Consider the following 113,704-nt stretch of genomic DNA (forward strand, 5'->3'; position numbering starts at 1 on the left):
AGGTCGAACTTGTGCTCGTGCGTCGGCAGCGCGGGCACCAGCCACATCGCCAGTGCGAAGGCGATCACGCCGATCGGGATGTTGACGAAGAAGATCCACTCCCAGCCTAGCCCGTCCACGAGCACGCCGCCGAGGATCGGCCCGACCAGCGTCGCGAGTCCGGCCACCCCGCCCCACAGGCCCATGGCGGCGCCGCGCTTGTCCGGCGGGAAGGTCCGGGTGATCACCGCCATGGTCTGCGGCGTCATCAGCGCGGCGCCGAGGCCCTGCACCGCCCGCGCGGCGATCAGCATCTCGATGCTGCCGGACAGTCCGCACCAGGCCGAGGCGACGGTGAAGATCGCGAGACCGAGCAGGTAGATGTTCTTGGGGCCGAAGCGATCACCGAGCCGGCCGGTGACCAGCAGCGGCACCGCGTAGGCGAGCAGGTAGGCGCTGGTCACCCAGATCACCTTGGAGATGTCGGCGTGCAGATCGGTCATGATCGCCGGATTGGCGACCGCGACGATCGTCATGTCCAGCAGGATCATGAAGAAGCCGACGACCAGCGCGGTCAGCGCCAGCCACGGATTACGTTGAGTGGTCATGGGATTCGAAGTTCCTGTCGTGCGAGGTTCCCGATCGGGCGGGAACCGGAGTTCGGTGCGGCCCGCGGCCGGCCTCAAGGCGGTGGCGAACCGACCGCGCCGCGCCGGGTCGGAGGCAACTGGGCCTCGTCGCCGGACGACCAGAGGTGATGGTGCTGGTGGTCGGCCTCGCGCGCGCCGGTATGCGCGTCGAAGGTCTCCCATTCCAGTGCGCCACTTGCCAATTCGTCGAGAAAGCGGTTCACCCACTCGATCTCGGCGCCGAGCATGGCGTGCAGATACGGCAGGGTGACGGTGTAGCGCCGGGGCACGCGACGTTCGTCGGCCCAGGTGATCATCGTCGCGACATCGGCGCGATCGGCCTCCAGATGGCCGACCCGCTCACGCAGCAGCGCGAGCACGTCGTCCTTGGGCAGATTGTGCGCCTCGGCCAGCGCGACCGGGAACATCGGATATTCCGGCGCCGGGTACCGCACGATCTCGGCGATCCTGGCGCGCAACGCCGTTCGGCCGCCCTCGGTGATCCGGTAGGTGGTGCGTTCGGGCCGGTTACCTTCCCGATCGACGCCTTCGGACTGCACCATGTGCTGCTCGGCCAGCCGCGCCACCGTGTGATACAGCGAGCCGGGCCGCACCTTGACCAGCACGTCTTCCCGGCGCGCGATCAGCAGCTGATACATCTCGTACGGATGCATGGGCCGCTCCTCGAGCAGCGCCAGCACGGCGATCCCCAGCGGCGTCACCGCCGGACGCGCCTGCTGCCCCATGTCCTTCGCCTTCCCGTCGAACGCTCACGGCGTCTCCGCCGGAACCAGGAGCGCTATGCCCCGTTTCGTATATTCCACGTGGAATATACGGCGCGGAACAAACCGGCCGCAAGGTGCCCGGCACGGCGAAATTCGTGATCGCAGGCACAACCGATCCGCGCCGAGGCTCGAATCAGCAGCTCAGCGCGGTGCGCGACAGGTCAGTTCGCGGCGCGCACACTCAGATCGGGAGCGGCGGGCACCGCGTCGGTCCGGCGCAACCGGCCGGTCCCCGGCGTACTCGCCCAGACGACGAAAGCGAGCAAGCCGTCCAGCACCATGGCCAGCACCGCCACCAGCAGCGCGCCGACCAGGACGCGGTCGTACCGGTACAGGCTGATGCCGTCGAAGATGTAGCGGCCGAGCCCGCCCAGGTTGACATAGGCCGCGATGGTCGCGGTGGCGACCACCTGCAGCGTCGCGCCGCGCAGGCCGGTGAGCAGGATGGGCAGCGCGTTGGGCACCTCGACCCGGAACAGGATCTGCCGCTCGGTCATGCCCATCGCCCGGGACGCGTCCACCACGTCGGCGGGCACATTGGCGATGCCCGCGTAGGCGCCGGCCAGCAGCGGCGGAATGCCCACGGTGATCAGGGCGAGCAGCGGCGGGATCAGGCCGAGGCCGAGCAGCAGCACCAGAAAGGTGAGCAGGCCCAGGGTCGGCAGCGCGCGCATGGCGTTGGCGAAGCCGACGAGCAGCGCGGAGCCGCGCCCGGTGTGCCCGATCACCAGGCCGAGCGGGAGCGCGATCGCCGCGGACAACGCGATGGTGAGGAAGCTGTACCAGAGATGTTGCGCGATACGGGTTTCGATGCCCGCGGGCCCGCTCCAGTTCGCACCGTCGGTGAAGTAGTGCCACGCGTCGAGAAAAAGGTTCACGAGCCTGCGCCTTTCGCCGTCACGAGCGCCGGCCTTTCGCCTGCGCGGTCCGGACGTCGGCCCGCACCCACGGCGTCGACCAGCGGCCGAGCACGTAGATCAGGCGGTCGAAGATCAAGGCCAGCGCCAGGATCACGATGATGCCCGCGACGATCTCGTCGGGGTAGTCACGCTGGTAGCCCTGCGTGAACAGTTTGCCGACGCCGCCGACGCCGATCAGCGCGCCCACCGACACCATCGCGATATTGGTCACCACGACGACCCGCAAGCTGGACACGAAAACCGGGATGGCCAACGGCATGTCGACGGTCAGCGTGCGCCGCAGCGAACTGAACCCGACCGCGTCGGCGGCGTCGACCACGTCGGCGGGCACCGAATCCAGTGCCGCAGGCACGGCGATCACGAGCAGCGCGGTCGAGTACATGGTCAGTGCGATGATCACGTTCAACGGGTCGATCGTGGAGATCCCGACCAGCGGCGGGATGATCACGAACAGCGCCAGCGACGGAATCGTGTACGCCAGGCTGGCCACGGTCACCGTCACCCGGCGCAGCCAGGTCACCCGCCGCACCAACGCGCCCACCGGAATCGCGATCACCAGGCCGAGCAGCAGGGGCACCAGCGCCAAGTAGAGATGGGTCTTGGTGAACCCCCAGATCTCGGCGAAGTTGTCGATCAGATATCGCACGCAGGCCTCCCGCGGGTCACCGCGCTTCTTCCTGTTCGAAGAAGTGCCGGTTGCGTTCGGCGTCCTCGGTGGCGCGCTGGCCGGCCAGCTGTTGCAGCACCTCGGTGGCGAGCACGCCGCCGCGCACCGCACCCGCCTCGTCCACGGCCACCCCGACACCGGAGGGCGAGGAGATGGCGGCGTCCAGCGCCTGGCGCAGGTCGCCGGTCGGCGTGAACAGCGAACCGCCCGCGGAGGTGCTGTCCGCCAAGGCATGTCCGGCGCGTACCGACTCCACGCCGGTGACATCGATCCAGCCCGCGGGCTTGCGCTGCGCGTCGACGATCAGCACCCAGTCCCCGCGATCCAACCGCAGGGCGGGCACCTCCGCGGCGGTCGCGGTCCGAACCTCGTGCAGCGGAACCTCTTTCGCCGTGCGGAAGGACAGGCCGCGATAGCCGCGGTCCCGGCCGACGAAATCGGCGACGAAATCGGTCGCGGGCTGGGCGAGTACGTGATCCGGCGGATCGTACTGTTGCAGCACCCCGCCGCGGCCGAAGACCGCGACCCGGTCACCGAGGGTGATCGCCTCATCGATGTCGTGGGTGACGAACACGATGGTCTTCCGCAATTCGGCTTGCAGCCTTTGCATTTCGATCTGCAACTCGGCCCGTACCACCGGATCGACGGCGCTGAACGGCTCGTCCATCAGCAGCACCGGCGGGTCGGCGGCCAGCGCCCGGGCCACCCCGATCCGCTGCTGCTGCCCGCCGGACAGCTGGGCCGGATACCGGCCCGCCAGCGAGCGATCCAGGCCGACCCGGTCCAGCACCTCCAACGCCGCGGCCCGGGCCGCCTTACGCGAATCACCGCGCAGCACCGGCACGGTCGCGACGTTGTCCACGACCGTGCGGTGCGGCAGCAGCCCGCCGCTCTGGATCACATAGCCGATACCGAGCCGCAGCTTTACCGGGTCGACCTGCGAAATATCTTGTCCGGCAATGGTGATCGTGCCCGAACTGGGCGTGATCATCCGGTTGATCATCCGCATCGACGTGGTCTTGCCACAGCCGGACGGGCCGACGAACACGGTGAACGAACCGGACTCGATGCGCAGATCGAGGTCGGTGACGGCGTGCGTGCCGTCTGGATAGGTCTTGCTGATACCGCGGAACTCGATATCGGACAACGTGTTACCTCTTATCCGGCCGGCGTGTTCAGCCCCTGGGCCGCCACCCAGGCCACGGCCGCGGCCTTCGGTTCGGTCTTGGCGGTACCGGAGACCGCCTCGTTCAGCTTGATCAGTTCCGCGGTGGTCAGTTTCGCCGAGGCGGCGTTCAACGCGGCGAGCGCCTTGTCCGTCTTCTTCGCCGCGTTGAACAGCGGAACCACGTTCTGCGCCGGGAAGTTGTGCTTCGGATCCTCCAGCACCACCAGGTTGTTCTGCGTGATGGCGGGTGAGGTGGTGAAGATGTCGGCGGCGGTCACCTGGCCCTCGACCAGCGCGCGCACGGTCGCGGGGCCACCGCCGTCGGCGATCGGCACGAAGTTGTTCGCGGCGATGTCGAGGTTGTAGTTCTTCTTCAAGCCGGGCAGCCCGCCCGCCCGCTCCTGGAATTCCGCGGGCGCACCGAATTTCACCTCGGCCGAGTGCGCGGCCAGATCCGCGATGGAGCGCAGATTCCAGCGCTCGGCGGTCGCCTTGGTCACCACCACGGCGTCGGAATCCTCGCCGGGCGCGGGGGTGCCGACCGCGAGTTCGCTGCCGAGCGCCGCGGTGAGCGCGCTGTTCACGTCCGCGGCGCTGGTCGCGGTGGCGTTCTTGTCCAGGTACTGCAGCAGGTTGCCGTTGTACTCCGGGATCACCGAGATCGCGCACTGGCGCACGGCCGGCACGTAGGCCTCCCGGCTGCCGATGTTCAGTTTGGTGTCGACCTTGAAGCCGTTGACGCGCAACACCTCCGCGTAGATTTCCGCGACCGTCTCCGACTCCGGGAAGTTCGCGGAACCGACGACGAGCCCGTCGCCGGCGCAGTCGCCCTTGCTCGCCAGTGGATCGGAGTTGCCGCAGGCGGACAGGATCATGGCGACGGCCAACGCGGCGGCGGCGAAGATGAACCGGGTGGCGCGCAGCGCCAGCCGCAGCGCCGACCGACCGTGCCGCGCGGCATCGGGGGTGATCGAGGTGTTCACTGGAGTCCTTCCGGCATGACGAGCAATGCGAGGTCCCGGCGCAACCGAGCCACCGGTACATTCTGGGTGTCCATACTGCCCGCTTCAGGGTGTTCCTGTTGGCTCTGTCGATCTCTCGGAGAGTTGGTGTCGCCGGATGATGCTGGCCGCGTCGCTGCGGATGCTGGCTCGAATAGTGCTCGTCGCGACCGCCGTAACGGCTGTGTCCTGCGGTAACGATGACCAGGGCGCGCGGATCACGGTCGGCGCGGGCGACGCTGTCGAGTCGGTGGTGCTGGCCGAAATCTACGCGGGCGCGCTGGCGCGCACCGGCGCGCGAACCACGGTCGAGGCCGGGTTGGGCGAGCGCCCGGACTATCTGGCCGCGCTCGACGCCGGCCGGATCACCGTGCTGGGCGAGCACAGCGGCGCGCTGCTGACCCATCTCGACGCGCACGCCCCCGAACGCACGCCGAAGAACGTCGCCGACGCACTGAGCAAGTCGTTGCCCGAGGGGCTGGTGGTCTCCGATATCGCCGACGGCACCGACCTGCGCGCGCGGGTGCTGCTCACCACCGAGGCGGCCGCGCACGACGCCGTGCGGTCCGTCCGCGATCTCGGCCCGAGCTGCGGCGCCCGCACCGCGGGGGTGGCACCCGCCGCGGGCCTGCTGAGCGCGCCGCCCGCCGCGAACACGGTGACCGGCTGCGCCTTCGCCGCGACCATCCCGTTCCCTGACCTGGCCGCGCTGCGAAAAGCCCTGCTGGACGGGCAGATCCAAGCCGGGCTGCTGCTCGGGCCGCCCGCCGCGGGCGCAGGCTCGACCGACGGGCTGACCATCCTGTCCGACGACGACTACGCCGTACGCGCCGAGAACGTGCTGCCCCTGTTCCGCAAGGGCACGCTCGACCAAGCTCAGATCAAGAAGCTGAATTACGTTGCGGGCGAACTCACCACCGAAGACCTCACCGAGCTGATCCGCCGCGTCCGCGACGAGCATCGCGACCCCGCCGACGTGGCGCGGGCCTGGCTGGACGACCACGCGCTGTGAATTCGTCCGCGGCAGCGCGGTTGCGGATAACGTCTGATCGGTGAGTATCAGGTTCATCGGCGGCTATGTGGCGATCGTGGCGTTGCTGCTCTACGTCTGGTCCACCCTGCCCGACAAGAATCCGCTGTTCGCGGTGGCGCTGCTGGTCGCGCTCGGCGCGATGATCGCGCTGAACCTCTGGATCCGGATCTCCGCGCGCCGCCAGGAGCAGGCGCGCAAGGCGGCGCGCGCCGGCCGGAATCCGGTACCGTCCGGCGAATAGCCCGAGCAACTTTTCGGCCACACACAGCAGAACGCCCCGTTCGCCGTTGAACGAGGCGTTCTTTTATCTGTGACAGCTACTGCTACGCAACACCTTCGGCGCGCGCGGCGGCCGCGACGGCCTCGGCGACGGCCGGGGCGACCCGCGGGTCGAGCGGGCTCGGCACGATCTTGTCCGGGCCCAGCTCGTCGGCGACGACGCTGAGGATCGCGTCGGCGGCGGCGATCTTCATGCCCTCGGTGATCCGGCGGGCGCCTGCGTCCAGTGCGCCCTTGAAGACACCCGGGAACGCCAGCACGTTGTTGATCTGGTTCGGGAAATCGCTGCGGCCGGTGGCCACGATCGCGGCGTACTTGCGCGCGACCTCGGGGTGGATCTCCGGGTCCGGGTTGGACATGGCGAACACGATCGACTCCGGCGCCATCGAGGCGATGAGCTCCTCGGCGATCAGGCCGGCGGACAGACCCAGGAACACGTCGGCGCCGTTGAGCGCTTCGGCGGCACCGCCGTTGAGGCCGCGCGGGTTGGTGCGGGTGGCCAGCTCGGCCTTCACCTCGTTGAGGTCGGTGCGCTCGCGGCTGACGATGCCCTTCGAGTCGAGCACGGTCACGTCCCGCACCCCCGCGGCGAGCAGGATGTTCGTGCAGGCGACACCGGCCGCGCCCGCGCCGGACACCACGACCTTCAGGTCCTCGATGCCGCGACCCTGCACCTTGGCCGCACCGTTGAGGGCGGCGAGCACCACGATGGCGGTGCCGTGCTGGTCGTCGTGCATGACCGGGCAGTCCAGCGCCTCGATGACGCGCTTCTCGATCTCGAAGCAGCGCGGCGCCGAGATGTCTTCCAGGTTCACCGCGCCGAAGCTCGGGCGCAGCTTCACCAGCAGGTCGACGATCTCGTCGACGTCCTTGGTGTCCACCACGATCGGGATCGAGTTCAGGCCCGCGAACTTCTTGAACAGCGCCGCCTTGCCCTCCATCACCGGCAGCGAGGCGCGCGGGCCGATATCGCCGAGGCCGAGCACCGCGGTGCCGTCGCTGACCACGACGACCAGCCGCTCGGTCCAGGTGTAGCGCTTGGACAGTTCCTCGTCCTGCGCGATGGCCCGGCTCACCTGGGCGACACCCGGGGTGTACGCGATCGAAAGGTCGCGCTGGGTTTCCAACGGCGAGCTGAGTTCCACCGAGAGCTTGCCGCCAAGGTGTCCCGCGAAAATCTCGTCGTGCGTAATAGCGGAAAGGCTCGCTGCGTCGTCTGCGCGGGGGGCCGTGGTGGCATTCGGTGCGTCAGTCACAGGTGACACGATTTCACTCCTGCTCGGATCGGACAAACCGGTGGACGGTTACCGCCGGGTATATAGGTATTAGGGATTCATTTCGCTCATCGAGTGCGCTGACCGGTACGTTTCGCGGCGATCGGCGAGTCACGAAAACTCGTTGCCGATTTCGCTGACGTGGCGCGGCACTGATCCGCGGAGCGAGAGCCGGACGGGTGGGTCCGGACAGAACATGCGGCGTGATCCTCGGGTCACGACGGTGCGTCGCGAGGCGGAGATCTCCGTAATCCCAGTACCCGGCGGTGGCTTGGGTAAGGAATCCGACACATTCTGCCAGCATGATCCGCGACTTGCCAAACCGGTCGGGTCTGCGTCGTGTCGCGCGCCTGTCTCCAGGCTAGCGGCCCGGAATTACCGAGCCGTAAGCGAAAACTCGCACCTCCCCGCGCCCGACCGGTGAGTTGTCCCAACCCGGCCGAGCCGAGTGGTGTGAGCGCGCCAGTGCAGACACCTACGCGCCGCGCCCGTGCGGTGCTGACCACAGCGTGTGCGGTGCTGGCCTCAGCGGGAGGCGCCGGCCACAGGGGGCGAGGCCGGCTGCAGCTGTGGTGCTGATTCCATCGCGCCGGGGCCGGCCGCAGGTCTGGCACTGGCTGCAGCGGGAGGTGTTGCTGCGGCGAAGGCCTCAGCGAGACGGTGTCGTCAGCTTTGCTGCGACCGGTGGGGACTCGGGCTCGGGGACGATCTCCGGGGCATCCGGAATGGCCGCCGAGCGGGCGGTGAGCATGCCGGGCTCGCGGGGGTGGGCCAGGACCATGCCGTCGTCCTGGGTGCTGATGACGGCGACGTTCCGTTTGCCCCAGGCGAGGGACTCGCGCGCGGCGGGTACGGGGACGGGCTCAGGGGCGGTGGACGGCACAGACCCGTGTGCCGTGGACAACACGGGCTGGTGGGCGTGGGGGCGGACCCACACTGCGTCCAGTCCGCCCGAGGTCAGCCGCACGCGCCAGTCCGCCTCGGCCTCGGGATGGTCTGTGCGACGGTGCATACCGCGGGTTTCGGTGCGGGCGAGGGCGCTGTATTTGGTCCAGCGCGCGACGGCGAGCAGGGCTGCTGCCTGCCGGGCGCGCAGCCGGTCGAGGCCGGTGCCGCCGAGGTCGAATTCGGCGCCGGGCCACATCGAATCGAGTTCGCCGATGCTGTCGCGCAGGCTGCCCGCGCTACGCCAGTAGCTGCGTCGCAGCGGCAGCGTGTGCTCCTGGACGAGGCCGACGACCGCGCGCGGATCGATCCGTGCCACGGCGTTCAGCCCGGCGCCCGGCACTTCGCGGACCGGTGCGTCGCGTTCGGCCGTGCGCGCGTACGCGGCCGCGCCCGCACCAGCCCACACGCCGGAGGCGATGGCCCACGCGCCGCCCTGCCCGCCGAAGCCGCTCACCGCACCGGTGATCGGTTCCCGCGTGGTCACGTCCCCTGCGGCGAACAGTCCGTCGACCGTGGTCGCGCAGTCGCGACCGGCGATCCGCAGCCCGCCGGTGCCGCGCACGGTGCCCTCCAGCACGGCCCGCAGCGGCACCCGTCCGGCGTGATCGACCAGGCCCAGTTTCGCGAGCCCGCCGCGCAGCAGCGCGGGCACCTCGTCGAGCGCCGCGAACACCCGCCTGCCGTCGGCGATCGCGGCGAAGGCCGCGGCGCGATGGCCCTCCAGGACCGCCCCCGACTCGTCGTAGTAGGTGGCGAAATGCAGTGCGAGGCCACCGGAATGCACCGCCCCGGCGGGCGACGGCACCTGCCGCGCGGGCGCCAGACCGTACGCGCTGGAGAACTCCATGCCGGAGAGTTCGGCCCCCGCCTCCGCCGCGAACAGCAGGCCGTCGCCGGTGTCGACGTCGGTACCCGCGCCGCCGGACAGGAACGCGCAGCCGCCGGTGGCCACCACCACGGCGCCGGCGCGGACGGTCCACGTCCGGTATCGATCGAGCTGTTGCACGCCGACCGCGCCCGCGACCCGGCCGTCCCGGTCGACGAGCAGTTGCAGCGCCGGATGGTGATCGAGCACGCGCACGCCCGCGGCGAGCACGCTGCGCCGCATCCGGCGCAGATAACTCGCACCGTCCAGGTAGACCCGCAGCGCGGAGCCGGGGTCCGGGCCGGGAAAGCGATATCCCCAACCGGCCAATTGCTCGACGCGGTGATGCGTCTCGTCCAGCACCCGGTGCATCCACGCCGGGTCGCCGAGCCCGCCGCCGTGGGCGTAGCCGCGCTCGACGGCTTCGTCGCGGGCCGGTCCGGGCGGAATGTTCCACAGTGAGGTGGTGCCGTGCGCGGTCGGTCCGCTGGTGCCGCATCGCGCTTTGTCGGCGAGTACTACGCGCGCGCCGTTCGCCGCGGCGGAGACGGCGGCCCAGGTTCCGGCGGGACCTCCACCCAGAACCAGTACGTCCGTCTCGAGTTGCGTCACAATGAGAAATATTCGGCCACAATTCACGAAGCCGCAACCATTACCGCAATTTCAACTCCACCATTGTGTCCAAAGCAGCAATCCGGCCGCAACGAAAACAACCGCTGATCCAGAAAATGCGGCAAAACCCCGACGCTTATCCGAATAAATTTGCGCCGCAAGGGCAATCACCGTCGCCGCCACATGCCACGTGACCGATTCGGCGCCGGGGCCGGGAAAGTCGCGCCGCGCCGCGATGACCGCGGTGCCGACGACGACGAGCATCAGTGCGAAGGTGCCCGCGGCCACGAGGCCGCTGAGCCCGCGCCACACCTTCACGAGGCGATCACCGGCACGCCGGTGGCCTTGCCGACGATCAGCTCGAGCTGCTCGGGATCGGTGGTGAACGCACCGAGCCGGATGGTCTTGTTCGCGCCGTGATAGTCCGACGAGCCCGTGGTCAACAGGCCGAGTTCGGCGGCGAGGTCGCCGAGGATCGCCCGGTCGGCGGCCGAATGATCGATGTGGTCCACCTCGAGCCCGCCGAGCCCGAGCGGGGCGAGTTCCCGGATGGCGTCCAGCGCCAGCATCCGGCCGCGCTTGCGGGCTCGCGCGTGCGCGAGCACGCTGACCCCGCCCGCGGCGGCGATCATCTCGACCGCCCGGGCCAACGGCGTGTCGGCCTTCTCGGCGTAGTAGGGACCGTGCGGCGCGAGCAGTTCCTCGAACGCCGCGTCCACGCTGGGCACCACGCCCGCCGCGACCAGTGCCCGGGCCAGATGCGGGCGACCCGCCGACGGACCCGCCGAGGCGAGCACCGCGTCGGGATCAATCGGCAAACCATCGGCAACCATGCGCTCGGCCATCGCGCGCACCCGCTCGACCCGTTCGCCGCGTAACCGTTCGCGTTCCTCGGCGAAACAGCGGTCCGCCGGATCGAACAGGTAGGCCAGCAGGTGCACCGGCACCGGCCAGCCGTCCTCGCCGAGCCCGATGCACGACATCTCCATGCCCCGCACCAGCGTGAGCCCCTTCGGTAGTGCGTCGACCGCTTCGGCCCAGCCCGCCGTGGTGTCGTGGTCGGTGATCGCGAGAACGTCCAAGCCGGCGGCGGCCGCGTTCCGGACCAGTTCGGCCGGAGAGTCGGTGCCGTCGGACGCGGTCGAATGGGTATGCAGGTCGATGCGCACGCCCTCCAGTCTTACAGTGCCGCCGACCGGCCCCGCACGCCGCAGGCGACGTAGCATCGCCGATGTGCCGTCCATTCCGCCGCTTCCGTCCTTCCGCGGTACCGGTCGCGCGGAACGCAAGCTGCCGCGCATCCCGATTCCGACCGCGCGGGCCATCGTCGACTGCGGCGTCTATGTCGAAGGCCGCCGGTTGCCCGGCCGATTCACCCATCGAGACGCGCTGGCCGAGGTGCGCAACCGCGGCGCGGGTTTCGTCTGGGTGGGCCTGCGCGATCCGGACGAGGCCCAGATGGCCGATATCGCACATGCTTTCGGGCTGCACGCGCTGGCCGCCGAGGACGCGGTCTCGGCGCATCAACGCCCGAAACTGGAACGCTACGACGACACCCTGATCCTGGTGATGCGCACGGTCGCCTACGTCGAGCACGAATTGCACAGCGTCAGCGAGATCGTGGAGACCGGCGAGATCATGGTCTTCGTCGCGCCCGACTTCGTGGTGACGGTCCGGCACGGCGAACATTCCGAACTCGCCACGCTGCGAAGGGAACTGGAGGCCGATCCGGCCAAGCTGATGCTGGGCACCGGCGCGGTGCTGCACGCGATCGCCGACCACGTGGTGGATTCGTATATCGAGGTGACGCAATCGATCGAGCTCGATATCGACGCGATGGAAGAAGAGGTCTTCACACCGGGTAATCGGGTCGCGATCGAATCGATCTACCAGCTCAAGCGGGAGGTGGTCGAGCTACGCCGGGCGGTGAACCCGCTCGCGATCCCGCTGCAGTTGCTCGGGCACAAGCCGGAGATCCCGCTGCCCAAGGAGATTCGGCGCTACATGCGCGATGTGGCCGACCACCACGCCGGGGTGGCCGAGCGGATCACCGATTTCGACGAGGCGCTCAGCGCGCTGATCAGTGCGGCGCTGGCGAAGGTCGGCGTGCAGCAGAACACCGACATGCGCAAGATTTCGGCCTGGGTCGCGATCGCGGCGGTGCCGACGATGATCGCGGGCATCTACGGCATGAACTTCACGCATATGCCCGGACTGGAAGCGAGCTGGGGCTTCTGGCTCGTCATCGTGGTCACGCTGGGCATCTGCGGCGGGCTCTACCTCACCTTCCACCGCAACAACTGGCTCTGAGGACGGACCGCGCGGCGGCTAGAGGCTCGCCGCGCCGCGGCCGGGGTCGCGCACATCGATACTCGCCTCGGCCCACGCCTCGCGCAGCGCCTGTGCGCCACGCACGCGCACCCAGGCCGCCTCGGTGGCGGTCACCGGCGTCACCGCGAAATAGCGAACCGGCTCCGCGGGCTCGGGCAGCACCACCTCGGGAATCCCGCTGTCGCCCAGCAGAACCGCAGTGAACGGCGCGTTGTGCCACATCGGTTCGCCCAGGTCCATCAGCGCGTCCGCTTGCAGCACAACGCCTTCCACCGCGGGCGCGGCGGCGAGCACGCCGAGCGTCTTGGCCAGGCCCGAGGCGGCCCCGGTACCCGCCCGCAAGGTGAGCACCAGTTCGGCCCGGGGCCCGCGCACCGGATCGGCAAGCAGCGCAGCGGGATCGGTCATCGGATGCCGCGACCCGCCGACCGTCGCGTAATGCACCACATCGTCGCCGACGATCCGCAGGATCTCGATCGGCTCCAACCCCAGGAAGGTCACCGACGCCGAATCGACGCCGGTCGCCGCCACACCGAAATGGTCCAGCACACCGGTGCGGACCGTCTCCACCACACCCATGCGTCAGATGGCCAGCCGCGCCAGCATGTCGCGCGCCTGCTCGGCCGACTTCGGGTCGCACAGCACGTCGTAGCGCCCGGCCACCAATTGCATGGTGGAGGCGAAGTCGCGCTGCCCCTTGGTCGCCGCGTACGGGATCGAGGTGGAGATGACACCGAAGATGATGCCGCCGACCAGACCGACCAGCAGCGGGCCGAACGCACCGTTGGTGGTGAACAGGCTCAGCAGCAGACCGAGGAACAGGCCGAGCCAGGCTCCGCTCACCACACCCCCGCCGATGACCTTGCCCCAGGTCAGCCGGTAGAGCACCCGCTCGACCTGCATCAGATCGACGCCGACGATGGTTACGTCCTGCACCGGGAACTGCCCGTCGGCGAGGAAATCGACCGCCTTCTGGGCCTCGGCATAGGTGGGATAGGAGCCGACCGGCCAGCCGGACGGCGGCGTCGGCAGGCCCTGCCGTCCGCGATTCGAGTTCCCCAAGGGATTCGTCATGTCTCTATTCTGCTATTCCGCCCGGTTTCCGGGTGGACTGAAACGCGTGGTCCGTGTCATTGCCGCGGCCCGGCCCTTGTCGGCGATCACCCGGGCCATCTTCGCGCTCGCCTCATCGATCATCTCGTCGCCGAGCATGACCGCGCCGCGGGCGCCGCCCTCGGCGGAGGTGTGATAGGCGTACGCGTCCAGGATCAGTTCGGCCCGGTCGTAATCGGATTGGCGCGGGCTGAAGATCTCGTTGGCCGCCGCGATCTGCCCGGGGTGCAGCACCCACTTGCCGTCGAACCCGAGCGCCGCGGTCCGTCCGGCGGCCCGCCGGAATCCGTCCACGTCGCGGATCTGCAGGTAGGGGCCGTCGATCGCCTGCAACCCGTGCGCGCGGGCGGTGAGCAGGATGGTCATCAGGATGTGGTGGTAGGCGTCGCCGGTGTCGTAGCCCTCCGGCTGCTCGCCGACCACCAGGGTGCGCATGTTGAGGCTGGCCATGAAGTCGGCGGGACCGAACACCAGCGCCTGCACCCGCGGGCTCGCGGTGGCGATCGCGTCGATATTGCGCAGGCCGAGCGCGTTCTCCAGCTGCGGCTCGATGCCGATCCGGCCCTCTTCCAGGCCGCACACCTTTTCCAGCTGGGTGAGCAGCAGATCGAGGGCGCGGACCTGACCGGCGTCGGTCACCTTGGGCAGCAGGATGGCGTCCAGGTGCGCGCCCGCCCCCTCGACCACCGTGATCACGTCCGCGTAGGTCCACGAAGTCGTCCAGTCGTTGACCCGGACCACGCGCAGTTGCGCGCCCCAGTCGGAATCGTTGAGCGCCGCCACGATATTCGCGCGCGCCTCGGCCTTGGCGGCGGGCGCGACGGCATCCTCCAGATCGAGGAACACCTCGTCGACGGGCAGCCCCTTGGCCTTGTCGATCATCTTCTTGCTGCTGCCGGGACAGGCGAGCACCGAGCGGCGCGGCTTCAAGATCACTCCCATCGATCGTGGCGCGGGTACGTCACCCGGCCGCGAACCTCTAGCCTGGCAGGCATGGCAGCTACCAGGGTGTACGTCGCCAGGCTGGCCGGCCTGGTGGTGTTGGGGCCGGACGGCGAGTCTATCGGCCGGGTCCGCGACGTCGTCGTGGCCATCCGCTACGACCGCCAGCAGCCCCGGGTGCACGGCCTCGTCGTCGAATTACCCACCCGGCGCCGCATTTTCGTGCCCATGCTGCGGGTCACCGCGATCGAGCCGGGAGTGGTCACGCTCAATACCGGCACGGTGAGCCTGCGCCGGTTCAATCAACGGCCGGGCGAGTTGCTCGCCCTCGCGCAGATCGTGGATTCGTCGGTGCGCGTGGAAGATCCCGACCTGCCCGACCTGGCGGGGGTGGACGTCTTCGTGGTCGATCTCGGCATCGAACTGACCCGCACCAGGGACTGGCGGGTGAACCGGGTCGCGGTGCGCGGGCATCGCAGGCTCGGCCGCCGCCGGACCGTGCACGTGGTGGACTGGATCCATGTCGCCGGGCTGACGCCCTACGAGATCGGCAGGCCGGGCCAGGACGTCACGCAGCTGCTGGAGCAGTTCGAGGGCATGCGGCCCGCCGACGTCGCGCACCTGCTGCGCGAACTGCCGGAGAAGCGACGGCTGGAGGTGGCCGTCGCGCTGGACGACGAACGCCTCGCCGATGTCGTGCAGGAGCTCCCCGACGACGAACAGGTCGCGCTGCTCGGCCGGCTGGAGGTGCGCCGGGCGGCCGACGTGCTGGAGGCGATGGACCCCGACGACGCGGCCGACCTGCTGGGCGAGCTGCCCGTCGGCGAGGCCGAATCGCTGCTGGCACTGATGGACCCGGAGGAGTCCGAACCGGTCCGCCGGCTGCTCGAGCATTCCCCGTACAGCGCGGGCGGTCTGATGACGCCCAAGCCGGTGATCCTGACCCCGTCCACCACGGTCGCCGAGGCGCTGGCCCGGGTGCGCAACCCGGACCTGACGCCCGCACTGGCCTCGATGGTGTTCGTGGTCCGCCCGCCGACCGCCACGCCGACGGGAAGATATCTGGGTTCGGTGCATATCCAGCAGCTGCTGCGGGAACCCCCGGCGCATCTGATCGGCGGCATCCTCGACGCCGACCTGGCTCCGCTGCGGCCCGACGTCCCGCTGACCGCGGTGACCCGCTACTTCGCGACCTACAACCTGGTCTGCGGGCCGGTGGTGGACGACGAGAACCATCTGCTCGGCGCGGTCAGCGTCGACGACGTGCTGGACCATCTGCTACCCGACGACTGGCGCGACCAGGAAGAGCTGCACGAGGGGATACCGGGACATGAGTGAAAAACCCGGCGGCGCCCGGCAACGGCTGGAGACACCGGTCGAAGGCCGGTTCCGGATCGACTGGGATGCCGAGGCGCTCGCGCGCAGCAGCGAACGCGTCGCCCGCTTCCTCGGCACCGGCCGCTACCTGGCCATTCAGACGATCGTCGTGGTTGTTTGGATCGCGTTAAATGTTTCGGTCGTCGCGTTGCGCTGGGATCCGTATCCCTTCATTCTGTTGAATCTGGCGTTCTCGACCCAGGCGGCCTACGCCGCGCCGTTGATCCTGCTGGCCCAGAACCGGCAGGACAATCGAGACCGGGTCTCGCTGGAGGAAGACCGGATGCGGGCCGCGCAGACCAAGGCGGACACCGAATTTCTCGCCCGCGAACTCGCCTCGCTGCGGATCGCGGTCGGCGAAGTGGCGACTCGCGACTATCTGCGCAGGGAATTGGAGGAGCTGAAGGAGATACTCGATCGGATCGAAGGCGCAGGCGCCGAGAAGCCTAGACGCAAGAAAAACTCCCCGCAAAAGCAGGCTCCGATCCCGGTTTCGCCGCCTGTAGCTGATGATTGACCGGGATTACGTAACAACTACCTGCTGGAAATGCGAACAACTACCTGACTGGTGGGTAACCTGGACAGCGTTGTCCTGAGCGGCGGCAGGCCAGGGACTGGGCGAGGACGGGAATCCGACCCTCGCGGGCACCCCACCGCAGCCGCTTCCACGACGTAGAGGATTGGTGTGGCCGAATGCGAATTTCTACCCCGATAACCGTCTCGGCCCTGGTCGTAGCTGGTCTTGTGGCCAGCGGCTCGGCCTCCAACCTCTCCTCCTCGAGCACCACGCCCAAAGCCCCGGAGGCTTTGTTGGCCGCGTCCACAAACCCAGCAAATTCCGGTAGCTCGGACAGCGCGAGCCAGACCGGTCTGTCTCGGACAGTCGGCCTGCTCCCGGTCACTCAGGACGTCCCCCGCAAACTTCGAGCTATGACACCATCCGCCAACGGCAGCGCGCCGTTCGCCGGGACGATCCCGCTGCAGGAGATCTCGCTCCCCCTGGTCGGCGGGGCGCTCGGCATTCCGGAGATCGTGCTCGCCGCGTACCGCAACGCCGAACTCGCGATGGAATCCTCCACCCCTGGTTGCGGGGTTTCCTGGAGCCTGCTGGCGGGCATCGGCCGGATCGAATCGGGTCACGCGGGCGGCGGTCGCACCGACGCCGCGGGCACCACGGTCACCCCGATCTACGGGCCCGCGCTGGACGGCACCCTGCCCGGCAACGAGATCATCAAGGCCGCCAGTGGCGGTTACGTGCGCGCGGTCGGACCCATGCAGTTCCTTCCCGGCACCTGGGCCCAGTACGCGGCCGACGGCAACGGTGACGGCGTCTCCGATCCCAACAATGTCTTCGACGCCGCGCTCGGCGCCGCCAAGTACCTCTGCTCCGGCGGGCTCGACCTGCGCGACCAGGCGCAGGAACTGCGCGCCGTGCTGCGCTACAACAACTCCACCGCCTACGCGGCGAACGTGCTCAGCTGGGCGGCGGCGTACCGGACCGGCGGCTCGCCGACCCAGGTGACCATCGCCCCCGACATCATCCCGCCGGGCAGCGCCCCGATCCAGGTGGCGGACATGCAGGCCGTCGACACCACGAAGGTGACCTACACGTCGCCGCGTTCGGCGCCGGAGACCACCGCCACCACCCCGGCCGCGCCGACGCCGACCGAGGTGATGATCAACATCCCCGGCCTGCCGCCGATCCCCTGCGGCATCTTCTGCCCGCCGCCGCCGAAGCCGCTCAATCCCTGTGACCCGGTGACTGTTCCGGCGCCGATGCCGCGCCCGGGCGACCCGGCCCCGACCGTCGCGGTGCCCGGCGCGCCCGAGCAGACCTTCGGCGCGGGCGTGGCAGCGCCCAAGGATCCGGCACACCCGGATCCGGCCGTGGACCCGGCGCACCCGGAACAGGCCGTCGCGCCGGTCGCACCGGTCTGCACGACGCCGCCCGTCGGCCCGGAGGCCCAGCAGCAGACCCAGGCGCCACAGCAGCAGGTGCAGGCGCCCGAGCAGGCCCAGCCGGGGCCGGACTCGGCGCCCACGGTCGCGGTCGAGTCCGCGCCCACAGTCGCGGGCGACCCGCCGCCCGCGCCGGCCCCCGCGGCCGCGCCGACCCAGCCGCCCGGCATCACGCTGCCGTTCGGTGTCGTGATCCCGTTGCCTGCCCCCCAAGGCTGAAAATACACATCGTGACAGGTCACGAAGGAGTAACAAACAGGTCTCGAATGCGGTAGCCTTCTCTTCGTCAGATCACGAAGGGCTCACACGAGCCATTGGAGGGTCACCGCACAGTGGGGCGTCACCGAAAACCACCGACTGTCACCATCCGGCGCAGTTCGGTTCTTGCTCTAACCGGTTTGGTTCCCGCTGGCCTCACGGCCGTCGGCGCCGCGTCCGATGTGGGAGACGGGACTCATGCCGCCGCGGCGGTCCAGCAGCTCCCGGGGGATGAGAACGCGCTGGGCGCCAAGCCCGGCGAGGAGCCGATCGAATTCGTCATGCACGCCATGGCACAGCAGCGGGTGGCACCGCCGCCGATCGTGAAAACCGTTGCGCTGCCGGAAGGTAGGCAGAAGGCGGACCTGCCCGCCGGGCCGATGGGCGTGCCGGGCATCGCGGTCGCCGCGTACCAGAACGCCGAGCGGGTACTCGGCGCCGAGAACCCCACGTGCAATATGCCGTGGACCATGCTGGCCGGCATCGGGCGGGTCGAGTCCACCCACGACTACGGCGGCAAGGCCGACGGGGACGGTAATTCGCTCGCCCCGGTCTACGGGCCCGTGCTCGACGGATCGCTCTACGGCAACAACGTGATTCGCGATTCCGACGACGGTGAGCTGGACGGCCTGGCCGGCTACGACCGCGCGATCGGGCCGATGCAGTTCCTGCCGCAGACGTGGAAGCACTACGCGGCCGACGGCAACGGTGACGGCATCGCCGATCCGCAGAACCTCTTCGACGCGGCACTGACCGCCGGAAAGTACCTGTGCGACGGCGGTTTGAACATGCGCGACCTGTCCCAGCAGTCCAAGGCGATCCTGCGCTACAACAACTCGATGGCCTACGTCGCGAACGTCATGGCCTGGGAGACCTCCTACGCCAACGGCGTCGCACCCCGGCCCGGGGACCTGCCCAAAATTTGACACGCCTAAAATTTCTGCCATGCCAGTAGTTACGGAATCGGATGTGCGGGGCGCCCTCGCGAAGGTCGACGATCCGGAGATCCGCAAGCCGATCACCGAACTGGGCATGGTGAAGAGCATCGCGATCGGCAGCGACAGCAATGTCCACGTCGAGATCTACCTGACCACGGCGGGCTGCCCGCTGCGCACCGAGATCACGCAGCGGGTCACCAAGGCGGTCGCCGATGTCGCCGGGGTCGGCGCGGTCACCGTCGAGCTGGACGTGATGAACGACGAGCAGCGCACCAACCTGCGCAAGCAGTTGCGCGGCGACTCGGCCGATCCGGTCATCCCCTTCGCCCAGCCCGGCTCGCTGACCAGGGTGTACGCCGTCGCGTCCGGTAAGGGCGGGGTCGGAAAGTCGAGCGTCACAGTCAATCTCGCCGCCGCCATGGCCGCCCGCGGCCTCTCGGTCGGCGTGCTCGACGCCGACATCTACGGGCACTCGATTCCGCGCATGCTCGGCACCGACGCCCGCCCGACCCAGGTCGAGAAGATGATCATGCCGCCGCAGGCGCACGGCGTGAAGATGATCTCGATCGCGCAATTCACCAAGGGCAACACGCCCGTGGTGTGGCGCGGTCCGATGCTGCACCGGGCGCTGCAGCAGTTCCTCGCCGATGTGTTCTGGGGCGATCTGGACGTGCTGCTGCTCGACCTGCCGCCCGGCACCGGCGATATCGCCATCTCGATCGCCCAGCTGATCCCCGGCGCGGAGATCCTGGTGGTCACCACCCCGCAGATCGCCGCCGCCGAGGTGGCCGAGCGGGCGGGCGCGATCGCGTTGCAGACCAGGCAGCGGATCGCCGGCGTGGTGGAGAACATGTCCTGGCTCGATCTGCCCGACGGCAGCCGGATGGAGCTCTACGGCGCCGGCGGCGGACAGGTGGTCGCCGAGCGGCTGACCCGCGCGGTCGGCGCCGAGGTGCCGCTGCTCGGTCAGATCCCGATCGAGCAGGCCGTGCGGGAAGCCGGCGATGAGGGCAACCCGATCGTGCTGCGCGATCCGGAGACCCCCGCCGCCAAGGCGCTGCTCGCGGTCGCCGACAAACTCGCGGTCCGGCGCCGCGGTCTCGCGGGCATGTCCCTCGGCATCGACACCACCCGGCATTTGTAAGCGCCGGTCTTTGTCGGTATCAGCACGAAGTCCGATTCCCGCGCGAGGACCCGTGCCGGGTGTCGGCGGGTGCCAATAAGCTTGCGGCATGCTCACGTTACTGCTGTACGTGTTGATCGTCGGTCTGGTGGCCGCGGTGCTGTTCCTGCTCGCCAGTGCGGTGTTCGGCCGGTCCGAGGAGCTGGGCCCGCTGCCGGAGGGGACCACCGCGACCGTGCTGCCCGCCGAGGGCATCAGCGGCGCCGACGTCCGCGCCCTGCGCTTCCAGCAGGTGGTGCGCGGCTACAAGACGGGCGAGGTGGACTGGGCGCTGGCCCGGCTGGCCGCCCGGATCGATGAATTGCAGCACCAGCTGGCCGAGGCGCAGGCCAACACCGGACGGTGGCAGACACCGGTCGCGCCCGAGCCGAAATGACCCGCCCCGCCGAGCCGGCCCGGGCCGAGGACGACGGCCGTGTCCGCTGCGCCTGGCCGCTGGAAACCCAGCTCTATCGCGACTACCACGATTACGAGTGGGGCAAGACGCTGCACGGCGACGACGCGCTGTTCGAGCGGCTGTGCCTGGAGGCGTTTCAATCGGGGCTGTCCTGGCTCACCATCCTGCGCAAGCGGCCCGCGTTCCGGGCGGCGTTCGCCGATTTCTCGATCGAGCGCGTCGCCGAGTTCGGCGACGCGGACGTGGCCCGGCTGCTCGCCGATCCGGGCATCGTCCGCAACCGGTTGAAGATCGACGCGGCGATCAGCAACGCCCGGGTTGCCAGGGAACTCGATAACGGACTGGACAAGCTGCTGTGGTCGTTCGCTCCGCCGCCCCGGCCGCGCCCCGCGACGGGTGCCGATGTGCCCGCCACCACACCCGAATCCGTAGCTCTGGCAAAAGAATTGAAGCGGAAAGGGTTCCGTTTCGTCGGCCCGACCACCGCCTACGCACTGATGCAGGCGACCGGGATGGTAGACGATCACCTGGCCGATTGCTGGGTCGGTAGCGAGGTGCCCGACACAGGCCGACCGGTCACTTTTTGAACTCAGGTATCCGTCCACATCCGCGATAGGGAAGAATGGGACGGGTGTAGCTCGCCAAATGCCGGCGAGCTCGCTGGTTGGTGACAACTGGAGTTCCAAGAAAGTGCGCAGCATATCGCGCAGATCTGGAGGGAGCAGAGGATGGCGGCCATGAAGCCCCGTACCGGGGACGGTCCCCTCGAGGCAACCAAGGAAGGGCGTGGAATCGTCATGCGGGTTCCACTCGAGGGTGGCGGGCGTCTGGTCGTCGAACTCACGCCGGACGAGGCCGCGGCACTCGGCGACGAACTGAAGAGTGTCACCAGCTAACCAGCAGGCACTCGATGAGGTGGCCGATCTGCTGGCCTGCCCGGAATGCGCGCTCGGCCTCGAGCCGCACGGCCGGGCGCTGCGCTGCGGACACGGGCACAGTTTCGACATTGCCAAGCAGGGCTATGTCAGCCTGCTGACGGGCGCCTCGACCAAGATGACCGGCGACACCGCGACCATGCTGGACGCGCGTGCCGCCTTTCAAGGTGGGGGACATTTCGCGCCGATTGCTGCCGCGACCGCAGCGGCGATCAGCCCGGACGAGGATGCGCCCGCGACGGTGCTGGAGGTAGGCGCGGGCACCGGCTACTACCTGGCCGGGGCACTCGACGCGGTGCCCGCGGCCCGGGGTATCGCGCTGGACGTGGCCAAGCCTGCCGCCCGGCGCTGTGCGCGCGCCCATCCGCGGGCCGCCGCGGTGCTGGCCGACGCCTGGCGTGGGTTACCCGTCCGCGACGGCACCTTGCGCGCGGTGCTGTCGGTATTCGCGCCGCGCAACCCGGCGGAGGTCGCGCGGGTGCTGGCCCGCGACGGCGTCTTCGTCGTCGTCACCCCGACCGAGCGCCACCTCGGCGAATTGATCGGCCCGCTCGCCATGGTGACCGTCGCTCCGGACAAGGACCGCAAACTCGACGCCGCGATGTCCGGCCATTTCACCGCCATCGACCGCCTGCTGGTCGAGTACCCGATGAAACTCGGCCACACCGACATAGCGAACGTCGTCGGCATGGGCCCGTCCGCACACCACGCCACCGCGGCACACTCCCCCGTCGCCACCCTCCCCGACCCCACCGAAGTCACCGCCTCGGTCCTGGTCTCCACCTACCGCCCGATGTAGTCATTACCCGCACGTCCCGCCCCGCAACGCTGTGCCTCGCGGCCGTCCGGGGCACTGCACGTCGCGACGCTGGGATTCGCGGTCACGCCGGGAGATCGTTTCGCACCGCTCGATGCGGGGCCGTAGCAGCGTGCAGGTTTCGTGGGTGGCCGCGCGGCAGGTCAGAGTTTGCGGACCTGGTCGTAGACCTGGACGGTGCGGGTCGCGATATGGGACCAGTCGAATTCGGCGATCGCGCGGGACCGGCCCGCCGCGCCGAATTCGGCGGCCAGCACCGGGTCGCCGGCGACCTCGTTGATCGCGGCGGCGAGGGCCTGTTCGTAAGCCTCGGGCGCGGCCGGGTCGTAGTGCACCAGGCGTCCGGTCGTGCCGTCGGCGACCACCTCGGGGATGCCGCCGACATCGGAGGCGACGACGGCGGTCGCGCACGCCATCGCCTCCAGGTTGACGATGCCCAGCGGCTCGTACACCGACGGGCAGACGAATACCGTGGCCGCCGCGAGAATCTGGCGGATCTGTTCGGTGGGCAGCATTTCGCGCACCCAGAAGACGTTGCCGCGCCGCCGCTGCAATTCCTCGACCGCGGCGGCCGTCTCGGCCTCCAGCTCCTTGGTGTCCGGCGCGCCCGCGCACAACACCAGCTGGATATCCGGATCGAAATCGCGGGCCGCGGCGAGCAGGTGCCCGACGCCCTTCTGCCGGGTGATCCGGCCGACGAACGCGACGATCGGCCGATCGGGTCGCACGCCGAGCACGGCCAGCACCGGCCGCGCGCCCGCCGCCACCGGTCCCGGGTACCAGACGCTCGCGTCGATCCCGTTGTGCACCACGTGCACCCGATCGGGGTCGACGGACGGGTAGGCGTCCAGCACGTCGTGGCGCATCCCCTCGCTCACCGCGATGATCGCATCCGCGTGCTCCACCGCATTGCGTTCCGACCAGGACGAGAGCCGGTAGCCGCCGCCGAGTTGCTCGGCCTTCCACGGCCGCCGTGGTTCGAGCGAATGCGCGGTCAGCACGTGCGGGATGCCGTAGAGGGTGGCCGCCAGATGTCCGGCCAAGCCGCTGTACCAAGTGTGCGAGTGCACGACGTCGACCTGGCCCGCGGCGTCGGCCATCCGCAACTGCGCCGACATCATCTGCAACGCGGCGTTGGCGGCGTAGAGCTGCGGATCCGGTTGGTGCACCACGGCATCGGTGCGCGCGACACCCATGCAGTGCACGGTCACATCGCATAGCCGGCGTAACTGCGCAGTCAACTGCGTCACATGCACCCCGGCGCCGCCGTACACCTCCGGCGGGTACTCCCGAGTCAGCATGGCGACCCGAAGCCGGTCCGGTGCGCCGGGTTCCACGGTCGACCTCCCGGTGTCCGTGCCGAAACTCACCCGCTTCAAAGTAGACGTTCAACTCCGCAGGGGCCACTCGCCCGCCGGTTACCCGGTAGTTTGGCAGGTGTGAGGAGCCAGCCGCACGTACTCGGGATCGTGCTCGCCGGTGGCGAGGGCAAGCGACTCTTTCCACTCACCGCGGACCGCGCGAAACCTGCGGTGCCCTTCGGTGGCGCGTATCGACTGATCGACTTCGTGCTCAGTAACCTGGTCAATGCCGGTTTTCTGCGATTATGCGTGCTGACCCAGTACAAGTCGCATTCGCTGGACCGCCATATCTCGCAGACCTGGCGGTTGTCCGGGTTCGGCGGCGAATACATCACCCCGGTGCCCGCGCAGCAGCGCCTCGGCCCCCGCTGGTACACCGGCAGCGCGGACGCGATCATGCAGTCGCTCAACCTGATTTTCGACGAGGACCCCGACTACATCGTGGTTTTCGGCGCCGACCACGTGTATCGGATGGATCCGGAACAGATGGTCGCCCACCACATCGACTCCGGCGCGGGTGTCACCGTCGCCGGTATCCGGGTGCCGCGCAGTGAGGCGAGTGCGTTCGGGTGCATCGACTCCGACGAGTCCGGCCGGATCACCCAGTTCCTGGAGAAGCCCGCGCACCCGCCGGGCACGCCCGACGACCCCAATGTCACTTTTGCGTCAATGGGCAACTATGTCTTCACCACCAAGGTGCTGGTGGATTCGATCAAAGCCGACGCCGACAACTCCGATTCCGATCACGACATGGGCGGCGACATCATTCCGTCGCTGGTCGCCTCGGGCCAGGCCAGTGTCTACGACTTCGCCGACAACGAGGTGCCCGGCGCGACCGAGCGCGACCGCGGCTACTGGCGCGACGTCGGCACCATCGACGCCTTCTACGACGCGCACATGGACCTGGTGTCGGTGCACCCCGTGTTCAACCTCTACAACCGGCACTGGCCGATTCGCGGTGCCGCCGAGAACCTGCCGCCCGCCAAATTCGCGCAGGGCGGGCTGGCGCAGGAGTGCATCGTCGGCGCGGGCAGCATCCTGTCGGCCGCCACCGTGCGCAATTCGGTGCTCAGTTCCAATGTCGTGGTCGACGACGGAGCGACCGTCGAGGGCAGCGTGCTGATGCCGGGTGTGCGGATCGGGCGGGGCGCGGTGGTCCGGCGGGCCATTCTGGACAAGAACGTGGTCGTCGGCGAGGGCGAGATCATCGGCGTCGATCTGGAGCGTGATCGCGAACGATTTGCTGTCAGCAACGGCGGCGTGGTCACGGTGGGCAAGGGCGTCTGGGTGTAGTGGACAGGCGGCCCGGTCCGACCCGAAAATATACCGATGATGAGGCGCGCTGACCGAGATCCCGCGCTCGACCATGTCCGAACGCTGGCAGCCTCGCTCGAAGTGCCGCGGCCGTGGCATCTGCCGACCTTCATCCGGCACATCGAGGAGTTGCTCGGCAAACCGATCACGCTCTCGCCCCAACCCGGGCTGACGGCGAGCGGGTTTCCGTGCGGCGTGGTCATCGAACGGCCCGACAAGGTGGTGGTCGCCTACGACGCGACGAGCTCGGGCTATCACACCGACCACATCGTGCTGCACGAGATCGCGCATCTGCTGCTCGACCACACCGGCTACGTATCGCAGCCCGCGCAGCGCCGCATGGTCGAGCAACTGTTCACCGAACTGGATGCCGACACCGTGCTGCGCGTGCTGGCTCGCACCGACTACGACGACGTGCTGGAAAGCCAAGCCGAACTCTTCGCCTCCCTGCTGATGTCCGAAACCGACACTCCGCGTTCCAGTTCCGTCCTCGGCCGAGCGATCTTCCGCCGCTGAGCTGAAGCCGGGGGGACCGTGGACTTCTTCTTGCCGACGGCGGTGACCCTGCCGATCGCCGTCTTCGCCTGGGTCTTGCTGGCGCTGCGGCTCGCTCGGTTTCGCGACACACTGGTCGACCGGCGCTACAACATCCTGCTCGCGATGCTCGCGGAGATCACTACCACGCACGAGCCGACCCTGCGGCAACTGCTCTCGGATCTGACCGGTGGCTTGCTGAGCAACGGCCTGATCTACCAGTTCGGTGCGATCGGCTTCATGTTCACCGTCGCCGCCAGCCTGCTGCTGGCGGCCGCGATGTTCGGGCACACGCAGCCGGCCGCGGTGGTCTACGGGCTGGCGGCGATTTCCAGTCTGGTGGCGCTGCGGCTCGACGGACTGGCGCACGGGCCGGACCCGGACGCGATGTACCTGCGTCCGGGGTGGGGCCAGCTCGGCTTCTGGCTCGCACTCGCGCCGATGACCTACTGGATGGTCGGCTACCTGGGCGGGGTGTGCGCGATCGAGATGCGCAAACGGCAGCACGACCGCCGCGAGCGCGCCATCCACGCCATGGTGCTCGGCACGGCCTGCTCGGTTTTCGCCGTCACCAGCCTGAATCTGGTCGCCGCGGTTCAGCGCGGCCTGGGCCGCCGGAACTGGCTGACGGACCTGCATCTGGTGATCGACCACAACGCCGTCTTCGTGCAGATGGTGCCGTTCTTCGGCATCGCCGCCGTGCCGGTACTGGCCTGGCTGATCGACGCGGCCGGGCTGGACCTGTGGTCGCGCCGTCGAAAGCGCTTGCTGCCCTTGTGGTTCGATCTCACCGCCGCCTGCCCCGAGATCGTGCATCGCGCCTCGACTCCGAACGGCCCACAGCGCAGCCGCTACTTCCTGCATCGCACCGTGATCGAGATCCGGGACAGCCTGCTCCTGCTCTCCCGCTACGCCTCCCCCACCCCGGCATCATTGCGCGCCGAGATCGCCGGGGCGGCGCGCAGCGATCCGGAACGCGCGGCCCTCGATCTGGCGGTCCGCATGGTGCGTGCTTGCGCAGCGAAGACCCGCGGCGACGCGCCGACCGGCACCCACTCGCTACAGCACAACGCAGGCAACAACCTGGCCGAGGAATCCGCCGAACTGGCCGCCGTCGCCGCCCAATGGTCCCGAGCCCGCGCGTTGGTCGGCGATGCCACGGCGACGAAGGCGACGTGACAGAAATTCGGGGTTCCGATTTATGGGGTCGATCAGGCGGTGCTCACTGTGGGACCGGGGTGGCGGTGCAGAAGGGGGCGCAGGGGCCGGGGGTGCGAGGGACGGTGCTCCTGGACGGGTCACCGAAATCGGCGGTGCTGACCAGATAGACCATCACGATCGCGGCGAGCAGGACCAAGGCGAAGGCGATCGTCGCGCCGCCCCAGTGGATCGGGCGGCGATCGTTGTCGTCGTTGTTGTTGTTCAAGAAGTAGTAGATCACTCGGGTCGCACCTCTTCCGCAGGCCCGGAACAGGCGGTACCGGCGCGGTACCGGTTCGTGCTGTGAGCAGCATGCGCCTCGGATCGCCACGGCGCTGCCGTTTCGCGCACCCGCGCCGGCGACGCGGTCGGTGACCGGCCCACCCCTCCCGGGTCGGTCACCGACGGGTGCCGAACGCCGACGGGGCGCGTTCGTGTCCGGCCTCCCTGCTCGAACACGAACACCCGAAGGCGAACCGGACATCGTACATCGAGGACCGGACTTCAGGACTGGTGATCCACGCCACAGCAGGTCAGGCAATACCCAGTGCGACAACCGAATTCAGCATCGGATCCCGCGCGGACCGGAGCGCGGAACTACCGGACGGGTGGTGCGGCAGGCGCCGTACAGAACGGTTCGCAAGGCCCGGGTGGTGGCGTCACTTTCGTCGGGCCGGTATCGAAATCGGTATTACTCACGACCACCATCACCAGGATCGCGGCCACTATGACGAAGCCGAAAATCAGCAGTGTCGGCCGCAGCCAACTGGACCGGCGTTCGGTCACCACATGGCCGACATGGCCGATTTCGAAATATTCGTACCCACGCATTGCTTTACCTCCGCCGCCAGGCTGATCGGGGTATACCCAGCGCCGGGCGGTGGAATCAGGAAATGCGAATCACGCAGTCACACAGCAACTGTCACGAACTGCGCGACACCTGGCAAGCAAGGCAAGCAGGCTAACCCCGTGAGGCGCAGAGCAATCCGTCACCGACCGGGATCAGCACGCTGGTGAGTTCCGGATCCTCGGCGATCGCCCGGGTCGCGGCGCGCACCGCCTGGGTGGCCGGATCACGCTGTGCCGCATCGGGTACCCGGCCGCCGAGCAACGCGTTGTGCAGCAGGATGGCGCCGCCTTCGCGCAGCAGCCGCACCGCTTGGCCGACGTACTGGGGATGCTCGAGCGGCGCGGCGTCGATGAACACCAGATCGTAGGCGCCGTCGGCGAGGCGGGGCAGCACGTCGAGCGCGCGGCCGTTGATCAACCGGGTGCGCGCGGGCGGGATCTCCGCGGCGCGGAAGGCCTCCTTGGCGGCGCGCTGATGCTCCGGCTCGGAGTCGATGGTGGTCAGCGTGCCGTCCTCGCGCATGCCGTCGAGCAGCCACAGGCCGCTGATGCCCGCCCCGGTGCCGACCTCGACCACCGCCTTGGCCCCGAGCAGCTGGGCGTACATGCTGAGCAGCGCGCCGACCGAGGGCGGCACCGGTACCGCTCCGAGCTCGGTGGCCCGTTCACGCGCGCTGACGAGGATCTCGTCTTCCACGACGGATTCCTCCACGTAGGCGAGATTTCGCTCCAAATTCGATGCCACGCCTATGAGGTTAGTGCTGGCCGCCGGTTATCGGCGTTCCGAACAACACGCCCCGCCGAGCAATCTGCGGGCCGATTTTTCTCAGGCAGCGCTCAGCATCTCCATACACAGGCCATATCAGGACAGGAAAGAGTAGGGGCAACGCAAGACCACTGACCGGATCGACGCGGGACGCGGGAACAACGACAGACAAGTTGTCGGTTGTATCCGTACGTAACGGTTCCTGGTCCGAAAGAGATTTCGGATCGGAGCGTGGTTCCGAGTTTACGGTCCCTAGTAGGAGGTAGCCCCATCCACATGGTCGATGCGGCGCGTGAGTACGCCACCCTGCCCGAGCAGATCCTGCCGATCGAGTCCGACGCCGCCGAGGCCGCCGACCTGACCGGTACCGCTGCTTTCGATGCCACCGGCGACCGGTCGGCGATGCCGTCCTGGGACGATCTGGTCCGCGAACACGCCGACCGGGTCTATCGCCTGGCCTACCGTCTTTCCGGCGACGCGCAGGACGCCGAGGACCTCACCCAGGAAACGTTCATCCGGGTGTTCCGCTCGCTGTCCAATTACCAGCCGGGCACCTTCGAGGGCTGGCTGCACCGCATCACCACGAACCTGTTCCTGGACATGGTCCGGCGCCGCAATCGCATCCGGATGGAAGCACTGCCCGAGGATTACGATCGGGTGCCCTCCGAGGGCCCCGACCCGGAACAGGCCTACCACGACGCCCGACTCGATCCGGACCTGCAATCCGCCCTGGATTCGCTGGCGCCGGAATTCCGCGCCGCGGTGGTGCTGTGTGACATCGAAGGGCTGTCCTACGAGGAGATCGGCGCTACGCTCGGGGTGAAACTCGGCACCGTGCGCAGCCGGATTCACCGTGGGCGGCAGGCATTGCGTGACCACCTTGCGCATAATGGAAGTGAGCAGCGGTTCGCCGCTGAAGCGAATATCGGGTGAGCCGGACAACGCCGGCATCGCCCTACGGATCGGATGATGTCGGTTGGAAGGGTGAACACCGAATGAGTGGCGACTCCAGTACGCCCGGTCGTCGTCCGCCTCGATTCCGTCCCACCGAGCATCTGGCCAGCGAGGCGATCGCGGCCTATGTGGACGGCGAGTTGCGGATGAACGCCTATCTGCGTGCCGCCCAACATCTTTCCCAGTGCCCGGAGTGCGCGGCCGAGGTCGATGCGCAGCAGCAGGCCCGGATCGCGCTGCGCCAGTCCGGCCCGATCCAGTTGCCGACCGGCTTGCACGACAGCCTGAACCGTATTCCGCTGGCCGAATTGCCGGGCGGCGCGACGAATCAATCCACCAACGGTTCCCACGCGACTCCGCGCAACGAGGCAGTTTTCGGATTCCTGACCGATTCGTTCACCGCGACCAAGTGGACTACGTGGTGGCGCAAGTAGAGTTTGGGCCGTGACGACGGAATCGACGAATACCGGATCGCCCGAGACCCCGGATCGCGTCCAGGGCAGGCAATCGGATTCGGCGCCCAGGGGTAACCTGCGGCCGCCGGACGCGCCCGTACTCGGTCCGCGCCCGGTTTATCGTCCGCATGTCGACACGCATACCGCCCGCGCCTTCCGCAGGCCGTCCGGGCAGTCGGGTTCGTTCGCCGAACCGCTGCCCCGGGGCGCCGCTCCGGTCGCGGGCGCGGATCTGCAGAACCGTCCGCCGGACGCGGTGCTGGCCGAGGCTTTCGGCCGCCCGGAGGGCTCCACCGAACTGTTGCAGCGCGACCCCGACGCGGCCGAGGGCACCGCGACCGTCGCGGGCCCGGTCGATCCGTGGCGTGATCCCACCGCTGCCGCACGGCTGGGCGCTCCCGCAGTGCCGACCCCCACCGCCGAACCACTGCCGCAGGCGCGGCGGCTGAGCGCCCGCGAGGTACTTTTCGGCTCCCGGGTCGCACCCAAGGCGCTGGCTCTGCTCGCCGTCCTCGCGCTCGCGGTCGGTGTGCTCGGCGGCCTCGTCGGCAGGCTGACCGCCGAGCAGGCTTCGACGCTCACCTCGCGCAAGGTCACGCTGGAGCAGAGCGCCGACACCGAGCAACCGCACAGCCAGATCGCCAAGGTGGCCAACGCGGTGCTGCCGTCGGTGGTATCCATCCGGGTCACCGTCGGCGACAACGGCGCGACCGGTTCCGGCGTGGTGATCGACGGCCAGGGTTTCATCACCACCAACAACCACGTGGTGTCGATGGCCGCCCAGGACAAGACCAACCGGGCCACCATCCAGGTCACCTTCTCCGACGGCACGAAGGTGCCCGCGCAGATCGTGGGCCGGGATCCGAAGACCGATCTCGCGGTGCTCAAGGTCGACGTCAAGAACCTCACCGTGGCCAAGCTCGGCAAGTCCGACAACATCCAGGTCGGCGACGAGGTGCTGGCCATCGGCTCGCCGCTCGGGCTGAGCAAGACGGTCACCTCCGGCATCGTCAGTGCGCTGCACCGCCCCGTCGCCCTCGAGGGCGAGGGCAGCGATACCAAAGCCGTGATCGACGCGGTGCAGACCGACGCCTCGATCAACCCCGGCAACTCCGGCGGCGCACTGGTCGACATGGAGGGCCGGCTCGTCGGCATCAACACCGCGATCCGCAGCGAATCCGGCGGCTCGGTCGGCCTCGGCTTCGCGATCCCGATCGATCAGGTGACGAACGTGGCGCAGACCCTGATCCGCGACGGCGTCATGCATCACGCGCAGCTCGGCGTCAGCGCGCAGACCAAGAACGTGGCCAACGAGGTGATGTCCGGCGCCCGGGTCGCCGATGTCACGCCCGGCAGCCCGGCGGCGAAGGCCGGCATCGTCGAGGGCGATGTCATCGTCAAGGTCGGCGATCGCGAGGTGACCTCGCGCGACGAGCTGGTTCTCGCCGTGCAGCTGAACAAGATCGGCGACACCGTGACCGTCCAGCTGATCCGCGACGGCAGGCGGGTCGACGTGCCGGTCACCTTGCAGTCGGACTGATCCCACAGGCGGCGACCCAGACCATGGAACTGTGAATCTTCCAGTACCGCACGGCGTCCGCCGCATGAGTCTCCCCAGTTCACCCAGGGTCCTGTGAGATAGGTCTCACCGCTTCGGCGGGTGACGATCAACGCGTTGTCGTTGCGGGCATCGTGCGGGCAGTCGTCGTCGCGGCGGCTGCCCGCAGTTCGATCGGGGTCGCGCGGGCCGGATCCGCGGGTTCCCCAGCGGTGAATCCGACTGAGCCGCTGGTCGGGTGGCCGGGTAGCCTGGAAACGTGTTCAGCAACATCGGCTGGAGCGAGATGATGATCTTGCTCGTCGCCGCCCTCGTGATCCTCGGACCGGAGCGACTGCCCGGCGCGGTTCGCTGGACCACGCGCAGCCTGCGCCAGGTGCGCGACTACGCCAGCGGCGCCACCGCGCAGCTGAAGGACGAACTCGGCCCGGAATTCGAGGACCTGCGCAAGCCGCTGGCCGATCTGAACGAACTGCGCGGTATGACTCCGCGCTCGATGGTCACCAAACACCTTCTCAACGGCGACGATTCGATCCTGAAGAATCTGGAGAGCGCGCTGCCCGACAAGAAGGACATCTACGGCACCGGCGGCGCGATGCCGGACTATCCGATGCCGAAGCTGGAAAAACCGTTGGAGCGCAACGAGCGTCCGCCGATCGATACCGACGCCACCTGACGCCCAGAAGATCATCGAACTGGCCCATACGAGTCACGAGTAGGGCTCAGTGTCAAGAAAGCTAAACACCTTGGCGTGTCCAGCTGTCTAGACTTCGCACATGTCGGCCGATGACGTGGCGCGAGTTTTCGCGATCGAAGACAAGGTCGAGCGTTTGAAGGCGGCCACCGATGGGGTGGCGGCGGCCCAGCAGACGATCAACGAACTCACCAGGATTCGCCGTGCCGTGATCCGGGAACTCCACGCCGAAGGCTGGACGTTCGCGAGAATCGGTGCGGCAGCCGGGCTTTCCCGCGCCCGAATCCATCAGGTCAGCACCCAGGGGCCCGCACCGGAAGGTTTGTTCTTCGGGCACGGGACGCTGACCGTGCTGGTGCCGGAGGTGCGGGCGGGCCGGGTGATCGGCGCGCCCGATCCGGCGGCGCCGCACCGGCTGGTCGAACTGCTCCGCGAACTCGGTTTCACCGCTTCGATCGAACACTTCCTGCCGGGCAGGCCGGTCGACCTGAGTCGCGATGGCCTGATCGTGCTCGGCGGGCCCGAGCTGTCCCCCAGCCTGCGCCAGCTCATCGCGGCGGACCCGCGGTTGCGCCGGGCCGTGGCCCGCGCGGGCGACGCGCGGCGCGGGATCGAGGACCGCGCGGCCCGGCGGGTCTATCGGCCCGGCGGGCCCGACCCCCACGACATCGCGTATCTGGCTCGATTGCCGCGGCCGGACGGGCGCGGCACGGTGCTGATGATCGACGGCATGCACCCGCCGGGTTCGCTCGGTGCCATCCGTTTGCTCGCGACCCGATTGGCGACGCTGCACGAACGCGCCGCGACCCATTTGTTCTCGGTGCTCGTCGCCTGCCGGTTCGACCGTGCGACCGGTGAGCCGCTGGAGGCCGAACTGCTCACCCCGGTGTACCGCCACGACCCCGAAACCCGTTTGCCCGCACCGGGTCTGCGCCGCTGACCGCGACCCGTCCGGCCGCCGAAGCGACCGTGGCCTGATACCTGCGCGCCCGCAGATGTGGCACAGGTCACGCCGCTCTTCCATTCGGGAATTCTCGATGCGATGGTTGAATAGCTAGAAGATAACTATGCGTTGATAGGTGAAGTTCCGATGAGTGTTCCAGGTTCGTTTGCAGCCAGTTCCGCACCGACGGTTCGCACGGTGCGGCGCGATCCGCAGGCTCCGATGAGTCCGGCCGCCGTCGATGCGACCGAACCGACCATCACCACCCATCGGGTCACCTACAGCGATCGGCTGAAACTGTTCGTCGGCGCGGGCGAAACGATCGAGAGCTACCTGCGCCCGCTCCGCAGGCTCGACGGTCACCACCGCTACTCGGTGCAGCTGACCCGACTGCCCGACGCTATGCGCTCCACCGAGATCAGCCCGGCGATCAGCGCCGCGCCGGGCGCGAACTACCTGTTGTGCACCGGCTCCGCCGATGCGGTGGTCGTCGAACTCTGCCACACCGTCGACGCCGTCACCCGGCGGTTCACCGTCGGCCGGACGGGCAGCCGAGACGGCGAGCCCGGCATCTGCGTCCAGGTGCCCGACAGTGTGCCCGCACCATGGATCTACCCGGACGAAGTGTGGACGGCCGAGGAAACCGCCGCGATCTTCGCGAACTATTTCCGCACCGGCACGGTCCCGACCGGTCTGGTGCTCCGCGAAACGACCGACTGACGCGTCAACCGAGGAGGCAGTGATGAACCCGCTCATCATCGTCGGCGGCACCGTACTGGTGTTCGGCCTGCTCGTCCTTGTCGTGACCGTCCTGCGCAGACCCACCGCACCGTACGGCCAACTCACCGTCGCCGCCCTACAGGCGCGACTCGCCGAGGAGAACTCGCCGAGCGCGCAGGAGGCCGAGGAACGACTCGTCGAGTTGCCGGTCCCCGAGGCGTTGCAAGAATCCTCCTGATCGCGGGCCCATAGCGCAGCGTCGATATCCCAGCGCAGCGTCAATGGCCCAGCGCAGCGTCAACGGCCCAGCGCAGCGTCATTTCCCAGCGCAGCGTCGATGTCCAGGCGCAGCGTCGATGGCCCGGCGCGGCGCAAACCGCAGGGCGAACCGCGTACGCGGCTACATAGCTTTCGGATAGCTACCCTGAGTAGTACGGCGGCAACACTGCCGTCGCTCAGCTCGAGGGAGGTACGTGCCGATGCGCGCAATGCTCGAGCAACTCATCGCTTCACTGGCGCAAGGCCCGGTGGCACTGGCCCGGGTCGTCGATACCACCGGTCCCGGTCCGCGTGAGCTGGGCGCCGCGATGATCGTCACCGACGCCGGTGCGGTTCTCGGGTCCGTCTCGGGTGGCTGCGTCGAGGCGGCCGTCGTCGAATCCGCCCGGCAGGTGCTCGACACCGGTCAACCGGTGACCGACCGGTTCGGCTATGCCGACGGTGACGGCCTCGCGGTCGGCTTGACCTGTGGTGGCGAGATCGAGGTGTTCGTCGAGCCGGTCGGTCGCGACCTGATCCCGATCCTTACCCGGCTGCGACAGGACCTCGAGTCGGGCACGCCGGTCGCGTTGGCCACCCGGATGGACGCGGCCGGTGCGTGGCAGCTGGTGTACTCGGACAGCGCCGAACCGTGGCACGGGGTGGACCGGGACGCCCGCGCACTGCTCGACGCCGGCCGCAGCGGATTGGTCGGCGCGGACGAGTGCGAGGTGCACAGCTCGCCGCGACCGCGGGTGTTCGTCCAGGTCTTCGCCGCGCCCGCCCGCATGATCCTGGCCGGTGCCAACGATTTCGTCCGGGCGCTCAGCCGCACCGGCAGGCAACTCGGCTATCGGGTCACCGTGGTGGACGCACGCGAAACCTTCGCCACCGCAGCCCGATTCCCGGCCGCGCACGAGGTCGTCGTCGACTGGCCGCACCGCTATCTGCGCGCCGAGCACGAGGCCGGGCGGGTCGACGGCCGCACCGTGGTCTGTGTGCTCACCCACGACACCAAGTTCGACGTGCCGACCATCGCGGCCGCACTGGACCTCGACGACCTCGGTTTCGTCGGCGCCCTCGGTTCCCGGCGCACCCACGCCGAACGCACCGAGCGACTACGCGCGGCCGGAGTCACCGAGCGCCGCCTGGCCCGCCTGAAGAGCCCACTCGGCCTCGACCTCAACGCGCGCACCCCCGACGAGACCGCGATCTCCATCGCCGCCCAGATCCTCGCCGAACGCAGCGCCGCCTCAGCCCGCCCGCTCGACCGCCTCGACGGCCCCATCCACCACTGACCGGGACATCCACCGCCCGGATGAATCCCGAAGTGCCGGTGTCCGGTTCGCGGTGGCCGCGCTCAGAGTAGGTGTTCGATGCGTAAGGGGATGTCGCGCAGGCGTTTTCCGGTGGCGTGGTGTACGGCGTTGACGATGGCCGCGGCCGCGCCGATCATGCCGAGTTCGCCGATGCCCTTGACGCCCAAGGGGTTCACCACCGCGTCGTCGACCTCGACGAACGAGATGTCGACGGCGGGGGCGTCGGCGTTCACCGGCAGCAGGTATTCCAGCAGTGAGGCGTTGGCCCACCGGCCGTCCCGGATATCGGGCACGCTGCCTTCCATGAGCGCTTGGGACAGGCCCCAATTCATGCCGCCGAGCACCTGACTGCGGGCCAGCTTCACGTTGAGCACCCGCCCCGGCGCGAACGCGCCGACCATGCGCCGGACCCGGACCAACCCGAGTTCCGGATCGACGGCGACCTCGGCGAACTGCGCGCCGAAGCTCATCTTTCCGTAGGGCGCGGGCGTCGTCGCGGGCCGCCAGCTGCCGGTCGTCTCGATATCCGAAAGCTGGTTGCGGTCAAGGACATCGGCGTACGAATCGCTGACCGACGGATCGTCGCGCAGCCGCAACCTGCCGTCGACGCCCTCGATCTCGTCGGGCGTGCGCCCGCGCAGCGGGGAATCGATATCGGCGACCGCGATGTCGATGAGCTGCCGGAGCAGATCGGAGCAGGTGTTGTGCACCGCGGAACTCACCGCGCTCGCGCCGATCGACCCGACGGTCGCCGCGACGTTCGGATAGTCGGTGTTGCCGATCTCGAATCGGATGCGGTCGAACGGCATTCCCATCGCGTCCCCGGCGACCTGGGTCATCGCCGTGGCGACACCGGTGCCGAATTCCTGGGTCCCCGCCTGCACCACGAGCGACCCGTCCGAGCGCAGCCGGGCGTGCGCGCGTTGCGGCTGGCCGGGTTCGTACACCGGATAGCCCGCGGTGCCGACGCCCCAGCCGATGAGCCAGTTGCCGTCGACGTGCGAACCCGGCGTCTGCTGCCGCCCGTCCCAGCCGAATCGCTGCGCGGCCTGCCGCAGGCAATCGAGATAACCGTCGGAACTCCACGGGTTTCCGCTTTCCGGATCGACCGCGGCGTGATTGCGCAGGCGCAGTTCCACCGGGTCGGCGCCGAGTTGGGTGGCGAGTTCGTCGATCGCGCATTCGAGCGCGACCATGCCCGAGGCCTCGCCGGGGCCGCGCATGAAGGTCGGCGTCATGATGTTGGCCTTGATCAGCCGATACTGCCCCTCCCAGTGCGGGATACCGTACGCCTTGCTCGCCACCTCGAGCGAGGGCTCGGCCCAGTCGTCGAAATGCGAAGTGAGGGAGAGCTTGTGGTGGCGCAGGCCGGTGAACCGGCCCTCGGCGTCGCTCACCAGCGTGACGCGCTGCTCCTGCTCTTCCCGTAACCCGGTGCCGTAGAACATCTGCTCCCGGTTCAGGATCACCCGGATCGGCCGGCCCAGCTCCCGCGCGATCAGCGGCGCGAGCGTAACGTGCGGCCACATCATCGCTTTGGCGCCGAAGCCGCCGCCGACGTAGTCCGTCACCACCCGCACCTTGCTCGGCGAGATCCCGAGGTGTGCCGCGATGGTCAGCTGGCTGGCCACGATGCCCTGGGTGGCGTCGTAGACGGTGACCGAATCCCCGTTCCACATCGCGGCGGTGACCGAGCATTCGATCGGATTGTGATGGTTGGCGGCGAACCGGAAGGTCGCGTCGACGGTGTGCGCGGCGGCCGCGGCCGCACCGGCGAAGTCGCCGCGCGACTGCGTGGCCGGGACGAACCCGGCGAAGATCTTGTCCGGCACATACTGTTCGTCGCGTCCGTCGTCCACACGCACCAGGGCGGGCTGCTCGTCGTAGGTCGCCTCGATCAGCCGGGCGGCCTGCTGGGCGACCTCGAAGGTATCCGCCACCACCACGGCGATCGGCTGGCCGAAGTAGTGGATCGTGGTGTCCTGCAGGGGAAAGAAGGTCTGTCCGGGCGCGGGATGGCCGAACAGCGAGGGCACCAGTGGCACCGTGGTGACCCGCGGCAGGTTCTCGTGGGTGAACACGGCCACCGCGCCGGCTCGCAATGCGCGGCTGATGTCGAGGGAAGTCAGTGTGCCGTTGCCGATCTCGGCGCCCACGAGCACGCCGTACGCGGCGTTCGGCATCGGGATCTCGGCCGTATAGCGCGCCGCGCCGGTGACCTTGGCGTGCCCGTCGATGCGGTCGCGCGGCTGGCCGATCAGCTTCGCGGCGGCGGGCGCGCTCATTTCCGATCCCCTTGCGCCGCGACGGTTTCCAGGGTGCGTACCAGGGTGCGTTGCGCCAGTTCGATTTTGAACCGGTTCATCGGGTGGCTGTCGTCGGCGGCCGCGAGTTCGGTGGCCGCCGCCGCGGCGAAGTTCTCCTTCGTCGCCGGCTTGCCGGTCAACAGATCCTCGGCCATCCTGGCCCGCCACGGTTTGGTCGCCACGCCGCCGAGGCCGATCCGGACATCCCGCACGACACCGTCCGCGAGGTCGAGTGCCACGGCCGCGGAAGCGGCGGCGAACTCATAGGATTCGCGGTCGCGCACCTTCAGGTAGTGCGAGTTCTTCGCGAACGGCAAGGGCGGCACGTCGATCCGGATGATGAGCTCGTCGCTGGTGATCGGATGCTCCAGATGCGGTGTGGCCCCGGGCAACAGGAAGAAGTCGTCGAAGGGGATGCTGCGGATGCCGCGCGGCCCCTGCACCTGCACCACGGCATCGAGCGCGGTGAGCGGGTTCGCCATATCGGAGGGGTGCATCGCGAAACAGTGCTCGCTGGTGCCCAATACGGCATTGCCGCGATGCAGGCCGTCGAGGGCGCCGCAGCCGCTGCCGGGCTCGCGCTTGTTGCAGGCGTAGGCGATATCGCGGAACTGCGGGCAGCGCACCTTCTGCATCAGGTTGCCGCCCATCGACGCCATATTGCGGATCTGCGCGGACGCGCCCTTCCACAGCGCGATCGACAGGAACGGGAAGCGTTCCCGCACACCGGGATCGGCCGCGACCTCGCTCATCCGGACCATCGCACCGATGCGCAGCCCGCCGTCCGGGGTGTGCTCCAGCGCGGTCAGCGGCAGCCGGTTGATGTCGACGACGTTGTCCGGCTCCATCGCGCCGATGCGCAGCATATCCACCAGAGTCGTACCGCCGGCGAGGAATACGGTGTTCGGACGGGCGGCGACGGCGATGAGCGCCTCGTCCACCGTTTCGGCGCGGGCGAAGGCGATGGGCTTCATCGGGTCTGCCCCATTTCACCCTCCGCGGTCTTTATCGCGTCCCGGATGTTCTGGTAGGCGGCGCAGCGGCAGATATTGCCGCTCATCCATTCGGCGATCTCTTCGTCGCTGCCGGTATGGCCCTCTTCGATGCATTTGATCGCCGACATGATCTGACCGGGCGTGCAGTAACCGCATTGGAAGCCGTCGCAGCTGATGAACGCGCGCTGCACCGGATGCAGCTCGTCGCCCTCCGCGACCCCCTCGATCGTGGTGACCTCCCGGCCTTGCACACTCAATGCCAGAGTGAGACAGGACAATTCACGCTTCCCGTCGACCCACACCGTGCAGGCGCCGCAGGCGCCCTGGTCACACCCCTTCTTGGTGCCGGTGAGGCGCAGATATTCGCGCAGGGCGTCGAGCAGGCTGACCCGGGGTTCGAGGGCCACCGGAAAATCGTGACCGTTCACCCGCAGCGTGGCCAACGTGTAATCGGGACCGGCAAACTCCGGCTGACGCGTGTCCTGCTTGGGTAGCTCACCAATAGTCATAAACGTATCTCCTGCTCATGAGCGCGCGGCGGACGCGTATCTCGAAATACAGCATGCGAACGTAAGACCTGGCAAACATCGTAGCGTCTGTTCAGCAAACTTGCTCGCGAACCACATCGCCGCCTCAGATCGGCTCGGCAGCCGGTGAATTCGGCACTGCGCGGTCCCGACAGCAGCGAACCCGGGCGGCCGACGGCGCCCGGGTTCGCGGATCAGGCTCGGTTCAGGCTGCGGCCCAGGCGGGGCGCAGCGTGTTCATCGGCGGGCGGTCGGCCAGCGACACCTCGGTGCTGTGCGCGGTGAAGGCATCACCGACCAGCGGGAACTGGGTGAGCGCGGCGCCGGAGTCCTGGACGCCGCTGCGGCCGAGCACGGTACCCAGGATCTGCCTGCTCATCACGCCCAGGTCGGCCAGCGGCCGGTTGCGGTGCGTGCGCACTCCCAGGTTGACCTGACCGATCGCGGACAGGCCGACCTGGTCGTAGGTGTCGAGCAGCAGGCCGATCTCGACGCCGTAGCCGGGCGCGAACGGGACCGCGGTGAGTAGTTCGCGGGTGCCCGCGTACTCGCCGCCCAGCGGCTGCAACACCTGCGAGAGTTCGGGCCGCAGCGCGGCGAGCAACGGCCGGGCGACGAGCTCGGTGACCCGGCCGCCGCCGTGCGCGTCCACCGCGCCGCCCTGCCGCAGCGGCCTGCGGTAGTAGGCCTTGACCAGGTGCATGTCGTCGACGGTGAGCAGCGGGCCGAGCAGCTTGGGCACGAACGCCGGATCGGGGTCGATGAGGTCGGAGTCGACGAAGGCGATGAGGTCACCGCTGGTCACGGCCAGCGAACGCCACAGCACCTCGCCCTTGCCGGGTACCGGGTCGAGTTCGGGTACCGCCTGCTCCCGCGTGATCACCTCGGCGCCCGCGGCGCGGGCCCGTTCGGCGGTGGCGTCGGTGGAGCCGGAATCGAGCACGATCAGCTCGTCGACCAGGGTGCCGAGCAGCGGCCGGATGCTGGCCACCACATCGGCGACGGTGTTCTCCTCGTTCAGCGCGGGCAGCACCACCGACACGGTGCGGCCCGCCTTGGCGGCGACGAGCTCGTCGACCGACCAGCTCGGGGTGTCCCAGGTGTTCGTCGTGGCCCATGGCGGGCTGTACTCGCGGCTGTGGGGGTGGTGAAAGTTCATACCAAACCTCGCAGGGTGCGTGCTGGGGGCCGGATGCCCTGGATGGCGGCGATCATGTCCACTACCCGCCGGGTCGCGGCGACTTCGTGAACGCGGAAGACGCGGGCACCCGCGGCAGCCGACCATGCCGTTGCCGCCAATGTGCCCTCCAACCGCTCGGAAAGATCGACACCTAGAGTCTCCCCGATGAAGTCCTTGTTGCTGAGGGCCATCAGGACCGGCCACCCGGTATTTACAAGAACGTCCACTCCGCGCAACAACTCCAGGCCGTGATAGGTGTTCTTGCCGAAATCGTGGGTCGGATCGATCAGGATCGAATCCGCGCGCACCCCGGCCGCGACGGCGTGCTCGGCCGCCCGCACCAGGGTGGCGGTCACTTCGGCCAGGATATCGGCGTAGCGGACCCGGTGCGGCCGGGTGCGCGGCACCGCCCCGCCGGTGTGGCTGCACACGATGCCGACGCCCTGTTCGGCCGCCACCGGCACCAGCTCCGGATCGGCGCCCGCCCAGGTGTCGTTGATCAGATCCGCGCCCTCGCGCACGGCGGCCAGCGCCACCTCGGCGCGCCAGGTGTCGATGCTGATCAGTAGCTCCGGAAATTTCGCGCGGATCGCGGCGACGAACGGGAGCACCCGCCGGGCCTCCTCCTCGGCATCGACCAGCGACCCCGGCCCGGCCTTCACCCCGCCGATGTCGACCAGGTCGGCACCCTCGTCCACCGCGCGCACGACCGCGTCCATCGCGGCGGCGTCGGTGAACGTGGCACCCCGGTCATAAAAGGAATCCGGCGTGCGATTCACGATCGCCATGACCAGCGCCCGATCCGTCGCCACCGGCTTGCCGCACAAGGTCGGAAGCGGTGCAACGGTGGCGCTGAACATGCCCCGACTGTACCGACCCCTGTGCCGAGCGGTCTCGGTCAGCTCTTGGGGGCGCGGCCTGCGGCTACCTCGTCCGGGTAGTCGGGATAGAAGGGGATGTAGCCCTTGTCGCGGCCGGCGAGGACGTAGAGCGGGTGGTCGTCGTCGGGGGTGTAGCCCTGTTTGCGCAGCTCCACCTTGCGGCTCTTGAAGGTGGAGGTCTGTTCGAGCTCCTGGACCACGCGCAGGAACAGCGGGACCGCGTACGCGGGCAGCTGCCGGAACACCAGTTCTGCGAGTGCCGCGCCGTCGAGGTCCCCGTCGGGACTCAAGGTCACCGCCGCCATGCCCGCCTTGCCGTCGGCGCCCGGGATGTCTACGCCGTAGACGACGGCCTGCGAGATCGCCTCGGACCGGGTCAGCGCGCCCTCGACCTCGGTGGTCGCGACGTTCTCCCCCTTCCAGCGGAAGGTGTCGCCGAGCCGATCCACGAAAGCGATGTGATGCCAACCCTGATCGCGCACCAGATCGCCGGTGTCGAACCAGAGATCCCCCTGCTTGAAGCCGTCGCGGACCAGCTTCGCAGCAGAAGCCGCCTTGTCGGTGTAGCCGTCGAACGGCGACCGGTCGGTGATCTTGGACAGCAGCAGTCCGACCCCGCCGGTACCGACCCTGCGCAGGCGACCGTTCTTGTCGCGCTTGGCCTTTCCGGTCTCGTCGTCGTAGTCGACGACGGCGTAGGGCAGCGGCCCGAACCCCGCAGTGCGGTCCACGCCGAACGCGTTGATGAAGGCGATGTTGACTTCGCTGGCCCCGTAGAACTCGACGATCCGGTTGATGCCGAACCGCCGCTTGAACTCGTCCCACAGTTCCGGGCGCAGCCCGTTGCCGACCGCGAGCCGGACCTTGTGTCTGCGGTCGGTCGCCTTCGGCGCCTGGTTGAGCAGGTAACGGCACAGCTCGCCGATGTAGATGAACGCCGTCGCCTCTTCGCGGATCACCTCGTCCCAGAACCGCGACACCGAGAACTGCCTGCCGAGCGCGAAGGTGCCACCCGCGCTCAGCACCGCGGACAGCGCGACGGTCAGCGCGTTGTTGTGATAGAGCGGCAAGCAGCAGTACAGGGTGTCGTTGCCGCGCAGCCGAATTCCGAGTCCGCCGAGGCCGACCATGCTCTTGGTCCAGCGCAGGTGCGTCATCACGCTGGCCTTGGGCAGGCCGGTCGTACCGGAGGTGAAGATCAGGAAGGCCCGCTCCTTCGCGGTGATCTCCTTGCACACCGGCGGATCGGCATCCGGCGCGTCCTGCGCTGCCACCTGTAAATCATTGCTGTACAGCACATTCGACGGCGGCTCCGGCAGCGAGTCGAGCGCCTGCGCGCATTCCTCGCCGACCACATCGAGCACGCTGTTCAGCAGACCGAAGCTGTGCGCGAGCACCTGGTCGCGCTGGTGGTGATTGAGCAGGCCGACGGTGGCGCCCAGCTTCGCCGCGGCGAGCACCACGAACAGCGTCTGCGGCCGGTTGGTCATCAGCACGCCGACCACGTCGCCGCGCCGCACCCCGCGCGCGGTGAGCACCGCGGCGTACCGGTTCACCTCGTCGTTGGCCTGGCGGTAGGTGCAGCCCGCCCCTTCGAAGCGCAGGAAGATGCGGTTCGGATGCCGGTGCGCGGCGCGCTGGAAGCACAGGCCCACCGAGGATTTGGCGTCCGGCCCCACCAGCATGCCCGGCGCGCTGCGCAGCATCCCCGGCGCGTCGAGCGCCATCGCGGGAAGGTTTCTGGCCAGATCTAACAAGCTCACCGTGGAGCGACCGTCGGAACTCACTATCCCGCTCTCCTCAATCAAAAGCTGGTGCTCACGCCTCCAAAGCCGCGAAGGCGGAAGGTATATCGGCGACCACGGTGACGCGGTCCATCGCGGGCTGGGGCACGAACTTACGGTCGTAGAGTTCGTCGAGCCACTGGAACAGGCCTCGGTAGAAGCCATCCGGGTCCAGCACCACCACCGGCTTATTGTGCTGTCCCAGATAGCCTCCGGTCCAGGTTTCGAAGAACTCTTCCAGCGTGCCGATGCCGCCGGGCAGGGTCAGGAAGGCGTCGGCACGGTCCTCCATGATCTGCTTGCGCTGCCGCATGGTGTCGGTGACGACCAGTTCGTCGGCGTCGACATCGGCGACCTCCCGGTGCACCAGGTGCTTCGGGATCACCCCGATGGTGTTCGCGCCGCCGGCCCGCGCCGCCGTCGCGATCGCGCCCATCATCGACACGTTGCCGCCGCCGGACACCAGTTGCCAACCGCGCCGGGCGATCTCGGCGCCGACCGCGGCGGCCAGGTCCAGATAGACAGGATTGACGGTGCTCGCGGAGCAGTAGACACAGACGGCGTAGGGCTGTTCGCTCACCACTGGTCCTCCGTGCCGATCGCATCCTCCGCGCCGCCGGATTCCGCGTTGGCGAGGATGATCTGCACGACCTCTTCCACGCTGTCGGTGACGTGGATCAGACCGAGGTCGCCGGGGGAGATCTTGCCGGAACCGCCCAGCGAGTCCCGCATCCAGTCGACCAGCCCGGCCCAATACCTGCTGCCGAACAGGATGATCGGGAACCGAGTGATCTTGCGGGTCTGCACCAGGGTGAGCGCCTCGAACAGTTCGTCCAGGGTGCCGAAACCACCGGGCAGGCAGATGAAGGCCTCCGAGTACTTCACGAACATCGTCTTGCGGACGAAGAAGTAGCGGAAGTTGATGCCGAGATCGACCCACTCGTTGAGGCTCTGCTCGAACGGCAGCTCGATGCCGAGACCGATCGAATAGCCGCCTGCCTCGCAGGCGCCGCGGTTGACCGCCTCCATCGCGCCGGGACCGCCGCCGGTGATCACCGCGAAACCGGCCCGGGCCAGCGCGGCACCGATGGCCAGGCCCGCCTGGTATTCGGGATGGTCGGGTTGGGTGCGCGCCGAACCGAACACGGTGACCGCGCGCGGCACCTCGGCGAGCGCGCCGAAACCCTCGACGAACTCGGCTTGGATGCGCAGCACGCGCCACGGGTCGGTATGCACCCAGTCGGTGTCGCCGCGCCGGTCGAGCAGATTGCGGTCGGCGGTGCCGACCTCGTTCGCCCGGTCGCGCCGGAACATGACCGGTCCGCGGAACTTGGCTGTCGACTTCGGCTTGTTGGCAACCTCGCGGTCAGCGGCGTCGGTGGACATGCGCTCCAAACTACCGGGAGGTTGTCGCGGCAACAGACCTGAGCCGAGAAGTCAGCCGCCGTTCACCTCGCGCGCCGCCGCCCGTCAGGCGCGCACGCCGGTGAGGTAGCTGCGCAGCATCGCGGTGACGGCGGTGATCTGGTCGACCGGGACGTGCTCGTCCCGCTTGTGCGCGAGGTTCGGATCGCCGGGGCCGAAGTTCACCGCGGGGATACCGCGCGCCGCGAAGCGGGCGACATCGGTCCAGCCGTACTTGGCGCGCACACCGCCGCCGCCGTGCTTGTGCACCGAGGCGATCAAGTCCGCGGCGGCCGGTGCGGTCAGGCCGGGCAGTGCGCCCGGGGCCGAATCGGTCACCTCGAAGGTCACGTCGAGACCGGCGAAGACCTCGCGCACGTGCGCGATCGCCTGCTCGACCGTGCGGTCCGGCGCGAAACGGAAGTTCACGTCCACCTCGGCGGCGTCGGGCACCACGTTGCCCGCCACACCGCCCGCGACGCGCACCGCCGACAGACCCTCGCGGTAGCCACAGCCGTCGATGTCGACCTCGCGCGCCCGGTACTCGGCCAGCCGCTGCAGGATCGGTGCGAGGCGGTGAATCGCGTTGTCGCCCAACCAGGCTCGCGCCGAATGCGCGCGCACCCCGGCGGTGGACAGCCGGACCCGCAGCGTCCCTTGGCACCCCGCCTCGATCCAGCCGCCCGAGGGTTCGCCGAGCACGGCCAGATCGCCGGCCAGCCAGTCCGGCAGGTCGCGCTCGATATGCCCGAGTCCGTTGAATTCCGAGGCGATCTCCTCGCAGTCGTAGAAGATCAGCGTCAGTTCGTGCACCGGTTCGGCGACCGTCGCGGCCAGATGCAGGAACACCGCGTCTCCGGACTTCATGTCCACCGAACCGCAGCCGAACAGCACCCGCTCGCCCGCGTCGTTCACCGCGAAATGACTCGGCACGTTGTCGGCGATCGGCACGGTGTCCAGATGGCCGGCCAGCACCACCCGCGTCGGCAGACCCCGGTTGGTCCGCGCCAGCACCACATTGCCGTGCCTGCGCACCTCGAAGCCCGTCGTCTGCTCGCGCAACGCCTGCTCCACGAGATCGGTGATCACCGCCTCGTCCCGCGACACACTGGGAATGTCCACCAGAGCTTTGGTCAGCGCGATCGGGTCCGCCCGCAGATCAAGGGTCACATCCCCACCCTACGACCGCGCCCCCACCCCGCCGCCGCGCAGTGCGCACACGCCACCACACCATGCACACGCCACCACACCATGCGCACCTCAGCACGCCGCCTACACCTGAGCACGCCGCGCGCGTTTCAGCACGCCGCGCGCATTTCAGTCGACGATTTCGTGCGCGTGGCGCTGATGAGGGCGCAGCGTAGGCGGACGGCCGCGGATGTCGGGCATCTGATCGGCGGGCGCGAGACGTGGGGTGCGGCACAGGAGGAGGGTCACCGTCAGGGGCAAGCGGTCGGTAACCTCTACGGACGTGAGTGAGCGAAGCGAGCGAACCATGAGCACAGCGTGCCGAGTGCACACGACGGAGCCGAGCGCCGGCGAGGCGCAGTCGTGAGTACTCAGGGAGCAGCAGCAGTCGGTATCGCCAACGTGACCACGGACGGGACCGTCCTGGACACCTGGTACCCGAGTCCGGAGCTCGGCACGTTCGCCGAGACCGGGACCAAGCGGCTGGACGAGGCGCCCGCCGAGTACGCGGCGCTGCTCGGGGTCGACGAGGCGCGCGGGGTCGACGTGGTCGCGGTGCGCACCACGATCGCCGACCTGTCTGCCGCGCCGATCGACGCGCACGACGTCTACCTGCGCCTGCACCTGCTCTCGCATCGCCTGGTCCGCCCGCACGAGGTGAGCCTGGACGGGCAGTTCGGCTTGCTCAGCAACGTGGTGTGGACCAATCACGGCCCTGCCGCGGTGGAGGGTTTCGAGGCCACCCGCGCCAAGCTGCGTGCGCGCGGCCCGGTCACCGTGTACAGCGTGGACAAGTTCCCGCGCATGGTCGATTACGTGGTGCCCTCCGGGGTGCGGATCGGCGACGCCGACCGGGTCCGGCTCGGCGCGCACCTCGCCTCCGGCACCACCGTCATGCACGAGGGCTTCGTCAACTTCAACGCGGGCACCCTGGGCAACTCCATGGTCGAGGGCCGCATCTCCGCCGGTGTGGTGGTGGGCGACGGCTCCGACGTCGGCGGCGGCGCGTCCATCATGGGCACCCTGTCGGGCGGCGGCACCACCGTCATCTCCATCGGCGAGCGCTCCCTGCTCGGCGCGAACGCGGGGGTCGGCATCCCGCTCGGCGACGACTGCGTCGTGGAGGCGGGCCTCTACGTCACCGCGGGCACCAAGGTCACGGGCCCGGACGGAACCGTCGTCAAGGCCAGCACCCTCAGCGGCCAGAACAACCTGCTCTTCCGCCGCAATTCCGTCACCGGAGCGGTGGAAGTGGTGCCGCACAAGGGCACCGGCGTCGAACTGAACGCCGCCCTCCACGCCAACGACTGACCGCCCCCTTCCCCACGACCTGCCGCGCAGCACCAGAACCGTTGCGCGGCAGGCACACCCGCCGCGTCCGGCGCGCCACGCGCCTTCGCACGACCTGCCCAGCGTCGAACTCGCCACGGCGCAACCTGCGCCACGTGCCTGACCACGGCGCACACTGCGCGCGGGCGCGTGCGCACCACTTCTACGTACGCCGCCGGCTTGTCCGGCGACGCCCGCGGCCTAGCCACGTCGCCGCCCGGCGACACGTGAACCTCCACATCCACACCACTTCTCGGGATCCGCACTCCCTCTGACCCGCCACAGGTAGTGCAGATCCCGAGAACCGGCGCAGATCCCGGGCAGCACCCGCGGGGTCAGGTGAGGCGCTTCTTCTGGACCTTGCCCATGGCGTTGCGGGGGAGGCTTTCGACTACGCGGATCTCGCGGGGGCGCTTGTGTACTGAGAGTTGTTCGGCGACGTAGTCGATCAGGTCCTGTTCGAGGGAAGCCGTTGTCTCGCCGCGCAATACGACGAAGGCGACGATGCGCTGTCCCAGGTCGGGGTCGGGCAGGCCGACCACGGCAGTTTCGGCTACGGCAGGGTGGCCGAGCAGCACGGTCTCCACTTCACCTGCGCCGATGCGATATCCACCGGATTTGATCAGATCCACCGATGCGCGGCCGACGATGCGATGGAATCCGTCGGGGTCGATGGCGGCGACATCGCCGGTCTTGAACCAGCCGTCCTCGGTCCAGCTCTCGGCGGTGGCTTCCGGACGGTTCAGGTAGCCGTCGAACAGCATCGGACCGGAAACCTGTAGCGCGCCGATGCTTTCGCCGTCGTGCGCGACCTCGCCGCCCGCCTCGTCCCGCAGCCGGGTCCGCACCCCGCGCACCGCGGTGCCGACCCAGCCGGGGCGGCGTTCACCGTCGGCGCGGGTGGACAGGGTGATCATGGTTTCGCTCATACCGTAACGCTCGATGGGCGCGTGGCCGGTGAGTTCACGCAGCTTCTCGAACACCGGCACGGGCAGCGGCGCACTGCCCGACACGAGCAGCCGGGCGGCGGCCAGTTCCTTTGCGGCATCGGGCTCTTCGACGATCCGGGACCACACGGTGGGCACCCCGAAGTACAGGGTGCCGTGCGCGGCGGCGTACGCCTGCGGGGTCGGCTTGCCGGTGTGCACCAGCGGGCTGCCCACCCGGAGCGGGCCGAGCAGACCGAGGATCAGCCCGTGCACATGGAACAGCGGAAGCCCGTGCACCAGTGTGTCGTTCGCGGTCCACGCCCAGGCTTCCGCGAGCGCGTCCAGCCCGGCGGCGATGGCGCCGCGGCTCAGCAGCACCCCCTTCGGCAAGCCGGTGGTGCCGGACGTGTACAGCACGAAAGCCGTCGACGCCGCGTCGGGTTCGGGATAGGTATGCCAGGACCTGGCGTGCACACGCACCGGAACCACCGGAAGTTCGCTGCCCGCAGGAGCTTTGCCGAGCCACGCCTGCGCGCCCGAATCGGACAGGATGTGCGCGAGTTCCGCGGTGCCCGAGTCCGGCGGCACCGGCACCACGGTCACTCCCGCGATCAGGCAGCCGACCACGGCGAGCACGGTGCCGACAGTCGGCTCGGCCAGCACGGCGACCCGGTCGGCCCGGGCCACTCGTTCCGCCACCGAGGTCGCGGCGCCGAGCAGATCACTGCGCGAGAGCGTCACGCCGTCGATGGTGACGGCATCGGGGATATCCGCGCCGCCTGCGACGGCGAGCGGGTTCAGGGAACTGAGCAACAGCGGCGGACCGAACGGCATTCGCCCAAACTACTTCGCCGTTCCCCGGCGCAGCAGCACCGGGCGGGACCGGGAGTGTGACGGTTGACACGCCCATGAGGCGGTGAGAAAGTTTATGTACATCCTTCTCAATCGGACAGAGGTCAACGATGACCAGGCCACTTCGCGCAACGACGCACGAATCCGAACCCGCGACCGAACTCGACATCACACAGTTCATCGACGGCATGGTGGGACTGCTCGCCGGCGCGGCGAACGTCATCATGCAGCTCAGCAATCCGCCGGTCGGCTACGGCGTACTGGAGAGCACCGTGCACAGCGGCAACGTGATGTTGCATCCGGTCAAGCGCTTGCGCACCACGGTCACCTACCTCGCCGTCGCCATGCTGGGCTCCCCCGACGAGCGCGCCGACTACCGCGAAGCCGTCAACCGCTCGCACCGTCCCGTGCATTCGACCGCGTCGAGTCCGGTGCGCTACAACGCCTTCGACCCCGACCTGCAATTGTGGGTGGCCGCCTGCCTGTACTGGGGCGCGCAGGACACCTACACCCGCCTGCACGGCCCGATGGACGAGGCGACCGCCGACGCGTTCTATCGGCACAGCGCCCGGCTCGGCACCACCTTGCAGGTACGCGAAGGCATGTGGCCCCCCGACCGCAAAGCCTTTGCCGCCTACTGGGATCGGCACCTGAGCGCTACCACGATCGACCCGCCGGTCCGCGACTACTTCAACGATCTGATCGATCTGAAGATGCTCCCGCTGCCACTGCGACTCCCGTTCGCGCGGGCACACCGCTTCTTCGTCACCGGCCTGCTGCCCGCACACCTGCGCGATCAGATGGGCTTCACCTGGTCCGCCCGCGAGGACCGGGCACTCGAACGCATCCTGCATACGCTCGGCACCGCCGAGACTCTGCTCCCCGCTCCGGTGCGCATGTTCCCGCTCAACGCCTACCTGGCCGACTTCCGACTCCGCCGCAGACTCGGCCTGCGCCTGGTGTGACCCGCGGACGACGGACACAAGTTCGCGACGCCCGCATGTCGGGCCCGGCTTTGCGCCGCGTGCGGTGTTATCTCGTCAGGGACGGGCATACCGCGCAAAGGGGGCATGGCAAGGAGGACTCGTGAACCGTGGAACTCTGGCGGTGCTCACCATCGCGCTCTGCTGCGCCTTCCACGCACCCCCGGCGGGCGCGGCGCCGTTCGGCCCCGACGTGGTGCCGTCGCGCACGGCGGTCACGTTCCGCGCCGCGGCGGGTGGCGGCTGGAGCACCGCGAACGAACACGAGTCCCGGGCGGCCCTGTCACTGGTCAAGCTGTATCTCGCGGACTATGCCCTGCGGCACGGCGACGGCGCGCCGAGTGACCGGGAGCTGGCCGAGCGGATGATCCGCTACTCCGACGACGGCGCCGCGACCGCGACGGAGGCCAAGTATCCGCGGGCGATCGAAGCCATTGCGGCCGAATACCATTTGGCCGATACGCACCCGTACGGCGAATGGGGCATGGCCGCGACGAGCACCGCCGACGTCGCCGAATTCCTGATCACCAAATTGCGCAACGATCGCGGCTCGCCGATCTTCGCCTGGATGGCCGCGGCCGGCGCCACGGCTGCCGATGGGACAGAACAGGATTGGGGCACCGCCCGCTGGCCGCTCGTGCAGGGCACCAAGTGGGGTTGGTCCGATCTCGGCCCGCCGGACGTCGCTTCCGCTTCGTACGGCACGGGTTTCGTGGTGGTCGCGCACACGCACGGCACCGCCGCCGAGCAGACCCTCGATCTCATGGCCGCGATGCCGCTGGCCACGGTCGGCATGCTCGTCCCGAGTTAGCCTGCGCCACATCAGGTTCGAAGCCGCGCGTGTTCACGGTACGCGGAACGACACCACCACGTGATCGCGCGCGAACTGCCTGATCGCCGCGTCGTCGTGCAGCGGGATGACCGTCTGCGGGGTCAGCGCCAGCGACAGCGCGGTGCGCGCGATCATCTCCGCCAGCGGTTCGGGATCGTATTCGGGCAGCTTGCCCTCGCGCTGTAGCCGAGTGATGAACTCGGCCAGGTAGTCCCGGCCGAGTTCGATGATCGGGGCGCCCTTGACGGTCAGAAAGGGCAGGACCAGTTCGGGTTCCGTGGCCAGCAGCCGATGCACGAGCTGGTTGTCGCGCAGCCCCGTGATGAACGCGGCGAAGAGTTCGACGATCTGCTCCTGTGCGGCCGCGTCCCGATCGACCTGCTGCTGCAACGCCGCGTCCACCTGCTCGACGAACTCCCGGGTCTGCCGCAGCCCGACTGCCTCGATCAGGTCCGACTTGCTGGCGAAGCGCCGGTACAGCGTGGCGAGCGAGAGGCCGCAGCGCCGCGCCACCTCGACCATGCTGGTGCGTTTGATGCCGAAGTCCAGGAAGGCCAGCAGCGCGGCGTCGAGCACGCGTGTTTGATTGCGGTCCTCCGGGCCCGCACTGCGAATCCGCGGCAGGAGTTTGGTCAACTTCGCCATTCCTCCACCCTAGCCCCGTCGATGAAACGATGATGCACAAAGCATCGCAGCGAAGCAATTGCCGCCGCGGCACCGTTGACACCCCGTCGAGACGATGAGAAGGTGAGATACGAATCTTCTCATCGTACGCGGGCGCCCGGCGCCGGCGGACACAGAAAGACGAGGTCGACGATGACCGCACCGCTACGCGCCGCCGAGCCCGACGAGGTCCACCCCTTCGAACCACTCACGCCCGAAACGGTCCAGCCGTACCTGGACGGTGTCGCGGCCTTCCTCGGCGGCACCGCCAACGTGATCATGCAGCTGAGCCTGCGCCCGGTCGGCCGCGGCGTACTGGAGAGCACGGTGGACAGCGGCAAAGTGACCCTGCATCCGGTGAAGCGGCTGCGCACCACACTCACCTATATCGCCGTCGCGACGATGGGCTCCGACGAAGAGCGCGCGGCCTACCGCGAGGCGGTCAATCATTCGCATCGGCCGGTTCGCTCCAGCGCCCAGAGCCCGGTGAAATACAACGCTTTCGATCCGAAGTTGCAGCTCTGGGTGGCGGGCACGATCTACTGGGGTCTCGACGACCTCTACACCAGAATGCACGGTCCGCTCGCGCCGTCGGAGTCCGAAGCGCTCTATCAGTACTGCGCCCGGCTCGGCACGACGCTGCAGATGCGACCGGAGATGTGGCCCGCCGACCGCGCGGCCTTCCTAGCGTGGTGGGCGGAGAATCTGGTGCAGTACCGGATCGAACCCGCGCTGCGCGCCTACTTCGACGACCTCATCGATCTCCGAATGATGCCGCGCCCGGTGCAATTCGCCTTCGCGCGGCTGCAGCGCTTCGTCGTGGCCGGTCTGCTACCGCAGCACGTGCGCGACGAAATGCGGATGACGTGGACCGAGCGCGAGCAACGCCGATTCGACCAGCTGCTGCGGGGTATAGCGCTCGTACACAACCAGTTGCCGAAACAGGCGCGACTGTTTCCGTTGAACGCCTACCTGTTCGACCTGCGCAGGCGGATGCGCCTCGGAAAGCCACTGGTGTAGGGACTTCGGAGAAGGGACACCAGCGGATCGGTGGGCAGGACGAGCGTCCTGCCCACCACCCTTTTCACGACCTGCTCACCAAAGCGCGCAGGAAGAAGGTGAGGTTGGCCGGGCGCTCGGCGAGTCGCCGGGTCAGATAGCCGTACCACTGACTGCCGTAGGGGACGTACACCCGCACGGCCGCACCCGCGGCAGCCAGCCTGCGCTGTTCCACGTCGCGCACTCCGTAGAGCATCTGGTGCTCGAATCCATCCGGGCCACGGCCGGTTGCACGGACGAGCTGCTCGGCGGCGACGATCGGCACCGGATCGTGCGTGGCGACCATCGGGTAGCCCGCACCCCGCATCAGCACCTCGAGACAGCGCAGGTAGGAGTCGGTCACCTCGGGTGCGCGCTGGAAGGCGACCTCGGCGGGTTCGCGATATGCGCCCTTGCACAGGCGGACACGCGAATCCGGACCCGACAGCGACCGGCAGTCCGTCTCGGCACGATGCAGGTAAGCCTGCAGAACGGCACCGAGCCAAGGGAATTCCGCACGCAGCGCCGACACGGTGGCCAAGGTGTCCGCGGTGGTGGTGTGGTCTTCGGCGTCGACGGTCACCCAGACCTCGGCCCGCGCGGCCGCGGCACACAGCACCCGCAGGTTCGCGGTGGCCACCGCGGGACCGTCGCCCGGCAGGGCCTGGCCGAGCGCGGACAACTTCACCGAGACCTCGACCGGTGGTGCCGTGATACCCGGCAGCGCGGGACGTTTCAGCGCGGACAGCTCTGCGATCAACGAAAGGTACTCGGTCACTGTGGCATCGGCCTGCGCCCGGTCGGTGGTGTTCTCCCCCAGGAAGTCGACGCTCACCATCCGGCCGCTGTCGAGCAGCGCCCGCGCCACCTCGATGAGCTCGGCCCTGGTCTCCCCCGCGACGAACCGCCGGACGATGCACGCGGTCACCGGCAGCCCGGTGACCGCGCGCCGCAACCGCGACGATTCCGCCGCCGCGAGGATGACGGGCCGCAGCGGATTCACGCCGGGTCCGAGTCCATATGCGGATAGCGGTATCCGGTGGGCGGCACGAAGGTCTCCTTGATCGTGCGCGGCGCCACCCAGCGCAGCAGATTCAGCGGCGAACCCGCCTTGTCGTCGGTACCCGAGGCCCGCGCACCGCCGAAGGGCTGCTGCCCGACCACCGCGCCCGTCGGCTTGTCGTTGATGTAGAAGTTGCCCGCCGCGAAACGCAGTGCCGCACCGGCCTGTTCGATCGCCGGACGGTCCTGTGCGAACACCGCCCCGGTCAGCGCGTAGGGCGCGGCCGATTCGGCCTCGGCCAGGATCGACGCGAACGCACCGGGTTCGGCGTCGTCGTAGACGTGCACCGACAGGATCGGGCCGAAATACTCGGTGGCGAAGGACTCGTCGCGCGGGTCGTCGGCCAGCAGCACCGTCGGGCGGACGAACCAGCCCTCGCTGTCGTCCCAGGTGCCGCCGACCGGGATGGTCAGCCCGGCCGTCCTGGCCCGCTCGATCGCCGCGACGTTCTTGTCGAACGCGCGCCGATCGATCAGCGCGCCACCGAAATTGGACAGATCGGCGACGTCCCCGTAGGTCAGCTCGTCGACCTGGTGCAGGAAGTCCGCACCTATCGTCTGCCAGATCGTGCGCGGAATATAGGCCCGCGACGCCGCGGAACACTTCTGCCCCTGATATTCGTAGGCGCCGCGAATCAGCGCTGCCCGCAACGCGTCCGGGTCCGCCGAGGGATGTGCCACCACGAAGTCCTTGCCGCCGGTCTCGCCGACCAGTCGTGGATATCCGTGGTAGCGGCCGAGATTCGCCCCGACCTGCTGCCAGAGGTGCTGAAAGGTCTTGGTGGAGCCGGTGAAGTGGATACCGGCGAGCCGCGGATCGGCCAGCGCCACCTCGGACAGGTCCCGGCCGTCGCCGGTCACCATGTTGATCACCCCGGGCGGCAGGCCCGCCGCCTCCAGCAGCCGCATCGTGTAGAAGGCCGACAACGTCTGGGTCGGCGACGGTTTCCACACCACGGTGTTGCCCATCAGCGCGGGCGCGGTGGGCAGGTTGCCCGCGATCGCGGTGAAATTGAACGGGGTGATCGCGTAGACGAAACCCTCCAGTGGCCGGTAGTCCAGCCGATTCCACACCCCGGGACTCGACTCCGGCTGCTGGGTCATGATCTGGCGGGCGAAAGCCACATTGAATCGCCAGAAGTCGACCAGCTCACACGGTGCGTCGATCTCGGCCTGCTGCGCCGATTTCGATTGCCCGAGCATGGTCGCGGCGGCCACCGTTTCCCGCCACGGCCCGGCGAGCAGATCGGCGGCGCGCAGGAAGATCGCCGCGCGCTCGTCGAACGGCAGCGCCCGCCAGTCCGGCGCGGCCGCGATCGCGGCGTCGATCGCGCCCTGCGCCTCGGAGTGGGTGGTGTCGGTGTAGGTCCCCAGCACCTGCCGGTGCCGATGCGGCGCGACGATCTCGTGTCGCGCGCCGCTGCCGGGCCGGTACTTGCCGCCGATCACCAGCGGCACCTCGGCGGTGTCGGCGGCGATCTCGGCCAGCCTGGCGACCAGCAGCTCGCGCTCGCGGCTGCCGGGTGCGTACGAGTGCACCGGCTCGTTGGCAGGAGTAGGGACAACCGTGACAGCGTCCATAGTTCAGGCTAGCGCCGTCCCGGCTCGGCGACGGCGCTTGCGCCGCGCACCCGGCTGCGTGTCGTCGGGCTAGTTCAGTCGCTCGACGGCGGCGGCGATGCGCTCGTCGGTGGCGGTGAGCGCGATGCGGACGTGCTCCGCACCGGCGGGCCCGTAGAAATCACCGGGCGCGGCCAGGATGCCGCGGTCGGCCAGCCAGTCCAGCGTGGTCCGGCATGCTTCGCCCCGAGTGGACCACAGGTACAGACCCGCTTCCGAGTGGTCGACTCGGAAACCGGCCGCTTCCAACGCTTTCCGCAGCACATCGCGCCGGGCGCGGTAGCGCTCCCGCTGCTGTGCCTCGTGCGTGTCGTCACCGAGCGCCGCGGTCATCGCGCTCTGGATCGGATACGGCACCATCAGGCCGGAATGCTTGCGCACCTCGAGCAGCTCGGCGACCAGCGCGGGATCGCCCGCGACGAAACCGGCCCGGTAGCTGGCCAGGTTCGAGGTCTTCGACAGCGAATGCACGGCAAGCAGATTCGTGTGGTCGCCACCGGAAACCTCGGGGTCGAGGATGGAGACCGCACGGCCTTCCCAGGTGAGTCCGAGATAGCACTCGTCCGAGGCGACGATCACGTCGCGCTCGCGGGCGAATTCGACGACCTTGCGCAGGTGCTCGACGCCGAGCACGCGGCCCGTCGGGTTGGCCGGGGAATTCACGTAGAGCAGCGCGGGCGTGCGCGGACCGAGCTGGGTGAGCCCGTCGGCGCGCACGATCTGCGCGCCGGCCAGCAGCGCGCCGACCTCGTAGGTCGGGTACGCGACCTCGGGAATGACGACCAGGTCCGCCGCGCCGAGGCCGAGCAGCCGGGGCAGCCCGGCGATCAGCTCCTTGGTGCCGATCACCGGCAGTACGGCGGCCGCGTCCAGCCCGGTGATCCCGAACCGCCGCTTCAGCGCGTCCACCACGGCCGCGCGCAGTTCCGGCGTGCCGTGCGTGGCGGGGTAGCCGGGCACCGCCGACGCCGCGTTCAACGCGGTGCGGATCAGCGGATCGACCGGGTCGACCGGCGTGCCGACCGACAGGTCGACGATGCCGCCGGGATGCGCCGCGGCCTTCGCCTTCGCCGAAGCGATGGTGTCCCAGGGAAAATCGGGAAGCAGGCTGCTGACCCGGGTACGCGTGCTCACGGCAGAGCTACTCGCTCGCCATCGGCGGGAGTTCCTTGATGAACGGCGGGTCGTAATCGACCTTGCCGACCTTGGTGGCGCCGCCCGGCGAACCGAGCTCGTCGAAGAAGTCGACGTTGGCGTTCACGTATCCGCTCCACTGGTCCGGGGTGTCGTCTTCGTAGAAGATCGCCTCCACCGGGCACACCGGTTCACATGCACCACAGTCCACGCATTCGTCGGGATGGATGTACAGCATGCGACCACCCTCGTAGATGCAGTCCACGGGGCATTCCTCGATGCATGCCTTGTCCTTCACGTCAACGCACGGTTCAGCGATGATGTACGGCACTGCCGTTCTCCTAGTCTGTCCTCACCTTGCGGGGATAGTCCGCCCAGCGAAACACTATCCGGACACCCCACGCTACTCCGGGTCAGCCTTGCCTAACTTCTGATGTTCCGCACGCCACTGCTGGTGCGCGAATCCACCCGCCGAACCGGGCCGCTGGCGGAGGCGTCCCCCGTGGGAGCGGGTCCGTTCCCCCTCGGATCAGGCCGATCCGCCGGGTTGCGGCGGATCGGCCACGATCCGACTTCGATCGCCACACCGGGTCTCGGCTATCGCCGGTGGACGCCGTCAGCAACAGCCTACGCCGAGCCCACCGACAACGGCAGGGCCGAAACCTTGTGCTGCGGAACGCCGTACGTGGTGGTCCGCTCGCGGGCCGGACGGCCGATCCCGGAGGCGATATCGACCAGCTCCGCGACGGTCTTGGCCGAACCGTGCTGCGAGCCCGCCATCCGGGAGATCGTCTCCTCCATCAGCGTGCCGCCGAGGTCGTTGGCGCCGCTGTTGAGCATGACCCGGGTTCCGGTGGTGCCGAGCTTCACCCAGCTGGTCTGGATGTTGTCGATCCGGCCGTGCAGCATGATCCGGGCCAGCGCGTGCGCGGCGCGGTTGTCCCGGTTCGTCGGGCCGGGCCTGGCCGCGCCGGCCAGGTACAGCGGGGCGCTCTGATGCACGAACGGCAGCAGCACGAATTCGGTGAAACCGCCTGTCTCGTCCTGGATTCCGCGCAGCACCCGCAGATGTCCGACCCAGTGCTTCGGGTTGTCCACGTGCCCGTACATCATCGTCGAACTGGAGCGCAGCCCGACCTGATGCGCGGTGGTGATCACCTCGATCCACGCCGAGGTGGGCAGCTTGCCCTTGGTGAGCACCCAGCGCACCTCGTCGTCGAGGATCTCGGCGGCCGTGCCCGGAATGGTGTCCAGGCCCGCCTCCTTCAGCGCGACCAGCCAGTCCCGGATGCTCTGCCCGCCGCGGGACGCGCCGTTCACGATCTCCATCGGGCTGAAGGCGTGCACGTGCATCGAGGGCACCCGCTGCTTCACCGCGCGCACGATGTCGGCGTAGCCGGTGACCGGCAGGTCGGGATCGATACCGCCCTGCATGCAGACCTCGGTAGCACCGTCGACGTGCGCCTCCCAGGCCCGGTCCGCGACCTCGTCCATGCTCAGCGTGAACGCGTCCGCGTCGCCCTTGCGCTGGGCGAACGCGCAGAACCGGCACCCGGTGTAGCAGATGTTGGTGAAGTTGATGTTCCGGTTCACCACGTAGGTGACGTCGTCACCGACCGCGGCCCGGCGCAGCTCATCGGCCAGCGCCGCGACGGCCTCCAGGTTCGCGCCGTCGGCCGTGGCCAAGGCCAGGTAGTCGGCGTCGCTGAGCCCGGCCGGATCGTGCTCGGCGGCGCGCAGCGCGGCGAGCACGTCGGAGTCGAGCCGTTCCGGTGCCGTGACGGCCAGGTCGCGCGCCTGTTCGCGGATCGTGTCCCAGTCGCCGAACGCGCCGACCACATCCTGGCCGAGCGCCGAATCGCTGCGGCTCTCGGTGTTGCGGCCCTCGGTATCGATCGAGGTGTTGAGATCCACCCGGCCCGCGGACTCCCAGGACTGGTCCGGCTCCTGCCAGGGCAGGCCGACCGGCATCGCGTCCGGGTTCGCCAGGCCCGTCGCCGGATCGCTCAGCGCCGCGACGTGCACGCCGATCCGCGGATCGATCCACGGGCTGCCCGCGCGCACGTACTTCGGGTGCGCGGAGGTCCGCTCGACCAGCTGGTAACCGGCCGCCTCGGTGATCTCCCGCAGCGTGTCCAGGTTCGGCCAGGGCCGCTCCGGATTCACGTGATCGACCGTGACCGGCGAGACGCCGCCCCAGTCATCGATGCCCGCGTCGATCAGCGCGAGACAGTCCTCGAGCGACACCAGGTTCGGCGGCGCCTGCACCGGCACATCCGGGCCGAGCAGCAGCCTGGTCACCGCGATGGTGGCGAGGAACTCGTCGATGCCCGCGTCCGGCACGTCGCGCATCGCGGTGTCGTCCTTGGCCCGGAAGTTCTGGATGATGACTTCCTGGATATGCCCGAAAGCCTTGTGCTGCTTGCGGATCGCCATGATCGACTCGGCCCGCTCCAGCAGCGATTCGCCGATGCCGACCAGGATGCCCGTGGTGTAGGGCACCGAGAGCCGGCCGGCGTCGGTGATGGCGCGCAGCCGGACCGCCGGATCCTTGTCCGGGCTGCCGTAGTGGCAGTTGCCTTTCTCGGTGAACAGGCGGGTCGAGGTGGTCTCGAGCATCATGCCCATCGACTGCGCGACCGGCTTGAGCCGGGAGATCTCCGCCCACGACATCACGCCCGGGTTCAGGTGCGGCAGCAGGCCGGTTTCCTCGAGCACCATGATCGAAACGGCGCGCAGATAGTCCAGCGTCGAGTCGTAGCCGCGCTCGTCGAGCCACTGCGCGGCCTCCGGCCAGCGGTCCTCGGGGCGGTCGCCCAGCGTGAACAGCGCTTCCTTGCAGCCGAGCGCGGCGCCGCGGCGCGCGATGTCGAGCACCTCGTCGGGCTCGAGGAACATGCCCTTGCCCTCGGCGCGCAGCTTGCCCGGGACGGTGACGAAGGTGCAGTAATGACACTTGTCCCGGCACAACTTGGTCAGCGGGATGAAGACGTTGCGCGAGTAGCTGATCGTCTTCGGCCGTCCCGCCGATTCCAGCCCCGCGTCGCGCACCCGGGCCGCGCTGTTGCTCAGATCCTTCAGGTCGTCGCCGGTGGCGTGCAGCAGCACCGCGGCCTCGTCCACGTTCAGCGTGACGCCGTCGCGCGCCCGGCGCAGCGCGCGCCGCATGGCCGACGGGGAGGGCGGCGGAGTGGGGATGCTCGGGTTCGGCAGTTCCGTCACGGCTTGGCCTCGCTGACGCTCGAGGCGACCGCGGCGGGTCGTGCGGTGCCTATGGTTCCTTCGCTACGCTCAGTCACGGTTTCGATCATGCGCTAACCATCCGGACCTGTCTCCTTCCGAAGCCGTTGAGCGAAGACAACCCCGCTCCGCATCACAGTATTCCGGCGTCCGGACCCGCTGCCGGTCACCGACAAGTTCCTGTCACGGGGGCGGCAACGGCTGTGCCACGCGGCAATTCCGCTCCGGGTAGCACGCCGATCCGGCGTCCGGCATGGAACCATGGCAACCATGTCGTTGCCGCGCACGATCATGGCCGATCCGGCCTGGCGTCCCAGTCCCAAGGCGAAACTGCTGTGGACCGTTCAGGCCGTGCTCGCCTGGGTGGTGCCGTTCGCGGCGCAACTGGTGTGGGCGGTGCTCGACTCGGCCCACCGCGGCTGGCAACTCGTGGTGTTCCTGGTGACGCTCGCGCTCGCCGTGCTGAACATCGTGGTGGTGCCGTGGTGGCGGTACGCGGTACACCGCTGGGAGGTCACCGACGAGGCGGTGTATACCCGGGTCGGGTGGCTGAGCCAGGAGAGCCGGGTCGCGCCGATCTCCCGGGTACAGACCGTCGACACCGAACGCGGCCCGCTCGAGCGCCTGCTCGGCCTGGCGACGGTCACCGTGACCACGGCGTCGTCGGCGGGCGCGGTGCAGATCTCCGCGCTCGATCTCCCGGTCGCCGAGGAGACGGTGACCCGGCTGACCCGGATCGCCGCACAGCACCGCGGAGACGCGACATGACCGACGTCGCGGCCGTCCCACCGGAGACGGATCAGCCGTGGTCCCGGCTCGACAAGCGAATGTTGCTGGTACACCCCGTCACCGAGGTGGTGAAGTTCATCCCGGTGCTGATCGGCTCGGTGATCCTCGGCACCAGCAGCGGCAACCATGTGTGGAGCGTCATTCCGCTGGCGGCGATCGTCGGGTTCGCACTCACCCGCTGGTTCACCACCACCTACCGGGTCGGGCCGACCCATGTCGAGCTGCGCACCGGATTGATCCAGCGCAAGAAGCTGTCGGTGCCGCGGTCGCGGATCCGCTCGGTGGATATCGAGGCCGACCTCTTGCATCGGCTGCTCGGCCTCGCCGTGCTGGCCATCGGTACCGGGCAGCAAGCGGATTCGGGCGAGAAGTTCAAACTCGACGCGCTCGACGCACGCCTGGTTCCCGACCTGCGCACCGCGCTGCTGGCGCACACCGCCGCGGGTGGCACCGCCGGTGACCTGGCGTATCACGATGCGGGACAACAGCTTTCCGCCGACGGACCGGTCACCGACGCGCAGGACGCACGACCCGCGCAGGAGATCGCGCATTGGCAGCCGCAGTGGGTCCGATACGCGCCGCTGTCGTTGACCGGTTTCGCGATCATCGCACCGATCGTCGGTATCGCGTTCCAGTACGGCATCGGGCAGCTGCTGGTCCGGTCGGACACGGTGCAGCGGGTCGAGAACGGCGGCGCGGTGGTACTCGCCCTCGGTGTGTTCGTGTTGCTCGTGCTGGTGGTGGCCGTGGTCAGCCTCGCGGCCTGCGCCCGGTATCTGACCACGTATTTCGGCCTGAAAGTGCTCGACGACGGGCGCACGCTGCACCTGCGGCACGGCCTGTTCACCACTCGCCAGATCACCCTGGACCTGGCCCGCTTCCGCGGCGCGACGGTGAACGAACCGCTGCTGCTGCGCCTGTCCGGTGCCGCCGAACTCGAGGCGATCATGGTCGGCGAGAACCCACGGCAGAAGATCCTGCCGCAGGCGCCGCGTGCGGCGATCGAACACACCCTCGGACACCTGCTCGCCCCGGACACGTTCGCGGACAAGCCGATCGGCCCCGCGGTCGCCGGCGGCACCCCGGATCCGGGCAGTGCGCCGCTGCGTGCGCACGGACCGGTCGCGCGGCGCAGGCGATTCACCCGCGCACTCGCGCCCGTCGCCGTACTCGCGGTCGTCATGGCGGCCGTGGCGCTGACCGGCGCACAGTTCTCGCCGTGGTGGTGGCTGGTGCCGGTGCTGCTGGCCCTGGTCGCGGTCCCGCTCGCGCAGGACCGCTATCGCGGCCTCGGCCACACCGTGCTGCCCGAAACCGCAACCAGCCCAACCTGGTTGATCACCCGCTCCGGCGCACTGGACCGGGACCGCGATTGCCTGGAGGCGCCGGGCGTGATCGGCTGGACCGTGCGCCAGAGCTTCTTCCAGCGGCGCGCGGGCGTCGCCACCGTCGTGGCCGCCACCGCGGCGGGCAAGAAGCGCTATCACGTCATCGATATCCCGATCGAGCAAGCCTGGCCGTTGATCGAGGCGGTGACGCCGGGTCAACTCGGCTGACCGGGTCAGCGCTGGGCGAACAGCCCCGAATTGACGCGCAGGTAGACGAAGACCAGCGGCGGCACCAAACCGCAGAACAGCAGCAGCACGGTGCGCCAATCGCTGGCCAGCATGATGTCACCACCCGGGCCGGTGCTCGCGCAGACGAGGAACCCGAAAGTCCAGGCGCCCAACGGTAAGAACATCGCCGCGGTCCGGGTGGAGACCGACCGCGCGCCGAGCACGAGCAAGACGTTCACCAACCCGGCCAGCACCCCGGTCACCGGGAAGGCGGTCGTGCCCAGATACGCGGGCAGGTACAGCACCTCCAGCGCGAGCGTGAGGAAGGCGTCCAGCACCAGGACGACGAGGATGATCGGGACCAGCGGTAGCGCGGCGGCACCGCTCGATTCGGTCGCGGATGCCACGGCAGCGTGGTCGTCGACGGCGGGCCTCACGGCACCGGCGGGAAGCCGAGCAGGGTCAGCAGATGACTCTGCATCTCCACGAACCCGTGCAGCACGGACAGATACAGCTCGTGTTGCGCGGGCCAGTTCGGCCGCATGCTTTCGACGAACGCGGCGATCGCGTCCTGGACCGACCAGTTGTACATGGCAGCGAGTCTATTCCGGCGGCCCGGCGGGCGGGACCGGCATGATCACTTCTCGCCGTCCATCGGGATGTTGGCGACCACCGGGAACTCACCGGTGTACCCCATCCGCTCCTGCGCGATGGACAGCACCCGCTTGCGCGCCACGAACCAGCCGACGATCAGCATCGGGACGATGATCACCAGCGAGGCCACGGTCCAGGTGCCCACCGGATAGTCGAAACCGGTCAGCACCACCACGAAGAACAGGAACACCAGCGTGAGCAGTCCGGTGTAGGGCGCGCCGAACATCCGGAACGAGGGCCGTTTCACCTTGCCCTGTTTGGCCCAGCGCCACAGCTGCAACTGGCACAGCACGATGGTGGCCCAGGAGGCGACGATGCCGAGCGAGGCCATGTTCAGCACGATCTCGAACGCCCGGTCCGGCACCACACCGTTGAGCGCGATGCCGACGAGGGCGATCAGGCTGGTCAACAGGATGCCGCCGTAGGGCACGCCGTTGCGCCCCATCACACCGGTGAACTTGGGTGCGCTGCCGTTCATCGACATCGACCGCAGGATGCGCCCGGTCGAATACAGACCGGCGTTGAGACTGGAGAACGCGGCGGTGAGCACCACGAGATTCATCACGCTGCCGATGCCCGGCACGCCGAGCATGGTGAAGAAGGTGACGAACGGGCTCTCCTTCGCGGTGTAGGCCGTGTACGGGAGCAGCAGGCCGAGCAGCACCAGCGAACCGACGTAGAAGATCGCGATCCGCGCGATCACCGAGTTGATCGCCCGCGGCATGATCTTGGCCGGGTTCTCCGTCTCACCCGCCGCCGTGCCCACCAATTCGACCGCGGCGTAGGCGAAGACGACGCCGGAGACCACAACCACCAGCGGCAGGACGCCGGTGGGGAACAGGCCGCCGCTGTCGGCGATCACGCTCGGTCCGGTCGGGTGGCCCTGCACGGTGAAACGCCCGATCAGGAAGATCGTGCCGACGATCAGGAACGCGCTCAGCGCGAACACCTTGACCAGCGCGGCCCAGAACTCCATCTCGCCGAACCACTTCACCGAGATCAGGTTGATGCTGAGCACCACGACCAGTGCGATGAGCGCGAGCAGCCACTGCGGAATGCTGCTGAAGCTGGACCAGTAGTGGAAGTACTGCGCGATCGCGGTGGTATCGGCGATGCCGGTCATCGACCAGTTGAGGAAGTACATCCAGCCGGCCACGAATGCGGCCTTCTCGCCGAAGAACTCACGCGCGTAGGAGACGAACGACCCGGACGAGGGCCGGTGCAGTACGAGTTCACCGAGCGCGCGCAGGATGAGGAACGCGAAGAATCCGCAGACACCGTAGACGAGGAAGAGTCCCGGTCCGGCGTTGGCCAGCCTGCCGCCCGCACCGAGGAACAGACCGGTGCCGATCGCGCCGCCGATCGCGATCATCTGCAATTGCCGCGGCTTGAGACTCTTGTGATAGCCGTCGTCTTCGATGCTGAGGTGCGCCCTGTCACCGACCGCTGTCATGAACCGCTTCGCCCTCCACATCGATGATTGAGATCACGGGAACGGTACCCGGCGTGCGAGATCGAGGTAACAGCAACCCTCAGGCTACAGATAAGCGCAGCTCAGCGGCCATTCCAGCACGATTCGGAGATTCCGGTCGAATCCGGCACGAGATACGGCGACGGTCTGTCGCCATCGACGGAAGTTCAGTGATCGAGCCCGGCGAAGAGATCATGTTCGCGGCCATCCGAACCGACCGGTCCCCGCCGACCGCGTACCAGGACGTAGCACTCCTCCGGCAGTACCGGCTGAGCAACATTGTTGGACAGCGCGAACTCCCGGCCCGAGGGCGCCACGGTGACCTGCGTGGCATGAGCCCGCAGCGCCGCGCGTTTGGCGGCGAGCGCGTCCGACACGTCGATCGTGGTCGTCACGGTATGGCTCGGCACCGCGGCCAACTCCCCCTCGGCGGGCAGGCGCCAACCCGCGGGCAAGCGGCCCGGCAGCCCGTCCACGGTGCGTTTGGCCAAAGCGGCGGTGTGCTGGCGCAGCATGTCGGCGTCGGTGACGGTCCAGTAGAACTTCGGTGTGTCCCAGCCGCGATCGGCGGCCGCGTGCACCGCGGCGGTGGTGATCTGGTGTGCGCGAATGTGATCCGGGTGGCCGTAGCCGCCGTTCGGGTCGTAGCCGACGACCACCTGCGGCCGCAGTTCCAGCAGCACCTCGGTCAGCGCGTCCACCGCCTCGGCGCCCGACTGCACGAACACGCGCGGCTGCTGCGCCGCGGGCGTGCCCGCCATCCCGGAATCGCGCCAGTGGCCCGCACCGCCGAGGAACCGCGGCGGCCCGGCATCGAGCGCGGCCAGCGCCCGGTTCAGCTCGAGCACGCGATAGCCGCCGAGCTGATCGGCGTGCTCGGCGGTGAGCTGGGCCCACTCGTCCCCGATCACCTCGCCCTCCTCGCCGAGCGTGCAGGTCACGACGGTGACCGGGACACCGCGACGGCGATAGTGCGCGATCGTGCCGCCGGTGGTGATGGTCTCGTCGTCCGGATGGGCGTGCACCAACAGCAGACCACCCATCACTGGATCTTCCGCCACTGTCCGGCGTCGCCGAAGATGCCGACCTGGATGCTGCCGTTGAGCGAGGCGCCGTCCACCCGCGGACCCGCCGCGGCCACCACGTTGTCCTGGACGATGGGCAGCACGGTGGCCAAGGCCCACAACTTCGGCTCGGCCTCGGCGAGCACCCGGCCCGGATCCATCCCGCGCAGCGCCTCGTCGATCGGCCCCTGCAGGCTCGGATCGCAGACACCGGAAAGGTTGGCGGGCGCCCGGCGTTCCGGCGCGGTGGCCGACGGGGTGGTGCCGCCGGCGGTGGCTTCCGGTGGCGGGCAACCGTATCGGGACGCGAGCACGGTGGCCGGATCGCCGCCCGCGCTCTCCCAGCCGACGATCGCGTCGGTGCTGCCCTCGACCAGTTCGCGCCCGTAGAGCTCGTCGGCCGCGATCCCGCGCACCGTGGCATCGATTCCGGCACTGCGTAATTGGTCCGCGGCGGTGTTGGCCACCGCGATCGCGGTGAGGTCGCCCTCCACCGCGCCGATCCGAATGGTCAGCGACTTACCGTTTTTCGCGATCGGCCGCGGCGTCGGCGCGGGCGAGGTCGGCGAATTGACCGGCGGCGGTTCCGGCGCGCGGCCGTAGCCCGCCTCGGCCAGCAGCGCGAACGCTTCCTCGGCGGGCAGGCGCGGCGGTTCGGTCGGACCGTAGCCCGGGTCGGAGGGCGAAAGTATCTGCGCGCGAATCGGATCCACCCAGCCGCCGGTTTGCGCGCCGACCGTGGCCAGCAGCGCGGGATCGAGCAGCGCGAGCACGGCCCGGCGGACCCGGATATCGCTCACCGGGCCGGTTCGTCCGTTGAGCGCCAACTGCAGCACGCGCGACTGCGGCATGATCGCGGTGCGCACCGACGGGATGGCGGCCAGCTGGGCCCGGGTCGCGACACCGCCGTGCACCAGGCTCATCTGAGCGTCGTTGGTGCGCAACGATTCCGCCAGCTGGGCCGGGGTTCCGCCGCGGCGCAGCAGAATCTCGTCCGGCGCCACCGGGGTGCCCCAGAACCGCGCGTTGCGCTCCAGCAGGATCTCTTCGCGCTGCGGATCGATGTTCTTGATCAGGAACTGCGCGCCGGACACCCGGATGCGCTTGACCCAGCCGTCCTGGAAACCACCGGGCGAGTCCTTCATCAGATGCGAGGGCAGCAGGTTGGTGAACAGTTGCCGCCACGCCGGATACGGCTCCCGCATCCGCACGGTCACCGATTTGCCGCCGTCGGCCGAGTCGATGTCCGAGATCAGCCGGTAGCCCGCGGAATCCACCACGCCCGGCTGGGAAATCATCTGCTGCCAGAGGAATTGGAAATCCTCGGCGGCGATCGGCGCGCCATCGGACCAGTTCGCCTCGTTGCGCAGCGTGTAGGTGATGGTGAACGGATCCTGCGCGGTGACGTCGGCGGCGGCGATGAGCGAGGTGTCGGGCACCCAGTCGGTGACACCCGGCGCGACCGGGCTCGGCACCGGACGGAACGGGCTGGGCAGCACCATCGAGGCCAGCGCCGCGGTGGCGGGCGACTGATCCGAACGCAGGTGCGGGTTGAAGCCGATGCCGATGGTGTCGATCGCGACGACCACGGTGCTCTTACCCGGTTTGGCGAGCGTGGTCTTCGGGCTGTCGGTGCTTTCGATCGGCGGCGGCGGATTCGCGGTACACCCGGCGAACACCGTCAGCGACGCCGTGATGACCAGCAGCATCACGCGCCACGCCGTACTCCGGTGCCGCCGCGGGCTCACGCTGCGCACGCTACCGCGCCGAGCCGCTTCGCACCTTTTTCTACGCCCGCTTTCACGCCTGCGGACTCTACCGCACCGGTCTACCGGAATCCCGGCAACGCCGACCCGGCCGGATAGCGACAATGCGTGCATAAGATCTACGACCACGCGTGGTAATTGCCCGAGGGGCGCACCGGGGCAAACATTCGGCATTCGCATTACTCGGCCGCGACTTCGGTTCGGGCCGTCCGATATTCGCTACCGCGGCCAGGCCCGGACGATCTGTTCGGCAGCGGCAGCCACACGTGCCGGGCGAGTCGTCACCCCGTGTCAGGCCAGGAAGCCACCGTCACCGCGCGGGGTCCGCCGGCGCGACGCATCCTCCCCGAACACGAAACTGCCGCGGCCGGGTAATTCCTGGAACACGAACGCTCGCGCCGCCCGAATAAGCGGCTCCCGCATATAGAACTCGACAACAATCAACCGTCGTATTCGCACCGTAGACACGGGTTGCTGCGGAATATCCGCGCAGCGAAAAGGTTTCGCGGGCAACGCCTGCTCAATTGATCCGATCGGCTGCCCAGAATTTCCGGAGAATTCAACTCGGCCGACCACCGCCGAAAATCCGTGACGGTCCGGCGGGTATTCGGCGAACAGGATTCCGGCGACCGCAGGCGTGCTGCGGCGGCCGGAATCCCGTTGCCCGGGAAACGATTACAGCGCGGCGCGGTCCCGCGCCTTGCGGCGGGACAGGTCCCGGGCGCGCTCGGTCGCGCCGAGCACCACCTTGCGCACCCGGACCACCTCGGGGGTGACCTCGACGCACTCGTCGCCGGCGCAGAACTCCATCGCGCCTTCCAGATCGAGCTGCAGCGGCTTGGCCAGGGTCTCCATCACGTCGGCGGTGGAGCTGCGCATATTGGTCAGCTTCTTCTCGCGGGTGACGTTGATGTCCAGGTCCTCGGCGCGCGGGTTGATGCCCACCACCATGCCCTCGTAGGTGTCCGCGCCCGGCTCGACGAAGAACTGCCCGCGGTCGGCGAGCTGGATCATCGCGAACGGGGTGACCGAGCCCGCGCGGTCGGAGACCAGCGAGCCGGTGTGCCGGGCCCGGATCTCGCCCGCCCAGGGCGCATAGCCGTGCGAGACCGCGTTGGCGATGCCGGTGCCGCGGGTCTCGGTGAGGAAGTCGGTGCGGAAACCGATCAGACCACGCGAGGGGACGATGAATTCCATCCGCACCCAGCCCGCGCTGTGGTTGGTCATCTGGACCATCTTGCCCTTGCGGGCGGCGAGCAACTGAGTGATCGCGCCGAGGTACTCGTCGGGGCAGTCGATGGTGAGCTCTTCGTAGGGCTCGTGCACCTTGCCGTCGACCTGCTTGGTGACCACCTGCGGCTTGCCGACGGTCAGCTCGAAGCCTTCGCGGCGCATCTGCTCGACCAGGATGGCCAGCGCCAGCTCACCGCGGCCCTGTACCTCCCAGGCATCCGGGCGGCCGATGTCGAGCACGCGCAGCGACACGTTGCCGACCAGTTCCTGGTCCAGGCGCGACTTCACCATGCGCGCGGTGAGCTTGTGCCCCTGCACCCGGCCGACCAGCGGCGAGGTGTTGGTGCCGATGGTCACCGAGATGGCCGGCTCGTCGACCGTGATGCGCGGCAGCGCGACGGGGTTCTCCAGGTCGGCGAGGGTATCGCCGATCATGATCTCCGGGATGCCCGCGATGGCGACGATATCGCCCGCCACGGCGAGTTCGCCGGGCTGGCGCTCGACGCCGACGGTCTGCAGCAGTTCGGTGATCTTCACCTGCTTGACGCCGTCGGCGTGCATCCACGCGACGTTCTGGCCCTTGCGCAGCTCGCCGCTGTAGATCCGGACCAGCGCGAGGCGGCCGAGGAACGCGGAGGCGTCCAGGTTGGTGACGTGCGCCTGCAGCGGCGCGGCCGGATCGCCCTTGGGCGCCGGGATGTTCTCCATCAGCACGTCGAACAGCGCGTCGAGGTTCTCCGCATCGGGCGCGTTGCCGTTCTCCGGACGCTCCTTCGACGCCTTGCCCTCCCGGCCGGAGGCGTAGAGCACCGGCAGGTCCAGGGCCAGTTCGGCGGCCTCGGCGGCGGCGTCGTCCAGATCGGAGGCCAGGTCGAGCAGCAGGTCGTGGCTTTCCTCGACGACCTCCTCGATCCGCGCGTCCGGGCGGTCGGTCTTGTTGACGACCAGGATCACCGGCAGCGACGCGGCCAGTGCCTTGCGCAGCACGAACCGGGTCTGCGGCAGCGGGCCCTCGGAGGCGTCGACCAGCAGCACGACACCGTCGACCATGGACAGGCCGCGCTCGACCTCGCCGCCGAAGTCGGCGTGTCCGGGGGTGTCGATGACGTTGATCACGGTGACCGAACCGTCCGGGTGGTGCCGGTGCACCGCGGTGTTCTTCGCGAGAATGGTGATGCCCTTCTCGCGTTCCAGGTCACCGGAGTCCATCACGCGGTCGACGAGTTCGGCTCGCTCGGCGAACGCGCCGGATTGCCGGAGCATCGCGTCGACCAGCGTCGTCTTACCGTGGTCGACGTGGGCCACGATGGCGACGTTGCGAAAATCGCGCGCAGACGACACGCTGAATCCTCCTGCTGTTAGGTGTAGGTACCGGCCGACCCCTGCAAACAGGTGGAGAATCGAAACTCACCGGGCATTGCGGCCGTCTATACAGTACCTGTGTCCGGCTCACCGCAGAGTTTCAGGCACTCGACTTAGGGTATGCTAACCGGCGTGGGCAAGGTCAAAGCAAAGCAGGTTTCGCGCCTGAAACCCAAGAAGAAGTGCTGTCGCAAGAAGACGCGCTGCCTGAAATGCCCTGTGGTCATTATGCGGATGAAGAAGTGCGAAGCCGCAGGCATCTGCGGTAAAGACCTGAAAAAGGCGCTCAAGGTGGCGCGCGCCGCCTGACCCCACGCGCGGCTCGGCCGCCCCGCCCACCGCGTCGCACCCGGTCTGTCCCGCAATGACGGACATCACTTCGCGCACAGGAGTAGAACCGGGTTATGAGCAAGCCATTGCTGACCGAGACCGAACTCGCCGAGGCCCTGACCGGACTCCCCGAATGGTCCAGAGACGGTGCCGTCATCAGCCGTACCGTGCAAGCGCCCAGCTTCCTCGCGGGCATCGAACTCGTCCGGCAGGTCGCGACGGCGGCCGAGGACGCCAACCATCATCCCGATATCGACATCCGCTGGCGCAAGGTGACCTTCGCGCTGTCCACCCACGACTCCGGCGGGCTCACCGTGCTCGACATCGATCTCGCGCGCGAGATCGATCGGCGGGCGGGCGAACTCGGCTGAGTCCGCGAGCGCGCGCCGTGGCTACGCGGCGCGCGCCTGCCCTTCGGCCGTCGTCACCGCCGGCGCCGCCGGCTCGGTCCGGTCACGCCCCGTCCAGATCACCCAGACGAACAGCACCAGCGCGCCGAACACATTCACCGTGCCGAGCCAGGCGAGCACGGCCGGGCGCGGAATGGTCCAGATCGAATCCTGGAAGAACGACAGCACCCACGGCACGCCGATGAGCGTGGTCACCAGCCAGTAACCCGCGATGAGCTTGGCGCCCCGGACCTCCCGCAGCGGCCCGTACAGCAGCCACAGCACCGTCGGCACCAGCCACACCCAGTGGTGCGACCAGGAAATCGGCGAGACGAGCAGCCCGAAGAACTGCACGAGCACCAGCGTGCCCATGCGGTCGTCCGGCGCGAGCGCCCGCCACGCCAGCACCGCCAGCACCGCGACGACCAGCACCCCCGCCAGCCACCACGGCCCGGATTGCACGTCGTAGCCGAGGATCCGGCTCAGCGCGCCACGCAGCGACTGATTCCACACCGAGCCGACCGGCCCGATCCGATCGGCGTCGCCGAGCAGGGTGCCGAAGTAGCGCCGGGCCTCGTGCGGCGCGATCAGGAAACTGAGCCCGACCGTCGCCCCGAACACCAGCGCCGAGCAGACCACGGCGGCCCAGCGTCGGCGCGCGACGAAATAGAGGCCGCTGATCGCCGGAGTCAGTTTGATCCCGGCGACGATGCCGACCAGGCCACCCGAGATCCACCAGCGCGAACTGCGCACCGCGAGCATCGCGCCGAGCACCAGGAACACGTTGACCTGGCCGTAGTCGATGGTGGTCCGCACCGGCTCCATCCACACCCCGACCGCGGTCCAACCGACCACGCCGGTCTGCCACTCGCGGGCGCGCTCCGCGCCGAGGATCAGCTCGATCGCGATACGCACCACGCCGTAGAGCGCGGCGACGGTGGCCAGCAGCCAGCCCACCGAGACGACGCCGAAAGGCAGATAGTGCAGCGGGAAGAAGACCAGCGCGGCGAAAGGCGGATAGGTGAACGGCAGCGGGAAGTCCGGCGTCTTCTCCGCGTAGGTGAAGTCGTAGAGCCGATCGGTCAGCAGCGCGGCCGAACCGTCCACGTAGACGTGCAGGTCGACGACGTTGCTTCCGTTCTCGGTGAACAACATCCAGCACAGCCTGGCCAACACGGACAGGCCGAGCGCGAGCACGGCCCATCGAAGGTGACGGTTCAAATCGCAGGCTTTCGACTCGGGTACGGTGCGTCGGCCCGACACTCGCATGATGCGGGTGTTCGGCGACAAGAACGGATGGCTCGGATTAGATTAACCGCAGCGTCGATCTGTGCTGCTCCGACCTCGAATCACTGATAACATTTGCATCACCTTTCACACCAGTAACATCCTTCACGCGCTACCGTCTGATATCACTGATCGTCCGCACGACCTGTAGGGCACTGCCGCTGTACACATAGCCGTGATGTCCCTAGAGTGACCCCCGAAACGATGGCTTTTCAGCATCGACCCAGATGTACCCGAGGTAAGGACGGCTAGACCAGTGCTTCGCACCCGAGGATCGCGGATCGCATTGTCCGCGCTCGCCATTGCGGTGAGCGCCACGCTTGCCGCGCCGACGACAGCAGTCGCCGCGCCCGCGCCCGCGCCTGCGGCGACTCCGAACGCCGTGCCCATGGTCCCCGAGGGCGTCCCGGTCGACGCGCTCGCCGCCCTGGCCCCCGCCATCGTCGGCTCGATCGCCGGGCCCGCCGATATCGCGGCCGGTCCGCAGTCGGCCATCCTCGATCAGGCCCGCAGGCTGCTGGCGACACTGGGCCTGCCCCCGCAGATCAAGTCCACGCTGGAGCGGATCATCACCTTCCTGGACGGCAGCGGCGGCGGTGGCCCCGAACTGCCGCAGGAGGGTCCGGTCATCGCCCAGTTCCTCTACCCGACCATCGGCAAGGGCTGCATCGGCCCGACCGCCGACTCCGTCGGTACCGCCCTCGCCGTCGCGGGCCCGGCGCAGCTGCCGCCGCCCGGACCGAAGGCGGGCCAGGCCGGCTTCGTGTTCACCGCGCTCGGCACCAAATCGCCGACGCCGGAACAGAACCCGCCGATGTCGGTACAGTGGATGAACCTGGACACCCGCCAGTCCGGCATCCTGCCGCTCACCGACGAGGCCAAGATCAACCCGGGCGGCCCGGCCACCCTGTCCGCGATCGCCGACACCGGCGCCGGGCGGATCGTCGCGGTGATCTCCGGTTCGCTGACCACCCAGGCCGCCGACGCGGAACCGCGCACCTGCGCGTTCCTGCCCACCTTGGGCTTCTTCACCGTCGCATAGGTTTTCCGAGTACGAAGGCGGCGTCCCATCCGGGTCGCCGCCTTTGTCGTTCCCGTGCCAACCCGGCGGCGAAACGCCGCGATGACCTGTGCCTGCTCGCCCGATGTGGTAGACCGCTAACCATGGCGACGATCGAACACTCGATACGGCCCGGCCACTCGATTCGGAGCAGGCGCTCCCATCGATCGATCCTGTCCTTCCGGTCCGAGGGCTCCATACTCTCCATCGGCTCGGCCTACTCGATCCTGTCGATCGGCAGTGTCGGCTCGGTGCTCTCGATCGGGTCGGTGGGGTCGTTCGGCTCGGCGCTCTCCTCGTTCTCGTTCACCAGTCTCGGCTCGGCGTTCTCCGGGCTCTCGCGCTGGTCGCTGTTCTCCTGGCTCGGCGACCACGAAGCGCCCGATACCCGGCCCGCGCTGCGCGTCGTCCCCGACGACGAACCGGACCTGCGCGTCGCCCCGGTCACCCACAGCCAGACCTAGGCAGCCCTCATTAGCGCGTAGCGGTCACCACTGGCCGAAGTCGTCGTGCAGGATGTTGTTGAGGTCGATGCCGATGCCGTCCAGCGAGCGCTTGTCGATCTCGAACTGGTGCAGGTCGGCGGCGGGGTGCACGAAGCCCTTCGGCGTGCCCCAATTGTGCTGCCAGTAATAGGTGGCCAGGCCTGCGGCCGTGGCCAGCTCGATGGTCGGCGCATTGGCGTACATGCCGGTGTTCTCGCGGCCGAGCACCTCCTGCCAGCCGAGCAGGTAGGGCGCGATCATCGTGGTGAACTCGACCGGATCCGGATTGTCGTCGATCGACGCGTAGATCGGCACGCCCTCGGGACCGCCTGCGGCGCGGTGCAGTTCGAGCCCACGCTGTGCGTGCTTGATCCCGGCGTCGAAGCCGCCCCGCCAGTCCGCGGTCGGCCCCTTGCCGAACTGGTAGCAGGACACGATGTGCAGTCCGGCGTTGTGCAGCTGGTCGACCTCGTTGGCCAGCAACGGTTTACCGATCATCCATTCCGCGCCGGGGCGGCGATCCGAGACGTAGCGGATCACGCCGAGATGCCCGGCCTCCTTGATCCCCTGCGCCGAGGGCACCCCGCCCGAGTAGTCGATCAGCGTGCCGAGCGATTGCCGTGCGGCGGCGGGCGCGGCGGCCGCAGTCATCCCGAGCGCGGCCGTGGCGGCGGCATAGCCGAACAGGCGGCGGCGGGACAGGGACATCGAACGCATCGCAGGACTCCTTCGCGCAACCCCGACCATGGATGGCAGTGCTCACTCGGCCCTTCGCAGGCGTCGTGGCCGACCCGGCGCACCTTCCCCATACCTTTACCCGCGCGCCGGGAGCCTCGAACGTGCACTCATTTCACCACAATCACAGGGGAACCGCTAGACCCACGGGACACAGCTGTTCACATTGGTCACACGCTCGAGTGGGTCGAGCAGGGGTTACGCGGTGCCGTCGATGCGGGCCGCGACGTCGATGGTCCGGCCGGAGCTGTCCGCCAGCTCCTTACCGACGACCCCGGCGACCTGCGCGATGACCTGCTTCTTGATGCCGGCCAGGGCGCCGAGCGTGGCCGCGCGCACGCCGTGCGCCTTGAACTCCAGCCGGATCTCGTCCCGATCCGGCGGTGGCACGTCGATGACGACGAGCAGCGGATCGGCGGCGCGCGCCGTCAGCACCAGCGGCACCTCGACGTCGGCGCGATAGCGGTTGGCCTTGAGCACGTCGACGGTGATGTCCAGGCTGACCGGCAGCGTCAGGTCGAAAGCCCGTGGGGTATCGGCCTTGTCGGCCAGCTGCGGCACCCGGATGGCGCCGCGCACCGTCACCGTCGCCGCGTTGCGCGGCCCGGTCTTGAGCGGGCCGACCTCGATCGGCCGTCCCGCCATCTTCTCCACCACGTGCAGCACCCGATCGCGGGTGACGATGCGGGAGAAGAAGCGGTGCCCGAATTCGTCGTAGCCGATCCAGTCGAATGCGGCCTGCTCCCGATACTCGGACCGGGTTCCGCTCACCAGCGCTTCCACGTCGAACACGCGCGCGCGACGGGCCTGCGGATCGGCGAGCATGCCGTTCACCCGGGACGCGACCTCCCGCTGCACCAGGCCCGCGATCGGATCGAGCAGCATTTCCAACGCCGAATCCTCGGCTTGGGCCCGCAGCACGAAGCTGATGTCGCGCTGGGTGATCGGCGGAATATCGATGACGATCAGCAGCGGGTCGGCGGTGCGCGCGTGCAGGGTCAGGTCGACCTCGACGCGCGCCTCGAGCCGCAGCTTCTTACCGCCCAGCATCACCTTCAGCGCCAACGACACCGGCACGGTGACCTCGAACGTGACATCGGGGCCGCTGTGCAGCACCTCCGGCGTGCCGACCTTGCCCTCGGCGACGAATCCGGCGAGCCCGGCGGGGCCGAGGGAGAACGGCCCGATCGTCATGCCGCGCCCGGTCACGCCGGCCACCGCGGCCTCGACCCGGTCCTTCGTCACCGCGTGCGTGACGAAGCGCTCGCCGAAGGCGGCGTAGTCGATCCACTCGGGATCGCTGCTCGTTTCGTCGGTCGGCTGCATCAGTTGTTCCGGAACCTCACCACTCGATGGACATCCGACACGGTACGCGACCGACATTGCCCGGAACTTGCGCGCGGCTTAACCCGAGATCCCCGTCCTGTCGATGAGGGGGAGACAGGGCGGGGACCGGCGACGGCGCTGCCGGGCGCCGCCGCTTCTATCGTAGAACTAATTGCGCACCTGCTGGAATGCCTGTTGCCGCGCAGTGGCCGCGGCGGCGTTCACAACCGCCCGAATCCGACGATCCCCGGCACCTCCGCGAGCCGGAACGTATGCAGGCCGATTTCACCGAACTCGTTGCCGCCCAACGTCGTCACGGTGTCCGCGTCGGTTTTCAGCACGATGTTGGTGTGCTGGTTGAACGGACTGGCATCGCTGTAGAGAATCACGTCACCGGTGCGCGGCCGATAGTCGCCGAAACGGACGAATCGGTCAGCGCCCGCGTAGAACTCCTGCAGGGTGTAGACGCCGGGGATTCGCCACGAGCCCGAATTCGGGTTGGCCAGCGGTACGCCGGACTCGCGCATCACCCAGCTGACGAAGTCGGCACACCACGGTTCCCGCACCCCCTCGGCATACTTCTCCCCCGCGCCCGGCGACCGGAACTCCCGCTCCGCGACCGCGATCACCCGAGCTTGCGTCGGGTCGAGAGCCGAACGATCGATCGCGGGGAACGCGGTGAGCCGCTCGCCCGCGATCGCGGGCGGGTGCGTGCGGTCCTGCCACCACCGCACACCGACCACTCCTGCGGCCAGTAGCGCGACGGCGAGCACCGCGGCCACCAGCCAGAAACGCACGCGCCCGCGCCGAGCCACGGCATCGATCTGCTGTTCGGACATCAATTCCCCCGGTTCGTCGCGGTCCCGTTGTTCGCGACCCTTGCCGAATTCTACGAATGGGCGGACCGAACGGTTCCCGGCGAAAAACGATTTGCTGCTTCATGGGTACCTCAGGTAGATTTTCTAGCACCCCGCTACAGAATGGTAGACAATGGGACTGAACATCAAGAACGAGAAGGTGCACGCCTTGGTGCGTGAAGCAGCGGAGCGGACGGGGTTGACGCAGACCGGCGTAATCGAGGAGGCACTGAAACGCATGTTGAAAGAGCTTGATGCCGAGCGTGAAGCGGCACGGAAAACCCGCAGGCAGCGCCTGTGGGAGATCGTGTCCGATATCGACGCACGGATGACACCCCAGACCCGGGCGGTGCTCACCACCGACGATCTCTACGACGACGAGGGGATGCCCGCATGATCGTCGACGCATCCGCGCTACTCGCCATCATCGGCAGTGAGCCCGAGCGAGGGGACTTCATCGACGCACTCGACGCGGCGGAGAGCCGCTCGATGTCGGTGGTCAACCATTTCGAAGTGGCGATCAAGGTCGATCGCAGCCGCGATCCGATCCTGAGTCGCCGATTCGCAGACCTGATCGACGAGGGAGATATCGACCTGGCTCCCGTCTCCGTCGAACAGGCTGCGGTAGCCCGCGCCGCCTACCGCGATTTCGGCAAGGGCAGTGGGCATCCCGCCCAGCTCAACCTCGGCGACTGCTTCGCCTACGCACTCGCCACCGTCACCAAGGAGCCGCTGCTCTACAAGGGCAACGACTTCGTGCACACCGACATCAGATCCGCGGTCTGAGGTCTGGCTGAACCCGGTGGTGCGGCGGCCCGATCCGCCGCACCACCCGCCACGCCGCCCGTATTTCCCTCCCTCGGACGGGAATCCGCGATAGGGTCCGAAAAACCGGGCGACGGGGAGGTACGACCCTGGACACGCTGTGGACCTTCGTAGTACACCGGCGACATCAGCTGCTCATCGACTCCTACCTGCATGTGTCGGCGGTGCTGCAGTCGGTGCTGCTGGCGACGATCGTCGCGGTGCTCATCGGAATCCTGGTGCACCGCAGTCCCCTTGGTTCCTCGCTGTCCACGGCCCTGGCGAGCGCGATTCTCACCGTGCCGTCGTTCGCCCTGCTCGGCCTGCTGATTCCGATTCTCGGCCTCGGCGTCGGCCCGACCATCACCGCGCTGGTGCTCTACGCGCTGCTGCCGATCCTGCGCAACACCATCATCGGGCTCTCCTCGGTGGATCCCGCGGTCACCGACGCCGCCCGCGGCGTCGGAATGAACCGGCTGCGCGTGCTCGCCGCCATCGAACTGCCGCTGGCCTGGCCGGCCATCCTGACGGGTATGCGGGTCAGCACCCAGTTGTCCATGGGCATCCTGGCCATCGCGGCCTACGCCAAGGGGCCCGGGCTGGGCAACCTGATCTTCTCCGGCCTCGGCCGCCTCGGCAGCCCGAACGCGGTGCCGCAGGCACTCGTCGGCACCGTCCTGATCGTCGTGCTCGCACTGGTATTGGACGGGATCTACGTCCTGCTCGGACGTCTCACCACCTCGAGGGGAATCCGTGACTGACACCGAAACCCGTTCCGGCGCCGCCTCGACGGCGGTGTCCGGCGAGGCGATCGTGCTCGACGCGGTCACCAAACACTATCCGGGTCAACGTGATCCGGCCGTCGACCGGGTGTCCATGACGATCCCCGCCGGTGAGATCGTCGTGCTGGTCGGCCCGTCCGGCTGCGGCAAGACCACCACCATGCGGATGATCAACCGGTTGATCGAACCGACCTCGGGCACCATCACGATCGGTGGCCGCGACGCCGCCTCGATCGACGCCGACCAGTTGCGCAGGGGCATCGGCTATTCGATTCAGCAGGCCGGGCTGTTCCCGCACATGACGGTCGCCAAGAACGTCGCCACGGTGCCCGGGCTGATCGGCTGGGATCGCAAGCGGATCGCGGCCCGCACCGACGAAATGCTGGACCTGGTCGGCCTCGATCCCGACACCTACCGGCACCGCTATCCACGTCAGCTCTCCGGCGGCCAGCAGCAGCGTGTCGGCGTGGCCCGCGCGCTCGCGGCCGACCCGCCCGTACTGCTGATGGACGAGCCCTTCGGCGCGGTCGACCCGATCACCCGGGGCCTGCTGCAAGACGAATTGCTGCGCCTGCAAGGCGAACTGGGCAAGACCATCGTCTTCGTCACGCACGATTTCACCGAGGCGGTCAAGCTCGGCGACCGCATCGCCGTGCTGGGTAGCCGCTCGCGCATCCTGCAGTACGACACACCCGCCGCGATTCTCGCCGATCCCGCGGACGAGACGGTCGCCGGTTTCGTCGGGGCCGACGCGTCACTCAAACAGTTGACCCTCACGCGGGTACAAGATGCCGAACTCGCCCAGTGCCCGACCGCCGTCGAAGACGAACCGGTGGATGTCCTGCGCACCGCACTCGCCGAACGGGACTGGCCCTGGGCGTTGATCCTGGACCGGCAGCGGCGGCCGCTGCGCTGGGTCTCGACCGATCATCTGGCGCACGCGAACTCGTTGCGCGACACCGGGTTCGCGATCGGCGAGCCGCTGTCGCTGCGCTCCACCCTGCAGGACGCGCTGGAAGCGCTGCTCGCCGACCAGACGGCGAACGCGGTGGTCACCGGCAAACGCGGCGAGTACGTGGGGCTGATCACCATCGACACCCTGGTCGCGCACCTCTCGGCGATGCGGGCCGAACACGGCTCCGGCAGCACACCCGGTCGCGACCGGATCCCCGAAAACCCTGGTCCCACAGCGGGTGACGCGCCATGACCGCGACCACCGGCACCGCACCGACCGTCGCCGGTCCCGCCGCGCAGCGCCGAGCCGAGCGGATCCGGTTGATCGCGCAGCCGGTGCTCGTCGTCCTGCTCACCGCGGGAGTGCTGGTGTGGGCCTTCGCCAGGGACCTGACCGTCACTCAGCAGGCGAGTCTGAACACCAGCAATATCGTGACCGTCACCTGGCAGCACATCCTGATCACAGCCACCGTGGTGCTGATCGTGGTGGCGGTCGCGGTGCCGCTCGGCACCGTGCTCAGCCGACCCGGATACCGCCGCGTCGCACCGCTTTTCGTGGGCATCGCGAATATCGGCGCGGCCGCGCCCGCGATCGGCCTGATCGTGCTGTTCTATCTCGCGACCCGCACCACCGGGTTCTGGATCGGGGTCGCCCCGATCGCGTTCTATTCGCTGCTTCCGGTGCTGCGCAACACGATCCTCGGCTATCAGCAGGTGGATCGGACGCTCATCGATGCCGGCCGCGGTCAGGGCATGTCGGCGGCGACGGTGTTGCGCCGCATCGAGTTTCCGCTCGCGGTGCCTTACATCCTGGCCGGGCTGCGCACCTCGCTGGTGCTCGCCGTCGGCACCGCGACGCTGTCGTTCCTGGTCAGCGCGGGTGGTCTCGGCATCTTGATCGATACCGGCTACAAGCTGCGCGACAACGTCACGCTGGTGGTCGGCGCCGTGCTCGCGGTGGCGCTCGCGCTGCTGGTCGACTGGCTCGGCGCGCTCGCCGAACAGTTCCTCGGGCCGAGGGGGCTGCGGTGAACCGGCGCTGGCGGGGCCTGGCACTCGCGACCGGGATGCTGCTACTCGCGGCGTGCGGGCTGGAATCCGGTGCCGCGGTGCCGCTTCGGGTCGGCCCGGGCAGCATCCAACCCGTGCCCGAGCTCGACGGTGTGCGGATCATCGTGGGGTCCAAGGACTTCACCGAGCAGAACATCCTCGGCTATCTCATCGAATTCGCGATGTCGGCGGCGGGCGCGGAGGTCCGCGACCTGACGAACATCCAGGGCTCCAACAGTCTGCGCGACGCGCAACTGCACGGCCAGATCGATGTGGCCTACGACTACACCGGCACCGGCTGGGTCAACTATCTCGGCAAGGAACAACCCATCCCGGACGAGCTCGGTCAGTTCGAAGCCGTGCGCGCGGCCGATCTGGCCGCGCACGGCATGGTCTGGACGGCCATGGCGCCGATGAACAACACCTACGCCCTGGTGACGAGTTCGGCCACCGCGCAACGCACCGGCGTGCGCACCCTGTCGGACTACGCGAAACTGGTCGGCACCGATCCCGAGGCCGCAGCGACCTGCGTCGGCACGGAATTCAATGTGCGCCAGGACGGATACCCCGGCATGGCGCGCAAGTACGACATCGACACCGGCAAGGTGCGCAAGCAGATCGTCCAGGATCCGATCGTCTATCAGGCCGTCGCCGACGCCAAACAGTGCCGGTTCGGTTCCGTCGCCGCCACCGACGGCCGCATCCCGGCCCTGGATCTGGTACTGCTGCAAGATGATCGAGCCTTCTTCCCGAAATACAACGCGGCCGTGGTGATGCGCGCGTCCTTCGCCGACGCGCACCCCCAGGTCGCCACCATCCTGGAGCCGATCTCGAAACGCCTGACCAACGAGGCCATCACCGAACTGAACCGGCAGGTCGACGTCGAGGGCCGGGAACCGGCCGAGGTCGCCCGCGACTGGATGGTCGCCGAAGGCTTCGTCACCGCTCGCTGAACAGCTGTCCCACGAACACTGTGATGTCCCGCAGACGAAATCGTCGCCGATTCCGCGTGCGGGACATCAAAGGTCCTGTCCGAGTTCAGATCCGCGGGTCGCGCCCGAGGTAGCGGAGCAGTTCGGCGACCTCGGTGTCGTCCGGCTTGCCGTCCACGACGGCCGCGTACGCGCCCCACTGCCGCAGCGGCTCGACGATCTCGGCTTCCTGGCCGCTGCCCGGCGCGGGGTGCAGGGCGCGGGCGGCTGTGAGCAGGCGCCCGGCCAGTTCGTCGGTGAGCGGGGACGGCTGCCCGGTGGCGATCGCGATATCCCAGGCGTGCACCGCGGCGTCCAGCGCGCACATCACGGCGGCCACCGGGGTGGCGAGGGCGCCGTGCGGCAGCGGGGTCGGCACGGTCTCGGTGCCGTCGGCGACCGTCGCCCACGCCGTGGCCGTCTGCTCGATCGCGTCGTCCACCAGGGCCTGCGCGGGGCCGTCGATGCTGCCCGACGGCTCGAAGGGGTTGTAGTCCGGGCCGGTGCCGATGCCGAGGAACTGCGCGAAGGCCAGCTGATCGCCCGCCGCGTGCTGCACCACCTGGGTCACGTTCCATTCCGAGCACGGGGTCGGCAGCTGCCACTGGTCGTCGCGGACGCCGGCAACGACGGTTGCCAGGGCGCGGTAGGAGTCGGTGAGCACGGCGCGCCAGACGGGGCTGAGGGTGGCGGCGGCGGTGTTGGTGGCGTTCATGTCGGAGCCTTTCGAGTTCTTGTTTCTTGCTTCTGACATGAGCTTATGCGGCCATTAGGCTAATATCGTTCCTAATATGACGACGGAAAAAATGTGATGCCGACCACAGTGCGGGTACTGCGTTTGCTGGCCTTGCTCCAAGATCGCGCGCACACCGGACGGGAACTGGCCGAGCGCTTGCAGATCACCGATCGCACGCTGCGTCACGACATCCAGCGCCTGCGCGAACTGGGCTATCCGGTGCAGGCCCAACGCGGGTCGGTGGGCGGCTACCGGCTCGGCCGCGGCACCACGATGCCGCCCCTGCTGCTCGACGACGACGAGGCGGTGGCGGTCGCGGTGGCCGTCGGCCTCGCCGAGGACGGCGCCACGGGCATCGCCGACATCGGCGACCACGTCACGCGGGCGCTCGCCAAACTGGACCAGATCCTGCCGAAACGCTTGCAGCGCAAGGTGACCGCGCTCCGTGAGGCCACCGCGATCGGCCCGGCCACCACCGGCTCACGCGAGCCCGACGCCCCGGTGCCGGCCGCGGTGCTGACCACGCTGGCCAGTGCGATCCGGGATGGCGCCACCGTCGTCGTGGAGCAGGACGAACAGTCCGGGGAAATCGAGCCCTACCGGCTGATCAATTGGCAGCGCCGCTGGTACCTCGTCGCCTATCTGCTCGAAACCCATTCCTGGAGTGCGATTCCCGTCGCCAGGGTGCGGCGCGCGAGCACCGGCAGCCGTCGGTTCGCGGCCCGCGCACTGCCCGACGACGACCTGGTCGCGTTCGTGATGCGGCATATCGCGACCACCGGCTGGCAGGTGCAGGCCCGGGTGACAGTGCTCGCCTCCGCCGAAACCGTCATCGCCAGAATCAATCCCGCGGTCGGCGTGGTCGAGGCCGTCGACGAGCACACCTGCGTGCTGCTGACCGGCGCCGACGCGCTGGAAACCATCGCCATCTACCTCAGCATGCTGATGATGGACTTCCGCGTCGAGGATCCGCCGGAGCTGATCGCGCACATCCGCACCCTCGCCCGCCGCTACACCGCGGCCGTACCGCCGGACTGAACCGGACACACGAAAGGGCCGATTCGAGCGAACTCGAATCGGCCCCAACGACGTTCAGATCAGGCGTGGCCCACCTTGGTGGCCGCGTCGGCGGCCCGGCGCATCGGGATCAGCGCGGTGAGCACGATGGCCACGATGGCCGCGGCCGTCGCGATGAGGAAGGTGGTGTGGAAGCCGTCGCGCGAGGGCAGCACGTGCGGGCCGAGCTGCATGGTCATATGCGCCAGCACCACGCTCATCACGGCCGAGGAGGTGGACGTGCCCACCGAGCGCATCAGCGAGTTCAGGCCGTTGGCCGCCGCGGTCTCGGTGATCGGCACCGCACCCATGATCAGCGCGGGCATGGCGGCGTAGGCCAGACCGACGCCCGCCGCGACGATCATCGACGCGACCATGATCTCCCAGACGCTGTTCATCAGCACCACGGCGCACAGGTAACCCGCCGCGATCACGGCCGCGCCCAGCGCGAGGGTGATCTTCGGGCCGCGGGCCGCCGACAGTCGCGCCGATACCGGCGAGAGCAGCATCATCACGAAACCGGTCGGCGCCAATGCCAATCCGGCGTTGACCATGGTCAGGCCGAAGCCGTAGCCGGTCTGCTCCGGCGCCATCAGCAGCTGCGGGAAAGTCAGCGACATGCCGTAGAGCGCGAAGCCCACCGCGATCGAGGCCAGGTTGGTGAACAGCACCCGCGGCCGCGCCGAGACCCGCAGGTCGACCAGCGGCGAACGCTGCCGGAGTTCGAACGCGCCCCAGCCGAGGAACACCACCACCGACACCGCGAACAGGATCAGCGTCGGCGCGCTCGCCCAACCCCAGTCCGCACCCTTGGTGATCGGAATGAGCAACGCCAGCAACGCGATCGACAGACCCAGCGCGCCACCGAAGTCGAATTTGGCCGGGGTACGCACCGGCGACTCCGGCACGAAGACGAAAACCAGTGCGGCACAGACGACACCGAGTCCCGCGGCGGTCCAGAACAGCATGTGCCAGTCGGCGTTCTGCGCGATGGCCGCGGCCAGCGGCAGGCCGAGGGCGCCGCCCACACCGAGGGTGGCGCTCATGATCGCCATGGCCGAACCGACCTTCTCGGCGGGCAATTCGTCGCGCATGATGCTGATGCCCAGCGGGATCGCACCGACCGCCGCACCCTGCAGGGAACGCCCGATGATCTCGGGGACCAGCGAGGAGAACGCCGCGCACACGACCGAACCCGCGACCAGCAGCAGCAGGTTGGCGAACAGCACCCGGCGCTTGCCGAACATGTCGCCGAGCCGCCCGCTGATCGGCGTCGCCACCGCGCCGGCCAGCAGGGTCGCGGTGACCACCCACGAGGCGTTGGCCGCCGAGGTGTCCAGCAGCGTGGGCAGCGACGGGATGATCGGGATGACCAGCGTCTGCATGAGCGAGACGACGACACCGACCATGCCGAGGGTCGCGATCAGCACGGCTGGCGCCGGACGCCGTCGGTCGTCGGAATCGGAGACGGTCGAAGACGCGTCGGCAGCAACACTCACGAATGTGCACGCTACACACGATGTGTATGGTGCACAATTTGATATCGGCGTGACGCACACGACATAGTGTGGCCATGTCCGATTCCGGTCCGGCCGACAACGCCGCGCTCCCCCGCCTGGTCTACGAGCTGACCCTGCTCGCCCGGCACTTTCCCGCGTCGCTGCTGCGCAGACCGGGCTTCCAGCTCGACCGCTCGGCCTTCCTCATCCTGACCAGGCTGGAATGCGACGATCCGCTGAGCCTGCGCGAGTTGTCCGAGGCTTTCCAACTCGACATCTCCACGATCAACCGCCAGGTCGCCGCGATGCTCAAGCAAGGGCTGGTCGACCGCGTGCCCGACCCCGAGGGCGGAATCGCCCGCAAGATCCGGGCCAGCAGCAAAGGACTGGAAGCGCTGGCCTCCGATCGCAGGCAGAGCCACGACGGCATCGGGGCGGTGGTCGCGGACTGGCCCGGCGCCGACATCGACCAGCTCGGCAGACTCATCGCCCGCTTCAACCAGTCCGTCGAGCACCTCGAGGACAACCCCTGGCCCCGCCCGCCCGAGGTGCGCTGACCTGCCGCTGCCCCTCGGATGTCGGATCTGTGGGCCGACGAGTTCATCTGTGCGCGATTCCTTGTCGAATCAGCACGTGTCATGGAGCTTTTCCACCGATACCCGGTGAATGAATGGAGCAGATCGTCGCGCCGGCCGATGCTGGCTGCGGCGCAGCGTGCTCGATCCGAGCGCCCGCCCCGCGAAAAAGGAAGCGACATCATGATTCTCGTTACCGGTGCCACGGGAACGGTCGGCCGGGCCCTGATCGAGCAGTTGCTCGCCGCAGGTGAACAGGTGCGAGCGGTCACGAGGCGGCCGGAGTCCGCTCGATTGCCCGCCGCCGTCGAGGTGGTCCGCGCCGAGCTGGGCGACGCGGCCGCCGTGTCCGCTGCTATGCGCGACGTCGACCGCGTCTTCCTGCTGTCCACCGGGCCCGCGATTCCCGAGCACGACGCCACGGTCGCCGGGGCTGCGGCCGCCGCGGGGGTCACCCGCCTGGTGAAGCTGTCGTCGGGCCGTGCCGGTGACGCGACGGCCACCGATCCCATCCCCACCTGGCATCGCGCCGGGGAAGCGGCGGTGTGGGCGTCCGGCGTGGCGAGCACCGTCATCCGTCCGCTGGGATTCATGTCCAACGCGCTGCACTGGGCGGGCACGGTCCGCGTGCACGGCGCCGTGCACGCGCCCTACGGCCAGGGCCGCATCGCCGTCATCGATCCGCGCGATATCGCCGCGGTCGCCGTGGCCGCGCTGACCACCGACGCGCACCTGGGGCAGATCTACACCCTCAGTGGGCCCCAAGCGCTTTCGCCCGGCGAGCAGACCGCGATCATCGGCGAGGTACTCGGCCGAAAGCTCGAATTCCGCGAGATCGCACCGGAACAGGCACGGCAGGCGCTGCTCGACCACGGCGTGCCGACCGAGCTGGCGGACGCGATCATGGCGCTGCGCGCCACCGCGCTGGCATCGTTCACCTCCGTGGTGCACGACAGCGTCGAGCGGATCACCGGCGTGCCGCCGCGCACCTTCCGGCAGTGGGCCACCGACCACGCGGCCGAATTCCGGCTCGGCGCAGCCTGACCGCGGGGCCGCCGTAGGATCGGAGCGTGAGGCTGGGTGTGGGGTTGCTCGCCGTGTCGGTGCTCGCGGCGGGCTGCGAGGCCGACTTCGGCGCGGGCGAGTGGTCCGATTGGACCGTCACGGTGAACTACACCGCGGTCGAGTCCTACCACGACGGTCCGCGCGAACCGGTGCGCGGTTGCGCCGATGCCGACTGCACCGATCCCGATGCCGAAATAGGCCTGCTGCCATCGGATTTCATCGCCGCGGTACGCGAAGAGGGCACCGGCCGGATCACCAGCGGCGCACACGCGGGAACGTACCTGAACTGGTCCTACGACACCGGTTTCTGGCTCGACTCCGCGCCGCGCGACGCCGCGGGCGAGATCTTGCGGCCGTTTCGGAGCGCCGCCGCCGACGGACTCGACCCGGGCACCCGGCTGCGCCTGACCGACTGCGGCATCATCGATCCCGAAGCCGCCGACGCGTGCACCAGATTCCAGTCCGCCGAATGGTTCGTCGGCGACGAGTTCATCCCGGGCTTCGGCGGCCCGCACCACCTGGACCTCTATGTCGGCGAGGAAACCGCCCCGGACTTCACCGACACCCCCGATTTCGTCCTGTTCGCCGGCGCGACCGTCGAACCCGTCGTCTAGACCCTGGCACGAAGTCGAACCGTGGCGGCGCCGGAGGGACATCGAGACAGGGCCTAGCTCAGCTCGCGGCGCTCAGGTAGACGCCGGGGGTGATGCCGTAGCAACGCCGGAACCAGCGGGCGAGATGGGCCTGGTCGGCGAAGCCCGCGGCGACGGCCGCCGCGGCGACCGGGCGCCCCGCCGCGATCGACCGGCGCGCGGCACGCAACCGGAGCAGCCGCTGGTAATCACTCGGGGCCAGACCGTAATTGGCACGGAACGCCCGGTACAGGGCGAACCGGCTGCACTCGGTCGCCTCGGCGAGATCGTCCATGGACAGCGGCTCGAGGTAGCGGTCGTCGAGCACGGCGCGCACCCGGCGGGCGATATCCACGCCCACCCCGCCCCCGCCGGTGCCCGACCGCACCAGCGGACGGCGCGCGCCGCGACGCACCAGCGCGGCGACCGTCGCACCGAGCGCCTCGTCCGCTGCCAGCTCGCTACCGTGTTGCCAGAGACTGGCATGCAATCTGGACAACGCCCGGGACAGCAGCGGATCGTCCAGTACCGGATCGGCGAACAGCGGCAGACCGGTCGGCCGCGCGGTCTGTTCGGTCAGCAGATCGGTGATCAACTCGGTACCGATGTGCACGATCGAATAGGTGAAACCCAGCTCGGTGGTGCTGTGCCCGTCGTGCGGTTCGTCGGGGTTGAACGCCATCACCATGCCCGCCGCGCTGACCCGGGACGCACCCCGGCAATCGAAGCTCTGCGCGCCGAACCTGGTGAGCCCGAACGAGTACGTCTCGTGGCTGTGCAGGTGATAGACGTGTCGCTCGAAATGCGCCTGCATCACCTCGACCGGACGGTCCGGCATCCGCCGGTACGTTACCCACTCACCCGCCGCCACCCCACCATTGTCGCCGCACCAGCGTTCAATACCGCGACCCGGTCGGCGCACGAGGATCGGCACCGTGCGTATTCGATTGATGCTTGTGCTGGTCATGGCGCTGTGGGGCAGCGCGTTCGCCTCGTCGAAACTGGCGGTGCACGACGTGCCGCACGAGGTGGCGGGGTTTCTGCGGTTCCTGATCGGCAGTCTGGTGCTGATCGTCGTGTTGCGTCCGCGGCGGTTGCCCGCGGCGGAGTTCACCCGCATCGCGGGGCTCGGGCTGATCGGCGTTTTCGGCTACAACCTCTTCTTCTTCCTGGGCCTGTCGCTGGCGCCCGCGGCGGACGGCAGCGTGATCGTGCCGATGACGGCGCCGGTGCTCACCTTCGCGGTGCTGAGCGCGCTCGGCCGCACTCGGCTGTCCCGGTCCGGCGCGCTGGGCCTGACCGTCGCGGTCCTCGGCGGAGTGGTGTTCTTCCTCGGCATCCCGGCGACCGGCGGGCACCGCCTGTTCGGCGATCTCGCCTTCGTCGCCGCGGCGGCCTGCTGGGCCTGCTACACCATGCTGGGTGCACCGATCCTGGCCCGGCACGCCGCGCCCACCGTCACCGTCTATGCCACCGCCGCGGGCACCGCGGTGCTCGGCCTGCTCGCCGCGCCCGTCCTGCCCGCGGTCGCGTGGTCGGAGCTGAGCCTCGGATTCTGGCTCAACCAGGCCTATCTCGGCATTCTGCCGACCGCCCTCGCCTACGTGCTCTACTACCGTGCGGTCGGTCAGGTCGGTCCGGCCACCGCGTCCACAGCGATGTTCCTGGTGCCCGCCTTCGGCTTGGCCTGCGCGTGGGTCCTGCTCGGCGAGACGATCGCACCGGTGCAGGCGGTGGGCGCGGCGGCGATGCTCGTCGGCGCGTGGCTGAGCACCCGCAAAGCCACGCCCCCGGCCGCGACACCGATCCGGAACCAGGACGAGAACCTATCCCCTGCAACGTGATCCGTGGAACCAGGCATCGACGAGACCGCGCGCCGCTAGGCTCTGCGGCTGGGTCGGGCACGACAACGGAGGCGCTTCGATTCCTACGAAACAACACGCGTGGTGGGACAACTATCTCGTCGCCCTGCTGGGGCTCGTGCTCGCAGCCGGATTCGCGTTCGCCGCGATCGCCGCGGCCGCGGGCGGCACCTACCCACTCGCCATCGCCCTGGCCGTGCTGGCCGTTCCCTTCGCGATTCCGACCGTGCTGCAGGTGCTCGGCGAGTTGCTCATCTACCTGATGATTCCCGCCGCGGTGGTCGCGTTCGTGCTGCTGCTCCCGGTTCTCGTGCTCAGCCCCGCCGCCCGGTCCCGGGCCCGGCGGCAGTGGCACCGGTACCGAGCACAGCAGCTGTGACCTGCACGGCAGACACCCGGCGAAGATCACATAGACCGGTTCCGCCCCGTCCGTAGAGTTGTCGGATACGAGCTTTTGCCACGTAACCGAGGGACGGAGGCCACAGGTGAGCGGTGGCAAATGGGACCTGCGCGGCATCGCCTGGTGGCTACCCGGGCTGGCCGTGCTGCTGGCCGGTGCACTGCTGTACTCGCCGTTCGGCGTCTCGCTGACCGCCGGGCGCGTGGTCGTCGCCGTCGCCATGGTGGCGCTGGGCGGGTCCGCGGCGTGGCGTTGGTGGTGGGCGCGGCGGGTACCGGCGGAACCGGAGACCGGCCCGCTGACACCGGTGCGCAAGCCCGATCCGCAGGCCGACGCGCAGACCCGCCGCCGAGCCCGCCGCAGCCGTGCGCTCGCGGTCGAAGCACTGGTGGCCGCAGGTTTCGCCGTGGTCGGTGGCGCCGCGGTATCGATGCCGGTATCGCTGGCTTTCGTCTGGACGGGAGCATTCTTCGTCGCGCTCGGTACCTGCGAACTGGTCGCCGGCGCACAGCGTGACGATGTGCTGGTCTCGTCCACCGCGCTGGCCGGGTGGCAGGTGCTCGCCGGGCTGGTCCTCGCGACGCTGCCCTATCGGACGGGGCTCGACTTCACCGCGTGGACGATTCTGGCGCTGCTGGTCACCGGTGTGGCGATGGTGGTACGCGGGGCCCGCCTCAGTGCTCCACTGCCGCGCGCGAGCACGCTGCGCTGGTGGCGGCCGGTGTCGGTCGGCGTGCAGTTGATCGTGCTCGCGGGCGCGCTCGGCTGGTACGGCACGATCGTCACCCAGGCCGCGCGGCAGCAGGACGAACAGGGGCGGCTGGCCGCGTTCTACGAAGTGCCACAAGGACTTTCCCCCGCCGCTCCCGGCACGGTGATTCGTTCCTCGCCGCTGCCGCTGCCAGGGGTGCGCGGCCAGGGTTGGCGCATCCTGTACTGGTCCCAGGACGGCCAGGGACGGCCGACGGTCTCCTCCGGCGTGGTGATCGCACCGCTCGGGCAGGCCGCGAACCGGCCCATCCTCAACTACACGCACGGCACCGTCAGTCTCGGCGCCGACTGCGCGCCGAGCCGGCAAGCCGATTTCGCCGCGACCATGCGGCCGTGGCTGAACGGCGCACTCGACCGCGGCTGGGTCGTCGCCGCCAGCGACTACGCGGGCGCGGCGGGCACCGGCGACGGCGAGCACTACCTGGTCACCGCCGATCAGGGGCGTGACGCCGTGAACGCCGCCCGCGCCGCCCGCAACCTGCCGGGGACCGGCGCGGGCACCGACATGGTCATCTACGGGGTCTCGCAGGGCGGTCTCATCTCTTTGGCCGCAGCCGCGTTGACGCCCGGTTATGCGCCCGAACTGCACCTGGTCGCCGACGCCGCGAACGCCGCCGCCTCGGATATCGCGGGCATTCTGCAAGCCCGGCCGCCGCAACTCGTCAATGGCTGGGCCGTCGTCCCGTTCCTCACCACCCAGTTCCCGAAGGTGTACCCGAACCTCGATCCCAATGCGCTGCTGACCCCGCAGGCCGCGCTGCGCAATCGCGAGATCGCCGCGGCCGGTTGCGCCGCAACACCTTTCAGTGCGCTGCTGCCGCGGCTCACCGCGCTCCCCGGCATGGGTGACTACTTCAAGGGCGATCCGCTCGCCGACCCCGGCTGGCGAAAAGCTTTCGAGGAGAACCGCGCACCGGATATGCCGCCGGGGATTCCGGTGTATCTGGCGCACGGTCTCGACGACGAGCTGGTCCCGGCGAAATTCACCGCGGCGCTCGCACAGCGCTACTGCGCGGCGGGCATCGACGTCACCACGCAGTGGAATCCCGGTGTCGGCCATGACAACGACAACGAACTGGCCGTCGCACCCAAGGTGCTGGACTGGTTCAGTGCGCGCCTGGCGGGCCAGTCCCCGCCCGGCACCTGTGGCCGGCCGCTGCCCGCCGGGCTCGCCGCACACTGACCCTGTCGCGGTGCGTCGCCGACGATCAGGCGACGTACGGGCGCTCGGCACGGGCGGAGCGCAAAGCCGTTCCCCACCAGACGATCTGGTCGAGCAGCTGGTCGGCGGCCAGCTGGGCCGCCGCGGGCTCGGTGAGTTCGCCTGTCTCGTCGAAGAGTTGAGCCGCACCGTGGAAGCTCACCGTGTCCCGCACCGTGACCGCATGCAGCTCGGCGAAGACGTGCCGCAGATGTTCCACGGCGCGCAGGCCGCCGGAAACGCCCCCGTAGGAAACGAATCCGATCGGCTTGGCCTGCCACTGGGTGAAGTGCCAGTCGATCGCGCTCTTCAATGCCGCCGGGTAACTGTGGTTGTACTCCGGCGTGACGATGACGAAGGCGTCCGCCGCGGTCAGCCGCGAGCCGACGGAGTGCAGTGCCTGTGCCCCTTCCGGTTCGGGCTCGTGCGACAGGTGCGCGGGCAAGCGATCCTGTGCCAGATCGATGAACTCGACCGCGACGTCGGCCCGCTGTTCGGCGCGCCGGACGAACCAGTGGGCCACCGTCGGCCCGAACCGCCCCGCCCGGGTACTACCCATGATCACTGCCAGCCGAAGCGGATTCTCCGTCATCACAATTCCTTTTGAGGTATTCGGGTGATGACGGCAAGCTTCGAACATCAACAAAGGTTGAAGTCAAGCCGAGTCGGGTGACAGGAGTCAGGGCAGCACCAAGACAGCGAGGACGGGGCGGTGGTCCGAGCCGGGGAGGTCCAGGATGCGCAGGTCACGGACGCCGATTCGGTTGTCGGCGAGGATTCGGTCCAAAGTGACCGGAGGGATACGGTCGCCGTCGTAAGGTCCCCAGGTACCCGACAATCCCTTACCGCGCACCAGGGCCGCGTCCCGGTAGCCGGAATGCAGTAGGTCGCGCATCACCGAATGGTCGAGGGTGGCGTTGAAGTCACCGGCCAGGATCCGCAGCGGACCGTCAGGGGTGGCGCGCTGCTGGCGGCGGAAGCTCTCTCGCCACGGTTCGATCGCCTCCCGGCTCGACGGCGCCGCCGGATGCGCGGACTCGACGAACACGCCGTAGTCGGTGAGTTCGGCGATGGCCTGGGTGAATCCCCACGGGTTGTGCCGTACGCCCGCGTCCCGCAACGGGATTCGAGCGAAGACGCCCGAACCGCCGACGCCTGCGGCGGGATAGCTCACGCGGTGCGGGAAGTACTGCGCGAAGGCCGCGGCGAACTCCGGCGTCAACTCCTGCACCGCAACGACATCGGCGTCCCTGGCCAGGTCGGCCAACCGGGCCGGGTCCACCCGACCCATCAGCAGGTTCACCGACATGACGCGCAGTTCCGGGCCGCGGGCGCCGCGCAGCGCGTCGCCGTCCTCCAGCCAACGCGGAACCACACACGCGGCCAGCGCGATCGCCGTCACCGCGGCGATCAAGGCTGGATACCGTTGCCGCAGCAGCACGGTCCACAACAGCGGCACCACCGACAACGCCGCCACATAGGGCGTGAAGGCGATCAGCTGCACCATCGGATACCAGGCGTCGAACCCGCCGATCCGCACGATCACCCAGATCGCCCCCGGCAGAACCGCGCCCCAGGCCGCAATCGCTTTCCCTCGCACCGCCCACACAGTAGACGCGCGTACCAGCGCAGTTGTGTCCATCCTGTGTGGATTCCGTGTTGATTCCACCGCCTCGGCTACTTTGCCGCCGGGCTCGTCGTCACCGCCGGAGCGGGCGAGGTCGTGGCCGCCGAGGTGGGTGCCACCGACGTGGTGACCGGCGGCGCGGGCGACGTGGTGACCGGCCGAATCGGCTCGGGGCACTTGCCATCCGGCTGCGCGAGAGCGTTGATCTCGTCCTTCGACCGCGGGTCACCGGTGTAGTCGAAGCGGTCCGTGCAGACCGCGCCGCAGTAGATCACGCCACAGTTGTCGGTGCCGCCCGGGGCAGGCGGCGGATTCTCACCGCACACGATGATGCCGCAATTGTCGGTACCGCCCGGCTGCGCACCGCAGACGATCACGCCGCAGTTGTCCGTGCCGCCCGGGGCCGGTGGCCGATTGTCCGCGGGGCGCGGTCGCACGCCGTCCTGCGCCTGTGCGCCCGGATTCGGTTGCGCCACTGAGAGACTCGTCGGCGATACCGTTGCGGTCGCCGCCACCGAAGTCTTGACCGTCGTACTCGACGCCGGCGTTCCCGAATCGGCCTGCTGGGCACTACATCCGGCGAACACCAGCATCGATAAGACAACTGCCGCCAGCACACTCAGGACAACGCGCAGCCGTCCACCCGTCCGGATCATCCGAACCTCGTCTCCTCCTGCTGCCGCGGCAGCACCCCCACCCGCAAGGTGGCCCGAAATATGCGGACCAACGTCCGCATATTTCGATCGAGGAAAGGCCCGTCCTCGTTACCGCCGGGAGTCCCGGGTAATCGTCGACGGCGCAGTCCATTCAGCGGCGAGGATCGCCCAGATCTGCTCGTCGTGCCACGTGCCGCCGTAGCGCCAGGCCGCGCGCGGCACGCCTTCGAGCGTCATGCCGAGTCGCTCGGCGACGGCGGAACTGCGCTCGTTGTCCGCGCGGCAATGCCATTCGGCGCGATGCAGGCCGCGCACGCCGAAGGCCCAATCCAGCAGTGCGCGACAGGCCGCGGTGACCAGACCATGCCCCTCGCCGGCGGGCTCGAGCCAGCAACCGATCTCGCAGCAACCCGCGGTGGCGTCGAAATCGACGAACATCACCCCGCCGACCAGCACGTCGTGCAGCCAAATCCCGTACAGGCGTCGGCCGTCCGCGGCTTGCCCCTCGGCGTAGCGGCGCAGCGTGCCGCGCGCGCCGGCCACATCGTCGGTGACGAACGCGGCGCTCACCCACGGCCGGATGTGCTCGCGCGCCCGATCCAGATGCGCGGCGAATTCCTCGGCCTGCCACGGCTCCAGCGGGCCGAGCCGGGCGGACTCCGTCAACGGCAGAGAGAGCACGATCGACCTCACCTTCGCACGCCGGTTCTGCCGACAACCGTAGCCGTTCAGCTCGTGGCGCAGAGTGCCGCGTCGACGACCTTCATGACATCGGCTGTGGGCTGGGCGGTTTCGGGCACCTGATTGATGCTCACCGTCACCGACCGCCCGTCTTCGGTGACACCACCGCGGGTTTCGAACCCGTCGATGTCACCGCCGTGCCCCCAGCTGTCCTTGCCGCACGGCAGCCGACGTTGCATGAGGCCGAGTCCGTAGCCTGCGGGCGGCCCCGAGACCTCCAGTGGCACAGTCCGTTTCATCTCCGCCAACTGAGCCGGCGGCACCAGTTCACCGTTCATCAGCGCGGTGAAGAACCGGTTGAGGTCCGCGCCGGTCGACACCATCGCGCCTGCCGCACCGGCCACCGACACGTTCTGTCGTGTGTAGTCGACCCGGTCCCCACCGAACACGGCGTAGCCCACCGGATGCGGCCCGCGGATGTCGGTCTCCGCGGCGTCCGGATAGTAGGTGTCGCGCAACCCGAGCGGTTCGATGACGCGGCGCGTGATCTCCTCGCCCAGCGAGCCGCCGGTCAATCGCTCGATCACCATGCCGACGATGGCGTAGTTGGTGTTGGAGTAGGCCCATCGCGCACCCGGCTCGAAGTCCGCGGGCACAGTCAAGACATTGCGCACCACCTCGTGGATGTCGGCGATCCCCCACCGCACGTGTTCGGCATGCGTATCGACCTGCCCCGGCTTCGGCGTCGCCCCGAACTCCGCCGCGTACTCCGGCAGCCCGCTGGTGTGCTGCAACAGATTTCGCATGGTGATCCGGTTGCCGTCGATCCCCGGACCGTGCACCAGCCCTGGAAGATACCGCTCCACCGGCGCGTCCAGCTCGACCTTGCCCTCGGCCACCAGTTGCAGCATGACCGTGGCGACGAACGGCTTGGTGTTGCTGCCGATCCGGAAGCGCGCGTCGTCCGCGATCGGTGTGCCGCGCTCGATATCCCCAAGCCCCGCATGCGCCGTCCACACCTGCCCCCGCTCACTCACCACCACCTGTGCGCCGGGCAGGTGATCGTCGGCGATCAGGCGATTCAAGCTCGCGACGACCTCCGCCTGTCCGGCCGAGCCGAATGCTGTTGCACCACCGGCACTCTCCGCAGAACTGCACCCCGCTACCAACACTCCCGCCACCGCCACAGCAGCGGCCAACCGACAACAAACCCTGTTACGCAACCCATTCGCTTCCCACACCGTGATCACGCTACGAGCCGCGCTGCCCCCCTCCCATCCAGCGAACACCCTTCTTTCCGGTGGTGCTGACCCCACCCCGGTCATCACCGCCTGCCCGCCCGGCTTCCGTCAGCGCTGACCACCTTCCACTGCCGATGTCCGACCCGCCCGGCATGATGACGGCATGGAGTCCGGTCAGCGCAGCGAAGCACCCCTGGTAGCCGGCGAGTACGAGATGCTCGTCGGCTTTCTCCAATTCCAGCGAGACACCTTGGACTGGAAGTGTTCCGGGCTCACCGCCGAACAGTTGCGGCGGCAGGCGGTGCCGCCGTCCACCCTCTCCTTGCTCGGCCTGGTCCGCCATCTGACCGAGGTGGAGCGCACCTGGTTCACCCGGGTCTACGCCGGCGCGGAGGCACCCCCGCTGTACTGGGCCACCGACCCCGCCGAAGACACCGACTTCCAGGTCGAGGACGCCGACCCGATCACCTCGATCCAGTTGTGGCGCACCGAATGTGACCGCTCCCGCGAAATCGTCGCCGCCAACCCGCCCCTCGACACCACCGCCACCCGCCCCTCGAACGGCAAAACCTACTCCCTGCGCTGGATCCTCCTCCACATGATTGAGGAATACGCCCGCCACAACGGCCACGCCGACCTGCTCCGCGAAGCCATCGACGGGCAGACTGGGGAGTAGCGAGCCGGGACCTACCTTCGCTACCAGATAGCCGCGACCCCGGCCCCGTTGCGGCGGAGCCGGTAGATCCGGCCGAGGGCGACACACACGAGCCGCCCTCAAGAACCTTTCCGAGCACGTCAACGCCCGATAAGTAACAAACGCCGACCACCTGCGATGTGATCCACACAACATCGATTCAGGAGGTTCGGAATGTTAACTGCGAAGCGACTCGCGGCCGGGGCCGTCGTTGCCACCGCGACGGCGGCCACCGTGTTCGCCGGTGGCGGCATGGCCCAGGCCGATGTGCCGGTCTGGGAAGCCAACTGCCACGTCTACAACATCTTCAACACCGGCGGCATGGCCAACTGCGAACTCCCCACCTGGCACCAGGTCAAACTCACCTGCGTAGCCTGGCCCGTCCCCTTCACCTACTGGAAATACGGCCCGGCCCAATACGGCCAAAACCAATCCTGGGCCAGCTGCGATTCCTTCAACGCCCTCGTCAAAGTAGAGGTGATCCAAGCCTAGGCCCCTCGAACCGCCAGCCATTGCGGTCCGCGGAGGCGACCCGCACTGTCGCGTTTAAGGATCGTCCTCCACCCTGCGGGCGGCCCCGCGTGCGCTTAGACTTCGACCGTGGGCGCATTCGGCGGTAGCGCAATGGAATTGGCCATGCCTCCGATTGCGCGGATGATCCTGCATGCGGACGGCTCCACCACCCGATTATTGGAAGCATTACTGGGGCAACCGCTGTCGCTGTCGCTGCAGGAGCAGCAGGCAACCCTCGCCGCTGCCGTGGCACCGGAGGTGCGTTTCGCGCTGGGGTGCGCGGACACCGAACAGATCATCTATCGGCGTTCCCGGCTGTGCACCTCGGCGGGTGCGGCGGTATCGAGCAACGAGGTGACCGTGGTGTGCCGCGATCCCGGCATCACCGCGCTGCTCACCGACAACTGCGCGCCGATCGGCCATGCCCTCGCGGCCGCGGGCCGTCAGCTGCCGCGCGAGCTGCTGGCCAGCGGCTGGTCGACCTGGCCGGACGATCTCCAGCACTGCGTCTACAAGGAATACCTGTTCCTGGACGCGGCCGGGGACCCCGTCGCGCACATCCGCGAACGCTTCAATCCGGTCTACGTCCCCAGCTCAGATATCCGCACGCATAGAGCGAAAACTGTTGGGGCGGATCTGTGTTCCGGAAATGTGCAATGCCCCTCGGGGTACGGCAGCAACTTTGCCGTCAGACGTTGAAGCGGAATTCGACTACGTCTCGTGTCTGAATAACCTTCCCGATCCTCCCCTGCCCGCTCTGCCCTCAAAAGCCCCGCCCAGATATCAGTGCCCCCTTCCGACGAGTACACGATCCGTTACCTCGGTCAGCGCATGGAGCCGCGCCCGGCGTGACCCAAGATCTGAAGAGTTGCGTATTCCAGAAAGATAATCACTTACAATTCTCGAAGCTTGCTCCTCCGGCATAACCAGCAATGCCGAGAGATTCGATATCAGCGAGTGAGACTCCTCTGAGCGTTCCTCCTGAGACAGATCTCTTCTGAATGAAGAAACAGCTCGCTGAAATTGATCCAGGGCATCTCGATACGATCGGCGAGCAGTCGCGGACGCCCCGTCAATGAGTTCGAAATAGTTCCAGCCAACATTTATTAGTGTATACAGGTCGACAATATTCGACCACCGCGTTCGCCCCTCCCACTTAACGATGCCTGTTAGAAGGGTCAGCAGCTTGAGGAACTGTCGAGACTTTTCCTCATATGCAGAAAATTCGCTTGCAAACAAGTTGTATCGCTCGTCAAGCTCTGATTTCTTGTTGGAGACACCAAAGATGCAGGTTCCGAAGATTTCCGCATAAAACTCCAGATCGCCTCCCCGCTTCCGCCTTTCTCCACTGAACACTCCGGAAATCGAGTTTATTTCGTGAGCGACGCAATCCTTCAGAAACTCGTTGAACTCTCCGGGTAAGAGCGCATTTCGGAGTTCCTGATCGGTCAGAACCATGTTGACGCGATTTACGCGAGCAAACACTGAACGAACGAATTCGTCCCCCAAGTTCGACAGACGACGAATCGGAAAGCGGTACTGGAAGAATTTCTGTCGCACATCCGGCGGTAAGTCACGAAAGTAGAAACCATCGAATTGACTTCGCAAATCAGCATCCTCAAGTTCATCGAGAGGATACTTATTATCAAGGAATTCCAAAAGGGCAGTCAATCGTTGCTGGCCATCGACGACGGATACAGTCTGGTCACCATCCGGACTGGTCTCGTAGGAGAGATAGATCTCCGGAATCGGAAAACCAAGCAATATAGTCTCCATGAGGGAGACCTTTGCACGAACAGGCCAAACTGCCTTCCTTTGATACTCAGGTTGAAGTACCAGCTCTCCCGAATCGCTCATTTTTCGAAATTCAGCGACTACCTTTGACTCTATCTCGAACTTGAGTGAATCATTTGCCATTGGCTACTCCATCTTCAATCGCACGATCCCGGGCCTTACCAACACCGACGAGCTGATAGTCCCGAAGCGCTCGATGGCTTCGATAAATTCGATAGTTCACATCCCGACCACGAAACTCTCTTCCAAGCAGCTCGGTTATCATGTCCCGAGCCTTGGACCACTTCTCGCCTATAGATGAGAGGCGAGGAAGCACCGTATCCGTTCCAATGCACTCTTCAAAGACCAGTTTTCGTAAGTAGCTTTTATCATTCTTGAATTCTTCGGTCTCAAGCAGCCGCTTGAGCTCGACCCACGTGGTCTCAAATATCTCAGGCGATACGACCGCTATATCTAAATCTGATCCATCATGAAACACCCTGAAATGTTTATCTGGATTCAGAGAATACCCCAATCGTGCACTACCTACGAGCTGAACGCCTACAGGGTCGACATCCAACCGGTCAGCAACCAGGTGACGCCATCGAACATATTCGACCTCTTGCGGCCAAATCACGGGAGTTCCTTCGAAGAGGCGTGCAGTCACAAAGTAGCTAACATTCTTGTCCATCGCACAGAAGTCGTTCCAGAACCTTGCCAACCCCTCGCTGCCCGGCACCGTAAGCCCTCTCTTCGCATGTTTGGGGACCAACCAGTCAGGGTCCGAAACCTCACATTGGGGGATTTTACTGGCCAGTGACCATCCGCGATGGCGATTTAAGGAAAAACCTGCAAACTCGATTCCGCGAAAACTCGTACAGTTGGCAGTAGCCGAGGCGGATAGAGGGCCTGTACCTTCCCAGCTAAATCGGATGACATTCATCGCTTAGCTTCGTCTGCGCGCAATTCTTTGCACTCATAGGAATGGGCTAGGCCAAGCACGAGCTACGCTGATTACCACCGTCACGTTAGCGATCGCGCAAAAACGTGATACCTACACGTTGAAACGAAACTCGACGACGTCGCCGTCGTGCATGATGTAGTCCTTGCCTTCCATGCGGACCTTGCCGGCGGATTTGGCGGCGGGCATGGAGCCGGCTTCGATGAGGTCGGTGTAGGCGACTACTTCGGCTTTGATGAAGCCGCGTTCGAAGTCGGTGTGGATGACGCCTGCGGCTTTGGGGGCGGTGTCGCCCTGGTGGATGGTCCAGGCGCGGGCCTCTTTCGGGCCTGCGGTGAGGTAGGTCTGCAGGCCGAGGGTGTGGAAACCGGCGCGGGCCAGGGCGTGCAGGCCGGGTTCAGTCTGGCCGATGGATTCGAGGAGTTCGAGGGCGGACTCGTCGTCCAGCTCGAGCAGTTCGGCCTCCACCTTGGCGTCGAGGAAGACCGCATCCGCCGGTGCGACAGCGGCTTTCAGCTCGGCGACCTTCGCCTCGTCGGTCAGCACCGATTCGTCGGCGTTGAAGACGTAGAGGAAAGGTTTGGTGGTGAGCAGCGAAAGTTCTTTGAGCAGTTCGGTATCCACCTTGTTGCCCGCGGCGAACAAGGTGGTGCCCTCGTTCAGGATCTCCTGCGCGGCCTTGGCGGCGTCGGCGATCGGCTTGCGATCCTTCTTGATCTTCGCTTCCTTCTCGAAGCGCGGGACCGCCTTCTCCAGGGTCTGCAGATCGGCGAGGATGAGCTCGGTCTCGATCACCTCGATATCGGCGGCGGGATCGACCCGGCCGTCCACGTGCACCACGTCGTCGTCGGCGAACACCCGCACGACCTGGCAGATGGCGTCGGCCTCACGGATGTTGGCGAGGAACTTGTTGCCGAGGCCGGCGCCCTCGGAGGCACCCTTCACGATGCCCGCGATATCGACGAACGACACGACGGCGGGCACGATCCGCTCGGAACCGAAGATCTCGGCGAGCTTGTTCAACCGCGGATCGGGCAGCGGCACGACGCCGACGTTCGGCTCGATGGTCGCGAACGGATAGTTCGCGGCGAGCACGTCGTTCTTGGTCAGCGCGTTGAAAAGCGTCGACTTTCCGACGTTGGGCAGGCCGACGATTCCGAGGGTGAGACTCACGAGAACAGAAGTCTACGCGGCAGACGCACTTCTACCTGCACCGGCCGCCATCCCCACGGTTTCCCGCACCCGAACAGTCGAACACTGCCGGGTGCGGGAAGCCGGCATGCGATCAAGGCACCAGCACAACCTTGCCGAGGTTGGCACGCCCCTCGATCACCCGATGCGCCGCGACAGCATCGTCGAGCGCGAACTCCGCGTGCACGACGGGCCGCAGCAGACCCGAGGCGAGGAACTGCCACAGTTCCTGCCGCCAGTGGTCGAACAGGTCGGGCTGTCCCTGCGCGATCCGCGCCACCTGGAAGCCGATCACCGATTTGGCCCCGACGAGCAGGTCGTAGGCCTGGATGGTGCCGCCGCCGGAGCTGTAGGCGACCAGCCGTCCGCCGGGCGCGACGGCCGCGATGGCCGGTCCGAGCAGCTCGCCGCCGACCGCGTCGAGCGCGTAGTCGACGGGCGCGCCCCACGATTCCTGGCCGTATTCGACAACTTCGTCGGCCCCGAGATCGCGCACGAACTCAGCTTTGGCGAGATCGGAGACCGCACCGACGACCCGCGCGGCCCCACGCAGCCGGGCCAGCTGCACCGCGAGATGGCCGACGCCGCTGGCCGCCGCCGTGATCAGCGCCGATTCGCCGTCCTTGGGCTGCGCCGCGTCGAGCGCACCCAGCGCGACCAGACCGCTGCGCACCAGCGCGACCGCGTCGACGGCAGAACCGCCGTCGGGGATGGGCGAGGCCATCGCCGCCGAGAGCAGGGCGTAGTCGGCGTAGCCGTGCCCGAACACCAGTCCGGTCACCCGGTAGCCGGGTTGGTAGCCGGTGACTCCTTCACCGACGGCTACCACCTCACCGGCGATCTCGCCGCCGAGCGCGATCGGCTCGCGCTGTTCGCGCACCTTCCGCACCACCGGCAACGTCACGCCGATCGCTTCGACCCGCACCAGCAATTCGCCAGGACCCGGCGTCGGCACCTCGACCGCCACGACCTCGAGCACTTCCGGACCACCGCTGCGCTCGTACTGGACCCGACGCATCACACCTCCACAACTCATCAGAAGTGGCCACGGTAACCGCAGATCGCCGTCGAACCACACCCCCGAGTGCGACATCTCACCGCCGGGCGGCAGTGCCGGTGAAGCGCCGGGCCACCTTGCGCCGCGGTCCGCGAGGCGTAGCGTGACCTGCATGGAGCCGAGCACCGAGATGGTGACGGCGCGACCGGCGCCGGTGCTCGCGCGGTTCATCGACCACTACGTGGGCTACCGGATGGTGGGGTATCCGGCGGGCCTGCACCGGGGCCTGCCGTCCGCGCACATGACGTTCATCGTCAGCATCGGGCCGACCATCGACGTTGTCGCACAGACCGATCCGCGGCAGTCGCCCCAGGACTACCGATGTTCGCTGGGCGGACTGCAGGCCAGTTCCGCGCTCATCTCGCATACCGGTCATCAGGAGGGTGTCGCGGTCGCGCTGACCCCGCTGGGCAGCCGGGCACTGTTCGGGACGCCCGCGGCGGCGCTCTGGGATGTCTCGGTCGAGTTGGCCGATGTCGTGGGACCGGTCGGCACCGAGCTGTGGGAGCGGTTGCAGGGCCCGGCCACCTGGGCCGCCCGCTTCGCGACCTGCGACCGGATCCTGGGCCGGATCGCGCAGCCCGAACGACTGGTCGGGCCGGAACTGACGCGGGCGTGGCGCACGGTGGTCGGGTCCGGCGGCACGCTGGCCGTCGGCGCGCTGGCGGACGAGATCGGCTGGAGCAGACAGCATTTGGCGCGCCGCTTCGGCGCCGAGTTCGGGCTGAGCCCCAAGCTGGCGGCCCGGATCGCCCGCTTCGAGCGGGCCCGGCGGATGCTGCAGCGCACCCCTTCCCATATCTCCATCGCCCAGGTGGCGGCCGCGTGCGGCTACTACGACCAGGCGCATCTGAACCGCGACTTCGCCGAACTCGCGGGCGCCAGCCCGACGATCTGGCTGGCCGAAGAGGTTCCATCCGTCCAAGACGGCGTGGGGTCGGCCGAGTGAGGCTGGACGCATGACGAATCCAGCGAATACCGATATCACCACCCGCACCGCGGTCTGGCCCACCATGACCTTCCGGGACAGCCGAGCCATGGCCACCTTCCTCGCCGAGGCGTTCGGCTTCGTGCAGACCGCGATGTACGCCCGCGAAGACGATCCCTCGGTGATCGAGCACGCGGAAATGCGCTGGCCGCTGGGCGGCGGCATCATGTTCGGCAGCTCGTGCAAGGACGCGGGCGTTTTCGGCAAGCGCCTGCCCGGCAACGACTCGGTCTATCTGGTCTGCGAAGACCCCGACGCGCTGTTCGAGCGCGCCGCGGCCGCCGGCGCCGAGGTGATCCGCGGCCTGCAGGACGAGAGTTACGGCTCGCGCGGCTTCGTGGTCCGCGACCCCGAGGGCAACCTGTGGAGCTTCGGCACCTACTGGGGCGAATAGCCTTGCTGCCCTAGCTGTTTCGAACGGCCCGGCGACCGCGGGGTGCGGGCCGTTCGCTCAGCGGCCACCCAGGCCCGACATGGCGATGCCGTGGATGAAGGCACGCTGCGCGATCGCGTAGACGACGAGCAGTGGCAGCAGGATGACCATCGCCGTGGCCATCAGGAGCGTGCCAGTAGACCTGCCACGGGGTGCAGCCGTCGAGGATCGCCGCCTCCTCCACGGTGGGTCCGACCAACGAATGCCCGAGCCAGCATGGCAGCATACGGATGGCAACATCGCCGGGCGAGGGAACACGCTCAGCCGCACCGGCGAACACCGGGGACCTCGACCGAGGCTCCGCCGGAGCACAGCGTCACGTGGGCCACCCGTACCCACCGCGCGCCGCGACTCGTAGGAAGACACAGGGCGAGTCGCCGCGCCGAGAACGAAATGCAGCGAATGTTCAGACTTCCCTAAGTCCGGCTCGAGCGCGCTTCAGTTCAGCTACGTTGTCAACGTTTCAGCAAGTCAAGCTCGATCTCACGGGAGAGTAGTTCGCATGGCGACCATCGAATACCTCCGGACTGATCCCGACCTCCCTCCCGTGGGTGTCGTGGACCGTTCGCCTATCACCCCCACCAAAAAGGCCATTTTCGCGGTGATCGCCGTGGTGGGCGCGATCGCCTGGGCCGTCTTGGCCATCGCCAGGGGCGAGTCGGTCAACGCGGTGTGGATCGTGGTCGCGGCGGTCTGTACCTACGTGCTCGCCTACCAGCTGTACTCCAGGCTGATCGAACACCGGATCACCAAGCCGCGCGACGATCAGGCCACGCCCGCCGAGATCCTGGAGAACGGCAAGGACTACATGCCGATGGACCGGCGGGTGCTCTTCGGGCACCACTTCGCCGCCATCGCGGGCGCGGGCCCCCTGGTCGGCCCGGTCCTGGCCGCGCAGATGGGCTATCTGCCCGGCACGCTCTGGATCGTGTTCGGCGTCGTGTTCGCCGGTGCGGTGCAGGACTACCTGGTGCTGTGGGCCTCGACCCGCCGCCGCGGCCGCAGCCTCGGGCAGATGGCGCGCGACGAGCTCGGCGTGGTCGGCGGTATCGCCGCCATCGTCGCGGTGCTGGTGATCATGATGATCCTGCTCGCGGTGCTCGGCATCGTCGTGGTGAACGCGCTGGCCGCGACTCCGGGTAAGGACGGCGTGCTGCAGGGCGGCAGCCCGTGGGGCGTGTTCTCCATCGCGATGACCATCCCGATCGCCCTGTTCATGGGCGTCTACCTGCGCTACCTGCGCCCCGGCAAGGTCGGCGAGGTCTCCCTGATCGGTTTCGCGCTGCTCATGCTCGCGATCATCTCGGGTAACTGGGTCGCCGAATCCGGCTGGGGCCAGGACTGGTTCACGCTGTCGGGCACCACCATCGCCTGGTTCCTCATCGCCTACGGCTTCATCGCCTCGGTGCTGCCGGTGTGGCTGCTGCTCGCGCCGCGCGACTACCTGTCCACCTTTATGAAGATCGGCACCATCGTGCTGCTGGCGGTCGGCGTGCTGATCACCATGCCGGTACTCAAGGCCCCCGCGGTCTCCCAGTTCGCGAGTTCGAGTAACGGGCCGGCGTTCGCGGGCAGCCTGTTCCCGTTCCTGTTCATCACCATCGCCTGTGGCGCACTGTCCGGTTTCCACGCGCTGGTGTCCTCGGGCACCACGCCGAAACTGCTGGAGAAGCAGTCGCACGCCCGGATGATCGGGTACGGCGGCATGCTGATGGAGTCGTTCGTCGCGGTGATGGCGATGATCACCGCCAGCATCATCGACCAGCATCTCTACTTCGCGATGAACGCGGGCGCCGGTGTCACCGGCGGCACCGCGGAGAAGGCTGCGGCCTACACCAACAGCCTCGGGCTCAGCGGCCCGCCGGTCACCCCGGGTCAGCTGGAGCAGGCGGCCAAGGACGTGGGCGAGACCAGCATCGTGTCCCGCACCGGCGGCGCGCCGACGCTCGCGGTCGGCATGTCCGAGGTGCTGCACCGCTTCCTCGGCGGCACCGGCCTCAAGGCGTTCTGGTACCACTTCGCGATCATGTTCGAGGCGCTGTTCATCCTCACCACGATCGACGCGGGCACCCGCGTCGCGCGCTTCATGCTGTCGGATTCGCTGGGCAACCTGGGCGGACCGGCCAAGAAGTTCAAGGATCCGTCGTGGCGGCCCGGCGCCTGGCTGTGCTCGGCGATCGTGGTCGCCGCGTGGGGTTCGGTGCTGCTGATGGGTGTCACCGATCCGCTCGGCGGCATCTACACGCTGTATCCGCTGTTCGGCATCTCCAACCAGTTGCTCGCGGCGATCGCGCTCACCGTCGTGCTGACCATCGTGATCAAGAAGGGCCTGATCAAATGGGCCTGGATTCCGGCGATCCCGCTGGTCTGGGACCTGATCGTGACGATGACCGCGTCCTGGCAGAAGATCTTCTCCGCCGACCCGAAGATCGGCTACTGGAAGCAGCACAGCATCTACAGCGCGGCGCTCGACGCCGGAAAGGTTGTGGCACCGGCCAAGACGGCCGAGGACATGGAGAAGGTGGTCCGCAACAGCTTCATCCAGGGCAGCCTGTCGATCATCTTCGCGGTGCTGGTGCTGGTCGTGGCGATCGTCGGCGTACTGGTCTGCGTGCGCGCCTGGCGCGCGGGCGGCGGCGAGAGCAGTGAAACGCCCGACGAACCGTCGAAGATCTTCGCGCCGAAGGGCTTCCTCGCGACCGCCACGGAGAAAGAAGTGCAGCAGGAATGGAACGCCCTGATCGCCACGGGGAAGGTCCGCCCACCGGGCGCGGCGAAGGCCCTGCATTGACGCTCAGCGCTATTCCGCAGGACGGCCGGTCGGCTCGACCGGCCGTCCTGCGGCGCCTGCGGGCCGCTCGAAACGCCTGTGCGACAGCGGTTCGCAACATCGGCTGGTGGTTCAACTCGATCCTCGGGGGTCAGGACTACCAGCGCTACGTCGCGCATCTGACGCGCAACCATCCCGGCTGTGCGATACCCACCGAACGGGAGTACTGGCGCATCCGGCATGCCGACGCCGACAGCAATCCGCAGAACCGCTGCTGCTGACTTCCAGCATGTATCGAAGCTCCGCGCAGCTCAGCGACTCGACAGCGATAATGGCGGATTCCCGCTAGCGGAGATTGCTTCCAAATGACATTGTGGTGAGCGTGACGATCACGGTGTTGGATTTCGAGCGGTGCTATCGGGCGGTGTCGACCAGAGACTCCCGATTCGACGGACAGTTCTTCACCGCGGTGCGGACCACCGGAATCTATTGCCGCCCTTCGTGTCCGGCGATCACCCCGAAACGGGCGAACGTCTCGTTCCTGCCCACCGCCGCCGCGGCACAGCAGGCGGGGTACCGAGCCTGCCGCCGCTGCCTGCCCGACGCCGCCCCCGGCTCACCGCTCTGGAACACCCGGGCGGACCTGGCCGCACGCGCGATGCGGCTGATCGGCGACGGCGTGATCGAACGCGGTGGCGTCCCCGCGCTGGCGGCCACCCTCGGTTATTCGCAGCGGCAGCTGACCCGCGTGCTCACCACCGAATTGGGGGCCGGTCCGTTGGCGCTGGCCCGCGCGCACCGGGCGCATACGGCGCGGCTGCTCATCCAGACGACGGCAATGCCCATGTCCGACATCGCCTTCGCGGCCGGCTTCGCCAGCATCCGGCAGTTCAACGACACGGTGCGCGAGGTGTTCGCGGTCAGCCCGACCACGATGCGCACCGAAGCGCACCGGACCAAGGCCGGCTCGAACGGCCGCCAGGCCCCGCCGGTCAACGGGACGCTCAGCCTGCGCCTGCCCTACCGGGAGCCGCTCGACCGCGCCTGGCTCGAATGGTTCCTCTCCTCGCACGTGGCCCCCGGCATGGAACTGTGGGAAAACCGTTCCTACACCAGGAATCTGCGCACCCCGCACGGGCACGCGACCACGCGGCTGAGCTTCCAGCGCGACCACGTCCGCGCGGAACTGGCACTACACGACATGCGCGATCTCGCGCCGACCGTCGCGCGCCTGCGGCACCTGCTCGACCTCGACGCCGACCCGGTAGGCATCGACGAGGTGCTGGGTGTCAGCGCGGGACAAGACCTTCCGGCACCGGAGCTCGCGGACCCGGGCACCACCCGGCTGCCCGACGCGGGCGCGGGCGCGCCGCCGGACGCCGAAGACCTGCCCGGCGCGACCGGCACCAGGCCGCCCGTGTTCAGTCCGGGCATTCGCGTTCCCGGCTGCCTCGACGGCCCGGAATTGTTGCTGCGCACCATGATCGGCCAGCAGATCTCGGTGTCAGCCGCCGCCACGCACACCGCACGACTGGTCGAGGCGCTCGGCGAACGCGTCGAGGGGCCCATTCCGCTGCTGTTCCCCACCCCGGCCACCATCGCCGAACGCGGCGCCGAGGTACTCACCGGCCCGGCCCGGCGGGTCCGCTCGATCATCGGCGTCGCCGAGGCGCTGGCCGGCGGCGAACTCGCACTGCACCAGGGCCGCACCGCCGCCGACCTGCGCCGCGACCTGCTCGCACTCGACGGCGTCGGCCCGTGGACCGCCGACTACGTGACCATGCGGCTGCTCGCCGATCCCGATGTGCTGCTCAACACCGACCTGGTGGTCCGTCAGGGCGCCGCGCTGCTCGGCGTCGACCTGGCCGATACCGGACGCTGGGCGCCGTGGCGCTCCTACCTGTCCATGCATCTGTGGAAGGCCGCGCTGACCGAACGCGCCGACCGCACCAAATCCGCCGCGGCCAAGTCCGCCGCCGCGAAAGCGAGCCAGTGATGACCACCGCCGTACCACCCGCCACGCGCCGAATCGGCACCAGCACTGCGGATTTCGCGACGACCGACACCCCGATCGGCCCGTTCACCGCGCTTGTCGACACCGAAGGGCAGGTGCTGGCCGCCGGGTGGACCACCGACGCGCAGAACCTGCGCACGCTGATCCACCCGTCCTTGCGCCCGACCGAACTGCGCCAACGGGATTCGCTCGGTGCGGTGACCCAGGCCGTGCTCGACTACCACCGCGGCGATCTCACCGCGATCGACCCCGTCCCGGTCCGCCAGCACTCCGGCGAATTCCTCCTGCACGCCTGGGACGTACTGCGCAAAGTCCCCGCGGGCAGCCCGATCACCTACACCGAGTTCGCCGCCATCGCCGGCCGCCCCGACGCCACCCGCGCCGCCGCCAACGCCTGCGCCCGCAACGCAGCCGCCCTCTTCGTCCCCTGCCACCGCATCCACCGAATCGGCGGCGCCCTGGGCGGCTTCCGCTGGGGCCTGCCGATCAAACGCTGGCTACTCGATCACGAAGCCTGCGGCAGCTAGCGGTCAGGCGACGGTGGCTTCCAGGTGGGAGCCGGTGCGGCCGCGGCGGACGTGCAGGCGGCTGGGGATGCGCTGGCGCATTTCGTCTACGTGGCTGACGACGCCGACGACGCGGCCGCCGGTGCGGAGTTCGTCGAGGACGCCCATCACCGCGTCGAGGGTGTCGGCGTCCAGGCCGCCGAAACCCTCGTCGATGAACAGGGTGTCCAGCACCATGCCGCCGGATTCGGCGGCCACCGTGTCGGCCAGGCCCAGAGCCAAAGACAGTGCGGCCATGAAGGTTTCGCCGCCGGACAGGGTCTTGGCGGGACGGACCGCACCGGTGTAGTCGTCCCGGATGTCCAGGCCGAGCCCACCGCGGCGGCCGCGCGGGCCCGCCTTGTCCGAATGCACGAATTCGTAACGGCCCGCCGACATTCGGCGCAACCGCACCGAGCCGGCCTGCGCCACCTCTTCCAGCCGGGCGGCGAGAACGTAAGAGCGCAGCGACATCCGGCGATTGTTCTCGCCCCGCCCGGCCACCACCTCGGCGAGCCCGGCGAGTTCGTCGTGCGTGCGCTGCAGCGGGGCGATCCGGTCCACCGCGCCCCAGAGCTGACCGCCGAGCTCCTCCAGCTGGCTCACCCGCCGATTCGCCTCCGCGTGCGCGGCGACAGCGGCATTCAGTTGCTTGCGTGCGGCTTCGACCAACTGCTCGAGTTCGGCCAGATCACCCGGCTCCCGGGTCGCGGCCGCCTGGATCTCCGGCTCGGCGAGCACAGCCTGCGCGTGTGCGCGGGCGTTGTCGGCGGCGGCCAGTTCCGCGTCGATCTCCTGCTGCCGCTGCGGGGTTCGGCTCGCCGCGTTGACGACGCGGGCGTACGCGGTCAAACGCGCCACGTGATCGCGCGGTGCGGCGTCCGGATCGGTCGCGGCGGTGCCCGAGATACCTTCGCCACCGATGCTCGCGCTGCCGGTTGTTCCAGGGTCAGAGGTCCGCTCGTCGCCCGTCGCGTCAGCGGCCGAGCGAGCGCAGGCGGCCTCGGCGTCGTCGGTGATCTGCAGGACCGCACCGCGCTGCGCTGTGCCGTCACCGGTGTTCCAGCGCGGCTCGTCCGGCACGAAACCCGCTGCGCGGGCAAGGTTCTCGACACGATCGGCGATGACCGCCACCTTCTCCCGCGCCGCGGCGGCCTCGGCCCGGGCGTCGCGCAGCGCACTGCTGTCGGTGACCAGAGCGGTGAGGCGGGCGCGGCGGCGCTCGATGGTTTCGTCCGCGCCGGCCGCGACGCGCAGGCGCTCGGTGAGTTCCACGAGACGGGTATCGGCCGCGACGATGTTCGCGGCGACGGCGCTGCGCCGCGAATCCGCTTCGCGCAGTTCGTCGTGCAGGCGGGTCTCGTCGGTGCGCAGGCGGGTGAGCTCGGCGGTCAGCCCGTCGGCGAGTGACGCCAGCTCGGCGGTGTCCTCGTAGCGATCGGTGGCTGTGCGCAGGGCGGCCGCCAGCTCGACTCGGTCTGCGTCGCCGCCGCGGGCGATGAGCGCCTCGATCTCGCGTTCCAGACCGGTGATTCGGGCGTGCACCCGGTCGCGTGCGTCTTCGGCCGCGCGTTCGGCGGTCACCGCCGCGTCCTCGGCGTCCTTGGACACGGCGTCGGCGGTGGGGCGGGCGGGTTCGGGATGATCCGCAGATCCGCATACCGCGCACGGAGTGCCGTCGACGAGGCCGCCGGCCAGTTCGGCGGCCATGCCCGCCAACCGGCGCTCGCGCAGGTCCAGGACCCGTTCCTTGGCGTCGTTGTGCGCGGCGCGGGCGGTCTCGAACTCGACCCTGGCGTGATCGAGATTCGTTCTGCGCGAGGCAAGTTCGACGGCCGCCAGGGCGGCGGTCTGCAGCCGTTCGCATTCGGCGGTCAGGGTGGGCAGCGTCGCGGCCGCGCTCGTCGCCTCGCGCAGCCGGGTCTCGAGCGTGGCGAGGGCCTCGGGCAGCTGGTCGCGGCGCTTGGTCAGGTCGGCGATCCGGGTGATGAGCGCCGTGCTCTCGGCTCGTAACCCTCCCAGTTCCCGGTGCAGTCCGGTCACGGCCGCAGCATCGGCGCGCACCTCGTCCAACCCGCCGATCTGCGCGCTCCAGCGGCGGATCGCGGCATCGATATCGGCGTCGTCGCGAACGGTGAGCGAATCTTCGACACCGATCAGCTCCGCGCCGCCGAGATCCGCCGCACCGGGCTCCAGCAGATGCGTGGCCAAACGGCGTGCCGTACCGGCGGTTTCGTTCTCCTTGGCGCGCATCAGCATGACCGCGTCCCTGGCCTCATCGATCGCCGTGACGACCGGCTCGGCCCGTCGGGCGGCGTCGAGTTCGGCGCGCGCCGCGGCGCGGTGGCCGGCGGCCGCGGTGTACTGCTCGAGTTGCGCGTGGGCAGCCGCGCGGCGGCGGAGCAGGTCGTGCAGGCGGCGTTGCTCTTCGGCGCGCGCCTGCACCCGCGCCGACTCCTGTTGGCAGCGTTCGGCTGTCGCGGCGGTGCCGGTCAGCTCGGCACGCGCGGCGGCGAGCAGGTCCTGTGACCAGCCGACCGCCTCGAGCGGACCGACGGTCTCGGTGGCGCTGACCCCCGCCGCGACACCGACTTTGGCGATCAACCGGTCGATGCCCTGTTTGCGCGCCTCCAGGTCGGCGGCGGAGGCGCGGCGCTTGTCCGCGAGCCACTGTTCGGCGCTACCGAATCGTTCGGTGTCGAAGAGCTTTTCGAGCAGCTTCTCCCGATCCTCGTTCTCCGCCCGCAGGAATCGTGCGAAGTCGCCCTGCGGCAGCAGCACCACCTGGAAGAACTGATCGGCGCTCATCCCGAGCAGCCGGATGATCTCGTCTCCGATATCGGGTATCCGGGAAAGGTTTTCGCCTCGCCCGTCCAGCCAAGCCAGCGTGGCCTTGGCCGGGTCGGTGCGCATCCCGGTGCCGCGCAGCTTGGGACGTTCGAACTCGGGGATGCGGGTCAGGCGGATGCGGCGACCGCCGAGCGTCACCTCCAGCATCACCTGCGGGGGCGTCTGGTCCGGTGCGTGATCGGAGTGCAGGCGCTTGCTCTCGCCACGTGCGCCCGGGACCTTGCCGTACAGCGCGAACGCGATCGCGTCCAGCACCGTGGTCTTACCGGCGCCGGTCTGCCCGTGCAGCAGGAACAGTCCGTCGGCACCGAGCGCGTCGAAGTCGATGACCGTGGTCTCGGCGAACGGGCCGAACGCGGTCATCTCCAGCCGGTGCAGCCTCATGCGGCCGCCGCCGGGCACGCCCCGGCCCGGGCGCTCACGCCGAGAGTTCCGTGGCCGATTCCGCCGCCGTCAGCACGCGGTCGGGCTCGGCGACCGCGGCCGCGAGTGCCCGCTCCAGCCAAGCCATTTCACCCGCGCTGGGCGCGCCCCGCACATCGGTGAGAAAGGTCTGCGCTACTTCGGTGTCGCGGCGGCCGTGCACCCGTTCACGGTAGCGCAGCTCCGGGTTGCCCTCCGGCCGCACCCACTCCACATGCACCGCGTGCGGGAAGCGTTCGCGCAGCTTACGCATGGCGTCGACCGGCCGGGCCGAGTCGGTGAGCACCGCGGAGACGTAATCGTCGGTGGCGGCATCGTGCCGCACGTCGGTGAGCAGGTCGTCCAGGGTGCCGGTGAGCTTGCTGAGCCCGCGGACCACCGGCAGGTCGTGACGACGCACCTCGCCCAGCCCCGCGGCATCGAGGTCGACGAGCCAGACCGCCTTGCGATGCGAGCTCTCCGCGAACGAATACGGCAGCGGCGATCCACAGTAGCGCACCGCCGCCGACAGCGTCTGCGGTGAATGCAGGTGCCCGAGCGCGACGTAGTCGATGCCGTCGAACGCCGACATCGGCACGGTCTCCACACCGCCCACCGAGATGGACCGCTCCGAACCGGTCGCCTCACCGCCGACGACGAAGGCGTGCGCCAGCACCACCGCGCGCGTCCCCGGGCGCCGGGCGCGATCGGCCCGGATCCGGGCCATCGCCGCGTCCAGGATGTCGGCGTGCGAACGAGCCTGCGGCACACCGAGTTCCGCGCGGGTGATCTCGGGTTCCAGGTACGGAATACCGTAGAACGCCACGGGGCCGTGCGCGTCGTCCAGCAGTACCGGGCGGTCGGCATCGGCGACGGTGGTGCGCAGATGGAGTCCGCCCGCCGCCGCGAAACTCGCGCCCGCCCCGAGCCGCGCGGGCGAATCGTGGTTGCCCGACGTGGCGACGATCACGGCGCCCGCGGCCCGGATGGCCTCGAACCCCCGGTTGCACACCGCGATCGCGTCCGCGCTCGGAATGGACCGGTCGTACACGTCCCCGGGCAGCACGACCACGTCGACCGACTCCGCGGCCACCAGCTCCGCGATCGCGGTCAGTGCCCGAGCCTGATCGGCCAGCAGATCGACCCCGTGGAACGTGCGCCCGATGTGCCAGTCCGAGGTGTGCAGCATCCGCATGCCGCGAGACCGTAGGCGAGGGCACCGACAGAATTCAATTGCCGAGCCCGCCGTGTCGGATAGCGGCGCATTTCACGCGGCGTGTCCACGGAGTTTCGCAGGCCGGGTTGCGTAAGCCCCGTTACGGATTCACCGACCGGCCCGAGCGGGCTTGCGCCAGGCCGTATTTGCCGACACGGTGCCGGTGGATTGCCGAGCGGGCGTTCTTGTCGGTGTCGTGCGGCACTATCGGCGCTATGACCGCACCGATGCTCGTCGCACTGATGCTGGTATTCGCCGCAGGGGTTGGGCTCGGCTGGCTCGGCCATGCCGCGCGCGCCGGGCAACGCGCGGTGGCGGCAGAGGCGAGACTGGCCGCGGCGACGGACAACGAACGGCTGCTGCGGCAATCGCTCAACGCGGCGAACGAGGATGCGGCACGCAGGCATTCGCACGCCATCGGCGCGATGGTCGATCCGCTGCGCGACGCGGTCGGCGCGTTGAACCAGCACATCCAGCAGGTCGAGCACCATCGCATCAACGCCTACTCCAGCCTGCGCGAGCAGGTGGCCGGCATGCAGCGCACCTCGCTGCAGCTGACCAGCCAGACCAGTCAGCTCGTCGCGGCGCTGCGCGCGCCGCAGGTGCGCGGCCGGTGGGGCGAGATCCAATTGGAGCGCGTGGTCGAGCTCGCGGGCATGACGCGGCACTGCGATTTCGACACGCAGGTGTCGCGGGCGGCCCGCGGGGACGGCGCCAACGACCGCACCGGCACCGTCCGGCCCGACCTGGTGGTGAACCTGGCGGGCGGCAGGCACATCGTGGTCGATGCCAAGGTGCCGTTCAGCGCGTACCTCGACGCCAGCACGGTCGAGGACCCCGACGTCCGGGCCGAACATCTGATCCGGCACGCGAAGCATCTGCGCGCCCACGTCGACCAACTGGCCGACAAGGCGTACTGGGCGGCCTTCGATCCGGCGCCGGAATTCGTCGTGCTGTTCGTGCCCGGCGATCCGTTCCTGGACGCCGCGCTCACCACCGACTCCGGATTGCTCGAGTACGCCTTCGGCCGCAACGTGATCCTGGCTACGCCGACCACGCTGATCGCGTTGCTGCGCACGGTGGCTTTCGGTTGGCGGCAAGAAGCACTGTCCCGGGATATGGCAACCGTTCAGCAATTGGGTAAGGAGCTGTACGCCCGGCTCGGTATGACCGGCCGGCATCTGGACCGGCTCGGCGCGCAACTCGGTAAGGCCGTCGACGCTTTCAACTACACCGTGGCATCGGTGGAATCACGGGTGATGGTCACCGCGCGCAAACTGCACGACCTGGAAATAGCGGAGCAGGAGGTGCCGGCAATCCAGCGGGTCGACGTGTGGCCGCGGGCCGTGGGGTTCGCCGACGCCGACGATTAGCCGGTGGAACCGCCGTGCCATAACGCCCCCGGGCGCGGCGACAGTTAGTGTTCATAATGTGGCTGCTTCCCAACGTGTGCGATCCCGGGTGCCCGCGCCGCATCGTTCGACCTTGCCGACGGTCCCGGGCATCCCGGTGGGCGCGGCGGTCCTGATCGCGGTCGCCTGTACGTTTCTGGGGTTCTTGATCGATGCCCACGGCGACGCTACCGATCTCACCGGTACCTTCGCCGCGCTGTACATCGTCGGTTGTGTGGCAGCCGTGCTCGCGGTCCGCTATCGCGGTTTGTTCACCACCATGGTGCTGCCGCCGCTGCTGCTCTCGATCGCCGTTCCGCTGGCCTACCAGCAGCTGACCGGCCGCCCGGCGAGTTCGATCAAAGATGTGCTGCTGAACCTGGCGGTGCCGCTGGTGCAGCGCTTCCCCACGATGATGCTCGCGACCGTGCTCGTCCTGTTGATCGGCGGCGGCCGGATCCTGCTGCAGCGCCGCATCGAGCAGGCGGAAAGCGGCGCCGAGTCGCGCCGGGGGGAAAGCTGGGGTCGTTCCTCGGCCAAGCGTCCGCGCGGTGGCCGCGAGCGCGGCTCCTCGCTCTCCGACTCCGCTCGCCGGCGCACTCGCCGCCCGAAGGACGATCCGGACGAGACAGGTCGCGACGAGCCCACCCCCCGCCCGAGCCGCCGCACCGCGACAGCACCGGTCGCCGACGCACCA

General features: G+C 68.5%; 115 protein-coding genes and 1 pseudogene (2 of these 116 only partly in view). 57 read left to right on the forward strand and 59 right to left on the reverse strand.

Features of this window, described 5'->3' with window-relative positions; genetic code table 11:
• From NVU01S_RS22270 to NVU01S_RS22295, 6 genes are all read right to left on the reverse strand, one after another.
• Positions 1-587, reverse strand: the beginning of a protein-coding gene (locus tag NVU01S_RS22270; protein WP_043665859.1) for a DHA2 family efflux MFS transporter permease subunit. The gene continues 892 nt to the left of window position 1, outside the view; the window shows 587 of its 1,479 coding nt (coding positions 1-587); the start codon lies at positions 585-587; its stop codon lies beyond the left edge, outside the window.
• Between the two features lie 74 nt (positions 588-661).
• On the reverse strand, positions 662-1,354 hold the full coding sequence (locus NVU01S_RS22275) for a PadR family transcriptional regulator (protein ID WP_043665862.1): 693 nt from the start codon (positions 1,352-1,354) through the stop codon (positions 662-664).
• A gap of 200 nt (positions 1,355-1,554) precedes the next feature.
• Entirely contained in the window at positions 1,555-2,271 is a 717-nt protein-coding gene (locus NVU01S_RS22280) for an ABC transporter permease (RefSeq protein WP_043665864.1), read from the reverse strand.
• A 19-nt stretch (positions 2,272-2,290) separates the two neighbouring features.
• Positions 2,291-2,959, reverse strand: coding sequence for an ABC transporter permease (locus NVU01S_RS22285; RefSeq protein WP_043665867.1), 669 nt, complete (start codon positions 2,957-2,959; stop codon positions 2,291-2,293).
• A gap of 16 nt (positions 2,960-2,975) precedes the next feature.
• Positions 2,976-4,127 (reverse strand): ABC transporter ATP-binding protein, encoded by a 1,152-nt coding sequence (locus NVU01S_RS22290; protein WP_043665870.1) that lies wholly within the window; start codon positions 4,125-4,127, stop codon positions 2,976-2,978.
• 11 nt (positions 4,128-4,138) lie between these two features.
• Entirely contained in the window at positions 4,139-5,023 is an 885-nt protein-coding gene (locus NVU01S_RS22295; RefSeq protein ID WP_175068909.1) for an ABC transporter substrate-binding protein, read from the reverse strand.
• A gap of 244 nt (positions 5,024-5,267) precedes the next feature.
• On the opposite strand from NVU01S_RS22295, the gene NVU01S_RS22300 reads away from it, so the two are divergent.
• Positions 5,268-6,161 (forward strand): glycine betaine ABC transporter substrate-binding protein, encoded by an 894-nt coding sequence (locus NVU01S_RS22300; RefSeq protein ID WP_043665873.1) that lies wholly within the window; start codon positions 5,268-5,270, stop codon positions 6,159-6,161.
• A 40-nt stretch (positions 6,162-6,201) separates the two neighbouring features.
• Positions 6,202-6,423 (forward strand): hypothetical protein, encoded by a 222-nt coding sequence (locus tag NVU01S_RS22305; RefSeq protein ID WP_043665875.1) that lies wholly within the window; start codon positions 6,202-6,204, stop codon positions 6,421-6,423.
• Positions 6,424-6,505: 82 nt separating this feature from the next.
• Here NVU01S_RS22305 and NVU01S_RS22310 read toward each other — a convergent pair whose 3' ends face one another.
• The 4 genes from NVU01S_RS22310 to NVU01S_RS22325 form a co-directional block, all read right to left on the reverse strand.
• Positions 6,506-7,726, reverse strand: coding sequence for an NAD(P)-dependent malic enzyme (locus tag NVU01S_RS22310; protein ID WP_082031891.1), 1,221 nt, complete (start codon positions 7,724-7,726; stop codon positions 6,506-6,508).
• A gap of 658 nt (positions 7,727-8,384) precedes the next feature.
• Positions 8,385-10,160: an FAD-dependent oxidoreductase gene (locus tag NVU01S_RS22315; protein WP_043665878.1), complete on the reverse strand. Its 1,776-nt coding sequence runs from the start codon at positions 10,158-10,160 to the stop codon at positions 8,385-8,387.
• A 51-nt stretch (positions 10,161-10,211) separates the two neighbouring features.
• Positions 10,212-10,478, reverse strand: a complete 267-nt coding sequence (locus tag NVU01S_RS22320) for a hypothetical protein (RefSeq protein ID WP_043665881.1) — start codon at positions 10,476-10,478, stop codon at positions 10,212-10,214.
• Positions 10,475-11,329 (reverse strand): PHP domain-containing protein, encoded by an 855-nt coding sequence (locus NVU01S_RS22325; RefSeq protein ID WP_043665883.1) that lies wholly within the window; start codon positions 11,327-11,329, stop codon positions 10,475-10,477. Before NVU01S_RS22325 ends, NVU01S_RS22320 begins: the two co-directional genes overlap by 4 nt.
• 64 nt (positions 11,330-11,393) lie before the next feature.
• Here NVU01S_RS22325 and NVU01S_RS22330 point away from each other — a divergent pair, with 64 nt between their 5' ends.
• The gene (locus tag NVU01S_RS22330; protein WP_043665886.1) at positions 11,394-12,470 is read left to right on the forward strand and encodes a magnesium and cobalt transport protein CorA; all 1,077 of its coding nucleotides are present in this window, start codon (positions 11,394-11,396) and stop codon (positions 12,468-12,470) included.
• Positions 12,471-12,488: 18 nt separating this feature from the next.
• Here the strand turns inward: NVU01S_RS22330 and NVU01S_RS22335 are convergent, their stop codons facing one another.
• The 3 genes from NVU01S_RS22335 to NVU01S_RS22345 are packed head-to-tail and all read right to left on the reverse strand — an operon-like array spanning position 12,489 to position 14,534.
• Positions 12,489-13,070: a suppressor of fused domain protein gene (locus NVU01S_RS22335; RefSeq protein WP_175068907.1), complete on the reverse strand. Its 582-nt coding sequence runs from the start codon at positions 13,068-13,070 to the stop codon at positions 12,489-12,491.
• Between the two features lie 3 nt (positions 13,071-13,073).
• The gene (locus tag NVU01S_RS22340; protein ID WP_014987935.1) at positions 13,074-13,565 is read right to left on the reverse strand and encodes a YflT domain-containing protein; all 492 of its coding nucleotides are present in this window, start codon (positions 13,563-13,565) and stop codon (positions 13,074-13,076) included.
• 12 nt (positions 13,566-13,577) lie between these two features.
• Positions 13,578-14,534, reverse strand: a complete 957-nt coding sequence (locus NVU01S_RS22345; RefSeq protein WP_422395094.1) for an HpcH/HpaI aldolase/citrate lyase family protein — start codon at positions 14,532-14,534, stop codon at positions 13,578-13,580.
• 63 nt (positions 14,535-14,597) lie between these two features.
• Here NVU01S_RS22345 and NVU01S_RS22350 point away from each other — a divergent pair, with 63 nt between their 5' ends.
• The 9 genes from NVU01S_RS22350 (at position 14,598) to NVU01S_RS22385 (ending at position 22,392) form a co-directional block, all read left to right on the forward strand.
• Positions 14,598-15,884: a magnesium transporter MgtE N-terminal domain-containing protein gene (locus NVU01S_RS22350; RefSeq protein ID WP_043665894.1), complete on the forward strand. Its 1,287-nt coding sequence runs from the start codon at positions 14,598-14,600 to the stop codon at positions 15,882-15,884.
• On the forward strand, positions 15,877-16,440 hold the full coding sequence (locus NVU01S_RS22355) for a DUF1003 domain-containing protein (protein WP_043665897.1): 564 nt from the start codon (positions 15,877-15,879) through the stop codon (positions 16,438-16,440). Before NVU01S_RS22350 ends, NVU01S_RS22355 begins: the two co-directional genes overlap by 8 nt.
• Before the next feature lie 413 nt (positions 16,441-16,853).
• Positions 16,854-18,101, forward strand: coding sequence for a lytic transglycosylase domain-containing protein (locus NVU01S_RS22360; RefSeq protein WP_082031892.1), 1,248 nt, complete (start codon positions 16,854-16,856; stop codon positions 18,099-18,101).
• 113 nt (positions 18,102-18,214) lie between these two features.
• Entirely contained in the window at positions 18,215-19,066 is an 852-nt protein-coding gene (locus NVU01S_RS22365) for a lytic transglycosylase domain-containing protein (protein ID WP_043665902.1), read from the forward strand.
• 19 nt (positions 19,067-19,085) lie between these two features.
• Positions 19,086-20,222, forward strand: coding sequence for an Mrp/NBP35 family ATP-binding protein (locus NVU01S_RS22370; RefSeq protein WP_014987941.1), 1,137 nt, complete (start codon positions 19,086-19,088; stop codon positions 20,220-20,222).
• Between the two features lie 88 nt (positions 20,223-20,310).
• Positions 20,311-20,637: a DivIVA domain-containing protein gene (locus NVU01S_RS22375; protein WP_043665904.1), complete on the forward strand. Its 327-nt coding sequence runs from the start codon at positions 20,311-20,313 to the stop codon at positions 20,635-20,637.
• A complete protein-coding gene (locus NVU01S_RS22380; protein WP_043665906.1) occupies positions 20,634-21,245 on the forward strand; it encodes a DNA-3-methyladenine glycosylase I in 612 nt (203 codons plus the stop codon). Before NVU01S_RS22375 ends, NVU01S_RS22380 begins: the two co-directional genes overlap by 4 nt.
• 141 nt (positions 21,246-21,386) lie before the next feature.
• Positions 21,387-21,554, forward strand: coding sequence for a DUF3117 domain-containing protein (locus tag NVU01S_RS42610; RefSeq protein WP_011211259.1), 168 nt, complete (start codon positions 21,387-21,389; stop codon positions 21,552-21,554).
• The gene (locus NVU01S_RS22385; protein ID WP_043665909.1) at positions 21,541-22,392 is read left to right on the forward strand and encodes a putative RNA methyltransferase; all 852 of its coding nucleotides are present in this window, start codon (positions 21,541-21,543) and stop codon (positions 22,390-22,392) included. The genes NVU01S_RS42610 and NVU01S_RS22385 overlap by 14 nt, the downstream gene beginning before the upstream one ends.
• 161 nt (positions 22,393-22,553) lie before the next feature.
• Here NVU01S_RS22385 and glgA read toward each other — a convergent pair whose 3' ends face one another.
• The gene (gene glgA, locus NVU01S_RS22390) at positions 22,554-23,711 is read right to left on the reverse strand and encodes a glycogen synthase (RefSeq protein WP_043666238.1); all 1,158 of its coding nucleotides are present in this window, start codon (positions 23,709-23,711) and stop codon (positions 22,554-22,556) included.
• A 138-nt stretch (positions 23,712-23,849) separates the two neighbouring features.
• On the opposite strand from glgA, the gene glgC reads away from it, so the two are divergent.
• The 3 genes from glgC to NVU01S_RS22405 are packed head-to-tail and all read left to right on the forward strand — an operon-like array spanning position 23,850 to position 26,798.
• Positions 23,850-25,064 carry a glucose-1-phosphate adenylyltransferase gene (gene glgC, locus NVU01S_RS22395; protein ID WP_042256782.1) on the forward strand — a complete coding sequence of 405 codons (1,215 nt, stop codon included), beginning with the start codon at positions 23,850-23,852 and terminating at the stop codon, positions 25,062-25,064.
• A 36-nt stretch (positions 25,065-25,100) separates the two neighbouring features.
• A complete protein-coding gene (locus tag NVU01S_RS22400; RefSeq protein WP_052280280.1) occupies positions 25,101-25,601 on the forward strand; it encodes a hypothetical protein in 501 nt (166 codons plus the stop codon).
• An 18-nt stretch (positions 25,602-25,619) separates the two neighbouring features.
• Positions 25,620-26,798, forward strand: a complete 1,179-nt coding sequence (locus NVU01S_RS22405) for a DUF6545 domain-containing protein (protein ID WP_043665913.1) — start codon at positions 25,620-25,622, stop codon at positions 26,796-26,798.
• Positions 26,799-26,841: 43 nt separating this feature from the next.
• On the opposite strand, the gene NVU01S_RS22410 is transcribed toward NVU01S_RS22405, so the two are convergent.
• The 3 genes from NVU01S_RS22410 to NVU01S_RS22420 all read right to left on the reverse strand — a co-directional run bounded on the left by NVU01S_RS22410 (position 26,842) and on the right by NVU01S_RS22420 (position 28,413).
• The gene (locus NVU01S_RS22410) at positions 26,842-27,060 is read right to left on the reverse strand and encodes a hypothetical protein (RefSeq protein ID WP_043665916.1); all 219 of its coding nucleotides are present in this window, start codon (positions 27,058-27,060) and stop codon (positions 26,842-26,844) included.
• 356 nt (positions 27,061-27,416) lie between these two features.
• Positions 27,417-27,650, reverse strand: a complete 234-nt coding sequence (locus NVU01S_RS22415; protein WP_043665917.1) for a hypothetical protein — start codon at positions 27,648-27,650, stop codon at positions 27,417-27,419.
• Positions 27,651-27,780: 130 nt separating this feature from the next.
• Positions 27,781-28,413, reverse strand: a complete 633-nt coding sequence (locus NVU01S_RS22420; RefSeq protein ID WP_370466187.1) for an O-methyltransferase — start codon at positions 28,411-28,413, stop codon at positions 27,781-27,783.
• A gap of 297 nt (positions 28,414-28,710) precedes the next feature.
• On the opposite strand from NVU01S_RS22420, the gene sigE reads away from it, so the two are divergent.
• From sigE to NVU01S_RS22460, 8 genes are all read left to right on the forward strand, one after another.
• Positions 28,711-29,367 (forward strand): RNA polymerase sigma factor SigE, encoded by a 657-nt coding sequence (gene sigE / locus NVU01S_RS22425; RefSeq protein ID WP_014987952.1) that lies wholly within the window; start codon positions 28,711-28,713, stop codon positions 29,365-29,367.
• Positions 29,368-29,429: 62 nt separating this feature from the next.
• Entirely contained in the window at positions 29,430-29,822 is a 393-nt protein-coding gene (locus NVU01S_RS22430) for a zf-HC2 domain-containing protein (RefSeq protein WP_043665922.1), read from the forward strand.
• A 10-nt stretch (positions 29,823-29,832) separates the two neighbouring features.
• A complete protein-coding gene (locus NVU01S_RS22435) occupies positions 29,833-31,383 on the forward strand; it encodes a S1C family serine protease (RefSeq protein ID WP_082031893.1) in 1,551 nt (516 codons plus the stop codon).
• Between the two features lie 277 nt (positions 31,384-31,660).
• Entirely contained in the window at positions 31,661-32,077 is a 417-nt protein-coding gene (tatB, locus tag NVU01S_RS22440; protein ID WP_014987955.1) for a Sec-independent protein translocase protein TatB, read from the forward strand.
• A gap of 100 nt (positions 32,078-32,177) precedes the next feature.
• Positions 32,178-33,035, forward strand: coding sequence for a hypothetical protein (locus tag NVU01S_RS22445; protein WP_014987956.1), 858 nt, complete (start codon positions 32,178-32,180; stop codon positions 33,033-33,035).
• Between the two features lie 150 nt (positions 33,036-33,185).
• Positions 33,186-33,758, forward strand: coding sequence for a hypothetical protein (locus NVU01S_RS22450; RefSeq protein WP_156161453.1), 573 nt, complete (start codon positions 33,186-33,188; stop codon positions 33,756-33,758).
• Positions 33,759-33,780: 22 nt separating this feature from the next.
• On the forward strand, positions 33,781-33,996 hold the full coding sequence (locus NVU01S_RS22455; protein ID WP_043665927.1) for a hypothetical protein: 216 nt from the start codon (positions 33,781-33,783) through the stop codon (positions 33,994-33,996).
• Between the two features lie 241 nt (positions 33,997-34,237).
• Positions 34,238-35,314, forward strand: coding sequence for an XdhC family protein (locus tag NVU01S_RS22460; RefSeq protein ID WP_043665929.1), 1,077 nt, complete (start codon positions 34,238-34,240; stop codon positions 35,312-35,314).
• Between the two features lie 62 nt (positions 35,315-35,376).
• Here NVU01S_RS22460 and NVU01S_RS22465 read toward each other — a convergent pair whose 3' ends face one another.
• The 9 genes from NVU01S_RS22465 to dapE all read right to left on the reverse strand — a co-directional run bounded on the left by NVU01S_RS22465 (position 35,377) and on the right by dapE (position 45,582).
• A complete protein-coding gene (locus NVU01S_RS22465) occupies positions 35,377-37,620 on the reverse strand; it encodes a xanthine dehydrogenase family protein molybdopterin-binding subunit (protein WP_043665931.1) in 2,244 nt (747 codons plus the stop codon).
• Positions 37,617-38,615, reverse strand: a complete 999-nt coding sequence (locus NVU01S_RS22470) for an FAD binding domain-containing protein (RefSeq protein ID WP_043665932.1) — start codon at positions 38,613-38,615, stop codon at positions 37,617-37,619. The genes NVU01S_RS22465 and NVU01S_RS22470 overlap by 4 nt, the downstream gene beginning before the upstream one ends.
• Positions 38,612-39,145, reverse strand: a complete 534-nt coding sequence (locus tag NVU01S_RS22475) for a (2Fe-2S)-binding protein (protein WP_370466188.1) — start codon at positions 39,143-39,145, stop codon at positions 38,612-38,614. Before NVU01S_RS22475 ends, NVU01S_RS22470 begins: the two co-directional genes overlap by 4 nt.
• Positions 39,146-39,368: 223 nt before the next feature.
• Entirely contained in the window at positions 39,369-40,322 is a 954-nt protein-coding gene (locus tag NVU01S_RS22480) for a glucosyl-3-phosphoglycerate synthase (protein WP_042256764.1), read from the reverse strand.
• Entirely contained in the window at positions 40,319-41,203 is an 885-nt protein-coding gene (folP, locus tag NVU01S_RS22485) for a dihydropteroate synthase (protein WP_043665935.1), read from the reverse strand. Before folP ends, NVU01S_RS22480 begins: the two co-directional genes overlap by 4 nt.
• Positions 41,204-41,241: 38 nt before the next feature.
• Positions 41,242-43,011, reverse strand: a complete 1,770-nt coding sequence (locus NVU01S_RS22490; protein ID WP_082031894.1) for a long-chain-acyl-CoA synthetase — start codon at positions 43,009-43,011, stop codon at positions 41,242-41,244.
• A 31-nt stretch (positions 43,012-43,042) separates the two neighbouring features.
• Complete coding sequence (locus NVU01S_RS22495; protein ID WP_042253480.1) at positions 43,043-43,591, reverse strand: LOG family protein; 549 nt, start codon at positions 43,589-43,591, stop codon at positions 43,043-43,045.
• Complete coding sequence (locus tag NVU01S_RS22500) at positions 43,585-44,394, reverse strand: LOG family protein (protein ID WP_014987967.1); 810 nt, start codon at positions 44,392-44,394, stop codon at positions 43,585-43,587. Before NVU01S_RS22500 ends, NVU01S_RS22495 begins: the two co-directional genes overlap by 7 nt.
• Before the next feature lie 84 nt (positions 44,395-44,478).
• On the reverse strand, positions 44,479-45,582 hold the full coding sequence (gene dapE / locus NVU01S_RS22505; RefSeq protein WP_043665940.1) for a succinyl-diaminopimelate desuccinylase: 1,104 nt from the start codon (positions 45,580-45,582) through the stop codon (positions 44,479-44,481).
• A gap of 381 nt (positions 45,583-45,963) precedes the next feature.
• Here dapE and dapD point away from each other — a divergent pair, with 381 nt between their 5' ends.
• Positions 45,964-46,911 (forward strand): 2,3,4,5-tetrahydropyridine-2,6-dicarboxylate N-succinyltransferase, encoded by a 948-nt coding sequence (gene dapD / locus NVU01S_RS22510; RefSeq protein WP_043665942.1) that lies wholly within the window; start codon positions 45,964-45,966, stop codon positions 46,909-46,911.
• A 353-nt stretch (positions 46,912-47,264) separates the two neighbouring features.
• Here dapD and NVU01S_RS22515 read toward each other — a convergent pair whose 3' ends face one another.
• Complete coding sequence (locus tag NVU01S_RS22515; RefSeq protein WP_043665945.1) at positions 47,265-48,692, reverse strand: acyl-CoA synthetase; 1,428 nt, start codon at positions 48,690-48,692, stop codon at positions 47,265-47,267.
• Between the two features lie 128 nt (positions 48,693-48,820).
• Between NVU01S_RS22515 and NVU01S_RS22520 the strand changes: the two genes are divergently transcribed.
• The gene (locus NVU01S_RS22520) at positions 48,821-49,675 is read left to right on the forward strand and encodes an oxygenase MpaB family protein (protein WP_043665947.1); all 855 of its coding nucleotides are present in this window, start codon (positions 48,821-48,823) and stop codon (positions 49,673-49,675) included.
• Positions 49,676-49,796: 121 nt separating this feature from the next.
• Positions 49,797-50,504: a hypothetical protein gene (locus NVU01S_RS22525; RefSeq protein ID WP_052280282.1), complete on the forward strand. Its 708-nt coding sequence runs from the start codon at positions 49,797-49,799 to the stop codon at positions 50,502-50,504.
• A gap of 33 nt (positions 50,505-50,537) precedes the next feature.
• Here the strand turns inward: NVU01S_RS22525 and NVU01S_RS22530 are convergent, their stop codons facing one another.
• On the reverse strand, positions 50,538-51,170 hold the full coding sequence (locus tag NVU01S_RS22530) for a TetR/AcrR family transcriptional regulator (RefSeq protein ID WP_043665950.1): 633 nt from the start codon (positions 51,168-51,170) through the stop codon (positions 50,538-50,540).
• A 171-nt stretch (positions 51,171-51,341) separates the two neighbouring features.
• On the opposite strand from NVU01S_RS22530, the gene NVU01S_RS22535 reads away from it, so the two are divergent.
• On the forward strand, positions 51,342-52,208 hold the full coding sequence (locus tag NVU01S_RS22535) for an oxygenase MpaB family protein (protein WP_043665952.1): 867 nt from the start codon (positions 51,342-51,344) through the stop codon (positions 52,206-52,208).
• A gap of 64 nt (positions 52,209-52,272) precedes the next feature.
• On the opposite strand, the gene NVU01S_RS22540 is transcribed toward NVU01S_RS22535, so the two are convergent.
• The 5 genes from NVU01S_RS22540 to NVU01S_RS22560 form a co-directional block, all read right to left on the reverse strand.
• Positions 52,273-53,229 (reverse strand): proline dehydrogenase family protein, encoded by a 957-nt coding sequence (locus tag NVU01S_RS22540; RefSeq protein WP_082031895.1) that lies wholly within the window; start codon positions 53,227-53,229, stop codon positions 52,273-52,275.
• Positions 53,226-54,869 carry an L-glutamate gamma-semialdehyde dehydrogenase gene (gene pruA, locus NVU01S_RS22545; RefSeq protein ID WP_043665955.1) on the reverse strand — a complete coding sequence of 548 codons (1,644 nt, stop codon included), beginning with the start codon at positions 54,867-54,869 and terminating at the stop codon, positions 53,226-53,228. Before pruA ends, NVU01S_RS22540 begins: the two co-directional genes overlap by 4 nt.
• 69 nt (positions 54,870-54,938) lie before the next feature.
• Positions 54,939-56,042 carry a succinyldiaminopimelate transaminase gene (gene dapC, locus NVU01S_RS22550; RefSeq protein WP_043665958.1) on the reverse strand — a complete coding sequence of 368 codons (1,104 nt, stop codon included), beginning with the start codon at positions 56,040-56,042 and terminating at the stop codon, positions 54,939-54,941.
• Positions 56,043-56,049: 7 nt separating this feature from the next.
• Complete coding sequence (fdxA, locus tag NVU01S_RS22555; protein ID WP_014987978.1) at positions 56,050-56,373, reverse strand: ferredoxin; 324 nt, start codon at positions 56,371-56,373, stop codon at positions 56,050-56,052.
• A gap of 296 nt (positions 56,374-56,669) precedes the next feature.
• Entirely contained in the window at positions 56,670-59,264 is a 2,595-nt protein-coding gene (locus NVU01S_RS22560) for a bifunctional FO biosynthesis protein CofGH (RefSeq protein ID WP_052280283.1), read from the reverse strand.
• 288 nt (positions 59,265-59,552) lie between these two features.
• Between NVU01S_RS22560 and NVU01S_RS22565 the strand changes: the two genes are divergently transcribed.
• Both NVU01S_RS22565 and NVU01S_RS22570 read left to right on the forward strand, forming a co-directional pair.
• Positions 59,553-60,050 (forward strand): PH domain-containing protein, encoded by a 498-nt coding sequence (locus NVU01S_RS22565; RefSeq protein ID WP_052280284.1) that lies wholly within the window; start codon positions 59,553-59,555, stop codon positions 60,048-60,050.
• Complete coding sequence (locus NVU01S_RS22570) at positions 60,047-61,627, forward strand: PH domain-containing protein (RefSeq protein ID WP_043665964.1); 1,581 nt, start codon at positions 60,047-60,049, stop codon at positions 61,625-61,627. Before NVU01S_RS22565 ends, NVU01S_RS22570 begins: the two co-directional genes overlap by 4 nt.
• 5 nt (positions 61,628-61,632) lie before the next feature.
• On the opposite strand, the gene NVU01S_RS22575 is transcribed toward NVU01S_RS22570, so the two are convergent.
• The 7 genes from NVU01S_RS22575 to typA form a co-directional block, all read right to left on the reverse strand.
• On the reverse strand, positions 61,633-62,034 hold the full coding sequence (locus NVU01S_RS22575) for a hypothetical protein (RefSeq protein ID WP_043666259.1): 402 nt from the start codon (positions 62,032-62,034) through the stop codon (positions 61,633-61,635).
• Between the two features lie 26 nt (positions 62,035-62,060).
• Entirely contained in the window at positions 62,061-62,219 is a 159-nt protein-coding gene (locus NVU01S_RS44260; protein ID WP_014987983.1) for a hypothetical protein, read from the reverse strand.
• 45 nt (positions 62,220-62,264) lie between these two features.
• On the reverse strand, positions 62,265-63,734 hold the full coding sequence (locus NVU01S_RS22580) for an amino acid permease (protein WP_043665966.1): 1,470 nt from the start codon (positions 63,732-63,734) through the stop codon (positions 62,265-62,267).
• A 185-nt stretch (positions 63,735-63,919) separates the two neighbouring features.
• Positions 63,920-64,795 carry an N-acetyl-1-D-myo-inositol-2-amino-2-deoxy-alpha-D-glucopyranoside deacetylase gene (gene mshB, locus NVU01S_RS22585; protein WP_043665969.1) on the reverse strand — a complete coding sequence of 292 codons (876 nt, stop codon included), beginning with the start codon at positions 64,793-64,795 and terminating at the stop codon, positions 63,920-63,922.
• A complete protein-coding gene (locus NVU01S_RS22590) occupies positions 64,795-66,525 on the reverse strand; it encodes an ABC transporter family substrate-binding protein (RefSeq protein ID WP_043665972.1) in 1,731 nt (576 codons plus the stop codon). The genes mshB and NVU01S_RS22590 overlap by 1 nt, the downstream gene beginning before the upstream one ends.
• 348 nt (positions 66,526-66,873) lie before the next feature.
• A complete protein-coding gene (locus tag NVU01S_RS43515; RefSeq protein WP_156522230.1) occupies positions 66,874-67,158 on the reverse strand; it encodes a hypothetical protein in 285 nt (94 codons plus the stop codon).
• A 99-nt stretch (positions 67,159-67,257) separates the two neighbouring features.
• Positions 67,258-69,156 (reverse strand): translational GTPase TypA, encoded by a 1,899-nt coding sequence (typA, locus tag NVU01S_RS22595; RefSeq protein ID WP_043665975.1) that lies wholly within the window; start codon positions 69,154-69,156, stop codon positions 67,258-67,260.
• Between the two features lie 153 nt (positions 69,157-69,309).
• On the opposite strand from typA, the gene NVU01S_RS44265 reads away from it, so the two are divergent.
• Positions 69,310-69,486, forward strand: a complete 177-nt coding sequence (locus NVU01S_RS44265) for a hypothetical protein (RefSeq protein WP_086006248.1) — start codon at positions 69,310-69,312, stop codon at positions 69,484-69,486.
• A gap of 95 nt (positions 69,487-69,581) precedes the next feature.
• Positions 69,582-69,878 carry a 4a-hydroxytetrahydrobiopterin dehydratase gene (locus NVU01S_RS22600; protein WP_043665978.1) on the forward strand — a complete coding sequence of 99 codons (297 nt, stop codon included), beginning with the start codon at positions 69,582-69,584 and terminating at the stop codon, positions 69,876-69,878.
• Between the two features lie 21 nt (positions 69,879-69,899).
• On the opposite strand, the gene NVU01S_RS22605 is transcribed toward NVU01S_RS22600, so the two are convergent.
• Positions 69,900-71,165 carry a mannosyltransferase gene (locus NVU01S_RS22605; protein WP_082031905.1) on the reverse strand — a complete coding sequence of 422 codons (1,266 nt, stop codon included), beginning with the start codon at positions 71,163-71,165 and terminating at the stop codon, positions 69,900-69,902.
• Between the two features lie 274 nt (positions 71,166-71,439).
• Between NVU01S_RS22605 and NVU01S_RS22610 the strand changes: the two genes are divergently transcribed.
• The gene (locus tag NVU01S_RS22610) at positions 71,440-72,225 is read left to right on the forward strand and encodes an Rv1157c family protein (protein ID WP_041563091.1); all 786 of its coding nucleotides are present in this window, start codon (positions 71,440-71,442) and stop codon (positions 72,223-72,225) included.
• 122 nt (positions 72,226-72,347) lie between these two features.
• Positions 72,348-72,707 (forward strand): hypothetical protein, encoded by a 360-nt coding sequence (locus NVU01S_RS22615; protein ID WP_014987991.1) that lies wholly within the window; start codon positions 72,348-72,350, stop codon positions 72,705-72,707.
• 24 nt (positions 72,708-72,731) lie between these two features.
• On the opposite strand, the gene NVU01S_RS22620 is transcribed toward NVU01S_RS22615, so the two are convergent.
• The 3 genes from NVU01S_RS22620 to NVU01S_RS22630 form a co-directional block, all read right to left on the reverse strand.
• Complete coding sequence (locus NVU01S_RS22620; RefSeq protein WP_175068908.1) at positions 72,732-73,445, reverse strand: DUF1906 domain-containing protein; 714 nt, start codon at positions 73,443-73,445, stop codon at positions 72,732-72,734.
• 216 nt (positions 73,446-73,661) lie between these two features.
• On the reverse strand, positions 73,662-74,789 hold the full coding sequence (locus NVU01S_RS22625) for a hypothetical protein (RefSeq protein WP_043665981.1): 1,128 nt from the start codon (positions 74,787-74,789) through the stop codon (positions 73,662-73,664).
• Between the two features lie 221 nt (positions 74,790-75,010).
• Positions 75,011-75,628 carry a CHAP domain-containing protein gene (locus NVU01S_RS22630; protein WP_052280286.1) on the reverse strand — a complete coding sequence of 206 codons (618 nt, stop codon included), beginning with the start codon at positions 75,626-75,628 and terminating at the stop codon, positions 75,011-75,013.
• A 151-nt stretch (positions 75,629-75,779) separates the two neighbouring features.
• Between NVU01S_RS22630 and NVU01S_RS22635 the strand changes: the two genes are divergently transcribed.
• The 6 genes from NVU01S_RS22635 (at position 75,780) to NVU01S_RS22660 (ending at position 80,189) form a co-directional block, all read left to right on the forward strand.
• Positions 75,780-76,043, forward strand: coding sequence for a type II toxin-antitoxin system VapB family antitoxin (locus tag NVU01S_RS22635; RefSeq protein WP_029902130.1), 264 nt, complete (start codon positions 75,780-75,782; stop codon positions 76,041-76,043).
• Complete coding sequence (locus tag NVU01S_RS22640) at positions 76,040-76,432, forward strand: type II toxin-antitoxin system VapC family toxin (protein WP_043665988.1); 393 nt, start codon at positions 76,040-76,042, stop codon at positions 76,430-76,432. Before NVU01S_RS22635 ends, NVU01S_RS22640 begins: the two co-directional genes overlap by 4 nt.
• 128 nt (positions 76,433-76,560) lie before the next feature.
• Positions 76,561-77,211, forward strand: coding sequence for an ABC transporter permease (locus tag NVU01S_RS22645; protein ID WP_043665991.1), 651 nt, complete (start codon positions 76,561-76,563; stop codon positions 77,209-77,211).
• Entirely contained in the window at positions 77,204-78,439 is a 1,236-nt protein-coding gene (locus tag NVU01S_RS22650) for an ABC transporter ATP-binding protein (protein WP_043665994.1), read from the forward strand. The genes NVU01S_RS22645 and NVU01S_RS22650 overlap by 8 nt, the downstream gene beginning before the upstream one ends.
• Positions 78,436-79,218 carry an ABC transporter permease gene (locus NVU01S_RS22655; protein WP_043665998.1) on the forward strand — a complete coding sequence of 261 codons (783 nt, stop codon included), beginning with the start codon at positions 78,436-78,438 and terminating at the stop codon, positions 79,216-79,218. The genes NVU01S_RS22650 and NVU01S_RS22655 overlap by 4 nt, the downstream gene beginning before the upstream one ends.
• Positions 79,219-79,253: 35 nt before the next feature.
• On the forward strand, positions 79,254-80,189 hold the full coding sequence (locus NVU01S_RS22660) for a glycine betaine ABC transporter substrate-binding protein (protein WP_052280302.1): 936 nt from the start codon (positions 79,254-79,256) through the stop codon (positions 80,187-80,189).
• Positions 80,190-80,274: 85 nt separating this feature from the next.
• Here the strand turns inward: NVU01S_RS22660 and NVU01S_RS22665 are convergent, their stop codons facing one another.
• A complete protein-coding gene (locus NVU01S_RS22665) occupies positions 80,275-80,922 on the reverse strand; it encodes a TIGR03086 family metal-binding protein (RefSeq protein WP_043666003.1) in 648 nt (215 codons plus the stop codon).
• Between the two features lie 96 nt (positions 80,923-81,018).
• Here NVU01S_RS22665 and NVU01S_RS22670 point away from each other — a divergent pair, with 96 nt between their 5' ends.
• Positions 81,019-81,981 carry a helix-turn-helix transcriptional regulator gene (locus NVU01S_RS22670; protein ID WP_043666006.1) on the forward strand — a complete coding sequence of 321 codons (963 nt, stop codon included), beginning with the start codon at positions 81,019-81,021 and terminating at the stop codon, positions 81,979-81,981.
• A gap of 59 nt (positions 81,982-82,040) precedes the next feature.
• On the opposite strand, the gene NVU01S_RS22675 is transcribed toward NVU01S_RS22670, so the two are convergent.
• Complete coding sequence (locus NVU01S_RS22675; protein ID WP_201773618.1) at positions 82,041-83,498, reverse strand: MFS transporter; 1,458 nt, start codon at positions 83,496-83,498, stop codon at positions 82,041-82,043.
• A gap of 74 nt (positions 83,499-83,572) precedes the next feature.
• On the opposite strand from NVU01S_RS22675, the gene NVU01S_RS22680 reads away from it, so the two are divergent.
• The 3 genes from NVU01S_RS22680 (at position 83,573) to NVU01S_RS22690 (ending at position 85,752) form a co-directional block, all read left to right on the forward strand.
• Positions 83,573-84,055: a MarR family winged helix-turn-helix transcriptional regulator gene (locus NVU01S_RS22680; RefSeq protein ID WP_052280287.1), complete on the forward strand. Its 483-nt coding sequence runs from the start codon at positions 83,573-83,575 to the stop codon at positions 84,053-84,055.
• 201 nt (positions 84,056-84,256) lie between these two features.
• Positions 84,257-85,117, forward strand: a complete 861-nt coding sequence (locus NVU01S_RS22685; protein WP_043666012.1) for an NAD(P)H-binding protein — start codon at positions 84,257-84,259, stop codon at positions 85,115-85,117.
• Positions 85,118-85,143: 26 nt separating this feature from the next.
• Positions 85,144-85,752, forward strand: coding sequence for a hypothetical protein (locus NVU01S_RS22690; RefSeq protein WP_244467140.1), 609 nt, complete (start codon positions 85,144-85,146; stop codon positions 85,750-85,752).
• A gap of 58 nt (positions 85,753-85,810) precedes the next feature.
• Here the strand turns inward: NVU01S_RS22690 and NVU01S_RS22695 are convergent, their stop codons facing one another.
• Entirely contained in the window at positions 85,811-86,608 is a 798-nt protein-coding gene (locus tag NVU01S_RS22695) for an AraC family transcriptional regulator (protein WP_052280303.1), read from the reverse strand.
• 97 nt (positions 86,609-86,705) lie between these two features.
• Here NVU01S_RS22695 and NVU01S_RS22700 point away from each other — a divergent pair, with 97 nt between their 5' ends.
• The 3 genes from NVU01S_RS22700 to NVU01S_RS22710 all read left to right on the forward strand — a co-directional run bounded on the left by NVU01S_RS22700 (position 86,706) and on the right by NVU01S_RS22710 (position 89,986).
• Positions 86,706-87,614 (forward strand): DMT family transporter, encoded by a 909-nt coding sequence (locus NVU01S_RS22700; protein ID WP_156161454.1) that lies wholly within the window; start codon positions 86,706-86,708, stop codon positions 87,612-87,614.
• Between the two features lie 136 nt (positions 87,615-87,750).
• Entirely contained in the window at positions 87,751-88,011 is a 261-nt protein-coding gene (locus NVU01S_RS22705; protein WP_043666021.1) for a hypothetical protein, read from the forward strand.
• 106 nt (positions 88,012-88,117) lie between these two features.
• Entirely contained in the window at positions 88,118-89,986 is a 1,869-nt protein-coding gene (locus tag NVU01S_RS22710; RefSeq protein WP_043666024.1) for a lipase family protein, read from the forward strand.
• 25 nt (positions 89,987-90,011) lie between these two features.
• On the opposite strand, the gene NVU01S_RS22715 is transcribed toward NVU01S_RS22710, so the two are convergent.
• The 5 genes from NVU01S_RS22715 to NVU01S_RS22735 form a co-directional block, all read right to left on the reverse strand.
• Positions 90,012-90,596 (reverse strand): NADPH-dependent FMN reductase, encoded by a 585-nt coding sequence (locus NVU01S_RS22715; protein ID WP_043666027.1) that lies wholly within the window; start codon positions 90,594-90,596, stop codon positions 90,012-90,014.
• 87 nt (positions 90,597-90,683) lie between these two features.
• Positions 90,684-91,604 (reverse strand): endonuclease/exonuclease/phosphatase family protein, encoded by a 921-nt coding sequence (locus NVU01S_RS22720; protein WP_244467141.1) that lies wholly within the window; start codon positions 91,602-91,604, stop codon positions 90,684-90,686.
• A 77-nt stretch (positions 91,605-91,681) separates the two neighbouring features.
• Positions 91,682-92,287, reverse strand: a complete 606-nt coding sequence (locus NVU01S_RS22725) for a hypothetical protein (RefSeq protein ID WP_156161455.1) — start codon at positions 92,285-92,287, stop codon at positions 91,682-91,684.
• Positions 92,288-92,395: 108 nt separating this feature from the next.
• A complete protein-coding gene (locus NVU01S_RS22730; RefSeq protein WP_043666273.1) occupies positions 92,396-92,968 on the reverse strand; it encodes a GNAT family N-acetyltransferase in 573 nt (190 codons plus the stop codon).
• 47 nt (positions 92,969-93,015) lie between these two features.
• A complete protein-coding gene (locus NVU01S_RS22735; RefSeq protein WP_244467142.1) occupies positions 93,016-94,053 on the reverse strand; it encodes a serine hydrolase domain-containing protein in 1,038 nt (345 codons plus the stop codon).
• A gap of 319 nt (positions 94,054-94,372) precedes the next feature.
• On the opposite strand from NVU01S_RS22735, the gene NVU01S_RS22740 reads away from it, so the two are divergent.
• The 3 genes from NVU01S_RS22740 to NVU01S_RS22750 all read left to right on the forward strand — a co-directional run bounded on the left by NVU01S_RS22740 (position 94,373) and on the right by NVU01S_RS22750 (position 96,115).
• Positions 94,373-94,885, forward strand: coding sequence for a DinB family protein (locus NVU01S_RS22740; protein ID WP_043666039.1), 513 nt, complete (start codon positions 94,373-94,375; stop codon positions 94,883-94,885).
• Positions 94,886-95,077: 192 nt separating this feature from the next.
• On the forward strand, positions 95,078-95,395 hold the full coding sequence (locus NVU01S_RS22745; protein ID WP_043666042.1) for a hypothetical protein: 318 nt from the start codon (positions 95,078-95,080) through the stop codon (positions 95,393-95,395).
• A gap of 144 nt (positions 95,396-95,539) precedes the next feature.
• Positions 95,540-96,115 carry a chorismate--pyruvate lyase family protein gene (locus tag NVU01S_RS22750; protein ID WP_156161456.1) on the forward strand — a complete coding sequence of 192 codons (576 nt, stop codon included), beginning with the start codon at positions 95,540-95,542 and terminating at the stop codon, positions 96,113-96,115.
• A gap of 84 nt (positions 96,116-96,199) precedes the next feature.
• Here the strand turns inward: NVU01S_RS22750 and NVU01S_RS42615 are convergent, their stop codons facing one another.
• The 4 genes from NVU01S_RS42615 to NVU01S_RS22765 all read right to left on the reverse strand — a co-directional run bounded on the left by NVU01S_RS42615 (position 96,200) and on the right by NVU01S_RS22765 (position 100,359).
• Positions 96,200-97,333: a DUF262 domain-containing protein gene (locus NVU01S_RS42615; protein ID WP_082031897.1), complete on the reverse strand. Its 1,134-nt coding sequence runs from the start codon at positions 97,331-97,333 to the stop codon at positions 96,200-96,202.
• Positions 97,323-98,132 (reverse strand): hypothetical protein, encoded by an 810-nt coding sequence (locus NVU01S_RS43520; protein ID WP_156161457.1) that lies wholly within the window; start codon positions 98,130-98,132, stop codon positions 97,323-97,325. Before NVU01S_RS43520 ends, NVU01S_RS42615 begins: the two co-directional genes overlap by 11 nt.
• A gap of 111 nt (positions 98,133-98,243) precedes the next feature.
• Positions 98,244-99,323, reverse strand: a complete 1,080-nt coding sequence (gene ychF, locus NVU01S_RS22760) for a redox-regulated ATPase YchF (protein ID WP_014988021.1) — start codon at positions 99,321-99,323, stop codon at positions 98,244-98,246.
• Positions 99,324-99,435: 112 nt separating this feature from the next.
• Positions 99,436-100,359 carry a quinone oxidoreductase family protein gene (locus tag NVU01S_RS22765; RefSeq protein WP_042253419.1) on the reverse strand — a complete coding sequence of 308 codons (924 nt, stop codon included), beginning with the start codon at positions 100,357-100,359 and terminating at the stop codon, positions 99,436-99,438.
• Between the two features lie 151 nt (positions 100,360-100,510).
• On the opposite strand from NVU01S_RS22765, the gene NVU01S_RS22770 reads away from it, so the two are divergent.
• Together NVU01S_RS22770 and NVU01S_RS22775 are read left to right on the forward strand one after the other, a co-directional pair.
• A complete protein-coding gene (locus tag NVU01S_RS22770) occupies positions 100,511-101,347 on the forward strand; it encodes an AraC family transcriptional regulator (RefSeq protein ID WP_043666050.1) in 837 nt (278 codons plus the stop codon).
• A gap of 10 nt (positions 101,348-101,357) precedes the next feature.
• Positions 101,358-101,780, forward strand: a complete 423-nt coding sequence (locus tag NVU01S_RS22775; protein ID WP_014988024.1) for a VOC family protein — start codon at positions 101,358-101,360, stop codon at positions 101,778-101,780.
• Positions 101,781-101,837: 57 nt separating this feature from the next.
• Here NVU01S_RS22775 and NVU01S_RS44955 read toward each other — a convergent pair.
• Positions 101,838-102,003 (reverse strand): annotated as a pseudogene (locus NVU01S_RS44955) (hypothetical protein); the annotation flags it as partial.
• 318 nt (positions 102,004-102,321) lie between these two features.
• Between NVU01S_RS44955 and NVU01S_RS22780 the strand changes: the two are divergent.
• The 4 genes from NVU01S_RS22780 to NVU01S_RS22795 all read left to right on the forward strand — a co-directional run bounded on the left by NVU01S_RS22780 (position 102,322) and on the right by NVU01S_RS22795 (position 107,130).
• Complete coding sequence (locus NVU01S_RS22780) at positions 102,322-104,610, forward strand: carbon starvation CstA family protein (protein WP_014988026.1); 2,289 nt, start codon at positions 102,322-102,324, stop codon at positions 104,608-104,610.
• A 98-nt stretch (positions 104,611-104,708) separates the two neighbouring features.
• Positions 104,709-104,870, forward strand: coding sequence for a YbdD/YjiX family protein (locus tag NVU01S_RS22785; protein ID WP_370466206.1), 162 nt, complete (start codon positions 104,709-104,711; stop codon positions 104,868-104,870).
• A gap of 92 nt (positions 104,871-104,962) precedes the next feature.
• Positions 104,963-106,585, forward strand: coding sequence for a DNA-3-methyladenine glycosylase 2 family protein (locus NVU01S_RS22790; RefSeq protein WP_156161459.1), 1,623 nt, complete (start codon positions 104,963-104,965; stop codon positions 106,583-106,585).
• Positions 106,585-107,130, forward strand: a complete 546-nt coding sequence (locus NVU01S_RS22795) for a methylated-DNA--[protein]-cysteine S-methyltransferase (protein WP_052280290.1) — start codon at positions 106,585-106,587, stop codon at positions 107,128-107,130. Before NVU01S_RS22790 ends, NVU01S_RS22795 begins: the two co-directional genes overlap by 1 nt.
• A gap of 3 nt (positions 107,131-107,133) precedes the next feature.
• Here NVU01S_RS22795 and NVU01S_RS22800 read toward each other — a convergent pair whose 3' ends face one another.
• Positions 107,134-110,382: an AAA family ATPase gene (locus NVU01S_RS22800; RefSeq protein ID WP_043666287.1), complete on the reverse strand. Its 3,249-nt coding sequence runs from the start codon at positions 110,380-110,382 to the stop codon at positions 107,134-107,136.
• Positions 110,383-110,416: 34 nt separating this feature from the next.
• Positions 110,417-111,595 carry an exonuclease SbcCD subunit D gene (locus tag NVU01S_RS22805; RefSeq protein WP_043666057.1) on the reverse strand — a complete coding sequence of 393 codons (1,179 nt, stop codon included), beginning with the start codon at positions 111,593-111,595 and terminating at the stop codon, positions 110,417-110,419.
• A 236-nt stretch (positions 111,596-111,831) separates the two neighbouring features.
• On the opposite strand from NVU01S_RS22805, the gene NVU01S_RS22810 reads away from it, so the two are divergent.
• Together NVU01S_RS22810 and NVU01S_RS22815 are read left to right on the forward strand one after the other, a co-directional pair.
• Entirely contained in the window at positions 111,832-112,989 is a 1,158-nt protein-coding gene (locus tag NVU01S_RS22810; protein ID WP_014988032.1) for a DNA recombination protein RmuC, read from the forward strand.
• Between the two features lie 112 nt (positions 112,990-113,101).
• Positions 113,102-113,704 carry the 5' portion of a DUF6542 domain-containing protein gene (locus NVU01S_RS22815; protein WP_244467143.1) on the forward strand. Its footprint extends 228 nt past the window's final position, so only the first 603 of its 831 coding nucleotides appear in the window; its start codon is at positions 113,102-113,104; its stop codon lies off the right edge, out of view.

This window comes from Nocardia vulneris, assembly GCF_001613425.1.
Classification (GTDB): domain Bacteria; phylum Actinomycetota; class Actinomycetes; order Mycobacteriales; family Mycobacteriaceae; genus Nocardia; species Nocardia vulneris.

Excerpts from the sequence above, each read along its gene's own strand:
- NVU01S_RS22275 (WP_043665862.1), bottom strand. The coding sequence starts at position 1,354 with ATGGGGCAGCAGGCGCGTCCGGCGGTGACGCCGCTGGGGATCGCCGTG.
- NVU01S_RS22295 (WP_175068909.1), bottom strand. The coding sequence starts at position 5,023 with ATGATCCTGTCCGCCTGCGGCAACTCCGATCCACTGGCGAGCAAGGGC.
- NVU01S_RS22300 (WP_043665873.1), top strand. The coding sequence starts at position 5,268 with ATGATGCTGGCCGCGTCGCTGCGGATGCTGGCTCGAATAGTGCTCGTC.
- NVU01S_RS22335 (WP_175068907.1), bottom strand. The coding sequence starts at position 13,070 with ATGGGTGTGGTGGAGACGGTCCGCACCGGTGTGCTGGACCATTTCGGT.
- NVU01S_RS22340 (WP_014987935.1), bottom strand. The coding sequence starts at position 13,565 with ATGACGAATCCCTTGGGGAACTCGAATCGCGGACGGCAGGGCCTGCCG.
- NVU01S_RS22350 (WP_043665894.1), top strand. The coding sequence starts at position 14,598 with ATGGCAGCTACCAGGGTGTACGTCGCCAGGCTGGCCGGCCTGGTGGTG.
- NVU01S_RS22355 (WP_043665897.1), top strand. The coding sequence starts at position 15,877 with ATGAGTGAAAAACCCGGCGGCGCCCGGCAACGGCTGGAGACACCGGTC.
- NVU01S_RS22360 (WP_082031892.1), top strand. The coding sequence starts at position 16,854 with ATGACACCATCCGCCAACGGCAGCGCGCCGTTCGCCGGGACGATCCCG.
- NVU01S_RS22370 (WP_014987941.1), top strand. The coding sequence starts at position 19,086 with ATGCCAGTAGTTACGGAATCGGATGTGCGGGGCGCCCTCGCGAAGGTC.
- NVU01S_RS22375 (WP_043665904.1), top strand. The coding sequence starts at position 20,311 with ATGCTCACGTTACTGCTGTACGTGTTGATCGTCGGTCTGGTGGCCGCG.
- NVU01S_RS22380 (WP_043665906.1), top strand. The coding sequence starts at position 20,634 with ATGACCCGCCCCGCCGAGCCGGCCCGGGCCGAGGACGACGGCCGTGTC.
- NVU01S_RS42610 (WP_011211259.1), top strand. The coding sequence starts at position 21,387 with ATGGCGGCCATGAAGCCCCGTACCGGGGACGGTCCCCTCGAGGCAACC.
- glgA (WP_043666238.1), bottom strand. The coding sequence starts at position 23,711 with ATGCTGACTCGGGAGTACCCGCCGGAGGTGTACGGCGGCGCCGGGGTG.
- NVU01S_RS22400 (WP_052280280.1), top strand. The coding sequence starts at position 25,101 with ATGATGAGGCGCGCTGACCGAGATCCCGCGCTCGACCATGTCCGAACG.
- NVU01S_RS22415 (WP_043665917.1), bottom strand. The coding sequence starts at position 27,650 with ATGCGTGGGTACGAATATTTCGAAATCGGCCATGTCGGCCATGTGGTG.
- sigE (WP_014987952.1), top strand. The coding sequence starts at position 28,711 with ATGGTCGATGCGGCGCGTGAGTACGCCACCCTGCCCGAGCAGATCCTG.
- NVU01S_RS22430 (WP_043665922.1), top strand. The coding sequence starts at position 29,430 with ATGAGTGGCGACTCCAGTACGCCCGGTCGTCGTCCGCCTCGATTCCGT.
- NVU01S_RS22445 (WP_014987956.1), top strand. The coding sequence starts at position 32,178 with ATGTCGGCCGATGACGTGGCGCGAGTTTTCGCGATCGAAGACAAGGTC.
- NVU01S_RS22450 (WP_156161453.1), top strand. The coding sequence starts at position 33,186 with ATGAGTGTTCCAGGTTCGTTTGCAGCCAGTTCCGCACCGACGGTTCGC.
- NVU01S_RS22455 (WP_043665927.1), top strand. The coding sequence starts at position 33,781 with ATGAACCCGCTCATCATCGTCGGCGGCACCGTACTGGTGTTCGGCCTG.
- NVU01S_RS22460 (WP_043665929.1), top strand. The coding sequence starts at position 34,238 with ATGCGCGCAATGCTCGAGCAACTCATCGCTTCACTGGCGCAAGGCCCG.
- NVU01S_RS22465 (WP_043665931.1), bottom strand. The coding sequence starts at position 37,620 with ATGAGCGCGCCCGCCGCCGCGAAGCTGATCGGCCAGCCGCGCGACCGC.
- NVU01S_RS22470 (WP_043665932.1), bottom strand. The coding sequence starts at position 38,615 with ATGAAGCCCATCGCCTTCGCCCGCGCCGAAACGGTGGACGAGGCGCTC.
- NVU01S_RS22475 (WP_370466188.1), bottom strand. The coding sequence starts at position 39,145 with ATGACTATTGGTGAGCTACCCAAGCAGGACACGCGTCAGCCGGAGTTT.
- NVU01S_RS22480 (WP_042256764.1), bottom strand. The coding sequence starts at position 40,322 with ATGAACTTTCACCACCCCCACAGCCGCGAGTACAGCCCGCCATGGGCC.
- folP (WP_043665935.1), bottom strand. The coding sequence starts at position 41,203 with ATGTTCAGCGCCACCGTTGCACCGCTTCCGACCTTGTGCGGCAAGCCG.
- NVU01S_RS22500 (WP_014987967.1), bottom strand. The coding sequence starts at position 44,394 with ATGTCCACCGACGCCGCTGACCGCGAGGTTGCCAACAAGCCGAAGTCG.
- NVU01S_RS22515 (WP_043665945.1), bottom strand. The coding sequence starts at position 48,692 with ATGCCGTTCGGTCCGCCGCTGTTGCTCAGTTCCCTGAACCCGCTCGCC.
- NVU01S_RS22520 (WP_043665947.1), top strand. The coding sequence starts at position 48,821 with ATGACCAGGCCACTTCGCGCAACGACGCACGAATCCGAACCCGCGACC.
- NVU01S_RS22530 (WP_043665950.1), bottom strand. The coding sequence starts at position 51,170 with ATGGCGAAGTTGACCAAACTCCTGCCGCGGATTCGCAGTGCGGGCCCG.
- NVU01S_RS22535 (WP_043665952.1), top strand. The coding sequence starts at position 51,342 with ATGACCGCACCGCTACGCGCCGCCGAGCCCGACGAGGTCCACCCCTTC.
- pruA (WP_043665955.1), bottom strand. The coding sequence starts at position 54,869 with ATGGACGCTGTCACGGTTGTCCCTACTCCTGCCAACGAGCCGGTGCAC.
- NVU01S_RS22565 (WP_052280284.1), top strand. The coding sequence starts at position 59,553 with ATGTCGTTGCCGCGCACGATCATGGCCGATCCGGCCTGGCGTCCCAGT.
- NVU01S_RS22570 (WP_043665964.1), top strand. The coding sequence starts at position 60,047 with ATGACCGACGTCGCGGCCGTCCCACCGGAGACGGATCAGCCGTGGTCC.
- NVU01S_RS44260 (WP_014987983.1), bottom strand. The coding sequence starts at position 62,219 with ATGTACAACTGGTCGGTCCAGGACGCGATCGCCGCGTTCGTCGAAAGC.
- NVU01S_RS22580 (WP_043665966.1), bottom strand. The coding sequence starts at position 63,734 with ATGACAGCGGTCGGTGACAGGGCGCACCTCAGCATCGAAGACGACGGC.
- mshB (WP_043665969.1), bottom strand. The coding sequence starts at position 64,795 with ATGGGTGGTCTGCTGTTGGTGCACGCCCATCCGGACGACGAGACCATC.
- NVU01S_RS22590 (WP_043665972.1), bottom strand. The coding sequence starts at position 66,525 with ATGCTGCTGGTCATCACGGCGTCGCTGACGGTGTTCGCCGGGTGTACC.
- NVU01S_RS22600 (WP_043665978.1), top strand. The coding sequence starts at position 69,582 with ATGAGCAAGCCATTGCTGACCGAGACCGAACTCGCCGAGGCCCTGACC.
- NVU01S_RS22605 (WP_082031905.1), bottom strand. The coding sequence starts at position 71,165 with ATGCGAGTGTCGGGCCGACGCACCGTACCCGAGTCGAAAGCCTGCGAT.
- NVU01S_RS22615 (WP_014987991.1), top strand. The coding sequence starts at position 72,348 with ATGGCGACGATCGAACACTCGATACGGCCCGGCCACTCGATTCGGAGC.
- NVU01S_RS22620 (WP_175068908.1), bottom strand. The coding sequence starts at position 73,445 with ATGCGTTCGATGTCCCTGTCCCGCCGCCGCCTGTTCGGCTATGCCGCC.
- NVU01S_RS22625 (WP_043665981.1), bottom strand. The coding sequence starts at position 74,789 with ATGCAGCCGACCGACGAAACGAGCAGCGATCCCGAGTGGATCGACTAC.
- NVU01S_RS22630 (WP_052280286.1), bottom strand. The coding sequence starts at position 75,628 with ATGTCCGAACAGCAGATCGATGCCGTGGCTCGGCGCGGGCGCGTGCGT.
- NVU01S_RS22635 (WP_029902130.1), top strand. The coding sequence starts at position 75,780 with ATGGGACTGAACATCAAGAACGAGAAGGTGCACGCCTTGGTGCGTGAA.
- NVU01S_RS22640 (WP_043665988.1), top strand. The coding sequence starts at position 76,040 with ATGATCGTCGACGCATCCGCGCTACTCGCCATCATCGGCAGTGAGCCC.
- NVU01S_RS22655 (WP_043665998.1), top strand. The coding sequence starts at position 78,436 with ATGACCGCGACCACCGGCACCGCACCGACCGTCGCCGGTCCCGCCGCG.
- NVU01S_RS22660 (WP_052280302.1), top strand. The coding sequence starts at position 79,254 with ATGCTGCTACTCGCGGCGTGCGGGCTGGAATCCGGTGCCGCGGTGCCG.
- NVU01S_RS22665 (WP_043666003.1), bottom strand. The coding sequence starts at position 80,922 with ATGAACGCCACCAACACCGCCGCCGCCACCCTCAGCCCCGTCTGGCGC.
- NVU01S_RS22670 (WP_043666006.1), top strand. The coding sequence starts at position 81,019 with ATGCCGACCACAGTGCGGGTACTGCGTTTGCTGGCCTTGCTCCAAGAT.
- NVU01S_RS22680 (WP_052280287.1), top strand. The coding sequence starts at position 83,573 with ATGTCCGATTCCGGTCCGGCCGACAACGCCGCGCTCCCCCGCCTGGTC.
- NVU01S_RS22685 (WP_043666012.1), top strand. The coding sequence starts at position 84,257 with ATGATTCTCGTTACCGGTGCCACGGGAACGGTCGGCCGGGCCCTGATC.
- NVU01S_RS22695 (WP_052280303.1), bottom strand. The coding sequence starts at position 86,608 with ATGCCGGACCGTCCGGTCGAGGTGATGCAGGCGCATTTCGAGCGACAC.
- NVU01S_RS22715 (WP_043666027.1), bottom strand. The coding sequence starts at position 90,596 with ATGACGGAGAATCCGCTTCGGCTGGCAGTGATCATGGGTAGTACCCGG.
- NVU01S_RS22725 (WP_156161455.1), bottom strand. The coding sequence starts at position 92,287 with ATGATCCGGACGGGTGGACGGCTGCGCGTTGTCCTGAGTGTGCTGGCG.
- NVU01S_RS22740 (WP_043666039.1), top strand. The coding sequence starts at position 94,373 with ATGGAGTCCGGTCAGCGCAGCGAAGCACCCCTGGTAGCCGGCGAGTAC.
- NVU01S_RS22745 (WP_043666042.1), top strand. The coding sequence starts at position 95,078 with ATGTTAACTGCGAAGCGACTCGCGGCCGGGGCCGTCGTTGCCACCGCG.
- NVU01S_RS22750 (WP_156161456.1), top strand. The coding sequence starts at position 95,540 with ATGCCTCCGATTGCGCGGATGATCCTGCATGCGGACGGCTCCACCACC.
- NVU01S_RS42615 (WP_082031897.1), bottom strand. The coding sequence starts at position 97,333 with ATGGCAAATGATTCACTCAAGTTCGAGATAGAGTCAAAGGTAGTCGCT.
- NVU01S_RS43520 (WP_156161457.1), bottom strand. The coding sequence starts at position 98,132 with ATGAATGTCATCCGATTTAGCTGGGAAGGTACAGGCCCTCTATCCGCC.
- NVU01S_RS22765 (WP_042253419.1), bottom strand. The coding sequence starts at position 100,359 with ATGCGTCGGGTCCAGTACGAGCGCAGCGGTGGTCCGGAAGTGCTCGAG.
- NVU01S_RS22770 (WP_043666050.1), top strand. The coding sequence starts at position 100,511 with ATGGAGCCGAGCACCGAGATGGTGACGGCGCGACCGGCGCCGGTGCTC.
- NVU01S_RS22775 (WP_014988024.1), top strand. The coding sequence starts at position 101,358 with ATGACGAATCCAGCGAATACCGATATCACCACCCGCACCGCGGTCTGG.
- NVU01S_RS22780 (WP_014988026.1), top strand. The coding sequence starts at position 102,322 with ATGGCGACCATCGAATACCTCCGGACTGATCCCGACCTCCCTCCCGTG.
- NVU01S_RS22795 (WP_052280290.1), top strand. The coding sequence starts at position 106,585 with ATGACCACCGCCGTACCACCCGCCACGCGCCGAATCGGCACCAGCACT.
- NVU01S_RS22800 (WP_043666287.1), bottom strand. The coding sequence starts at position 110,382 with ATGAGGCTGCACCGGCTGGAGATGACCGCGTTCGGCCCGTTCGCCGAG.
- NVU01S_RS22805 (WP_043666057.1), bottom strand. The coding sequence starts at position 111,595 with ATGCGGATGCTGCACACCTCGGACTGGCACATCGGGCGCACGTTCCAC.
- NVU01S_RS22810 (WP_014988032.1), top strand. The coding sequence starts at position 111,832 with ATGACCGCACCGATGCTCGTCGCACTGATGCTGGTATTCGCCGCAGGG.